Source organism: Nitratireductor pacificus pht-3B, assembly GCF_000300335.1.
GTDB lineage: Bacteria > Pseudomonadota > Alphaproteobacteria > Rhizobiales > Rhizobiaceae > Nitratireductor > Nitratireductor pacificus.
Window position 1 is genome coordinate 224,239 of record NZ_AMRM01000001.1, and the last position, 109,934, is coordinate 334,172.

Annotated in this window: 102 protein-coding genes, 1 tRNA gene and 2 pseudogenes (1 of these 105 running past the window's edge); 55 read left to right on the forward strand and 50 right to left on the reverse strand. The window is 65.0% G+C overall.

What is annotated here, in order from left to right; all coding sequences use genetic code 11:
• On the reverse strand, positions 1–664 hold the 5' portion of the coding sequence (locus NA2_RS01020; protein ID WP_008593188.1) for a pyridoxal phosphate-dependent aminotransferase. 512 nt of this gene lie to the left of the window's left edge; only the first 664 of its 1,176 coding nucleotides appear in the window; its start codon is at positions 662–664; its stop codon lies beyond the left edge, outside the window.
• A gap of 190 nt (positions 665–854) precedes the next feature.
• Between NA2_RS01020 and NA2_RS01025 the strand changes: the two genes are divergently transcribed.
• Together NA2_RS01025 and NA2_RS01030 are read left to right on the forward strand one after the other, a co-directional pair.
• Positions 855–1,562: a nitroreductase gene (locus NA2_RS01025; protein ID WP_040676406.1), complete on the forward strand. Its 708-nt coding sequence runs from the start codon at positions 855–857 to the stop codon at positions 1,560–1,562.
• A 152-nt stretch (positions 1,563–1,714) separates the two neighbouring features.
• On the forward strand, positions 1,715–2,248 hold the full coding sequence (locus tag NA2_RS01030; protein WP_008593193.1) for an EF-hand domain-containing protein: 534 nt from the start codon (positions 1,715–1,717) through the stop codon (positions 2,246–2,248).
• Between the two features lie 114 nt (positions 2,249–2,362).
• Here the strand turns inward: NA2_RS01030 and NA2_RS01035 are convergent, their stop codons facing one another.
• The 4 genes from NA2_RS01035 to NA2_RS01050 are packed head-to-tail and all read right to left on the reverse strand — an operon-like array spanning position 2,363 to position 7,484.
• Entirely contained in the window at positions 2,363–2,953 is a 591-nt protein-coding gene (locus NA2_RS01035; protein WP_008593194.1) for a sarcosine oxidase subunit gamma family protein, read from the reverse strand.
• Positions 2,946–5,939 (reverse strand): sarcosine oxidase subunit alpha family protein, encoded by a 2,994-nt coding sequence (locus NA2_RS01040; protein ID WP_008593197.1) that lies wholly within the window; start codon positions 5,937–5,939, stop codon positions 2,946–2,948. The genes NA2_RS01035 and NA2_RS01040 overlap by 8 nt, the downstream gene beginning before the upstream one ends.
• The gene (locus tag NA2_RS01045; RefSeq protein ID WP_008593198.1) at positions 5,936–6,214 is read right to left on the reverse strand and encodes a sarcosine oxidase subunit delta; all 279 of its coding nucleotides are present in this window, start codon (positions 6,212–6,214) and stop codon (positions 5,936–5,938) included. The genes NA2_RS01040 and NA2_RS01045 overlap by 4 nt, the downstream gene beginning before the upstream one ends.
• Before the next feature lie 10 nt (positions 6,215–6,224).
• Positions 6,225–7,484: a sarcosine oxidase subunit beta family protein gene (locus tag NA2_RS01050; protein ID WP_008593200.1), complete on the reverse strand. Its 1,260-nt coding sequence runs from the start codon at positions 7,482–7,484 to the stop codon at positions 6,225–6,227.
• 212 nt (positions 7,485–7,696) lie between these two features.
• Between NA2_RS01050 and NA2_RS01055 the strand changes: the two genes are divergently transcribed.
• From NA2_RS01055 to NA2_RS01085, 7 genes are all read left to right on the forward strand, one after another.
• Positions 7,697–10,162 carry a mechanosensitive ion channel domain-containing protein gene (locus NA2_RS01055; RefSeq protein WP_008593202.1) on the forward strand — a complete coding sequence of 822 codons (2,466 nt, stop codon included), beginning with the start codon at positions 7,697–7,699 and terminating at the stop codon, positions 10,160–10,162.
• A gap of 99 nt (positions 10,163–10,261) precedes the next feature.
• The gene (locus tag NA2_RS01060; protein WP_008593204.1) at positions 10,262–10,534 is read left to right on the forward strand and encodes a hypothetical protein; all 273 of its coding nucleotides are present in this window, start codon (positions 10,262–10,264) and stop codon (positions 10,532–10,534) included.
• A gap of 219 nt (positions 10,535–10,753) precedes the next feature.
• On the forward strand, positions 10,754–12,187 hold the full coding sequence (locus NA2_RS01065; protein ID WP_040676343.1) for a UbiA family prenyltransferase: 1,434 nt from the start codon (positions 10,754–10,756) through the stop codon (positions 12,185–12,187).
• 2 nt (positions 12,188–12,189) lie between these two features.
• A complete protein-coding gene (locus tag NA2_RS01070; RefSeq protein WP_008593207.1) occupies positions 12,190–13,539 on the forward strand; it encodes an FAD-binding oxidoreductase in 1,350 nt (449 codons plus the stop codon).
• Between the two features lie 111 nt (positions 13,540–13,650).
• Entirely contained in the window at positions 13,651–14,088 is a 438-nt protein-coding gene (locus NA2_RS01075; protein WP_040676408.1) for an EamA family transporter, read from the forward strand.
• Positions 14,085–15,092 (forward strand): NAD-dependent epimerase/dehydratase family protein, encoded by a 1,008-nt coding sequence (locus NA2_RS01080; protein ID WP_008593211.1) that lies wholly within the window; start codon positions 14,085–14,087, stop codon positions 15,090–15,092. Before NA2_RS01075 ends, NA2_RS01080 begins: the two co-directional genes overlap by 4 nt.
• A gap of 46 nt (positions 15,093–15,138) precedes the next feature.
• Positions 15,139–16,575 (forward strand): aspartate aminotransferase family protein, encoded by a 1,437-nt coding sequence (locus NA2_RS01085; RefSeq protein WP_244423568.1) that lies wholly within the window; start codon positions 15,139–15,141, stop codon positions 16,573–16,575.
• Between the two features lie 266 nt (positions 16,576–16,841).
• On the opposite strand, the gene NA2_RS01090 is transcribed toward NA2_RS01085, so the two are convergent.
• The gene (locus tag NA2_RS01090) at positions 16,842–18,569 is read right to left on the reverse strand and encodes a hypothetical protein (protein WP_051011489.1); all 1,728 of its coding nucleotides are present in this window, start codon (positions 18,567–18,569) and stop codon (positions 16,842–16,844) included.
• Between the two features lie 272 nt (positions 18,570–18,841).
• Between NA2_RS01090 and NA2_RS01095 the strand changes: the two genes are divergently transcribed.
• Together NA2_RS01095 and NA2_RS01100 are read left to right on the forward strand one after the other, a co-directional pair.
• Complete coding sequence (locus NA2_RS01095) at positions 18,842–21,361, forward strand: GcvT family protein (protein ID WP_008593216.1); 2,520 nt, start codon at positions 18,842–18,844, stop codon at positions 21,359–21,361.
• A gap of 156 nt (positions 21,362–21,517) precedes the next feature.
• Positions 21,518–22,306, forward strand: coding sequence for a DUF1194 domain-containing protein (locus tag NA2_RS01100; protein ID WP_008593217.1), 789 nt, complete (start codon positions 21,518–21,520; stop codon positions 22,304–22,306).
• 24 nt (positions 22,307–22,330) lie between these two features.
• On the opposite strand, the gene NA2_RS01105 is transcribed toward NA2_RS01100, so the two are convergent.
• The 4 genes from NA2_RS01105 to NA2_RS01115 form a co-directional block, all read right to left on the reverse strand.
• Complete coding sequence (locus tag NA2_RS01105) at positions 22,331–22,816, reverse strand: SRPBCC family protein (protein ID WP_008593219.1); 486 nt, start codon at positions 22,814–22,816, stop codon at positions 22,331–22,333.
• A gap of 110 nt (positions 22,817–22,926) precedes the next feature.
• A complete protein-coding gene (locus NA2_RS01110) occupies positions 22,927–23,925 on the reverse strand; it encodes a GlxA family transcriptional regulator (protein WP_008593221.1) in 999 nt (332 codons plus the stop codon).
• 198 nt (positions 23,926–24,123) lie between these two features.
• Positions 24,124–24,264 carry a hypothetical protein gene (locus NA2_RS22115; protein ID WP_008593223.1) on the reverse strand — a complete coding sequence of 47 codons (141 nt, stop codon included), beginning with the start codon at positions 24,262–24,264 and terminating at the stop codon, positions 24,124–24,126.
• Between the two features lie 413 nt (positions 24,265–24,677).
• Complete coding sequence (locus tag NA2_RS01115; protein WP_244423564.1) at positions 24,678–24,890, reverse strand: hypothetical protein; 213 nt, start codon at positions 24,888–24,890, stop codon at positions 24,678–24,680.
• Positions 24,891–24,991: 101 nt separating this feature from the next.
• On the opposite strand from NA2_RS01115, the gene NA2_RS01120 reads away from it, so the two are divergent.
• Both NA2_RS01120 and ligD read left to right on the forward strand, forming a co-directional pair.
• Complete coding sequence (locus NA2_RS01120) at positions 24,992–25,891, forward strand: LysR substrate-binding domain-containing protein (RefSeq protein WP_008593226.1); 900 nt, start codon at positions 24,992–24,994, stop codon at positions 25,889–25,891.
• Positions 25,892–25,929: 38 nt separating this feature from the next.
• Positions 25,930–26,838 (forward strand): non-homologous end-joining DNA ligase, encoded by a 909-nt coding sequence (ligD, locus tag NA2_RS01125; RefSeq protein WP_008593228.1) that lies wholly within the window; start codon positions 25,930–25,932, stop codon positions 26,836–26,838.
• Between the two features lie 55 nt (positions 26,839–26,893).
• Here ligD and NA2_RS01130 read toward each other — a convergent pair whose 3' ends face one another.
• From NA2_RS01130 to NA2_RS01165, 8 genes are all read right to left on the reverse strand, one after another.
• Positions 26,894–28,942, reverse strand: coding sequence for an ASKHA domain-containing protein (locus tag NA2_RS01130; protein ID WP_008593230.1), 2,049 nt, complete (start codon positions 28,940–28,942; stop codon positions 26,894–26,896).
• A 234-nt stretch (positions 28,943–29,176) separates the two neighbouring features.
• Positions 29,177–30,133, reverse strand: coding sequence for a methyltetrahydrofolate cobalamin methyltransferase (locus tag NA2_RS01135; protein ID WP_008593232.1), 957 nt, complete (start codon positions 30,131–30,133; stop codon positions 29,177–29,179).
• Between the two features lie 146 nt (positions 30,134–30,279).
• Entirely contained in the window at positions 30,280–31,383 is a 1,104-nt protein-coding gene (locus NA2_RS01140) for a methylenetetrahydrofolate reductase (RefSeq protein ID WP_008593234.1), read from the reverse strand.
• A complete protein-coding gene (locus tag NA2_RS01145) occupies positions 31,380–31,979 on the reverse strand; it encodes a methylenetetrahydrofolate reductase C-terminal domain-containing protein (protein WP_008593236.1) in 600 nt (199 codons plus the stop codon). Before NA2_RS01145 ends, NA2_RS01140 begins: the two co-directional genes overlap by 4 nt.
• Positions 31,966–32,268, reverse strand: a complete 303-nt coding sequence (locus NA2_RS01150; RefSeq protein WP_008593238.1) for a virulence factor — start codon at positions 32,266–32,268, stop codon at positions 31,966–31,968. Before NA2_RS01150 ends, NA2_RS01145 begins: the two co-directional genes overlap by 14 nt.
• Positions 32,269–32,392: 124 nt before the next feature.
• The gene (locus NA2_RS01155) at positions 32,393–33,079 is read right to left on the reverse strand and encodes an exopolysaccharide biosynthesis protein (protein ID WP_244423565.1); all 687 of its coding nucleotides are present in this window, start codon (positions 33,077–33,079) and stop codon (positions 32,393–32,395) included.
• 71 nt (positions 33,080–33,150) lie between these two features.
• Positions 33,151–33,807 carry a DUF4893 domain-containing protein gene (locus tag NA2_RS01160; protein WP_008593242.1) on the reverse strand — a complete coding sequence of 219 codons (657 nt, stop codon included), beginning with the start codon at positions 33,805–33,807 and terminating at the stop codon, positions 33,151–33,153.
• 67 nt (positions 33,808–33,874) lie between these two features.
• Entirely contained in the window at positions 33,875–34,525 is a 651-nt protein-coding gene (locus NA2_RS01165; protein ID WP_051011481.1) for a DUF1638 domain-containing protein, read from the reverse strand.
• Between the two features lie 18 nt (positions 34,526–34,543).
• On the opposite strand from NA2_RS01165, the gene NA2_RS01170 reads away from it, so the two are divergent.
• A complete protein-coding gene (locus NA2_RS01170; protein ID WP_008593245.1) occupies positions 34,544–34,702 on the forward strand; it encodes an entericidin domain-containing protein in 159 nt (52 codons plus the stop codon).
• A gap of 56 nt (positions 34,703–34,758) precedes the next feature.
• Here NA2_RS01170 and NA2_RS01175 read toward each other — a convergent pair whose 3' ends face one another.
• Positions 34,759–35,454 (reverse strand): corrinoid protein, encoded by a 696-nt coding sequence (locus NA2_RS01175; RefSeq protein ID WP_008593247.1) that lies wholly within the window; start codon positions 35,452–35,454, stop codon positions 34,759–34,761.
• Positions 35,455–35,769: 315 nt separating this feature from the next.
• On the opposite strand from NA2_RS01175, the gene NA2_RS01180 reads away from it, so the two are divergent.
• The 6 genes from NA2_RS01180 (at position 35,770) to NA2_RS01205 (ending at position 40,266) form a co-directional block, all read left to right on the forward strand.
• On the forward strand, positions 35,770–36,237 hold the full coding sequence (locus tag NA2_RS01180; protein WP_008593249.1) for a hypothetical protein: 468 nt from the start codon (positions 35,770–35,772) through the stop codon (positions 36,235–36,237).
• Positions 36,238–36,243: 6 nt separating this feature from the next.
• Positions 36,244–36,636 (forward strand): hypothetical protein, encoded by a 393-nt coding sequence (locus NA2_RS01185; protein WP_008593251.1) that lies wholly within the window; start codon positions 36,244–36,246, stop codon positions 36,634–36,636.
• Positions 36,637–36,656: 20 nt separating this feature from the next.
• Complete coding sequence (locus NA2_RS01190) at positions 36,657–37,079, forward strand: hypothetical protein (protein ID WP_008593253.1); 423 nt, start codon at positions 36,657–36,659, stop codon at positions 37,077–37,079.
• A gap of 188 nt (positions 37,080–37,267) precedes the next feature.
• A complete protein-coding gene (locus NA2_RS01195) occupies positions 37,268–37,741 on the forward strand; it encodes a hypothetical protein (RefSeq protein WP_157188092.1) in 474 nt (157 codons plus the stop codon).
• A gap of 362 nt (positions 37,742–38,103) precedes the next feature.
• Positions 38,104–38,571 carry a hypothetical protein gene (locus NA2_RS22245; RefSeq protein ID WP_008593257.1) on the forward strand — a complete coding sequence of 156 codons (468 nt, stop codon included), beginning with the start codon at positions 38,104–38,106 and terminating at the stop codon, positions 38,569–38,571.
• A 108-nt stretch (positions 38,572–38,679) separates the two neighbouring features.
• Complete coding sequence (locus NA2_RS01205; protein ID WP_008593260.1) at positions 38,680–40,266, forward strand: trimethylamine methyltransferase family protein; 1,587 nt, start codon at positions 38,680–38,682, stop codon at positions 40,264–40,266.
• A 45-nt stretch (positions 40,267–40,311) separates the two neighbouring features.
• On the opposite strand, the gene NA2_RS01210 is transcribed toward NA2_RS01205, so the two are convergent.
• Positions 40,312–40,773, reverse strand: coding sequence for a DUF411 domain-containing protein (locus tag NA2_RS01210; RefSeq protein WP_008593261.1), 462 nt, complete (start codon positions 40,771–40,773; stop codon positions 40,312–40,314).
• Positions 40,774–40,943: 170 nt separating this feature from the next.
• On the opposite strand from NA2_RS01210, the gene NA2_RS01215 reads away from it, so the two are divergent.
• Together NA2_RS01215 and NA2_RS01220 are read left to right on the forward strand one after the other, a co-directional pair.
• Positions 40,944–41,993, forward strand: coding sequence for an aldo/keto reductase (locus NA2_RS01215; protein WP_040676413.1), 1,050 nt, complete (start codon positions 40,944–40,946; stop codon positions 41,991–41,993).
• 118 nt (positions 41,994–42,111) lie between these two features.
• On the forward strand, positions 42,112–43,062 hold the full coding sequence (locus tag NA2_RS01220; protein WP_008593266.1) for an alpha/beta fold hydrolase: 951 nt from the start codon (positions 42,112–42,114) through the stop codon (positions 43,060–43,062).
• Between the two features lie 69 nt (positions 43,063–43,131).
• Here NA2_RS01220 and NA2_RS01225 read toward each other — a convergent pair whose 3' ends face one another.
• On the reverse strand, positions 43,132–43,863 hold the full coding sequence (locus NA2_RS01225; RefSeq protein ID WP_051011482.1) for a L,D-transpeptidase: 732 nt from the start codon (positions 43,861–43,863) through the stop codon (positions 43,132–43,134).
• Between the two features lie 348 nt (positions 43,864–44,211).
• Between NA2_RS01225 and NA2_RS01230 the strand changes: the two genes are divergently transcribed.
• From NA2_RS01230 to NA2_RS01240, 3 genes are all read left to right on the forward strand, one after another.
• Positions 44,212–44,676 carry an aminoacyl-tRNA deacylase gene (locus NA2_RS01230; RefSeq protein ID WP_008593270.1) on the forward strand — a complete coding sequence of 155 codons (465 nt, stop codon included), beginning with the start codon at positions 44,212–44,214 and terminating at the stop codon, positions 44,674–44,676.
• Between the two features lie 236 nt (positions 44,677–44,912).
• On the forward strand, positions 44,913–45,935 hold the full coding sequence (locus NA2_RS01235; protein ID WP_040676353.1) for a glycoside hydrolase family 25 protein: 1,023 nt from the start codon (positions 44,913–44,915) through the stop codon (positions 45,933–45,935).
• A 106-nt stretch (positions 45,936–46,041) separates the two neighbouring features.
• A complete protein-coding gene (locus NA2_RS01240; protein ID WP_008593275.1) occupies positions 46,042–47,091 on the forward strand; it encodes a dipeptidase in 1,050 nt (349 codons plus the stop codon).
• Between the two features lie 9 nt (positions 47,092–47,100).
• Here the strand turns inward: NA2_RS01240 and NA2_RS01245 are convergent, their stop codons facing one another.
• The 9 genes from NA2_RS01245 to NA2_RS01285 all read right to left on the reverse strand — a co-directional run bounded on the left by NA2_RS01245 (position 47,101) and on the right by NA2_RS01285 (position 57,502).
• Positions 47,101–47,349, reverse strand: coding sequence for a DUF2442 domain-containing protein (locus NA2_RS01245; protein WP_008593277.1), 249 nt, complete (start codon positions 47,347–47,349; stop codon positions 47,101–47,103).
• A complete protein-coding gene (locus tag NA2_RS01250) occupies positions 47,330–47,575 on the reverse strand; it encodes a DUF4160 domain-containing protein (protein WP_040676356.1) in 246 nt (81 codons plus the stop codon). The genes NA2_RS01245 and NA2_RS01250 overlap by 20 nt, the downstream gene beginning before the upstream one ends.
• A gap of 87 nt (positions 47,576–47,662) precedes the next feature.
• Positions 47,663–51,436, reverse strand: a complete 3,774-nt coding sequence (locus tag NA2_RS01255; RefSeq protein ID WP_008593281.1) for a vitamin B12-dependent ribonucleotide reductase — start codon at positions 51,434–51,436, stop codon at positions 47,663–47,665.
• Between the two features lie 647 nt (positions 51,437–52,083).
• Positions 52,084–53,619 carry an inorganic phosphate transporter gene (locus tag NA2_RS01260; RefSeq protein ID WP_008593284.1) on the reverse strand — a complete coding sequence of 512 codons (1,536 nt, stop codon included), beginning with the start codon at positions 53,617–53,619 and terminating at the stop codon, positions 52,084–52,086.
• 117 nt (positions 53,620–53,736) lie between these two features.
• Positions 53,737–54,210, reverse strand: coding sequence for an NUDIX hydrolase (locus tag NA2_RS01265; protein WP_008593286.1), 474 nt, complete (start codon positions 54,208–54,210; stop codon positions 53,737–53,739).
• A gap of 193 nt (positions 54,211–54,403) precedes the next feature.
• Complete coding sequence (gene bluB, locus NA2_RS01270; protein WP_008593288.1) at positions 54,404–55,147, reverse strand: 5,6-dimethylbenzimidazole synthase; 744 nt, start codon at positions 55,145–55,147, stop codon at positions 54,404–54,406.
• Positions 55,148–55,195: 48 nt separating this feature from the next.
• Positions 55,196–55,693 carry a xanthine phosphoribosyltransferase gene (gene gpt / locus NA2_RS01275; protein ID WP_008593289.1) on the reverse strand — a complete coding sequence of 166 codons (498 nt, stop codon included), beginning with the start codon at positions 55,691–55,693 and terminating at the stop codon, positions 55,196–55,198.
• A gap of 138 nt (positions 55,694–55,831) precedes the next feature.
• Complete coding sequence (locus NA2_RS01280) at positions 55,832–56,674, reverse strand: universal stress protein (protein ID WP_008593291.1); 843 nt, start codon at positions 56,672–56,674, stop codon at positions 55,832–55,834.
• A gap of 75 nt (positions 56,675–56,749) precedes the next feature.
• Positions 56,750–57,502, reverse strand: coding sequence for a competence/damage-inducible protein A (locus NA2_RS01285; protein ID WP_008593294.1), 753 nt, complete (start codon positions 57,500–57,502; stop codon positions 56,750–56,752).
• Between the two features lie 182 nt (positions 57,503–57,684).
• On the opposite strand from NA2_RS01285, the gene wrbA reads away from it, so the two are divergent.
• Positions 57,685–58,284 (forward strand): NAD(P)H:quinone oxidoreductase, encoded by a 600-nt coding sequence (wrbA, locus tag NA2_RS01290; protein ID WP_008593296.1) that lies wholly within the window; start codon positions 57,685–57,687, stop codon positions 58,282–58,284.
• Between the two features lie 142 nt (positions 58,285–58,426).
• Positions 58,427–58,512, forward strand: a tRNA-Leu gene (locus NA2_RS01295).
• A 35-nt stretch (positions 58,513–58,547) separates the two neighbouring features.
• Here the strand turns inward: NA2_RS01295 and recQ are convergent.
• Positions 58,548–60,362, reverse strand: a complete 1,815-nt coding sequence (recQ, locus tag NA2_RS01300; RefSeq protein WP_008593299.1) for a DNA helicase RecQ — start codon at positions 60,360–60,362, stop codon at positions 58,548–58,550.
• 104 nt (positions 60,363–60,466) lie between these two features.
• Positions 60,467–61,372 (reverse strand): LysR family transcriptional regulator, encoded by a 906-nt coding sequence (locus NA2_RS01305; protein WP_008593301.1) that lies wholly within the window; start codon positions 61,370–61,372, stop codon positions 60,467–60,469.
• Positions 61,373–61,494: 122 nt separating this feature from the next.
• Between NA2_RS01305 and NA2_RS01310 the strand changes: the two genes are divergently transcribed.
• Positions 61,495–62,430, forward strand: coding sequence for a DMT family transporter (locus NA2_RS01310; RefSeq protein WP_008593303.1), 936 nt, complete (start codon positions 61,495–61,497; stop codon positions 62,428–62,430).
• 137 nt (positions 62,431–62,567) lie between these two features.
• Positions 62,568–63,209: an NAD(P)-dependent oxidoreductase gene (locus tag NA2_RS01315; RefSeq protein WP_008593304.1), complete on the forward strand. Its 642-nt coding sequence runs from the start codon at positions 62,568–62,570 to the stop codon at positions 63,207–63,209.
• A 20-nt stretch (positions 63,210–63,229) separates the two neighbouring features.
• Here NA2_RS01315 and NA2_RS01320 read toward each other — a convergent pair whose 3' ends face one another.
• Entirely contained in the window at positions 63,230–63,970 is a 741-nt protein-coding gene (locus NA2_RS01320; RefSeq protein WP_008593306.1) for an SDR family NAD(P)-dependent oxidoreductase, read from the reverse strand.
• Between the two features lie 100 nt (positions 63,971–64,070).
• Between NA2_RS01320 and NA2_RS01325 the strand changes: the two genes are divergently transcribed.
• The gene (locus NA2_RS01325; protein ID WP_040676358.1) at positions 64,071–64,673 is read left to right on the forward strand and encodes a TetR/AcrR family transcriptional regulator; all 603 of its coding nucleotides are present in this window, start codon (positions 64,071–64,073) and stop codon (positions 64,671–64,673) included.
• Between the two features lie 323 nt (positions 64,674–64,996).
• Here NA2_RS01325 and NA2_RS01330 read toward each other — a convergent pair whose 3' ends face one another.
• The gene (locus NA2_RS01330) at positions 64,997–66,175 is read right to left on the reverse strand and encodes an alpha/beta hydrolase (protein ID WP_008593311.1); all 1,179 of its coding nucleotides are present in this window, start codon (positions 66,173–66,175) and stop codon (positions 64,997–64,999) included.
• Positions 66,176–66,260: 85 nt separating this feature from the next.
• A complete protein-coding gene (locus tag NA2_RS01335; RefSeq protein ID WP_008593313.1) occupies positions 66,261–67,718 on the reverse strand; it encodes a TrkH family potassium uptake protein in 1,458 nt (485 codons plus the stop codon).
• A 140-nt stretch (positions 67,719–67,858) separates the two neighbouring features.
• On the opposite strand from NA2_RS01335, the gene ilvA reads away from it, so the two are divergent.
• The 4 genes from ilvA to NA2_RS01355 all read left to right on the forward strand — a co-directional run bounded on the left by ilvA (position 67,859) and on the right by NA2_RS01355 (position 72,792).
• Positions 67,859–69,145, forward strand: coding sequence for a threonine ammonia-lyase IlvA (gene ilvA / locus NA2_RS01340; protein ID WP_040676359.1), 1,287 nt, complete (start codon positions 67,859–67,861; stop codon positions 69,143–69,145).
• 13 nt (positions 69,146–69,158) lie between these two features.
• Positions 69,159–69,695: a DUF1697 domain-containing protein gene (locus NA2_RS01345; protein WP_008593318.1), complete on the forward strand. Its 537-nt coding sequence runs from the start codon at positions 69,159–69,161 to the stop codon at positions 69,693–69,695.
• Between the two features lie 287 nt (positions 69,696–69,982).
• Positions 69,983–71,353, forward strand: a complete 1,371-nt coding sequence (locus NA2_RS01350; protein WP_008593320.1) for a DEAD/DEAH box helicase — start codon at positions 69,983–69,985, stop codon at positions 71,351–71,353.
• 233 nt (positions 71,354–71,586) lie between these two features.
• Positions 71,587–72,792, forward strand: coding sequence for an MFS transporter (locus NA2_RS01355; protein WP_008593322.1), 1,206 nt, complete (start codon positions 71,587–71,589; stop codon positions 72,790–72,792).
• A gap of 6 nt (positions 72,793–72,798) precedes the next feature.
• Here NA2_RS01355 and NA2_RS01360 read toward each other — a convergent pair whose 3' ends face one another.
• A complete protein-coding gene (locus NA2_RS01360) occupies positions 72,799–73,614 on the reverse strand; it encodes an SDR family NAD(P)-dependent oxidoreductase (protein ID WP_008593325.1) in 816 nt (271 codons plus the stop codon).
• Between the two features lie 254 nt (positions 73,615–73,868).
• Between NA2_RS01360 and NA2_RS01365 the strand changes: the two genes are divergently transcribed.
• The 5 genes from NA2_RS01365 (at position 73,869) to NA2_RS01385 (ending at position 77,868) form a co-directional block, all read left to right on the forward strand.
• Positions 73,869–74,903 (forward strand): cysteine synthase A, encoded by a 1,035-nt coding sequence (locus NA2_RS01365; RefSeq protein ID WP_008593327.1) that lies wholly within the window; start codon positions 73,869–73,871, stop codon positions 74,901–74,903.
• Positions 74,903–75,646 (forward strand): alanyl-tRNA editing protein, encoded by a 744-nt coding sequence (locus NA2_RS01370; protein WP_008593329.1) that lies wholly within the window; start codon positions 74,903–74,905, stop codon positions 75,644–75,646. The genes NA2_RS01365 and NA2_RS01370 overlap by 1 nt, the downstream gene beginning before the upstream one ends.
• A gap of 25 nt (positions 75,647–75,671) precedes the next feature.
• Complete coding sequence (gene sseA, locus NA2_RS01375) at positions 75,672–76,523, forward strand: 3-mercaptopyruvate sulfurtransferase (protein ID WP_008593330.1); 852 nt, start codon at positions 75,672–75,674, stop codon at positions 76,521–76,523.
• Between the two features lie 95 nt (positions 76,524–76,618).
• Entirely contained in the window at positions 76,619–77,176 is a 558-nt protein-coding gene (locus NA2_RS01380) for an OmpA family protein (protein ID WP_040676361.1), read from the forward strand.
• A gap of 218 nt (positions 77,177–77,394) precedes the next feature.
• The gene (locus NA2_RS01385) at positions 77,395–77,868 is read left to right on the forward strand and encodes a DUF1203 domain-containing protein (protein WP_008593334.1); all 474 of its coding nucleotides are present in this window, start codon (positions 77,395–77,397) and stop codon (positions 77,866–77,868) included.
• A gap of 44 nt (positions 77,869–77,912) precedes the next feature.
• On the opposite strand, the gene ald is transcribed toward NA2_RS01385, so the two are convergent.
• Entirely contained in the window at positions 77,913–79,028 is a 1,116-nt protein-coding gene (gene ald / locus NA2_RS01390; protein ID WP_008593336.1) for an alanine dehydrogenase, read from the reverse strand.
• Between the two features lie 155 nt (positions 79,029–79,183).
• On the opposite strand from ald, the gene NA2_RS01395 reads away from it, so the two are divergent.
• On the forward strand, positions 79,184–79,657 hold the full coding sequence (locus NA2_RS01395) for an Lrp/AsnC family transcriptional regulator (protein WP_008593338.1): 474 nt from the start codon (positions 79,184–79,186) through the stop codon (positions 79,655–79,657).
• A gap of 108 nt (positions 79,658–79,765) precedes the next feature.
• On the opposite strand, the gene NA2_RS01400 is transcribed toward NA2_RS01395, so the two are convergent.
• Complete coding sequence (locus tag NA2_RS01400; protein ID WP_008593340.1) at positions 79,766–80,425, reverse strand: 5-formyltetrahydrofolate cyclo-ligase; 660 nt, start codon at positions 80,423–80,425, stop codon at positions 79,766–79,768.
• 203 nt (positions 80,426–80,628) lie between these two features.
• Here NA2_RS01400 and NA2_RS01405 point away from each other — a divergent pair, with 203 nt between their 5' ends.
• On the forward strand, positions 80,629–82,605 hold the full coding sequence (locus NA2_RS01405; RefSeq protein WP_008593342.1) for a bifunctional 2',3'-cyclic-nucleotide 2'-phosphodiesterase/3'-nucleotidase: 1,977 nt from the start codon (positions 80,629–80,631) through the stop codon (positions 82,603–82,605).
• A gap of 170 nt (positions 82,606–82,775) precedes the next feature.
• Positions 82,776–83,108 (forward strand): Dabb family protein, encoded by a 333-nt coding sequence (locus NA2_RS01410; RefSeq protein ID WP_008593345.1) that lies wholly within the window; start codon positions 82,776–82,778, stop codon positions 83,106–83,108.
• A gap of 64 nt (positions 83,109–83,172) precedes the next feature.
• On the opposite strand, the gene NA2_RS01415 is transcribed toward NA2_RS01410, so the two are convergent.
• From NA2_RS01415 to NA2_RS21215, 3 genes are all read right to left on the reverse strand, one after another.
• Complete coding sequence (locus NA2_RS01415; protein ID WP_008593347.1) at positions 83,173–84,636, reverse strand: cryptochrome/photolyase family protein; 1,464 nt, start codon at positions 84,634–84,636, stop codon at positions 83,173–83,175.
• On the reverse strand, positions 84,626–84,832 hold the full coding sequence (locus tag NA2_RS01420; RefSeq protein WP_244423570.1) for a hypothetical protein: 207 nt from the start codon (positions 84,830–84,832) through the stop codon (positions 84,626–84,628). The genes NA2_RS01415 and NA2_RS01420 overlap by 11 nt, the downstream gene beginning before the upstream one ends.
• 221 nt (positions 84,833–85,053) lie before the next feature.
• On the reverse strand, positions 85,054–85,557 hold the full coding sequence (locus NA2_RS21215; protein WP_157188093.1) for a MarR family winged helix-turn-helix transcriptional regulator: 504 nt from the start codon (positions 85,555–85,557) through the stop codon (positions 85,054–85,056).
• Between the two features lie 625 nt (positions 85,558–86,182).
• On the opposite strand from NA2_RS21215, the gene NA2_RS01430 reads away from it, so the two are divergent.
• From NA2_RS01430 to NA2_RS01465, 8 genes are all read left to right on the forward strand, one after another.
• The gene (locus NA2_RS01430) at positions 86,183–87,313 is read left to right on the forward strand and encodes a type 2 periplasmic-binding domain-containing protein (RefSeq protein ID WP_008593354.1); all 1,131 of its coding nucleotides are present in this window, start codon (positions 86,183–86,185) and stop codon (positions 87,311–87,313) included.
• A 177-nt stretch (positions 87,314–87,490) separates the two neighbouring features.
• Positions 87,491–88,510, forward strand: coding sequence for a zinc-binding dehydrogenase (locus tag NA2_RS01435; protein ID WP_008593356.1), 1,020 nt, complete (start codon positions 87,491–87,493; stop codon positions 88,508–88,510).
• On the forward strand, positions 88,507–90,354 hold the full coding sequence (locus tag NA2_RS01440) for an AMP-binding protein (protein WP_008593358.1): 1,848 nt from the start codon (positions 88,507–88,509) through the stop codon (positions 90,352–90,354). The genes NA2_RS01435 and NA2_RS01440 overlap by 4 nt, the downstream gene beginning before the upstream one ends.
• Before the next feature lie 4 nt (positions 90,355–90,358).
• The gene (locus NA2_RS01445) at positions 90,359–91,207 is read left to right on the forward strand and encodes a VOC family protein (protein ID WP_008593360.1); all 849 of its coding nucleotides are present in this window, start codon (positions 90,359–90,361) and stop codon (positions 91,205–91,207) included.
• Between the two features lie 32 nt (positions 91,208–91,239).
• A complete protein-coding gene (locus NA2_RS01450; RefSeq protein WP_008593362.1) occupies positions 91,240–91,719 on the forward strand; it encodes a TRAP transporter small permease subunit in 480 nt (159 codons plus the stop codon).
• Entirely contained in the window at positions 91,716–93,017 is a 1,302-nt protein-coding gene (locus NA2_RS01455) for a TRAP transporter large permease (RefSeq protein ID WP_008593364.1), read from the forward strand. Before NA2_RS01450 ends, NA2_RS01455 begins: the two co-directional genes overlap by 4 nt.
• Positions 93,018–93,052: 35 nt before the next feature.
• The gene (locus tag NA2_RS01460; protein WP_157188094.1) at positions 93,053–93,484 is read left to right on the forward strand and encodes a PaaI family thioesterase; all 432 of its coding nucleotides are present in this window, start codon (positions 93,053–93,055) and stop codon (positions 93,482–93,484) included.
• A gap of 28 nt (positions 93,485–93,512) precedes the next feature.
• Entirely contained in the window at positions 93,513–94,352 is an 840-nt protein-coding gene (locus NA2_RS01465; RefSeq protein ID WP_008593369.1) for an alpha/beta fold hydrolase, read from the forward strand.
• Between the two features lie 68 nt (positions 94,353–94,420).
• On the opposite strand, the gene NA2_RS01470 is transcribed toward NA2_RS01465, so the two are convergent.
• From NA2_RS01470 to NA2_RS22375, 8 genes and pseudogenes are all read right to left on the reverse strand, one after another.
• Complete coding sequence (locus tag NA2_RS01470) at positions 94,421–94,987, reverse strand: maleylpyruvate isomerase N-terminal domain-containing protein (RefSeq protein WP_008593372.1); 567 nt, start codon at positions 94,985–94,987, stop codon at positions 94,421–94,423.
• Positions 94,984–96,090, reverse strand: coding sequence for a cupin domain-containing protein (locus NA2_RS01475; protein ID WP_008593374.1), 1,107 nt, complete (start codon positions 96,088–96,090; stop codon positions 94,984–94,986). Before NA2_RS01475 ends, NA2_RS01470 begins: the two co-directional genes overlap by 4 nt.
• A 19-nt stretch (positions 96,091–96,109) precedes the next feature.
• Complete coding sequence (gene maiA, locus NA2_RS01480; RefSeq protein WP_008593376.1) at positions 96,110–96,757, reverse strand: maleylacetoacetate isomerase; 648 nt, start codon at positions 96,755–96,757, stop codon at positions 96,110–96,112.
• Positions 96,754–97,449 carry a fumarylacetoacetate hydrolase family protein gene (locus NA2_RS01485; RefSeq protein ID WP_008593378.1) on the reverse strand — a complete coding sequence of 232 codons (696 nt, stop codon included), beginning with the start codon at positions 97,447–97,449 and terminating at the stop codon, positions 96,754–96,756. Before NA2_RS01485 ends, maiA begins: the two co-directional genes overlap by 4 nt.
• Positions 97,450–97,458: 9 nt before the next feature.
• Entirely contained in the window at positions 97,459–99,438 is a 1,980-nt protein-coding gene (locus tag NA2_RS01490) for a TRAP transporter permease (RefSeq protein ID WP_008593380.1), read from the reverse strand.
• A gap of 59 nt (positions 99,439–99,497) precedes the next feature.
• Positions 99,498–100,466, reverse strand: coding sequence for a TAXI family TRAP transporter solute-binding subunit (locus NA2_RS01495; RefSeq protein WP_008593382.1), 969 nt, complete (start codon positions 100,464–100,466; stop codon positions 99,498–99,500).
• A gap of 39 nt (positions 100,467–100,505) precedes the next feature.
• Complete coding sequence (locus NA2_RS22250; protein ID WP_244423571.1) at positions 100,506–102,149, reverse strand: benzoate-CoA ligase family protein; 1,644 nt, start codon at positions 102,147–102,149, stop codon at positions 100,506–100,508.
• Positions 102,150–102,296: 147 nt separating this feature from the next.
• A pseudogene (locus tag NA2_RS22375) lies at positions 102,297–103,349 on the reverse strand (FAD-dependent monooxygenase); the annotation flags it as partial.
• Here NA2_RS22375 and NA2_RS01505 point away from each other — a divergent pair.
• The 3 genes from NA2_RS01505 to NA2_RS01515 all read left to right on the forward strand — a co-directional run bounded on the left by NA2_RS01505 (position 103,338) and on the right by NA2_RS01515 (position 107,890).
• The gene (locus NA2_RS01505; protein WP_008593386.1) at positions 103,338–103,751 is read left to right on the forward strand and encodes an acyl-CoA thioesterase; all 414 of its coding nucleotides are present in this window, start codon (positions 103,338–103,340) and stop codon (positions 103,749–103,751) included. The pseudogene NA2_RS22375 and the gene NA2_RS01505 sit on opposite strands and share 12 nt — an antisense overlap.
• Positions 103,744–104,532, forward strand: a complete 789-nt coding sequence (locus NA2_RS01510) for an IclR family transcriptional regulator (protein ID WP_008593388.1) — start codon at positions 103,744–103,746, stop codon at positions 104,530–104,532. The genes NA2_RS01505 and NA2_RS01510 overlap by 8 nt, the downstream gene beginning before the upstream one ends.
• Before the next feature lie 499 nt (positions 104,533–105,031).
• Entirely contained in the window at positions 105,032–107,890 is a 2,859-nt protein-coding gene (locus tag NA2_RS01515) for an autotransporter family protein (protein WP_192814149.1), read from the forward strand.
• A 329-nt stretch (positions 107,891–108,219) separates the two neighbouring features.
• On the opposite strand, the gene NA2_RS21845 is transcribed toward NA2_RS01515, so the two are convergent.
• Entirely contained in the window at positions 108,220–108,447 is a 228-nt protein-coding gene (locus NA2_RS21845; protein WP_157188095.1) for a hypothetical protein, read from the reverse strand.
• Positions 108,448–108,536: 89 nt separating this feature from the next.
• Between NA2_RS21845 and NA2_RS01520 the strand changes: the two genes are divergently transcribed.
• Together NA2_RS01520 and NA2_RS22260 are read left to right on the forward strand one after the other, a co-directional pair.
• Positions 108,537–108,908, forward strand: a complete 372-nt coding sequence (locus tag NA2_RS01520; RefSeq protein ID WP_008593392.1) for a hypothetical protein — start codon at positions 108,537–108,539, stop codon at positions 108,906–108,908.
• Positions 108,909–109,252: 344 nt separating this feature from the next.
• A pseudogene (locus NA2_RS22260) lies at positions 109,253–109,523 on the forward strand (IS3 family transposase); the annotation flags it as partial.
• Between the last annotated feature and the right edge of the window lie 411 nt (positions 109,524–109,934).

The following is a 109,934-nucleotide window of genomic DNA, read 5'->3' on the forward strand; positions in this document are numbered from 1 at the left end:
CGCGGGGCGAAAGGTGTTCCTCGTCGGCGCGGATCGTCCAATAGACCTCGTCGGAAAGCAGCCAGAGATCGCGCTTGCGGCAGATGTCAGCGATCCGTTCCAGGGTTTCGCGCGAATAGATGGCGCCCGTCGGGTTGTTCGGCGAATTGATCAGGATGGCGCGGGTGTCTTCCTCCAGCGCGGCCTCGATCTCGTCGAGCTTCGGCTCGAAACTGTTCTCCGCATGGGTCTCGATCTCGGTGAAGCGGCCGCCGGCGGCGCGGACGGTGCCGGGATAGGTCGCGTAGTATGGGGAGACGATGACCGCATGCGCGCCCGGGTCGAGCACCGCCTGGCATGCCGCGTAGAGGGCGCCCTGGCCGCCGATGGTCGCCATGATCTCCTCCGGCGCCGTGGGGACGCCGGTGCAGTCCTCCGAGAGCCGGGCAAGGCCGGCGCGCAGGCGCGGCAGGCCCGGCAACTGGGTATAGTGATGATAGCCGCTGCGCACGGCTTCGACGCAGGCCTCGATCGTGCCTTCCGGCGTGTCGAAATCATGGTCGCCCACCGAAAGCATGATGACGTCCTCGCCCGCCTGCTTGCGCGTCAGCGCAGCGAAATGCACCTCCCAGCCATTCTTGCCGGACGGCACGATGCCGGAAATGCGGGCGGACGGTCTGGGCATGGAGTTCTCTCCGGCGGGTGGTTCGTGGGTCGGCGGGAGATTCTGCCGCGCCGGATCGGCTGGCCTTTTAGCAAATGGGCCGTTATGAGAACAGCGCGAACAACCGAGGCCTTTGGTCCTGGCGGCTTGCGGCATTGGTGCAGGGGCAGCAAATGCTGGCCGCGAAGGGCTTTGTCTAGAGGATGCCATGATGCTGGCCCCTGATAAGGAAAAGGGTTTAACGGCCCAGGAAGCAGTCGATCTTGCGCTGACGTCGCGCCGTTCCGTGCGCGCGTTCCTGCCAGAACCGGTCGACGAGCAGACTATCTGCGACATCCTGCGGGTCGCCGCGCGCGCACCGTCCGGCACGAACATGCAGCCCTGGAAGGTCTATGTGGTTTCGGGCGACCGGAAGGATGAGCTTTCGGCCGCCATCCTGTCTTCCGGCGTCAGGCCGGAGAAAATCGCCTGGGACGAGTACAAATATTATCCTGACCAGTTCTTCGAACCCTATCTGACGCGGCGGCGCGCGGTCGGTTTCGCGCTCTACGAGCTCTTGGGGATCGGTCGCCGCGAAGTGGAGCGGATGCGCGCCCAGCACGACCGCAACTTCACCTTCTTCGATGCTCCCGTCGGGCTGATTTTCACCATAGACCGCCGGCTGAACAAGGGGTCCTGGGTCGATCTCGGCATGTTCATCCAGTCGGTGATGGTGGCCGCGCGGGGGCGCGACCTGCACACCTGCCCGCAGGCTGCGTTCGCGCCCTATCACAAGCAGATCAGGCCGATCCTCAACATCCCGGACGAGGAAATCGTCGTGTGCGGCATGGCGCTCGGCCATGAGGACCCGTCCAGGCCGGAGAACCGGCTGCGCTCCGAGCGCGTGCCGCTGGACGAATTCGTTTCCTTCGTCCGCTGACGGTTCGCGGGGAAGGCGGGCGTCCAGGCGGTCCGATCGCCCCGAGCTTACGAATTTGTAATTTCCCGGCAAGATTGCCGTAATGTGAAATCATCCAGCCTCCACGTGTTCCCTGCCGCTGCTCCCAGGCGGCCCCCAACGTGGAGACCGACATGAAACGAACACTTCTCTTATCGGCCCTGGCCGCCAGCCTGGTTGCAGGCTCTGCGGCGGTCGCACAGGAGGCCCCCGCGAACGGCGCACCGCCGGCAGCGGCCGAAGGCGGGAAAAACGGCAAGATGATGCGCGGCATGGGCCGGCTCGACGCCGATGGCGACGGTTCGATCTCCTTCGAGGAGCTTTCCGGAGCCCGGCTCGAGCGGCTGAAGGGCGCCGATGCGGACGGTGACGGTACGCTTTCGGCTGTGGAGCTCCAGGACCACATCGCAAAGCGCGAGGCTGAACGCAAAGCCCGCCGCGCCGCGCGGATGCTCGACGTGGACGGTGACGGCACGGTGACGCTGGCCGAGATCGAGAACCAGCAGAAGAAGCGGTTTGCGCTGATGGACGCCAATGACGACGGCAAGCTCGACCAGCGCGAAATGCGCCGGGGCGCGCGCCAGATGGCGGGCGAGCACGGCGGCCGGCATGGCCGGCATGGCAAGATGCGCGATCACCGGGGTGGCCCCCGGGGCGACAGGAACTGAAACGCGCCGCTACCGCCCGAAACCGCGCCCGATACGGACGACGGTTAGGGCGGGTGTCCGGTCGGCCTCGTGTTTCGGCCGGCCGGCGATAGGCCCGGTGTCGCCGCGCCGGGCCTATTCGATTCTGTAACCGACGTCCTCCGCCGCGCGGCGCAGGACTGAGACGAAGGCGCGGGCGAAGGAGCGGAAGACGTATAATTCAAAGCGCTGGTCGCCTGTCCGCTGGATCTGTACGAAATAGTCGTGATGCGCGGTGGCGCGGCCTTCCGTCACCGGAAAGGCGGCGCTGCTGAAGTCGAGCGCGAAGAGCTTGGCCAGCACCCATTCGGCCCGCGCGCCCTCGACACGCAGCCGCGTCCGGCCGTGCGACAGGTCCGTAAGCGTGCCGGTTTCCTCGGGTACCGCTCCAATCAGCCGGTCCGCGAGGACTTCATTCCTGCCGCTGACCAGAAACCGGCCGGGGCCGATGTTGAAGGCCGCTGCTCCGGTTTCCTTGAATGCGCCGGCGCCTGCTCCCGCCTCCAGTGACAGTCCAACCACCTTGCCAACACGTGCCGCCAGCGCCCGCTCCCGGCCCGGCCAGGCGGTCGCCTCGACGATCGTCCCGCTCGGCGGCGCGGAGAGGGTGATGCCGATGCCATCGGCGAAGTCGCCGTAGGAGCCGGGTTTAAAATCCGCGCCCAGCGGCGTCGCGCGCTCAACCATGCATGCGCCTCCCATCCGGATCGAAGAAATGGTGGCTGACCAGTTCCACCGGGCCGAAGCGCTTGCGCAGCGGGTCGGAGACGAAGGCGCGCGTACCGTGCCGCGCCTTGCCACCCTTCACCAGCGCCAGGCCGATATACTTTGCGAGAGCCGGCGAGTAGCAGAAGGCCGTGATATGGCCGATGCTCTGGCCGAGATCGTCCAAACTGCCTCCTTCGACGATGTGCGCGCCGCCGCCGAGCGGCTGCCCGTCGAGCGAGATGACGCCCACGAGACGGATGCGGTTCCGGTCGATCAGGCCGGGGCGGTCCATCAGGCCGGAGCCGATGAACGGCTTCTTCTTCGACAGCATCCAGTCGAGATAGAGGTCGCGCGCCGTGGTGCGGCCGTCGATCTCGGCGCCCGTCACATGGCCCTTCTCGATGCGCAGCGTGCCGAGCGCCTCCATGCCGTAGGGCGTGATGCCGAACGGTTCGCCGGCGTCCATCAGGGCTTCCCAGATATGCAGCCCGTGGCCGGCGCCGCAATAGACTTCATAGGCCAGCTCCCCGGAGAAGGAGAGGCGGCAGATCATCACCGGCGCGCCTTCGACGGTGCCGCGGACGATGCCCATGAAAGGCAGCGCCTCGTTGTCGACCATGGTGCCGGCGACGCATTTCTCCAGCACCTTGCGCGCGTCCGGGCCGGCAATGGCCGCGCTGGCCCATTGATCGGTGACCGAGGTCAGATGCACCCGCAGGTCCGGCCAGACGACATCGAGGACGTATTCAAGATGCTGCATCACCGGGCCGGCATTGGCCGTGGTGGTGGTCATCAGGAAGTCGTTCTCGCCGAGACGCCATGTGGTGCCGTCGTCGAAGGCGATGCCGTCCTCGCGCAGCATCAGGCCGTAGCGCGCCCTGCCGACCGGGAGGGTGGAGAACATGTTGGTGTAGACCCGGTCGAGGAATTCGGCGGCGTCCGGTCCCTTGACGGCGATCTTGCCGAGCGTCGAGACATCGACGATCCCGACGGAGCGGCGCACGGCGCCGGCTTCGCGGATATAGGCCTGCTCGACCGTCTCGCCCGGCGCGCCGTAGATCATGGGCCGGTGCCACAGGCCGGCCTCCATCATGCGTGCACCGTGCTCCACATGCCAGTCGTGCATCGGCGTCAGCCGGTCGGGCTTCAGATCGCCATAGCGCTCGGCCGCCAGCGCGCCGATCGACACGGGTGCATAGGGGGGACGAAACCGCGTCGTGCCCGCCTCCGGGATCGAGATACCGCGCGCTTCTGCCATGATGGCGAGGCCCGGGACGTTCGAGGTCTTGCCCTGGTCGGTCGCCATGCCGAGCGTCGTGTAGCGCTTCAGATGCTCGACGCTGACGAAGCCCTCGCGATGCGCCAGACGCACATCGTCGGCGGTGACGTCATGCTGCAGGTCGACGAAGGCCTTGCCCTTGCCCCGGATCTCGAAGACGGGAGCCGGCGCGATGTCGATCGGTGGCGCACCTGTCTCCGGAAGTTTGGCGCGGGAGGGCTTCTTCCCGGAAGCCCAGAGACCGGCATCGCGGCCGGTTTCCAGCGCGCCTGCCGTGGTCATGTCTCCGAGAAAGCTACCCGCGCCGCGCCAGTGCTGGCCGGGAGCGGGGGGCAGGAAGGCCTGCATGGTCTCGTCCCACTCGGCCTTGGCGCCAGCCTGGCTCGCCAGGTGGATCACCGGCTGGAAGCCGCCGGAAACCGCAAGGCAATCGCATTCGACCGGGCGCGCATCGCCCGAAAGCGCGCCGGTCGCCGCATCGAAGGGCTGCACGACGATGCCCGTAACCTGCCTGCCGCCCCTGGTCTCGACGATGGCCTGACCGGTCAGCGGCACCACGCCGGCCTCGGCTGCAAGTGCTGCGGCGGCTTCGGAGATGGTTCGCCGGACATCGACGATCGCGGCCACATGGCCGCCGGCCCTCTTCAGGGCGCTGGCGGCCTGATAGGCGCTGTCGTTGTTGGTGAAGAAGACCGTGCGGTCGCCGCACAGGACGCCGAATTCGCCGGCATAACGGCGCACGGCGCCGGCCAGCATGACACCCGGCCGGTCGTTGCCCGGAAAGGCGATCGGACGTTCGAGCGCGCCGGTGGCAAGCACCACGGCACCGGCCCGGATCGTCCAGTGGCGATGGCGGGGGTGGCCCTTCGGCGTTTTCGGCAGGTGATCGCCGATGCGTTCCAGCGCAGCGAGGGTGTTGCCGTCGTAGTGGCCCCAGACCGTGGTGCGCGGCAGGATGCGGACATTGTCCAGAGCTGCGAGCTTCTCCGTCATCGTCCGCGCCCAGTCGGCGGCGGGCTTGCCGGCGATCGTTTCGCCGGACCACAGGGCGAAGCCACCCGTTTCCGGCTCCTGCTCGGCCAGGATCACGCGCTTGCCGGCCCTGGCCGCCGCTTCCGCCGCCATCAGGCCGGAGATGCCACCGCCGACCACCAGCACGTCGCAGAAGGCGTTCATGCGCTCGTAGCGGGAGGGGTCCGGCGCATGGTCCGCGCGCCCCAGGCCTGCGGCGCGGCGGATGAAGCGCTCGCAGAACATCCAGAACCGGGTGCTCCTGAGCGGGCCGACGGCCGGACCCATGAAGGTCTTGTAGTAGAAGCCGGCGCCGAGCATCCTGCCGCCGAGCCGGTTGACCGCGCCGAGATCGAAGGCGAGCGAGGGGAACCGGTTCTGGCTCTCGGCGCGCAGCCCGTCATAGATCTCGATGCGGGTGGCGGGAATGTTCGGCTCGCGCACATTGTCCCGCAGGATGGTCACCAGCGCGTTCGGCTCGTCGATGCCGGCGGTGAAGACGCCGCGCGGCCGGTGATACTTGAAGGAGCGGCCGACCAGCCGGACGCCATTGGCCAGAAGGGCCGAGGCCAGCGTGTCTCCCGCGTGCCCGGCATAGGCCTCGCCATCGAAGGTGAAGCGGATGGTGCGCAGGCGGTCGATGGACCCACCGGAGGCAGAGCGGCGCGGGCTCATGCGGTTTCTCCGCCGGCTCGCGACGGCCGGGCGAGGGCGGTGCTGTGGATCTCGTGGGTCAGCGTGTCGCGGACGACCAGCAAATGCGCCCTGCAGCCGCCGGCATGCTGCCAGAATTCACGGTGCGGCCCGGCCGGGTTCGGCCGCGCATAGACATAGTCGTGCCATGCCTGCGTGTCGGTCGAGGCGGGGTCCGGCCGCGTGCGGGTCGCATCGCCCTGATAGGAGAACTCGGCGAGGTCGCGCGGGCCGCAATGGGGGCAGGAGATCAGCATGGCGGCTCCCTCAGTGCAGCTTGGGCGTGGGGCCGTGCCCCGTTTCGTCGATGACCGCGCCGCGCTCGAAGCGCGACAGCGAATAGGGTGCGTTGATGGCGTGCGGTTCGTCCTTGGCGATGGTCCAGGCGAAGGCGTAGCCAGATGCCGGCGTCGCCTTGAAGCCGCCGTAGCACCAGCCGCAGTTCAGATACATGCCGGGAAGGGGACCCTTGGTGATGATCGGCGAGCCGTCCATCGACATGTCCATCACCCCGCCCCAGGAGCGCAGAAGCCTCAGCCGGGCGACGGAAGGGAACATGGCGCAGATCTCGCTCATCACGTCCTCGACCGTGGGCAGGTTTCCGCGTTGCGCATAGGAATTGTAGTAGTCGAGGCTGCCGCCGAAGACGAGGCCGCCCTTGTCCGACTGGGACATGTAGAGATGGCCGCCGCCGAAGGTCACGACGCAGTCGACGAATGGCTTAAGCGCTTCCGAAACGAAGGCCTGCAACACATGGCTTTCAATCGGAAATTTCTCGATGCCGGCGAGATTGAGCACGCGGCCGGTGCTGCCGGCGACCGCCACCCCGACCTTGCGGGCGCGGATGTCGCCGCGCGTCGTGCTGACGCCGGTGATGCGGTCGCCATCGCGCAGGAAGCCGGTCACCTCGCAGTTCTCGATGATGTCGACGCCGCGCCGGTCGGCGCCGCGCGCATAGCCCCAGGCGACAGCATCGTGCCGCGCCGTGCCGGCACGCTTCTGCAGGAGCCCGCCGACCACCGGAAACCGCGCCGAGGCGGAAAGGTCAAGGCCCGGCACCTTGCGGGCGATCTGCTCGCGCGTCAGCCAGTCGGCATCGCCGCCGCCATGGCGCATGGCATTGCCGCGGCGGATATAGGCGTCTGCCTGGCCGGGGCTGTGGGCGAGGTTGAGGACGCCGCGCTGCGAGAACATGACGTTGTAGTTCAGCTCGTGGGAGAGGTTCTCCCAGAGCTTTACCGAGAAATCGTAGAAGCGGATCGATTCCGGCAGCAGGTAGTTCGAGCGGACGATGGTGGTGTTGCGGCCGATATTGCCGGAGCCGAGCCAGCCTTTCTCGAGCACCGCGACATTGGTGATGCCGTGTTCGGCCGCGAGATAGTAGGCGGTCGCCAGCCCGTGTCCGCCGCCGCCGACGATGATCACGTCATAGGCGGGCCTTGGATCGGGCTTGCGCCAGGCGGGTTTCCAGTCACGGTTTCCCGTGAGGGCGTTCTTCAGGAGCGACAGAGCCGAATATTCCGCCATGTTCCGCCAATCTCGTTGCCTTATGGACGCATGAACCTATAGGACAGGCGGCGCGGCGGAGGCAAATAAAGCGCCGTGGCTTTGCACAAGTCCGACCTGCGAGCGGTGGAGACAGGCCGTTGGCGCTTGCTGCCCGCGCAGGGCTCGGGCAATGTCACCCGCATGATTCAACCCTTCGGACGGCACCCGGTTTCGTGGCACATCTGATAGCAATGCGCGCCCAGTTCCTTTCCTCGCGCTTCCGGTCCCGGCTCGCGCTCGCAGCCTTTCTGCTCGTTGCCTGGGCCGTCCCGGCGCTTGGCCAGGGAACGGAAAGCCTGCTGGACAGCCAGCGCAGGCAGATTGCCAATGTCGAGCGCATGGTCGATACGCTCGACAAGCAGGTCGACGACCAGTCCACCGACGATGCGAAGCTCGTGGAGGTCCGGGTCGAACTGGAGCGCCTTGCGCGGGCGATCTTCGACGCCAGCCTGGCGTTCCGTCCGCGCCTGTCGGAGATCAACACGCGGCTCGAACAGCTCGGGGCGGCGCGTGGTGAGGGCGAGCCGGCGGAACCCGACGAGGTGAGCCGCGAACGGACTCGCCTGCTGGACGAAAAGGCCAGTTTCAACGTGCTGATCGGCGAGGCGGAACGCCTCTCCGTCCGCATCAGCGGCGTGATCGACGAAATCGCCCAGCTGCGGCGCGACCTGTTCACCCGGACGCTGTCGCGCCGCTACGACATCTCGGCCGCGCTCAACACCAATGTCGCCGGCGAGTTTGCCGCGGAAATGACGCGGATCTACCGCGTGGTGTCCTCGTGGGTCAGCTTCACCGTGCAATACCGGCTGAAGCCGTTGCTCCTGGCGACGTTCCTGGCGCTCGTCGCCGCGCTCTGCCTGCTGGTCGGCGGCCGCCGCCTGTTCGGCGATTTCATGAAACCCGATCCGACACAGGAAGCGCCGACCTATCTCGGGCGCTTGTCCGTGGCGCTGTTCTCGACGCTCATACCGTCGGCGTCCTTCGCCATGCTGCTGGCTTCGGCCTATTACTTCCTGGACTATTTCAGGCTCCTGCGCACCGACATCGCACCGCTGCTTTTCGCCTTGTTTTCGGTCGTCGTGCTGGTCTTCTTCGTCTACCGGCTGGCCTACTCCATCCTGGCGCCGCGCATGGCGAACTGGCGCCTGCTGCCGGTCCATTCGCAGGCGGCGCGGCGGCTGGTGGCACTCGCCGGGCTGACGGCGGCCCTGACCGGCTTCGACTACTTCATGAACAGCGTCTACGAGCTGTTCGGCTCGCCCTTGTCGCTGACGGTGGCAACCAGCCTGCTGGGCACGATGGGCGTCGGCCTGCTGATCCTGCTGATCGGCAATGTGAAGCCGTTCAGCGACGAGGAAGGGCAGGCGAAGCCCTGGCCGACGAAGTTCCGCTATCTCCTGTTCGCCATCGGGTTCGCGATCATCGTCTCGGCGATTCTGGGCTATATCGGATTTGCGCGGTTCCTTTCGCAGCAGGTCGTCGTGACCGGCGCGATCCTCGCCACCATGTATATCGGCGTCCTGACGGCGGGCGCCGTCGCCAGCGAGGGGGCGTTCGCCAAGTCGTGGCTCGCCCGGCGCCTGGAGCGCTATTCGCCCTTCGACGAGACGACGCTCGACCAGCTCGGCCTGGTCACCGGCATGGTCATCAACGTCATGGTGGTGCTGATCGGCCTGCCGCTGATCCTGCTGCAATGGGGTTTCCGCTGGGCAGACCTGACGGCATGGGGATACCGCATCGCCGGGCAGATCCAGATCGGTTCCCTGTCCTTCTCGATCATCGGCATCCTGACCGGCATCCTGGTTTTCGTCCTCGGCTATTTCTTCACGCGCTGGTTCCAGGCCTGGCTCGACGGTTCCGTGATGTCGCGCAGCCGGATGGATTCGGGCGTGCGCAACTCGATCCGCACCGGCGTCGGCTATGTCGGGCTGGTGATCGCGGCGCTGATCGGCGTCTCCGCCGCCGGGATCAACCTGTCGAACCTGGCGCTGGTGGCCGGCGCCCTGTCCCTCGGCATCGGCTTCGGCCTGCAGAACATCGTCTCTAACTTCGTCTCGGGCCTGATCCTTCTGGCCGAGCGCCCGTTCAAGGCCGGGGACTGGATCGTCGCCGGCGGCGTCTCGGGCACGGTGCGCAAGATCTCCGTGCGGGCGACGGAGATCGAGACGTTCCAGCGGCAGACGGTGATCCTGCCCAACTCCGAACTGATCAACGCGGCGGTCGGCAACTGGACCCACAAGAACAAGCTCGGGCGGATGGAGCTGCCGGTCGGCGTCGCCTACGGTTCCGACGTGCGGCGGGTGCACCAGATCCTGATGGAGATCGCCACCGGACACCCTCTGGTCCTGAAGAACCCGGAACCCTTCGTGCTGTTCGCCGGCTTCGGTGAGTCCTCGCTCGATTTCGAGATAAGGGTCTACCTTTCCGACATCCTGACCCAGCTCAGCGTCCAGAACGACATCCGCTTCGCCATCGTCGATGCCTTCGCCGCCGAGGGGATCGAGATACCGTTTCCACAGCGGGATCTCCATGTGCGCACGGTGGTCAACCAGCCCGTTCAGGTTCCGCAGGAGGCTACCTCCTCGGAGAGCGAAGCCGCCGACGATCCGGCCGCCGCGACAAAGCGCAGGCGGCGGCGCAAGCTCGATCCGGAATAGTGTGAACCGGCCGTTCAGTTGCCGTTCACATTGAAATCTCTATAAGCTTGGTGGAAAAAGGAGCTTCGGCTCCGTTTGACAGGGGCGGTGGCGACACCGATGAAACCGATGAAGAACATTCTTACCACGGCTGCGGCCCTTCTGCTCTCGGGCGGTATGGCGATGGCGGCGAGCGCCGTCAACCGCGACAGCGAACCCCGGACCCTCGTGGTTACCGAGGGCGGCAGCCAGTCCGAGCTCGTCATCGGCTCCGGCGAGACCGTCGAGTTCTGCAGCACGGGCTGCTTCGTGACGATGCCGAACGGCGACCGTGAAGTGCTCACCGGATCGGAGACGATCGAGATTTCCGGCGGTCGCGGGCGCGTACAGTAAAGCCGGCACCCATCTGGGCTGCTTTCCACTCGAATGTTTGATCTTGAAGGCCGTGCAACCGCGCGGCCTTTTCTTTGCGTTGTTATGCAAACGTTAAGCTTGATCTGGGAATTCGTCTTTATATCCTGTTGCAGGACGTTTCAGTTCAGATTTCGGAAGCTCATTTCGCGTAGGCCGTTTCCCAATGCGGGTTTAAAGGCGGGTTTCAAGGGGGCTTTCATGGACGCGCGATCAGAACGCAATGCAGTGCCACTTGCCGTCGATCTCGACGGCACGCTGATTGCGACCGATCTTCTGTGGGAGAGCTTGTTCCTCCTGCTGCGTCGCAAGCCTTATTGCCTGTTTCTTCTGCCTTTCTGGCTGCTCGGCGGGAAGGCACGCCTGAAATGCGCCATCGCGGAGCGCGTGGAGCTCGATCCCGCGAGCCTGCCGTACCGGCAGGATCTCCTTGCGCGCCTTCGCGAGGACAAGGCGGATGGCCGGCACGTCGTGCTGGCGACCGCCGCGCCGAAGAAATTTGCCGAGGCGGTGGCGGCGCATCTGGGGGTGTTCGATTCCGTCATCTCGACGGAGCCGGGGCGCAACATGGCTTCGCATGTCAAGCGTGAGGCGCTGATCGCGGCATTCGGCGACGGCGGCTTCGACTATGCGGGCAACAGCCGGGCGGACGTGGCGGTGTTCGACGCGGCGCGCCAGGCGATCGTCGTTGCGCCGGACAGGGCTGCGGCGCGCTGGCATGAGGCGAATGGCGGCGAATTGTTCAGCGCCGAGAAGCCGACGCTGAAGACGCATTTCAAGATGCTGCGCGCGCATCAGTGGCTGAAGAACACGCTCATCTTCGTTCCGCTGATCCTCGATCACGACTATTTTGACCCCTACATGATGGGCCTCGGCCTGCTGGCGTTCATCGCGTTCAGCTTCTCCGCGTCGGCGATCTACATTCTCAACGATTTCTTCGACCTGGCGCTTGACCGCCGGCATCCGACGAAATCGAAGCGTCCCTTCGCCAGCGGCGTCCTGTCGATCCCCTTCGGCTTTGCCGCGATGATTGGCCTCCTGGCCGTGAGCGGCTTCGTCGCGACCTTCCTGCCGCCGCTCTTCGGCCTCGTCCTGTTCGGCTACCTGCTGGCCACGACCGCCTATTCGCTGTCGATCAAGCGCATGCTCCTGGTCGACGTGCTGACCCTTGCGGGGCTCTACACGATGCGCATCCTCGCCGGCAGCGCGGCGACGGGGATCGGCGTGTCCTTCTGGTTGCTCGCCTTCTCGGTGTTCTTCTTCCTGTCGCTGGCGCTGGTGAAGCGCTACGTGGAACTGCGCTCGACCGAGCTCCCGACAGGCGAGAGGATTGCCGGGCGCGGCTACAGGAGCGAAGACCAGGAGGTCATCGCCCAGGCCGGAATGGCATCGGCCTTCTCCGCGGCGATGGTTCTGGCGCTCTACATCCAGAGCAGCGCGGTGCGTGAACTCTACAGCCAGCCATGGCTGATCTGGCCGCTCTGCCCGATCGTGCTCTACATCACGATCCGCATCTGGGTTCTGGCGCGCCGCAACGAGATGCATGACGATCCGATCGTCTTCATCATCAGCGACTGGCGCAGCCAGCTCGTCGGCGGTTTCGGCGCGTTCCTGCTGTTCTATGCGGGGTTGTAGGAATGGGCGCCTATTCCGCATTCGGCCTCGTTCGCCGCAACAGGGCGCAGGTGATGCCGGCGGCTGACGCCATCGAGCGGCTGCGTTCGGGGGCCGGCCTGCAGGGTTCGGTCCTGCCCTACGGCAATGGCCGATCCTATGGCGACACCTGCCTCAACGACGCCGGCGCGCTGATCGACATGCGGCCGATGAAGCGCATCACCGCCTTCGATGCGGAGAAGGGGCTTCTGACGGCGGAGGCGGGGCTGATGCTCTGCGACGTGATCGCCCATGTGGCGCCGCATGGCTGGTTTCCGGCGGTGGTGCCGGGCACGCAGTTCGTGACGCTTGGCGGCGCCATCGCCAACGATGTGCACGGCAAGAACCATCATCGACGCGGCACGTTCGGGTGCCATCTCGCGGAGCTGACGCTGCTGCGCTCGGACGGGCGGACGCTTCGCTGCAGTCCCGACGAGAACGCTGACCTGTTTCGCGCGACGATCGGCGGCATGGGGCTGACCGGCCTGATCCTCACCGCGACGATCCGGCTGATGAAGGTCGACGCGGCGGATGTGGACGAGCGGGTGCTCGGCTTCCGGGGGCTCGACGCCTATTTCGACCTCGCCGAACAGGCGGATGCCGAAAACGAGTATGCCGTCGCCTGGATCGACCAGCTTGCCAGCGGCGAAAGGGCAGGGCGCGGTTTCCTCCTGACGGCAAACCACGCCGCGGAGGCCGTTCCCTTCAAGCCGGCCGCGCCGCGGCGTCTGTCCGTTCCTTTCCGTCCGCCGGTCAATCTCCTGAATCGCTGGTCGCTCGGCCTCTTCAACCGAATGTTCGCCTGGAGCAAGGCGCGGGCCGAGGGCGTGCGGCGTTCCGCGTACGAGAGCTATTTCTTTCCGCTCGACGCCGTGCGCCACTGGAACCGACTCTACGGTCCGCGCGGTCTCCTGCAGCATCAGAGCGTGGTGCCCTTCGAGGCCGCGCGCGAAGCCATTCCGGCGATGATGGCGGCTGCGCGCAAAGCGGGGCAGGCTTCGTTCCTGACCGTGCTGAAGCGGTTCGGCGACGTGCCGTCGCCCGGCCTGATGTCGTTCCCGCGGCCGGGCTATACGCTGACGCTCGATTTCTCCAACGCGGGTGCTGCAACGCATGCGCTGTTCGAGCGGCTCGACCGCATGACGGTCGATGCCGGCGGTGCGGTCAATCCCTACAAGGACGCGCGCATGGGCGCCGCCCTGTTCGACGCTTCCTTCGCGCGCTGGCGTGAAGTGGAGGCGCTGCGCGATCCGGCGTTCGTTTCGGACTTCTGGCGCCGAACGGCTCTGCAACTCGGCTCGAGCAGGCGGGAGGACCGGCATGCCGCCGAATAAGCGCATCAGGATCGTCGCGCAGCGAAGACTTCACGCGATGAGTGCAATTTTTCCATTCCGCTTCACGGTTTGTTTGCGTGAACGGGTTAAGACAGGCACGGGCGGGACATGATGAAATACATACCTTTCATACTCTTCACGGTGATGACGAACGCGGCGGCGCAGCTGATGCTGAAGCACGGCATGATGACGCTCGGGCCGCTGTCCTTCGTCGGCGTCAACCCGGTCCTGAAGATCCTCCAGATCGTCTTCAGCCCATGGATCTTCGCCGGTCTCAGCGTGTTCGTCATCTCCATGGCGTCGCATCTCTACGTGCTTTCGAAAGTCGACCTGTCCTTCGCCTATCCGTTTCTGAGCCTCGCCTATGTGGCGGTCGCGGTGTTCGCCTACTTCCTCTTCCACGAGGACCTGAACGCCTACCGCATCGGGGGGATCGCGCTGATCTGCGTCGGCACGGTGCTGATCGCCCAGAGCGGACGCGAGGCGCCTGAGGATCAGGCCGCACTTTCCAAAGACAAACACCAGTCCGAAAGGTCGATCATCCAATGAGACACGTAATTTTCGGTGGCGACGGCTTTGTCGGCCGGCATCTGGCGCCCAAGCTGATCGCTGACGGCGAAGAGGTCATCGTCGCCGACATCGTCAAGAGCGACCTGCAGCACTACCGCAAGGCGACCTTCGTTCACTGCGACGTGACCGATCCGGCAGCGATCCAGGCGCTCGGCGTCAAGGCTGACGACATGGTCTACAACCTGTCGGCCAAGATGCTGTCGCCGATCCAGGTGCGCGCCAAGCGGCACGACTTCTTCTACCCCGTGAACTATCACGGCACGGTCAACATCATCGAGGGGATGGACAAGGCGGGCGCTTCGAGGCTCGTCCACTTCACCACCGACATGATCTACGGCCACACCGTCACCTATCCGATGACGGAGGATCATCCAGTCTCGCCGCTCGGCGAATACGGCCAGTCGAAGCTCGACACGGAGGTGCTGGCCGCCGAATGGCGCAAGCGCGGCATGAACATCTCGCTGTTCCGCCCGCGGCTGATCATCGGGCCGGGACGCCTCGGCATTCTGGAAAAGCTCTTCAAGCTGGTGGACATGAACCTGCCGGTGCCGATGATCGGATCGGGCAGGAACCCTTACCAGTTCATCTCGGTGTTCGATTGTGCCGAGGCCGCGCGGCTCGCCTGGAAGGCCGGCGTGCCGAACGAGGCCTACAATCTCGGTTCGCTCAACCCGCCGCCGGTGCGCAAGCTGCTCGGCGATCTCGTCAGGCATGCCGGCTCGAAATCCTTCCTCATGCCGACGCCCGGCTGGGCGGTGAAGCGCACGCTCGACCTGCTCGACTGGATGAACATGCCGATCATGGATCCGGAACAGTATCTGATCGCCGACGAGATGTGCGTGCTCGACGTTTCGAAGGGCGAGCGCGATCTCGGCTGGGTGCCGCAATACAATGACGGCGACATGCTGATCGCCGCCTATGACGAATACCGCGCCAAGAAAGCCGGTCAGACCGTTGGCGCAAGCCAGGTTCCGGCCGAATAGGGAGGTCGACATGACCGTCGTGACGAAAACCGAGACGAAAGGGGCGATGCCCGTGATGGATGCACCGGAACTCTCGCCCAGGACCATCGTGAAGCCCGATCTTCTGTCGGTGGAGGATGCCAAAGGCCTGAGCGTCGAACGGATGACCGACCTGTTCAAGGCGCATCTGAACCCCGGTCAGCTTCACTTCATGAAGCTGCTCGGCTTCCACAAGGTGAAGATCGAAAGCGCCGAGGGGATGTACTACATCGACCAGAACGGCCGGAAGATCCTCGATTTCTTCGGCGGTTTCGGCTCTCTGGCCTTCGGACACAACCACCCGCGCATCCTCGAGGCGCGGCAGAAGTTCCAGAACGAGAAGCGCCACGAGATCGCCATCGCTTTCATGTCGCAGTATGCGACGGCGCTGGCGGCCAATCTTGCGGCCTGCTCGCCGGGCGACCTCGACATGGTGTTCCTCGGCTCCTCGGGTTCCGAGGCGATGGAATCGGCCGTCAAGCTCGCCGAGCGCGCCGCCGGTCCGAAGCGTCCCAAGGTCGTCTATGCGGAAAACTCCTTCCACGGCAAGACGAAGGGCGTGCTGACCATCACGGACGGCAATCTCTATCGCGCCGAGTTCCGCCTGACGGACAACACGGTGCGTGTGCCGTTCGGCGATATCGACGCCATCGAAACCGCCTTCCGCACCGACCCCGAGATCGGCGCCATCGTGCTGGAGACGGTGCAGGGCGGCGGCGGCATCAACGAGGCGCCGCGCGAATTCTGGCAGAAGCTGCGCCAGCTCTGCGACCAGTACGGTGTGATCTGGGTGGCCGACGAGGTGCAGTGCGGCTACGGGCGCACCGGCCGTTTCTATGCCTTCGAGCACTATGACGTGGTGCCGGACATCACGGCGCTTGCCAAGTCGCTGGGCGCCGGCAAGGCGGCCATCGCCGCCATGATCGCCAGGCGCGACATCTACATGAAGGCCTACGGCACGCCGAAGACGGCGATGATCCACGCCATGGCCACCTTCGGCGGCATCGGCGAGGCCTGCGCCACGGCGATCGAGGGCACCAACGTGCTTTACGACGAGGCGCTGATGGAGAACGCCGAAAGCACCGGTGCCTATCTCGTCGAGCGGCTCAACGCGCTGAAGGACAAGTATCCGCGCATCATCAAGGACATTCGCGGGCGCGGCTGCATGGTGGGCCTCGAGTTCCACGACTTCTCGCAGACGCTGCCGGCGGTCCTGCGGCCGGTCGTCGGCATGCTGGACGACAAGCTGAAGGGATCGCTTTCCGGCTTCGTCGGCGCGCTGCTCCTGCGCGATTACGACGTTCTGGTGGCCTTCACCGAGTACAACCGCAACGTCATCCGCCTCCTGCCGCCGCTCGTCATGCGACCCGAGCATGTGGACAAGCTGGTGGATTCGCTCGACGCCCTGCTCGGGCGCGGCGTCGTCGCCATCGTGAAGGATTTCGTCAAAAGCCAGGTGAAGTAGGAACCGGCATCTGACAAGATGAGTCCGGTTTGGCTTTCAAGAGCTTGAAAGATCTATGAAATAGCGCCTCTCGCGCGACAATTGGCCGGGCTTGTCCCGGCCTTCTTTTTTGCGGTGGCGCGCGCGCCTCATCCCCCTGCCGGGACCTTCTCCCCGCAGGCGGGGAGAAGGAGGCTTTCACCAGCGTTGCGGACGTCGTCCTTCTCCCCGTGACGGGGAGAAGGTGCCGGCAGGCGGATGAGGGGCGGGTGCCCGACGCTGAACCCCTATTCGATCCTGTCCGCCATGCGCGGGCTGAGATAGGCATCGAAGCAGTCGTTGAGGGCGATCTTCTGATGGTCCTGCATGGCGGGCGCGTAGAGCGCCAGGAGGTCGGCGTTCGCCGTCGTGAGCGGGCAGGTGGGGTGCAGGATGAGATCCGTCTCGCGCACCGCCTCCAGCGCCTCGGCATCGGGCGCGGGAACGGTGCGTGTCGGGTCGGCGCCGATGGAGACGTGTCGCGGCGCTTGCCGGTCCAGGAGCCAGGGGAACGGGTTCACGAAGTTGAGGTTCATGACCGTCTCGAAGGTCACGCCCTGTTCTTCTTCCAGGGCGCGGATCGCGCCGATGGCGTCGTCGATGGCCATCAGATGCGCGACCTGGAAGTCGAATTCCGAGTAGAAGACATAGGCGGGCAGTTCCTGGATGCGGATGAAGTCCGCATAGGTCTCGCGGTGTCTTGCGTAGAAGCTCAGCATCTTCTCGGCGCGGGCGAGGACTTCCGGACGCATGTTGAGGCGGCCGAGCGTCTTCAGGTTGTCGCCCGGCATCGAGACGTTCTTGAGCGCCCCGACATAGGTGCGTGCGGCCCGCTCGGCGGTGTTGACCAGGGGCGGCAGCGCCGCGGCGGCGGCAAGCGCGACGGCGGTGACGACAACGCCGCGTGGCGCGTCGCTCCGCCATAACCGCAGAAGGACGGGCAGGAGGACCGGCCAGATGAAGATGAGCGCCTGGCTGCCGGTGTTCTGGGTTTCGAAGAAGATGCCGGCTAGGAGCACGGCCACAATCCAGAACGCGTCATGGTCGAGGAAGCGGGCGACCGCCGCAAGACGCGGCGGGGTGCGCAGCGTGACAGCAAGCGCGGCGCGGTCCCGGTAGAGCGTGAACAGGGCGAGCAGCCCCGCCGGGACGACGATGCCGAATGTGTGCGAGGCCGCCTGGAGGAAGCGGGGCAGGAGGCTGCCCTCATTCATCAGGACAAGCGTCAGAATGTCGTCGAGATAGTTGAGCGTAATGCCGTTCCAGAGCTCGAGGGCGCCGAGAATGGCAAGGAAGATCAGCGCCGCGGCGATGGCGGTGCGCAGCCGGACACGGCCCGCCGCAAAAGCGAAGGCGCACAGAAGCCCGCCCGCGGCAAAGCCGGTGATCTTGGTCAGGAACAGCGCCGTCATGCCCGCCACGATGGAGACGAGGAGCAGGCGCTGGTCGCGCAGATAGACGAGCGCGACGATCAGCGCATAGAGAAGCTGGCAAACCTGCCGGTTGTAGACGGCAAAGCCGTCCGAACCCGGAAACGGATAGAACTCGCGCGTATTGAAGGGCAGGATGGCGAAGGCGAGGAAGGGCAGCAACAGTGCCAGCGCCGTGCCGCGGGATCTTCCATCCACCTGCCACAGCGCCAGCGCCATCAGCGGCGCTGTCACGGCGAACAGCGACCAATGGACGAGAAGCAGCGGCTGCGCGTTCGGAAAGAGTTTTAGGCCCCCGGCGAAAAGATAGTAGCCGAGCGGGCCGACGGGCGCGAAGAAATCGGTCGCCGGGACCTGGCCGGAGAGGAGTCGGTTGGCCGCGTCGAAATAGATGAACAGATCCCAATACATCGGGCCGATCGGCACGTTGATCGGCAGGAGAAGGATGGTCGCCATCGCAAGCGCCGCCAGGCACAGCAGCGCGAGCGGGCTCGTGAGACGCGCATGCCTCTTCGCCGCCGTAGGGTGTTCGACTGCCATTGCCATGTGGTCTCCGTGATGCATCGTTCCCGCGGTCAGGCTTGTTTCTAACGGAAAGCCGATCACAAGACGTTAACTCTCGGGCGCAATCGCACTCTGCACTCCGCACTCCGCACTCCGCAGGCCGTTCAGCCGTCCGGCGCCGCGATGGCGCTGGCCGCTTCCGCGATGTCGCATTCAGGCAACGGCCACGCGCCGCGCGCGGACTAGATTGCGTTGCAGGATCGGATCGAAGATGGCGCACCGATGCGCCGGGGTTTTGGAGGGAGGGTGCCGGCATGAAAACCAGGGCGCGCGCGGTGGTGATCGGCGGCGGTGTGGTCGGCGTCTCGACGCTCTACCACCTGGCGAAGAAGGGCTGGTCGGACGTGGTGCTCGTCGAGCGCAAGGAACTGACCTCCGGCTCCACCTGGCATGCGGCCGGGCTTCTGCCGTTGTTCAATATGAGCTACTCGGTCGGGCAGATCCACAAATACTCGGTAAAATTCTACCGCGAGCTTCAGGAGGAAACCGGCATGAATGTCGGTTTCACGCAATGCTCCAACATTCGTCTGGCGCGCACCAAGGATCGCTGGGACGAGTACATGTATTACGCAGGGATCGCCGAGACCATCGGCGTTCCGGTCAACATCCTGACGCCGGAAGAGGTCAGGGACATCTGGCCGCTTTGCGAGACGGACGGGCTTCTGGGAGCGATCCAGCACCCGGATGACGGCTATATCCAGCCGGCCGATCTCACCCAGGCGCTGGCCAAGGGCGCGCGCGACCTTGGCGCCACGATCTACCGCAACACGGCCGTGACGGCGATTGCGCAGGCCGTGGACGGAGGCTGGATCGTCACCACGGACAAGGGCGAGATCGCCTGCGAGCACGTTGTCTCCTGCACCGGCAATTTTGCACGGAGGACCGGCGCCATGGTCGGTCTCGACGTGCCGGTGATCCCGGTCGAGCATCAGTACATCGTCACCGAGCCGCATCCGGCCATCGTCGCGCGCAGGAAGGAAGGTCTGCCGGAGATGGGCGTGCTGCGCGAGAGCGATTCCTCCTGGTACATGCGCGAGGAGAATGGCGGGCTGCTGCTCGGCCCCTATGAGGTCGGTGCGCCGTGCTGCTATGTGGACGGACCCTCGGACGACAGCGAGTACGAGCTGTTCCAGGAGGATCTGGAGCGGCTTATGCCCTATGTGGAGACGGCCATCGCCCGCGTGCCGGCCTTCGGCGAGGTGGGCATCAAGAAGATCTACAACGGCGCCATCGCCTACACGCCGGACGGGTCGCCGATCATCGGGCCGGCGCCGGGGCTGAAGAATTTCTGGCTCAATGAAGGCCATTCCTTCGGCGTCACGGCGGCCGGCGGGGCCGGCTGGCAGCTCGCCGAATGGATCGTCGGGGGCGAACCCTCCATCGACATGATGGGTGTCGATCCGCGCCGCTTCGGCCCCTATGCGACCGAAGGCTATCTGCGCGAGAAGAACGAGGAAGCCTACGCCAACGTCTTCACCCCGCACTATCCCGATGAGGAACGCTCGGCGGCGCGTCCGCTGAAGACGACGCCCTGCTACGGGCGCATGGCGGCGCTCGGTGCGGTGTTCGGCTCGGTCTATGGGTGGGAGCGGCCGAACTGGTTCGCGCCGGAGGGCTATGCCGTGCCGGAAGGTGAACTCGGCGTCGGCGCGGACGTGCTTCTCGATCACAATCACGCGCCGGCGCTGCCCGACGGGCGGGTGGTGGAAAAATGGTCCTTCCGCCGCTCCAACTATTTCGAGCATGTCGGCCGCGAGGTGCGGAACGTGCACGAGAATGTCGGCCTGCTCGACATGTCGGCCTTCGCCAAGATGGAGGTCTCGGGCCCGGGCGCGCGGGCCTGGCTCGACGGCATCCTGGCGAACCGCATCCCGAAGAAGCAGGGCAGGGTGGCGCTCTGCCACCTGCTGACGAAGAATGGTGGCGTGCGCTCGGAATTCACTGTCTACGAGTGGAAGCCGGGGCGCTTCTATCTCGTGTCGGCGGGTGCCTATGAGGCGCACGACCACGACGTCCTGTTAAAACTCCTGCCGGCGGACGGCTCGGTGACGCTGCGGCCGATCACGCAGCAATACGGCGTTCTGGTGCTGGCGGGGCCGAAGAGCCGCGACGTGCTGCGCAAGGTCACCCGCACCAGCCTTTCCAATGCCGATTTCCCGTGGCTTTCGGGCAGGCCTGTTTCCATCGGCACGGCGAGCGCCCACGCGCTGCGCGTCAATTTCGTCGGCGAGCTGGGCTGGGAGCTGCATCACCCCATCGAGATGCAGAACGCGATCTTCGACGCGCTGATCGAGGCCGGCGCGGAATTCGGCATCAGGCCGTTCGGCATCCGCGCGATGACGGCGATGGCCATCGAGAAAAGCTACCGCCTGATCCCGCGCGAACTGTCGATCGAGTACACGGCCTGGGAAAGCGGTCTCGACCGCTTCGTCCATCCCGACAAGGGCGATTTCATCGGCCGCGAGGCGCTGTTGCGCCAGCGGGAGACCGGGCCGGGCTGGGCCTATGTGACGCTGGAGGTGCAGGGCGTGACCAACGCCGACGCGCGCGGCAGCGAGGCGATCCACAAGGACGGCGTGCTGGTGGGCCGAGCCACCCATGGCGGCTTCGGCTGGCGCACCGGCAAGAGCCTGGCGCTGGCCATGGTGCGGCCCGACCACGCGGAAATCGGTACCCAACTGACCATCAGGATCCTCGGAACGCCGCACGCGGCAAGGGTGATCGCCGAAAGCCCGTTCGATCCGGAAAACGCCGCGCTGCGCGCCGACGGGTGAGGCGCCGGGGGTTTTCCACCGGTCGCGCGAATGTGATCGCCCTCCGGCGGCGCCGGCGAGACAGTGTTTTGCCGGCAGCCGCCCGTGGGGTACACTTCGCGCATGTCCAGGTCCTTTGGAGGTCTGCGGTTCCTCGGACGCGGCGTACTGGTCGCGATGGGGGGACTTTGCGGCCTTCTGGCGCTCCCGCAGCCCCCCGCCCAGGCGCAGGAAGCCGTCGATGTGGAGCTGGTTCTGGCGGTCGATGTTTCGTTATCGATGTCGGCCGGTGAACTGGAGATCCAGCGCCGGGGCTATGCGGCGGCCCTCACGCACAAGGAGGTGATCGACGCCATCCTCGACGGCGCGCATGGCAAGATCGCCATCACCTATTTCGAATGGGCGGGCTCCCTTTCGCAGCATGTCATCGTGCCGTGGACGGTGATCGCCTCGGCGGAGGATGCGATGCTGGTGGCCGAACGTCTCTCCGCCCGGCCGCCGAACAGCGCGCGCCGCACCTCGATCTCCGGCGCCCTGCAGTTCGCCGGCGATCTGTTCGCCGAAAGCGGCTTTCGCGGCATGCGGCGGGTGGTCGACATTTCCGGTGACGGACCCAACAATCAGGGCGTGCCGGTGGTCGCCGCGCGCGACGCGCTGACCAGCGCCGGCATAACCGTCAACGGCCTTCCCCTGATGACCAATGGCGGTCTCACCTCGAGCTTCGACGTGGACGATCTGGACCGCTACTACCGCGAATGCGTGATCGGCGGGCCGGGAGCTTTCATGATCCCGGTCAACGACTGGACCCAGTTCCCCGAGGCGATCCGGCGCAAGCTTGTCCTGGAACTGGCCTGGAAAAGTGATGAAAGCCCACCGCTGCTCCTTGCTCAGGCGGAGGGCGGTTATGACTGCATGATCGGCGAGAAGATGTGGCGCGACCGCTCGTGGATGTGGACGGATCCGTGAGAGCCGCCGCGCGCTAGGTCAAACCTACAGTTTCGCGGCCACCGCCTCGAGCTGGTCGGCGCACTGACCCCAACCTTCGTGAAAGCCCATCTTTTCATGCGCTTCCAGGTCTTCCTTCGTCCAGTGCAGGGCCCGGGCGACATAGCGGGTCTTGCCGTCGCCGGCGTCCTCGAAGGTGATGATCCCGGTGAAGAAGGGCTTTTCGGAAGGCTGCCAGGCGCTGGTGAATGCGTCGGTGAAGACGATCTTCTCGTTCTCCACGACGTCCAGATAGACGCCCGCGTTCGGATATTCGTTGCCTTCAGGGTCCTTCATGACGATCAGGCTGCCGCCGCCAGGACGCACGTCGATCTCCGCCTTGCCGATCGTCCAGGGGGCCGGCACGAACCATTTCTTGAGAATCTCCGCATCGGTCCAGGCGCGGAAGACATTTTTGCGCGGCGCGTCGATGATGCGGCCAAGGACGAGTTCGCGGTCGGTGGCGGGCTTGATGTCGATGGGGGTTGCCATTGTCAGCTCTCCTTCTGTGGGTTGTGCATCTAGGACGCGACGGCCCGGGACGATCCGACAGGCGCGCCGAATTTTTCGGGAGAAGCCGTCCCGCGGCGGGCGGCAAGCGCTCAGGCGGCCAGAAGCTGCTTGCGGTCGGCGCGTTCCTGCTGGGGCGAGCGCGCATAGAGCTCGCGATAGCACTTCGAAAAATGCGAGGCCGAGACGAACCCGCAGGCGACCGCCACCTCGACCACGGGCATCGGCGACTGGATCAGCAGGTGACGTGCGCGGTCGAGGCGGATTTCAAGATAGTAGCGGGCCGGCGAACGTCCCATTTCCTGGCGGAACAGGCGTTCGATCTGACGGCGTGACAGGCCGACATTGTCGGCGATCTCGACGAGGGAGAGCGGTTCGGAAAGATTGGCTTCCATCAGTTCGATGATGGTCAGGACCTTGGAGTTCTGCACGCCCAGGCGCGCGCGCAGGGGCAGGCGCTGGCGGTCGGAAGGGCTGCGGATGCGGTCGGTCAATAACTGCTCGCAGACGCGATTGACCAGGGCCTCGTCAAAATCCTCGCCGATGAGCTTGAGCATCATGTCCATCGCCGCGGTGCCGCCGGCGCAGGTATAGATGTTGGCTTCCATCTCGAAGAGATCGGCGAAGACGTTGGCCCTGGGATATTTTTCCGCGAAGCCCGGCAGGTTCTCCCAATGGATCGCGCAGCGCTTGTCGGCCAGCAGTCCCGCTGCGGCGAGGATGTGCGCGGCGGTGCAGAGGCCGCCGATCGCCACGCCGCGATTATACTCCTCGCGCAGCCAGGCGAAGACAGACTTCTCGTCGTAGGTCTCGATGTTGAGGCCGCCGCAGACGATGACCATCGAGGGGCGTTCATGACTGCTCATCTTGCGCCGTTCTTCGGCGAGCGACCAGCCAACCGCCACCTGGACGCCGTTGGAGGCAGAGACCGGTAAGCCGTCGATACTCGCAAGCCGCCATTGATAGGCTTCGTAGCCGGCCATCCGGTTTGCCATGCGCAGGGGTTCGAGCGCGGCGGCGAAGGCCATCATGGTGAAGTCCGGAACGAGGAAGAAGACGATCGACCTCTTGTGGAGTATTCCGTCCGGCATCTCACACTCCCGAGCGTGACAGCGGCTTGTCTGCGCGAAGCCGTCATCGAAGCGTCATCAGGAACGCCCTTTCCTGTCAATGGGTTTGCAGGGGGCGGAGGGGGGTTCCGGCGGATTCGCCGCCAAATCATCCCCATCCGGCAGCCGCCGGCTACCCGACAGAGAGTGCGGCCTTCGAACCAGCCGGTGCGGGCTGATCTAGTTGATCAGGAAGCCGAGGCGGGCTGCGGTCAGAGCGCCGGTCTCGCCGGGCATGGTGCGGCCGAGCCGCTGGCGGGCGAAGACGGTGGTCGGGTTGCTCTGCCGGCTACGGCGCGTGAGGCGGATCAGAAACTTCATCTTGCGTCTCCATCGAAAGACTTCGGCTTTCACCGAGCGCCTTCACATGCGTGATGGAATGGGGTCGCTCGTTATTGCGGTGCACAATAGTCGGTGAAAGACCGTGCCGTGGCGGAAAATGCGAAGCGCGCGGCGGAAAATGCGACATCCGGGGTGCAGAAAACCCCCGAACCGGCTCCGGCGCTAGGTCCGGAGCCGCATTCTGCGCGGTGCCGCTCTATGGTTTCGAGGATCATGGCGCTAGCGTCGATCCTTGTCTGGGCCGACATCCCGCCGGGAAGGCGGGCGCCCGAACCTCGCATGATCCAGCATCGTGTCATACTCGACGAGGAACGCCTTGAACGCGCTCCAGGCTCTTGCTGCATACATTGTCCAGCCTCCTTCTGCCGGCCGCCGTGGATCGGTATAGCGGGTCATGAGCGGGCGATGCCCTGGTGATCGAAATCCTCGGACTGCATCATTCTGTACTGGTTCGGCCATCCGATATCCTTGCGGATTTCTGCCGGCAGGCTGCCGATGAGGCGTTCCGTGCGGTGCCGATTGAGCGTGTGCCGATAGCGGCGGAAATAGCGATTTATGCGGGTAAAGGCCGTCATTGCTCTTCTCCTTGCTGCTGCGTTGTTCATCGGTTTCGACTTGCGAGCTTGACTATGGCGCAATCGTCATGTTCAATCAAACGCAATAGAATGATCCTTTCATTCAATGATATTGAATCTAGGAGGCAATCTTGAACGCACCGCTCAACCACCCGGTCCCCCTGCTGGAACTGGACGTCTTACGCACCTTCGTGGCCATCGCCGAGACGGGCAGTTTCACGGCGGCCGCCAACGCAGTCTTCCGCACGCCTTCCGCCGTTTCCATGCAGATCAAGAAGCTGGAGGACCTGCTCGGGTGCTCTGTCTTCTCGCGCGATGCGCGTTCCGTGTCGCTGACGGCCGACGGCGAACTGCTGCTGAGCTATGCGCGCCGGTTGCTGGCGCTCAACCGCGAGGCGGTGTCGAAGTTCATCATGCCCGACATCAGCGGCATCGTGCGGCTGGGGTCGCCCGACGATTTCGGCGAGCGCGTCCTGCCGAGCGTGCTGAAGCGTTTCGCGCAGACACATCCTTCCATCGCGGTTGATGTGGTAATCGACCAGAGCGCCAATCTGCGCAAGCGGATGGCGAACCGGCAGCTCGACCTGACGCTTCTGACCTGCTCGGACGGCATCGTCGACGCCGGCGTCCAGGTGGTGTTCACCGAGCCGATCGTCTGGGCGGGCGCCCGGGGCGGCTGCGCGCATCTTCGCGAACCCCTGCCGGTTTCCCTGTGGGAGGAAGGATGCGCCTGGCGCGCGAGCGCGCTGGACGCCATGTCGCGGCATGGGCGCGAATACCGCATCGCCTATATGAGCGCGCACACCGCCGGCCAACGGGCGGCCATCCTGTCCGATCTCGCCATCGCGCCGCTGCCGAAATCCTTCCTGCGCGAGGATCTGGTGGAGCTGGGGCCGAAGGACGGACTTCCAAAGCTCGGGAACTATCACATCGGGATGGTCGTTACGCCCGACGCCTCCGCACCCGTGCGCGCCGCCGCCGAGCACATCCAGGCGGCTTTCGAGCTGTTCGGCGACACGGGACGCTTCTGAGCGCGGGCAGGCGGGTCAAGGACGCCGGAGGCCATGTCATGAGCGACGGGAAACGCATCGAGATCGGCGGCGTTTCGCTGTCGAGCCCTGACAAGCCCCTATTCGCCAGGCCCGCCGTCACCAAGGTCGATCTCGCCCGCCACTACGAACGGGTCGCGGTGCGGATGCTGCCGCAGGTGAAGAACCGGCTGGTCAGCCTCGTGCGCTGCCCGGACGGGCAGGAGAATCCGTGCTTCTTCCAGCGGCATGGCGGGAAGGGATTTCCCGACGCCATCGGCCGGATGGACATCACCGAGAAGGACGGCGGCAAGGACGAGTATCTGTACGTCAGCGATTTGTCCGCGGTGGTCGCGGCGGTGCAGATGAGCGCGCTCGAACTGCATATCTGGGGTTCGCGCACCGACCGGCTGGAGAACCCGGACCGGCTGGTGTTCGATCTCGATCCTGATGAAGAGCTGGGTTTCGCCAGCGTCAGGGATGCGGCGTTCGAGGTGCGCGACAGGTTGCGGGCGCTCGAGCTCGACACGGTGCCCCTGGTGACCGGCGGCAAGGGCATTCACGTCGTCGCTCCGCTGGAGCGGCGGGCGGACTGGGCCGTGGTGAAGGATTTTGCGCGCGCTTTCGCCGAGCGGCTGGCCGAAGACGCGCCGGAACGCTTCGTTGCCCAGGCCTCTAAGGCGAAACGCGAAGGGCGGGTTTTCATCGACTGGCTGCGCAACGAGCGATCGGCGACGGCGATCGCGCCCTATTCGACGCGCGCCAGGGATGGCGCTCCGGTGGCGACGCCGGTCTCCTGGGAGGAACTCTCCGGGCTGACGGCGGCGAACGGGTTCCATCTCGGTGACATGGCGGAGAGGCTCGCGGCGCCGGACCCGTGGGCGGACAGCGGCGGCTGGCGGCAGTCGATCACCAGGGCGATGCTGACCGCAGTCGGCGCCGATACCTGATGGTGTAATGGCGGGGAAGGGCGCTTGATCCGTGGTCTTGGCCCATCCGTGCCCTTCATCCCCGCCGCCGCGCGGCACGCTCCTCGCGTGAGCGGCGTCTCGGCCGACCGCCACCGTCGCCGTCATCGTCCAGCCCCTTGCGCGGTGGCAACTGTACCTGCGCGGCAAGCTTCGGGAACGGATCGATCTTGTTCGGCAGCGCCATGGCATGAACGAAATGCTCCTGGAACTTCGGCTCCAGCGCCGTCTCGATCTTCTCGATCCGCCGCACCGTCTCCTCGATCTCGCGGCGGAAGTTGCGGTTGAGCAGCGCCATGCGCGCGCCGGTGCCGGCGGCATTGCCGACGGCGGAGACGTTTTCCAGCTCGCAATCGGGGATCAGGCCGAGCACCATGGCGTATTGCGGGTCGATGAAGGAGCCGAAGGCGCCGGCGAAGCGGATCACGTCGACCGTCTCGACCTCCTGCTTCTCCATCAGGAGCCTGATGCCGGCATAGAGCGCCGCCTTGGCGAGCTGGATGGCGCGCACGTCGTTCTGCGTGATGGTCAGGCGGGGTTCGGCCTCGGACAGGACGTAGGAGAAGGTCCGGCCGTTGGCGACGATGCGGGGGCTTCTCGCCGCCAGCGCGCCGTCGATCACGCCGTCCTCGGAGATGATCCCGGTGAGATACATCTCGGCCACCACCTCGATGATGCCCGAACCGCAGACGCCGGTGACGCCTGTTTCGCCGACCGAGGCCGGGAAGCCCGGATCGTCGGACCACAAATCGGAGCCGATGACCCGGTAGCGCGGCTCCAGCGTCTGCCGGTCGATGCGCACGCGCTCGATGGCGCCGGGCGCGGCGCGCTGGCCGGAGGAGATTTCGGCGCCCTCGAAGGCCGGGCCGGTCGGCGACGAGGCGGCGACAACGCGCTCACGATTGCCCAGAACGATCTCGGCATTGGTGCCGACATCGACGATCAGCATCATCCGGTCCTGCCGGTGCGGGCCTTCGGAGAGGGTCACCGCGGCGGCGTCGGCGCCGACATGGCCGGCGATGCAGGGGAGCAGATAGGTGCGGGCGCCCGGATTGAGTTTGAGGCGCAGATCGTCGGCGTTCATCCGCACCGCGCCGGAAACGGCGAGCGCGAAAGGCGCGCCGCCGAGCTCCGTCGGATCGATGCCGAGGAACAAGTGGTGCATGATCGGGTTGGCGACGAACACGCTGTCGAGAATGTCGTCGCGCTCGATGCCGCCATTGTCGGCCACCTTCTGCACCAGCTTGGAAATTTCCTGACGCACGGCGCGTGTCATCGCCTCGCGCCCGTCCGGGTTCATCATGACATAGGAGACCCGGCTCATCAGATCTTCGCCGAAGCGGATCTGCGGGTTCGAGGCCCCGGCGGACGCCACGACGCGGCCCGACAGGAGCGAGACGAGATGCATGGCGATGGTGGTGGAGCCGATGTCGCAGGCGAGGCCATAGGCCTCGTTCTTCAAGCCGGGCCACAGCGCGATGAGGCGCGCCGCATCGTCGTCCTCGTCCTGGTGGACGGCGGCGGTGACGCTCCATCTGCCTTCGCGCAGGATCGGCTGCACCAGCGGCAGCAGATGCGCGTCGGCCTCGATGCGGCCAAAGCCCCAGTCCTTCCGCAATTGCTGCCTGAGGCGGTCAAGATCGCCGAGCGGCCTGTGCATGTCGGGTTCCTCGACCTCGACATAACAGAGGTGAACGGCGGGAAAGCGCTCGATGACGCGCGCATCGGCGTCCTTGCGGACGACCTGCGCGTTGATCACGGTGTCCTGCGGCACATCGACGACCAGGTCGCCCTCGACGGTCGCCGAGCAGGAGAGGCGGCGGCCGGCCGGCAGGTCGCGCTTCTCGGCGTAGCGCGCCTCTCTTGGCCCGACGGGCGAGATGCTCTCCTTCGACGACGAGATCTTGTGCTTTGCGAAATGGCCTTCCTGAACCTCGATCTGGCAGCGGCCGCAGGTGGCGCGCCCGCCGCAGACGCTCTCGACATAGACGCCGAGCTGACGCGCCGCGTCGAGCACGGTTGTTCCCTTCGGGAAGCGCCCGCGCTTGCCGGACGGCATGAAGAGGACGAGGTGGTCGGTGGTCATGGAACAGGCCTTTGGGCGCCGGCGCCTGGTAGACCCCCCTCTGGCCTGGCGGCCATCTCCCCCTCAAGGGGGGAGATCAGATTTCGCCAATGGTTTCGCGGGTCGCCGGCCTGTCGGAGAGAACGCGGCATCGAGGGCAGCCAATCTCCCCCCTTGAGGGGGAGATGGCCGCCCCGTTCGACATGCTCAGAAGGCCAGAGGGGGGTATGAGGTGCGCCGTACATCAAGATGCCGTCATCCCTGCGCGCGCCTTGCCTCGCGTCCGCCGCGCCGGCGGCCGCCGGCCGCCGCCGGAGCAGCGGCAACCGCGCCATCGGCGCCAGCCATCGCCGGCTTGTGGTCGCGGTAGGTCATGATCCAGGTCTGGCAGTTGGGGTCCGTGCCGTTGAGGACATTGGCGGCGCGCACGGCCTCCATCTCCTGCGGACGGCAGGGGTTCATGATGGCGCTGGTCATGCCGGCACCGATGACCATCGGAATGAAGCCGGCATTGATGCCGTGCCGGTGCGGGATGCCGAAGGAGATGTTGGACAGGCCGCAGGTGGTGTTGACCTTCAACTCGTCGCGCAGGCGGCGCAAGAGGGCGAAAACCTGCTTGCCGGCCGTGCCCATGGCGCCGATCGGCATGACCAGCGGGTCGACGACGATGTCGTGGGCGGGGATGCCGTAGTCGGCGGCGTGCCGGACGATCTTGCGGGCCACCTCGAAGCGCACGTCCGGGTCCTCGGAAATGCCGGTCTCGTCGTTGGAGATCGCCACCACCGGCACGTCATATTTCTTCACCAGCGGCAGGATGGCTTCCAGCTTCTCCTCCTCACCGGTGACGGAATTGATGAGCGGCCGGCCCTTGGCCACCTTCAGCGCCGCCTCGATGGCCGCCGAGACGGAGGAATCGATCGACAGCGGCACATCGACCAGATCCTGGACGATCTCCAGCGTCTGCACCAGAAGCGCGGGCTCGGTGGCATTGGGGTCCACGGCGGTCACGCCCGCATTGACGTCCAGCATGGTCGCGCCGGCCGCCACCTGTTCCAGCGCGTCCTTCTTCACCGTCTCGAAATTGCCCGCCTCCATTTCGGCAGCCAGCTTCTTGCGGCCGGTCGGGTTGATGCGCTCGCCGATGACGCAGAAGGGCTGATCGAAGCCGATCACGACTTCCTTGCTCGCCGAGGCGACGATGGTGCGGGTCATTCACTGTCCTCCAAAGGGTAAGAAGATGTCTTTACGGGGCCATCTGTCGTTTCTCGACTTGGGGTGCCGAAGAGAAGGGGATGAGCGAATAATGAATAGAGGAAAGTATTGATGATGCAGAATCTCCATGATGTCTCTCCTATTCGCTATTCGCTCACCACATCCTTCACCATATCGACCGGCGTCTCGCTCGCATTGTCGTGCAGGATGTGGTCGAGCCTTTCGGCGACCAGCGCGTCGTCCGCCCGCGGTTCGCGCCGCCAGGGCTTTCGCCCCTTGAGAACGCCCGATTCATGGACGATCTCCGCGACATACTCTTCCTGCCGGTAGGCCATCACATGGATGCCGGAAATGCCGTCGATCTCCTTCACCTCGTTGATGATGTCGATGCACAGACGCTTGCCTTCCTGCTTCTGGTTCCCGGCACCTTCGAGGCGCGCCACGACCGCGTCGGGAATATGGACGCCCGGCACGTTGGAGCGGATCCAGCGGGCCGTCCTGGCGGATGCAAGCGGTCCGACGCCGACGAGGACGAAGCATTTTTCCGTCAGCCCCAGATCGCGGACCCGCTTCATGTACTCCTCGAGCATCGGCACATCGTAGCAGTACTGGCTCTGCACGAACTGGGCGCCGGCGGCGATCTTCTTGGCGAGCCTGAGCGGGCGGAAATCAAAGGGCGGCGCGAAGGGATTGATGGCCGCGCCCAGAAAGACCGCCGGCGGGGTGGTGAGCGCGCGGCCCGAGAGAAACTTTTCCTCGTCGCGCATGGTGCGCACGGTTTCCAGAAGCGACATGCAGTCGAGGTCGAAGACGGGCTTCGCTCCCGGCTGATCGCCGGCCTGCACGCCGTCGCCGGTCAGGCACATGATGTTGGCGACGCCCATGGCGGCCGCGCCCAGCACGTCTCCCTGGATGGCGATGCGGTTGCGGTCGCGGCAGGCGATCTGCATGATCGTCGCGTAGCCCATGCGGGTCAGAAGGGCGCAGATGCCGAGCGACGACATGTGGCAGTTGGCGCCCGACGCATCGACGGCGTTGATGCCGTCCACCCAGCCGTCGAAGATCGCGGCGCGTTCGTAGACGTCCTGGGCGTTGGCGCTGTCGGGCGGGTTGAGCTCGGCGGTGACGGCGAACTCGCCGCGCCGCAGCACGCGCTCGAGCCTCCCGCGGGAGGAATGGCCGGGCAGCGGCTCCAACGGCAACTCGATGCCCGCCGGGTTCTCGTCGATCTGGGGCGGTCGCGTCGTCATGCGCCGCTTTCCGGCCTGTCGCCGCGCTCGCCGGCGGCAAGCGCTGTCACGCGCAGCCAGGCCGATGTCTCGCGCAGCGACTGGTCGACAGGCTTCTGCACGGCAAGGATTGCGTCGGTGGCGCGCATGGTCTGCGCGCCCTCCCATGCCTTGACCCAGACGCAGGGCATGTCCGGCTCCACCTCGCAATGCCCGTTGGCGCGCACGCCGCCGCAGGGGCCGTTGCGCAACTGCTTGGGACAGTTCATGGGGCAGGACATGCCGGTGGCGGAAAGAACGCACTGGCCGCACATGCGGCAATCGAACATCAGGCCCTTCACCTGCCGCTCGATGAATTTCACGGGCCGCTCGGCGCGGACATAGCCGATGGCGTTCCAGACGGGATGCAGCGCCAGAAAGAGATCGGCGAAGCGGGCATAGACCCATTCGAGGAAGCGCGCGTGACGCACGGACCACAGGCGCATCGTATAGCGCCGCTGGAGGCGTCGCTGCGGGGAGACGTCGGCCGGTTTGTAGGCGAGCTTGTCGCGCGCTCTCCGCACCAGTGTCGCCTGGGCCACCGTCCGTGTCGTCGTCTGCGCTTCATTCCCCGACATGCCCGCCTGCCTTGACGAGCGCCTTCAGGCGCTCCGGACCGAAATCGCTTTCGATGGCCCGCAGCGCCTTCTCCGCCTCCGCCTCCAGATCGTCGCCGACCTCGACCGGGTCGCCACGCCGCCACTCGGCCAGATAGGCATCGGTGTCGCGCGCGCCGACGCGCATGGCGCACATGTCGATCGCCTCGGTGAAGCGCAACGGCAATTCGCGCTTGGCGGCCTGACGCCCCTTCTTGACGATCACCTGAGCCGGGATATCCCGCCAGTAGACAACGATCAGATGGGCCATGAGCAGCTGTTCCTCCCGACCTTGAGGATTGCCGCATGCGCATCGGCCGCGCTTGCTGCGAGGCGACGCGCGCGCCTTCAAATGCGACGTGACGGGAGGTGCGATTTGCCGGGTCAGAGCCCGATCAGGCGACGACGAAGCCGGCAAGCACGCTTGCGGCGCCGACGACGGCGGCGATGACGAACAGCGAGAGCAGACCGCAGAAGACCCCGATGCCGAGAAGAACGCCGTCGCGCTCGGACAGGGCGAGGCCGATCAGGGCGCAGGAGAAGGCGGGGAACCAGTTGCCGAGCGGGATCGGCAGCGTCACGGCGATCGCCAGGATCAGGGCGACGATGCCGATGGCGCGATCGGCATGGTTGCGCGCGAAAGGCCAGTAGCGCGGCTTGATGAACTGTTCGATCCAGACCAGCCGCGGAATCAGCTTCGCGCTCATGTGGCGAAACTTGTCGGCGCCAATCGCCTTGCTGAGGACGAAGCGCGGCAGCCATACGGTGCGGTTCCCGAGCACCATCTGCAGGGCGATCAGGACGAGAGGCGGACCGAGCACGAGGGTGCTGCCGGGGGGGAAGGGCAGGAGATTCAGGCAGGAAAAGAAGACGAGAAGCGTCGCAAAGCTGCGGTCGCCGAGCGCCTGGCGGATCTCGCCGACCGTCACCTTGTCTGCAGCGTGGTTCGCAAGCTCCTGGAAAATGCGCGAAAGGCGGCGGGGCGGATGTTCCGCAGGCGCCGCGCTCGACACCGTATCCAACTCCGTACCCTCCGCTTCCATCGCGCAGCCCCACATGGATCGCCGAATCTCGTCCGGCACGAAGGGCAGTCTTCTCTTTCTGCGATTAAGCCTTCATGACAAAAGCTGCAAGATCGTGGTGCGGGCGTGCGCTAAGGTTTGCGCCGGAACTCCAGGATGTCGAGCTTCGATTCATGGATGGGCGCGGGAAACTCGATCCGCCAGCTTTGCTCTCCGTCGCGCAGGGCATAGCCGACCTGGTCGGTTTCGCGTCCGGCGCCGTAGGACGGCCTGGCGCCGCCTGCGACGAAGAAGGATCCGAGATAGATCTGGCGGTTGTCGCCATCGTTGAAGAACCTTCCGGCAGTGCGCTGCGAACCGCCGGTCTTCTCGAGGAACCAGCTGTACCCGTCGTCGGTGACGCGGCAATCGAACCAGTTATAGACCACGAGGGAGGCGAGACCGCCGACCTTTATGGTGCGGCATTGCCATTCGCCGGTCAGGTCAAGACCCTCGAAGGATTGGGGCGGGCGCGCGCCGATCTCGTCCAGCACCGCGAGATCGGCGGCGGCGCCCTTCGGACGGGCCTCGGCGACCGCCCGGTCGCGGATTGTCTCGAATGCATCGAGGCGTGCCGCATCGCGATAGGTGATGTCGCGCAGGACCGTGTCCTTCTCGAAGCCGGCGATCTCCATCTCCAGTTTCTGCTGGACGATGGAACCTGATGTGTCGCCGGTCTCTGCGAACGCCTGCGTCAGCGGGAGCGCCAGGAATGCGGCGGCGAGGGCGGTTGCTTGGATGCGGTGCATGGGATTCCTCGATTGGGAGGCAGATACAACACGGCGTTTGCAACCATTTCATGGCGGAAGCCGCAGCTTATGGCTTGCCGCGCGCCGCCTGATCCAGGGCCGTGGTCAGGTCACCATAGCCGGTTCGGCGCTTCTCGTAGGCCAGGCCAAGAAGCCGGGCGGCGCCTTCGGCGACGCTGTCGAGCGCGGGGTCGTCGGTCTGCGCCAGGTAGATCAGTTTCTCGTAGTTGCCGAAGAAGTCCTCGATCAGCTCGGGATGACGGTCGAGGCCCAGCGGTTTCAGGAAGAACGCGTCGAACTGGCGGCACAGGAAGTCCGTCATGTAGAACGACATCATATCGTCCTCCGCCGTCGCGGCGAAAGCGTCCAGCCCCTGGTAGAAGGCGAAGCAGTGGGGCCCGGCGATGCGTTCCACTCCGTGCTTTTCGCAGACCCCGTCGAGCAGGCCGCCCGTCCCGCAATCCGCGTAACCGACGAAGACGTGGCGATAGCCGTCGGCTCTGGCCTGCGTGATGGCCTTGTCCATTGCAGGGGCAATCCGGTCCGGATAATAATGATACTCGGCCGGCAGGCAGGTCAGTTCGATATGGTCGAAGCCAAGGCGGTCGCGCACGGCAAGCACCTCGCGGGCGATCATGCCGCAGGCGATGACCAGAACCTTTTGCGGCGCCGTGCGTTGTTGCACCGTAGCGTTCCGTTCCTTTTCGGGGCGGGCCATCTTCAAGGGAGACAGACCATGACACTATCCGTTCTTTCCCGCCTGGCCATCGTCGTCGCCATCGTGGGATTGTCCGCGGGCTGTGCCAACACGATCCGGGGCGTGGGGCAGGATACGGCCAACGCCGTCGATGCGACACAGGGCGCCGGTCGGAACATTTCCCGCGCGGCGCAATAAGCAGCACCGTCCCGGCGAGCGGTCAAACGCTCGCCAACCGGCTCAGGCGTCGGCATTCATCCGGCATTGACATTGTGCTTGCGCTTGACGAGTTCCTTGGCGGTTTCGACGGCAATGGCCGCGTCGCGGCAATAGGCGTCGGCTCCCACGGCCTTGCCGAATTCCTCGTTCAGCGGCGCACCGCCGACGAGAACGATGTAGTCGTCGCGAATGCCCTTTTCCTTCAGCGTGTCGATGACCACCTTCATGTAGGGCATGGTGGTGGTCAGAAGGGCCGACATGCCGATGATGTCAGGCTGGTGTTCCTCGATCGCTTCCAGGTATTTCTCGACGGCATTGTTGATGCCGAGGTCGATGACGTCGAAGCCCGCGCCCTCCATCATCATGCCGACCAGATTCTTGCCGATGTCGTGGATGTCGCCCTTGACCGTGCCGATCACCATCTTCCCCTGTTTCGGAGCGCCGGTCTCGGCCAACAGGGGGCGCAGGATGCCCATGCCGGCCTTCATCGCGTTGGCTGACAGGAGAACCTCGGGAACGAACAGGATGCCGTCGCGAAAATCCTCGCCGACGATCCGCATCCCCTCGACGAGCGCCTGCGTCAGGACGTCGTAGGGCACCCAGCCGCGTTCCAGAAGAATGTTCGTGCCTTCCTGGACTTCTTCCTTGAGGCCGTCATAGAGGTCGTCATGCATCTGCTGCACGAGTTCGTCGTCGGGGAGCTCGGATAGGATGATCTCGTCGTCTGACATTGCCTGGCTCCTGTCATTGCGCTGGCGCGATCGTTGGTCGGCTGGCGGAAGCACCCGGGTCAGTTAATCCGGCATTGTCTCGATCACCTAGCCGATTTGCGACGTCGGGCAATAAGAAAGCGACCGGAAACGATGTGCTCCGGAGACCGCGTTGCCTGCAGGGACATGTTTGAGCCAGAACCCCCGGCCATGCGCCGCAAGAGCCTCGAGTCGTGGCGAAGTTGAACTGTTTGGTTAACCGAATATTAAGGAAGCTCTCGTACGCTGCCTCTCGTATTGTGGGGGCTTGTCTGCTTACCGAAGAGGAGCAGAGCCATGCGTAGAGCCTCTTTTCTCTCCCTTATCCTCGCTGCCATCTCCACATCCGCCGGTGCGGTTGACGGGTCCGTCATTTTCAACGGGACGGTGCTGTCGACGTGCCTTATCACGATCGGCACGCCCGGCACGCTGGCGGCCAATGCCGGCTTCACCGCGCTGAGTTCCGACGAGGCGGGCGGCATCTCCGGTACCGCCACCATTCTGACCACGGGTCTGGGATACAACGTCTCGACAGCGGCGCCTTCGGCCTTCACCAGCGCTCCCGCCGGCGGGGATGATTCCGTCACCTTCGCATCGAGCTACAGCGCCAGCGGCGTCACCTCGCTGCTCGACGTGGTTGGAACCCTGACCTCGCCGCTCGGCCTCGGCCTCACCAACCTCAATGTCGATCTGACGGCAACGAAGTCCGCCGGCCACTTCCCTGCCGGCGTTTACTCCGCCGTGGTCACAGTGACCTGCGAATAGCCGCATATGCGCGTCGCAGCATCTCTTGCGGTGGCAATCCTCGCCACCGCAGTTTCCACGCAGGGCAAGGCCCAGTCGATGACACCCATGCGCGGCGAGATCACGAGCTTCGCCGAGTCCTTCGCTGTCCGCGTCCGCCCCTACAATCCGTACAACCACCGAATCCGCGTGGCTGTTCGGGTCTATGACGCGGATTTTCATCCGGTGGCCGCGCGGGTCGCGCCTGCCGAAATTCTCCTCGGCAGCGGCGCATCGAGGCCGGTTATCGTGGAGATCGACTTTGGCCCCAGGCGGGAGCGGCGTGTGCGCATCTGCGCCGAGAGCATTCCCTTCCCGAACCATCAGACGAAGATAAGGGCCCAGATATGTGGACGTTTCATCGCACGCCGCGGCATGTGAGTTTGCGGCTGATTGCAGGCATGCTTCCGCTTCTTACAGCGTCGGCGGTCCTTGCGCAGGAGAACCAATACATCATCAACCAGAACCAAACCGGTCTGACGCTGCCGGGCGTCGCGATGCCGAATGGCTTCGACGAGGTGCGGGCGGCCGACGGCACCACCTGCAGATCGTCTATGGCCGGTTCCGGCGCCTATCTGGATTCCGGGGTGATCGGAGGCGGTCTCAACGGCTCGTCCAACTCGGTGTCCGCCTATGGCCGGTTGGTGATGCCGCTCGGCGAGAAGCCGCCAAGGCTCAATTGCGACAGGCTCTACCAGCTCGAGTTGCGACGGCTGGAGCTGGAGGTGCGGTTGCTCCAGCAAGGTCTGGACCCGCGCGCCACGACCATCGGGGTTGACGCGCGTACAGCGAGCGAAGGCTGGACGAACGAAGGGCGGAAATGACAGCAATCATGAATGCCATTTCTCTTGTGCCTTAGTATTATTCATCGACAGAGAGTTCTGATTTTGAATTTTGATTCTATAAATATATAATTCAAGCATTGACAAAATATATCAATCTAAGATTGTTGACTGTTTGATCTTGCTCTCTTAGCATCGGATTGTTGTTGTTTTTTAATTGAGGTTTTGAAATGTTCAATTTATCGAAAGCTTCTTTCATTACAATCCCTGTTTCGCTTCTTTTTGTTCAGGGTGCGCATGCTGTTACCCAGGTCGTGCCGTTTCACAGTGCTGTTGAGCCGACCTGTGTGATAACGCTGGACTCGTCAGGTGTCATGGCGACAAACGGCCTGTTCAAGCTTGATTCTGCCGCGGCCGGCGGCGCGCCGGGTCGCGCAACCATCCTGACGACCGGCGACAGCTTCAACGTTACCGCTGTCGCGCCGTCGGCGTTTACCCAGTCGCCTGATGGCGTGGGCGCCACGACCTTCCTGGCCAATTACTCGGCCTCGGGTGTGACAGATGTGGCCAGTGCTCCCGGTGACACCGCTTCCCGTCTGGGAACCGGAACCACCGCTCTGACCGTCAACCTGTCCGCCGAAACGTCGGGCAATGCCTTTCCGGCCGGTCAGTATCAGGCGGACGTCACCGTCACCTGCGAATAGGGCATCGTCATGAGAATGCGTTTTCTCGTGGCATTGCCGGTCATCGCGGCCGTCGTGCCTGCGAATGCGCAGTCCATGACCCCGATGCGTGGCGAAGTCACAAGCTATTCGGATGAGTTCGCCATACGCGTCTTTCCGAGAAACCCGTACAACCGACGCATCAATGTGTCCGTGCGGGTTTACGATGCGGACTTCCGGCCCATCCCAGCCCGGATCACTCCCCCGACCGCCTCACTCGGCGGGGGAGCTTCCCGGAGTGTGCTGGTGGTCGTGGGTTTTGACGGGCTCAGTGAGCGCCGGGTGCGTATCTGTACGGAAAGCATTCCCTTTCCCGGTACGAAGATGAGTGTAAAGGCCCAAGTATGCGGAAGATTTATTGCCAGGCGGCGGTCCTGATCTCCACGCCAGCTCTGTTCTTGTTTTCCGGCAGTGCCTTGGCCACAAACAACTACATCATCAATCAGAACCAGACGGGAATTTCGCTACCGGGCGTTTCGGCGCCCGGTGGCTTTGACGAGGTCCGCGCCTCCGACGGCACGACCTGTCGCGCCGCGATGGGCGGCTCGGGCGCTTATGTGGATTCCGGCGTGATCGGCAGCGGCCTGAATAGCGGGTCGCAGTCGCTCTCCGCCTACGGGCGTCTCGTCGTTCCCCTGGGCACGAGGCCCACCAGGCTCGACTGCGATCGCCTGTACCAGCTCGAACTGAGGCGGCTGGAACTCGAGGTGAAGATGCTGGAAAGCGGCCTCGGCGCACCGTCCGCGGGACGGTCCACCGACAATCAGGAGTGGGCGCAGGGGGCGGGCTGGACGTCCGAAGGCCGCCAGTAGGGGCCGGGTTGCGACACGCCATGCCGCTCGCGGAACGGCCGGCCCCCTGCGATCCGCTAGGATTTGCCAACGTTCGAGGTTGACGAATCCAGCGAGAGAGCCTGTAACATGAGCATGAGTGCGACCGCGGATGACGACACGGGCAGCGAGGCGAGGCCGAGGCGCGCCGGCAGGGGCGAGCGCGGCGGCGCGGCGGCGCGCCGTGCGACCCGCAGCAGCGGCGGTCCGGGTGCGCAACTGACCTATATCCGACGGGCGATAAGACCTTACGAAGTGCTCGATGATGAGGGGCTGACCCTCATCGAGGCCAATGCCGACACCGTGCTCGAGGAGATCGGCATCGAGTTTCGCGACGACCCCGAGGCGCTGGCCCTCTGGAAGGAGGCCGGCGCCGACGTGCAGGGCGACCGCGTGCATTTTCCCAAGGGCCTGTGCCGCGCGTTGCTGAAGACCGCGCCTTCCATCTTCACCCAGCATGCGCGAAACCCGGCGCGGTCTGTCGAGATCGGCGGGGACGCAACGGTCTTCGCGCCGGTCTACGGGCCGCCTTTCGTGCGCGATCTGGAGGGCAATCGCCGCTACGCGACGATCGAGGATTTTCGCAACTTCGTGAAGCTCGCCTATATGGCGCCGTCGATCCACCATTCGGGCGGCACGGTGTGCGAGCCTGTCGACGTGCCGGTCAACAAGCGGCATCTGGACATGGTCTTCGCGCATATGCGCTATTCGGACAAGCCGTTCATGGGATCGGTGACGGCGCCGGAGCGTGCCGAGGACACCGTTGAGATGGCGAGGATCCTGTTCGGCGAGCAGTTCGTCGACAGCAACGCGGTCATCGTCAACCTGATCAACGCCAACTCGCCGATGGTGTTCGACGAGACGATGCTGGGCGCCGCCAAGGTCTATGCCCGCGCCAACCAGGCCTGCATCATCACGCCGTTCATCCTGGCGGGCGCGATGAGCCCGGTGACAGTCGCGGGCACGCTGACCCAGGTTCTCGCGGAGGTGCTTGCCGGTGCCGCCTTCACGCAGCTCGTGCGGCCGGGCGCGCCGGTGCTGTTCGGCACGTTCGCGTCGTCCATCTCGATGCAATCGGGCGCGCCGACCTTCGGCACGCCGGAACCGTCCCTGGTCTCCTATGGCGCCGGGCAGCTGGCGCGCCGCGCCGGACTGCCGTTCCGCACCGGCGGTTCGCTGACCGGAGCCAAGATCTCCGATGCGCAGGCGGCCTATGAAAGCGCCAACACGCTGAACGCGACTGTGCTGGCCGGGACCAATTTCGTCCTGCATGCGGCCGGCTGGCTGGAGGGTGGGCTGGTCTCCTCCTACGAGAAGTTCATGATGGACATCGACCAGCTCGGCATGCAGCAGCGGCTCTGCGAGCCGATCGACCTGTCCGAGAACGGGCAGGCGATGGACGCCATACGCGAGGTGGGGCCGGGCAGCCACTATCTGGGATGCGCCCATACCCAGGCGAACTTCCAGACGGCCTTCTATCGCTCCTCGATCGCCGACAACAATTCCTACGAGCAATGGGCCGCGGAGGGCGAGAAGACGGCGCATCAACGGGCCAACCAGCTGGCGCGCAGCTGGCTGGAGATGTATCAGGCGCCGGAGCTCGACCCTGGGATCGAGGAGGGGCTCATGGACTTCATCGCCAGGCGCAAGGAATCGATGCCGGACGCCTTCGCCTGAAGGAGCGGCCGGCGCCTGTTCCCGGGCGCCGGAGCATCGGTGGTCTCATTCCAGGCCCGCACGATAATAGACGGTGGGGGCCGTCCCGGCATCTCTCGACACGGCGAAGACGTCGTAGCGCGCCTTCGGATCGTCGCCCATGCCGAGCGAGCCCTGCGGCATGCCGGGTGTGGCGATGCCGGCGATGGCCGGCCGTTCCGCAAGCAATTTGTCGATTGCCTCGAGCGGTACATGGCCTTCGAGGAAATAGCCGTCGATGGCGGCCGTGTGGCAACCCTCCATCGCGGCCGGGACGCCCACCTGCCGCTTGATCGGCGTCAGGTCCTCCATGTCGTTCAGCGTGACCGTATAGCCAGCCTTCCGCATCGCCTCCGCCCACAGGTGGCAGCAGCCGCACCAAGGCGTCTTCCATATGGTCATGTTGCGGTGGTCGGCGGCGCTGGCGGCAACGCTCTGAAGGAGGGTAAGAGCCAGCAGCGTGGCCGGGAGTGCGCTTCTCGGTTTCATGGTCGTCTCCTGATCGATGCGGCACGCGGCCCGGGTCCTGTCTCGTAAGCCTTCCTCCCACTGGAAGGTCAAGGCCATCGAACATCCCGTGCGCTTGCCTGAGCCTCGTGGCGGCTTATGATGGGTTGGTGGTGCGTCCGCACCGCTTTCAGCATCCGGAGAATTCGATCATGGAAAAGCGCCGTCTTGGACGCAGCGAGCTGATGGTCTCGCAAATCTGTCTCGGAACGATGACGTTCGGCGAGCAGAACAGCGAGCAGGAAGCCCACGCGCAGATGGATCTCGCCGCCGAACGCGGTGTCAACTTCCTGGACATGGCGGAGCTTTATCCGATTCCGCCGAAGCCGGAGACGCAGGGCCGCACCGAACTGTATGTCGGCAGCTGGATCAAGGCGCGCGGAAACCGGGCGGACACGATCATCGCCTCCAAGGTGGTGGGCCGCACCGACAATGACTGGTTCCGCGGCGGTCGATCCTCCAGGCTGGTGCGCGCCGACATTGTCGACGCCATCGACAAGTCGCTCGCCCGGCTTCAGACCGACTATATCGACCTCTACCAGATCCACTGGCCCGACCGCGAAATTCCCTTCGGCTCGAACCCGATGCGCGTGACCGCCCTGTCCGAGCCGGTTGCGGACGAGACGCCGATCGCGGAGACGCTTGCGGTGTTCGCTGAACTGGTGAAGGCGGGGAAGATCCGCCATTTCGGCCTGTCGAACGAGAGTTCCTGGGGAACAATGCGCTATGTGCTGGAAGCGGAGAGGGGCGTCGGCCCGCGTCCCATCGCGCTGCAGAACAGCTACAGTCTCGTCAACCGGACCTATGAGGTGAACCTGGCGGAGACCTGTCAACGCGAAGGGATCGGGCTGCTTGCCTATTCGCCGCTCGCCCAGGGATATCTCTCCGGCAAGTACGACAATGGCGCCTTGCCCGAGGGATCGCGCAAGGCGCTGTTCGACCGCCTGCAACGCTACGAGAAGCCGGGGGCCGCAGAGGCCTTCGCGGCCTACAACGCCATGGCGCGGGAGTTCGGCCTGACGCCGGCCCGTTTCGCCCATGCCTTTGTCAATGCGCGGCCCTTCATTGCGGCCAACATCATCGGCGCCACGACGATGGCGCAGCTCGAGGAAGCGCTTTCGTCGATCGATGTCGGTTGGACCGCAGAGATGCAGGAAGCCGTCGACGGCCTGCACCAGCGGATTGGCAATCCCTGTTTCTGACGTTCTCCGGCTGATCGAGGATTTTTTTCGGCCCCTGTCGGATGCGGCAGGGGCGAGGCGTCCTTGGGGTATCTCAAACGCGGCGGCCTAAGCGTTCGCCCAGACCCGGGAGACCGAAATGTTGAAGAAACTGCTGATTGCCCTCTGTACCGCCGCCGCTCTGGTCGGCCCTGCCATCGGGCAGGCCGTGGGAGAAGAGAACGCGCCGAAGGTCGCTGCTGCGGCCGTGCCTGCCGCCACCAAGAACGGGCACGTCATGGCGAACGGCGTGAACTACTACTACGAGATCCGCGGCACGGGCGAGCCGCTGCTGCTGTTGCATGGCGGGCTTGGCCAGATCGAGATGTTCGGCCCGGTGCTCGGCATGCTCGCGGCCGAGCGCCAGGTGATCAGTGTCGACCTGCACGGCCATGGCCGCAGTTCCCTCGGGGACCGGCCGATCAGCCTCACCGACATGGGCGACGACATGGCCGTCATCCTGAAGGAACTCGGTTTCGAACAGGTGGACGCCATGGGCTATTCGATGGGCGGCGGCGTCGCGTTCCGGCTGGCGGTGCAGCATCCGGAGATGATCCGCCGGCTGGCCCTGGTTTCGGCGGGCTTCGCGCAGGACGGGTTCTTCCCGGAAATGCTGCCGATGCAGGCGCAGGTTAGCGCGGCGATGGCCGACATGATGAAGGGCACGCCGATGTACGAATCCTATGCGGCAGTTGCGCCGAATCCGGAGGATTTTCCGGAACTGCTCGACCGGATGGGCGAGATGATGCGCAAGCCCTACAATTTCGCCGATGACGTCAAGACGCTGAAGATGCCGGTGATGCTGGTCTATGGCGACAGCGACATGTACCGGCCCGAGCACATCATCGAGTTCTACAAGCTGCTCGGCGGCGGGCTGAAGGATGCGGGCTGGATGCGCGAGCACATGTCGCAGAACCGGCTGGCGATCCTGCCCAACCAGACGCACTACGACATCGGCGTCGCACCGCGACTGGCGGAGACCGTGCTGCCCTTCCTCAACAATGACGATCCGGTGAAGAGCTGGGCAAGCCATGTCGAGGGCGCCAAGTAAGGCAGCTGATCACGGAAGACGAACCCCGCTGCGGCTTGCCGCAGCGGGTTTTTCATGCGGCTGGCGCCGTCAGACGCTTGCCGGTTGCGACGGGTTTTCGCCGAGGACCACGACCCTCGATCCGGGCTGTACCCGCTGATAGAGGTCGATGATGTCGTGGTTGAACAGGCGGATGCAGCCCGAGGACACGGACTTGCCGATCGACCACGGCTCGGTTGTGCCGTGAATGCGGTAGAGCGTGTCCTTGCCGTTCTTGTAGAGATACAGCGCGCGCGCGCCGAGTGGATTGTCGATGCCGCCGAGCATGCCGGCGGCGAGCGGCCGGTAGCGCTCGGGTTCGCGCTCGATCATGGCGAGCGTCGGCGCCCAGTTCGGCCAGCGCGCCTTGCGTCCGATGACCCCGTCGCCCTCATATTCCAGACCCGCCTTGGCGACGCCGATGCCGTAGCGCATCGCCTGGCCGTTCTCCTGCACCAGATAGAGGAACCGCTGATAGGGATCGACGACGATGGTGCCGACGCGCTCATGCGTCGGATAGTCGACCAGCTGGCGCAGATAGCGCCGGTCGATCTTGCTCACATCGATGGCCGCGATGATCTCGTCGCCATCGTCGATCTCGCTGTACATCGCCGTGTAATGCGACAGGAGGGGCCAGGGCTGTTCGACGGCCGTCCTCCCGTCGAAGCGTGTCGATGTGCAGGCCGCGGTGATCATGGGCAGAAGACCGACCACCAGCAGGCGGCGCAACGGCACGGGGGTGTCGTCTGGCTTTTCGGGAAGGGAGGAAGGGGGCGTGGTCATTGTTCGGCAACCGGTCTCAAGAAAGGATTTTTGGGATTGGGGCGGCGCGCGCCCGGAGAGATCGAGCCATGCCACGCGCATCGACCGGAAATGTGGCGTGAAAAGCGACCGCGCGGTAATGTCGCGCCGCGGCTTTCCCGAAGGCTGCGGCGGGTGTATCCTTGGCTCTTGATGAGCAGCGGGCGGCTTGCCGAGCGGATGGCGCGGCGGCGGTCCTGCCAGGACGGCGCGAGACGCCGTCCATGTTCCTGATCCGATGTCCGCGCCGATCGTGCCGGCCGCCGAGGCGGAAACGGCGGTGCGCGCCCGTGAGAGGCGTGGCCGCCTTACGGCAGAAGGACGAGGATCATGGGCATCGCAATGACAATGCACGAATATCTCGAGAACAATCACGTCCCCTACGACACTGCGCGGCACGCTCGGACCGGCAACTCGACCATGACGGCTCGGGTGAGCCATGTGCCGGGCAACGCGCTGGCGAAGGGCGTGGTCCTGAAATGGGACGGCGGCTACATGCTGGCCGTGTTGCCCGCGTCGCGCCAGGTCGATCTCGCCAGGGTTGGCGAGATCATGGGCGAGACGGTGGAACTGGCGACGGAAGAGGAGACGGTGCGGCTCTTCCCCGATTGCTCGGAGGGCGCCGTTCCGATCTTCGGCGTTCCCTACCGGATCGCCTCGATGGTCGACGAGGCGCTCGAAACGGATCACGACGTCTATTTCGAGGGCGGCGACCACCGGACGCTGGTGCATGTCAGCGGTCAGGGCTTCGAGCGGCTGATGTACGGCATGCCGCGAGGAAGGATCAGCGCCTGACGGCGCGTCCCGTTCCTGACCAACGGCGCCGGCCAATCAATACCGGCCGCGGGCGGCTCGCGACCGGCGGCCTTTGTCCGCGCTGAATCAGGCCGGTTCGGAAGCGCCAATCCATTGCGGTTTGGTTAACGCGGTGATTCAAACTTTATTCGCCTCTTTGCGATAGTGGTTGGCATTCACCCGGAGGCGGGGCGCGCCGTGCCTGCATGTCGTCCGGGGCGTTCTGCCGGTGGGTCATGCGTTTTTCTTCCCTGTTCCTGGTGCTGCTGCTTTCCTTCGCCGCTTCCGCCTGCATGCGCGGCGGAAGCATCGAAACGGCGTTGCAGGTCGAGAGACCCTCGATGGAAACAACCGCCTCGGTTGTTCGGCCGAATGTCGGCATTCCCCAGTCGTCCGCACTGCAGGAGATGCGCGAGGAGAATGTCGCCGTGCCTGTCAGCGAGGCGGGGATGACGGCGATCGCCGAGCCGGACCGCGTGTCCACGCCGGCGCTCGAACAGGTGGCGCTGATCACGCCGCCCAAGCCGCAACTGCGCCCGGAGCCGGCCGCACCCGCTACGCGCGGGCGGGTCTATCGCAGCCGGTTCAGCGACGCCAAGCCGATCAATTTCGGCAAGGTGACGCCGCAGCATCATGCGGTCCATGGCGTCGACGTTTCGCGCTGGCAGGGCGACATCGACTGGCAGAAGCTGCGTGAGCGCGGTGCGAACTTCGCCTATATCAAGGCCACCGACGGCGTCGACCACATCGATCCGATGTTCAAGAAGAACTGGAACGCGGCGCATCTGGCCGGCATCCGGCGCGGCGCCTATCACTTCTTCTTCTGGTGCCGGACGGCGGCGGACCAGGCAGAGTGGTTCATCCGCAACGTGCCGAAGGTGAAGGGCGCGCTGCCGCCGGTGCTGGACGTGGAATGGAACCATCTCTCAAGCTGCAAATGGCGTCCCTCGCGCGCCGAGGTGCTGGAGAAGATGAAGGTCTTCATGGACCGGCTGGAGCGGCATTACGGCCAGCGCCCGATCATCTATACTGCGCCCGATTTCTACGCGGACAATCTGAAAGGCGCGTTCCCCAACCATCCCTTCTGGCTGCGCGCCGTGGCCCAGCATCCCTCGAAGGTCTATCCGGGACGCGACTGGGTGTTCTGGCAGTATTCCGGCTCAGGCCTGTCGCAGGGCGTCAACGGTAAGATCGATCTGAACGTTTTCCACGGCGACGAACGCGCCTGGTGGCGCTGGATCTCGAAGACGACGGGTTAGAAGCCGTAAATCAAGCCGCGCGGAACGGTTTGCCCTGAAGCGCATCCTTGCCTAAAACGGCTGGGTCGCGCTTCAGCGCTGCTCTCCCGCCACGTGAGTCCATTCCATGACAGATCTCATTCCGGTGTTCGACGGTCACAACGATGCGCTGCTGCGCCTCTATCAATCGAAGGACGCCGACCCGGTCGCCCGTTTCATCGACGGGCTGCCGGGCGGGCATATCGATCTGCCGCGTGCGCGAAAGGGCGGCCTTGCCGGCGGCATGTTCGCCATCTTTCCCCCGCCGCTGGAAACGCCTGGCACGCGGCGGGCCATGAACGTTGCCGACGAGGTGCCGCCGGAACTCGCGCGCGCCGACGCGCTTGCCCCGACGCTGGGCATGGCGTCGATCCTGATGCGGCTGGAACGGGCTTCGGATGGCGCCTTCACCGTCTGCCGCAGCGCGGGCGCCGTGTGCGCCGCGATGGAGAAGGGATCGCTCGCGGCGGTGTTCCACATCGAGGGAGTGGAGGCGGTCGACATGGATCTTGTTCTGCTCGACGTGCTTCATGCGGCGGGGCTGCGTTCGCTGGGTCCGGTCTGGAGCAGGCCCAATGCCTTTGCCCATGGCGTGCCCTTCCGCTTTCCGGCGACGCCGGAGATCGGCCCCGGCCTGACGGAGGCCGGCAAGGCGCTCGTGAAGGCCTGCAACCGGCTCAGAATTCTCGTCGACCTGTCGCATCTCAACGCCGAGGGTTTTCGCGACGTGGCGAAGATCAGCGACGCGCCGCTGGTGGCGACGCATTCCAACGTGCACGCGCTGTGCGGCCATTCGCGCAATCTGATGGACTGGCAGCTTGCCGCCATCCGCGACACGGGCGGGCTGGTCGGCCTCAACTTCGCCACCGGCTTCCTGCGCGAGGACGGGCGCATGGGCGCCGACACCGGCCTCGACGTGATGATCCGCCATCTGGATGCGCTGCTGGAGGCGCTGGGCGAGGGGGGCGTGGCGTTCGGTTCGGATTTCGACGGCGCCACCGTGCCCGCCGCCATCGGCGACGCAAGCGGCCTACCGAAACTCATCGAGGCAATGGAGAGCGCCGGCTACGGGCGCGAGCTTATAGAGAAGATCGCCTGGCGCAACTGGGTGGACGTGCTGGAGCGGACGATCGGGTGAGGGAGCCGGTCAGGCAACCTTCGAAGGTTTCTGGGTCTGGTCTCCGCGACCGACGAGCAGTCCGGCAATCGAGATATCCTCGTCAAGCGCTTCCCAATGGAGACCCATCGGGCTGATCTCGCATTGCGCGCGCTCTGCAGGCGTCGCGCGCAGCAGCCGGGGAAACCAGGCCAGCGGCACGCCGAGCGTGCGCCCGTCGGTGAGGCTGACCCACATGGTGTGATCGTCGAAGCGGACCTCAGTCGCCGAAATGCTCATTCCAAGCCTGCTCGATGCGCGCGCGATTGGTTTCGATGATGGAGAGTATAGCTCCGAGCTCCCGGGAATTGAAGCCGGAGCTTTCGGCGATCAAGATCGCCGGGGCAAGCCAGACCTTGGCTTCACGCTCGCCATGGCGGACGTGGACATGCATCGGCTCGCGCGGATTACCCTCGTTCGAGTAGAAGAAAACCCGGTAAGGACCTTCCCGGAAGATCAATGGCATGGCTGCAGCGCCTTAAGGAAAGGCCTCCCTAAGAGTCCGCTGACATCATAGGGAGGCCATAGCGCTGTCACGTCTCCGCGTGCCCGCTCAGCTGCACCCGCTCGTCGCGCCGCAGGTGTCGCACTTTTCGCAGGTGCCGTTGCGCACCATGGTGAAGTTCTGGCACTCCGAACACATGTTGCCCGTATAGCCCTGCATGATCGCCTGCTGGCGGCGGTGGCTTTCGACCTTCTTGGCCTCGGCCGCTTCCTCGGCCGCCGCATCGGTGAAGAGCGCGTCGGCGATCTCCTCCTGGGCGGCTTCCTCGGCCAGTTCCCTGGCCCGTTCCTCGTAGTCGCGGCGGAAGGCGGTGGCTTCCTCCTGGAGTTCGGAGACGGCTGGCTTCAGCGCGCGCACGGTGGCGCCCGACGAGATGGCGCGGACATTCGACCCGGCATGCGCCGTGGTGGCCGCGACCGTTTCGCCCTTCGGCTCGCCGCCGCCCTTGCCGGACACGACCTTGAGCGGCGCGCCGCGGGTCAGGCCCTTGGAGAAGGGGGTCGCCTTGCCCTCGGTGATGCCGCGGCCGAGCGCCGTGTTCGTGAAGTCGCTCGTGTCCACATGGGCGAGGTCGGAACGGCCGAGATAGGAGACGGCCAGCTCGCGGAACACATAGTCGAGGATCGACGTGGCGTTCTTGATGGCGTCGTTGCCCTGGACCATGCCGGCCGGCTCGAACTTGGTGAAGGTGAAGGCCTCCACATATTCCTCGAGCGGCACGCCATATTGCAGGCCGAGCGAGATGGCGATGGCGAAGTTGTTCATCATGGCGCGGAAGGCAGCACCTTCCTTGTGCATGTCGATGAAGATCTCGCCGATGCGCCCGTCGTCGAACTCGCCGGTGCGGAGATAGACCTTGTGCCCGCCGACCACGGCCTTCTGGGTGTAGCCCTTGCGGCGGTTCGGCAGCTTCTCGCGCTCGCGCACCACCTTCTCGACGATACGCTCGACGATCTTCTCGGTGACGATCGCGGCCTGGGCGGCGGTCGGCGCGGCGACCAGCTCCTCGACCAGGTCGTCGGCCTCCTCGTCATCGTCGGAGAGCAGCGCGGCGTTGAGCGGCTGGGAGAGCTTGGAGCCGTCGCGGTAGAGCGCGTTGGCCTTCAGCGCCAGCTTCCAGGACAGCATGTAGGCTTCCTTGCAGTCCTCAACCGTCGCGTCGTTGGGCATGTTGATGGTCTTGGAGATGGCGCCCGAGATGAAGGGCTGCGCCGCCGCCATCATGCGGATGTGGCTTTCCACCGACAGATAGCGCTTGCCGATCTTGCCGCAGGGATTGGCGCAGTCGAAGACGGCGAGATGCTCTTCCTTCAGATGGGGCGCACCCTCGAGCGTCATGGCGCCGCAGATGTGGATGTTGGCGGCCTCGATGTCCTTCTTCGAGAAGCCGAGGGCAGGGAGCATCTCGAAAGAGAAATCGTCGAGCTGCTCCTGCGTGAAGCCGAGCGCGACCTTGCAGAACTCCTCGCCGAGCGTCCACTTGTTGAAGGCGAACTTGATGTCGAAGGCGCTCTTCAGCGCGGTGTTCAGCGCCTCGATCTTCTCGTCGTCGAAACCCTTGGCCTTCAGCGTGGTCGGATTGATGGCAGGGGCCTGGTTCAGATTGCCGTGGCCGACCGCATAGGCCTCGATCTCGGCGATCTGGGCCTCGCCATAGCCGAGTGTGCGCAGCGCCTCCGGCACGGCGCGGTTGATGATCTTGAAGTAGCCGCCGCCGGCCAGCTTCTTGAACTTCACCAGCGCGAAGTCAGGCTCGATGCCGGTCGTGTCGCAGTCCATGACGAGGCCGATCGTGCCCGTCGGCGCGATGACGGTCGCCTGCGCATTGCGGTAGCCGTGCTTCTCGCCGAGCTCCAGGGCGCGGTCCCAGGCAAGCTTCGCATGCTCGATCAGCGCATCCTGCGGGCAATCCTCGGCCTTCAGCGGCACGGGATTGACTGACAGTCCCTCATAGCCCTCGGCCTCGCCATGGGCGGCGCGGCGGTGGTTGCGGATGACGCGCAGCATGTGCTCGGCATTGCGCTCATAGTCCGGGAAGGCGCCCAGCTCGCCGGCCATCTCGGCCGAGGTGGCGTAGGCGACGCCGGTCATGATGGCCGTCAGCGCGCCGCCGATGGCGCGGCCCTCGGGCGAATCGTAGGGGATGCCCGAGGTCATCAGCAGGCCGCCGATATTGGCGTAGCCGAGGCCCAGCGTGCGGTATTCATAGGAAAGGCGGGCAATCTCCTTGGACGGGAACTGCGCCATCATGACGGAGATTTCCAGTACCATGGTCCACAGCCGCACTGTGTGCTCGTAGGCCGCGATGTCGATGGAGCCGTCCTTGTTGCGGTACTGCAGCAGGTTCATCGAGGCGAGGTTGCAGGCCGTGTCGTCGAGGAACATGTATTCCGAGCACGGGTTCGAGGCGCGGATCGGACCCGCCGCCGGCGAGGTGTGCCAGTCGTTCATCGTGGTGTTGTAGTGCAGGCCCGGATCGGCGGACGCCCAGGCGGCGTAGCCGATCTTCTCCCACAGCTCGCGCGCCTTCAGCGTCTTGGCGACCTTGCCGTCGATGCGGCGGATCAGGTCCCAGTCGCCATCGGTCTCGACGGCGCGCAGGAAATCATCCTTCAGGGAGACGGAATTGTTGGAATTCTGGCCCGAAACGGTGAGATAGGCTTCCGAATCCCAGTCCGTGTCGTAGGTCTTGAACTCGATGTCGGTGTAGCCCTGCCGCGCGAACTGGATGACGCGCTTGATGTAGTTTTCCGGCACGGCGTTGCGCTTGGCGGCCCTGACCTCGCGCTTCAGCGCCGGGTTCTTGGCCGGGTCGAAGCAGTCGTCATTGGCGCCCTCGCAATTGACGCAGGCCTTCATGATCGCTTCGAGATGCTTCTTGACGATCTTCGAGCCGGTGACGAGGCTCGCCACCTTCTGCTCTTCCTTCACCTTCCAGTCGATATAGGCCTCGATGTCGGGATGGTCGGCGTCGACCACGACCATCTTGGCGGCGCGGCGCGTGGTGCCGCCTGACTTGATGGCGCCCGCCGCGCGGTCGCCGATCTTGAGGAAGGACATCAGGCCCGACGACTTGCCGCCGCCGGAGAGCTTTTCGCCTTCGCCGCGCAGATGCGAGAAATTGGAGCCGGTGCCGGAGCCGTATTTGAACAGGCGCGCCTCGCGGACCCACAGGTCCATGATGCCGCCTTCGTTGACCAGATCGTCGCCGACGGACTGGATGAAGCAGGCATGGGGCTGCGGATGCTCATAGGCCGATTTGGATTTCACCAGCTTGCCGGTGAAGGGATCGACATAATGATGGCCCTGGCCGGGGCCGTCGATGCCGTAGGCCCAATGCAGGCCGGTGTTGAACCATTGCGGCGAGTTGGGCGCGACGCGCTGGGTGGCGAGCATGTAGCACAGCTCGTCCATGAAGGCCTGCGCGTCGGCCTCGGAATCGAAATAGCCGCCCTTCCAGCCCCAGTAGGTCCAGGTGCCGGCAAGCCGGTTGAAGACCTGCGCCGCGCTGGTCTCGGAACCGTAGCGCTCGTTCTCGGGCAGGTCGGCGAGGGCCGCCTCGTCGGCCACCGAACGCCACAGGAAGGAGGGAACCGAGTTCTCCTCGACCTTCTTCAGGCGCGCCGGCACGCCGGCCTTGCGGAAATATTTCTGCGCCAGGATGTCGCTGGCGACCTGGCTGAACTGCGCCGGGACGTCGATGTTTTCCAGCCGGAAGACGATGGAGCCATCCGGGTTCTTGATCTCGCTGGTCGCCTTGCGGAACGGGATTTCCGCGTAAGGGCCACGACCTTCCTTGGTGAACCGACGTTCGATGCGCATTTTGTCCTCTTGCCCCTAATCCCAAATATAGTGTCCGCGACGGCAAACGCCTCATCACGATTTTGCCGCGCCGGACGGTTGTCCGCCGACTGCCGTTCGAACGACTGAACGGCTCTCCTGATACCGAAGGTTGGTGCTTTTCGCGGCGCTTTCGTCCGCTCGAAAAGTCATGATCCACGTTTCCGCAGAACCGCCCCCAACCTGACGCACACGCGACGATAACGTCACATAACTTTCACATTATCTGGTATGAATGATATCTGAATACACTAAATATAGTGTTAACAGCTTCTTTCCACCAGACCGGAAATCCACGCGTCATTCGCTTTCTTTTCGCGGCGCGAACAGGACCGCTCTGCCCGAAACAGGTTCGGGCAGCCCTTGGAAACTCAAAACAAATCCGGAAAATCGACCAATGCGACGCTTGGCCAATCGCGCCTTCAGACGCCGGCGCAAAATCCATAAAAAGCGACTCGCCGCCGCCCGTCAAGCTATCGTTCCTGGTTGATTTATGACCGCAAGATGTTGTGTGTGTGCGGTGTGAATAATGGGGATGGCTTCCGACCGGGCTTGCGTCTCACGGAACCCGCCAATCCTCCGCCTTTCGGCTGTGCGATGCTCCGCCGAGGATCCGGGGAGCGGGCGGGTCAGACCATCAGATCGAGCACGAGGTAGATGCCGGCCGACAGGAGTGCCGCGGCGGGAACAGTCGTCACCCAGGCGGCGACGATGGTGCGCACGTGGACGCGGCGCACCAGCTTGCGCCGGGCGATCTCCTCGCGGGAGGTGTTCTGCAGCTCCAGCTCTTCCTCGTCCTCGGGGGACACGCCGCCATTCTTCCTGAACTCGACACCCTTGCGCTCGAGGTAGGCGCGGCGGCGCTTGGAATGGGCCGTGTACCACTCGCGGAAGAAGCCGACGCCGAAGATCGCGCCGACGGCGGTGTGGGTCGAACTGATCGGCAGTCCCAGGGCGGAGGCGATGATGACCGTGATTGCGGCCGACAGGGCGACGCAGAAGGCGCGCATCGGGTTGAGCTTGGTGATCTGCTCGCCGACCATGCGGATCAGCTTGGGGCCGAACAGGACCAGGCCGAGCGAGATGCCGGCGGCACCGATCACCATTACCCAGAAGGGGATCACGACCGTCGCATTGACGGTGCTCTCATTGGCGGTGAAGACGATCGCGGCCAGCGGACCGACCGCATTCGCCACGTCGTTGGCGCCATGAGCGAAGGAGAGCAGGGCGGCGGAAATCACCAGCGGCAGCTTGAACAGGCGGCGCAGGGACTGGTTGCGGTTCTCGAGCCCTTCGGACTGGCGGCGCACCAGGATATGCGCGAAGACCCATGTGACCGCAAAGAAGGCGAGGCCGACAAGCGCCGTTCCGAGGCCGCTGATGGTGATGACCCGGCTGAGGCCCTTGGTCGTCAGATAGGTGGCGAAGGCGCCGGCCATGACGGCGATCAGCAGGGGCACCCAGCGGCGGGCGGCCGAGATCTTGTCGTCCTGATAGATGATGGCCGTCTTGATGAAGGCCAGGAACAGGGCGGCGACCACACCGCCGATGACCGGGGAGACGACCCAGCTCGCGGCGATCTGCATCATGGTCGGCCAGTCGACCGAGGCAAATCCGGCGGCGGCGATGCCGGCGCCGACCACGCCGCCGACCACGGAATGGGTGGTCGAGACGGGAGCGCCGATCCAGGTCGCCAGGTTGATCCACAGCGCCGAGGAGATGAGCGCCGCCATCATCGCCCGGATGAAGGCTTCCGGCGTTCCGACGGCCGCCGGATCGATGATGCCCTTGGAGATGGTTCCAACAACCTCGCCGCCGGCGATCAACGCGCCGGCGCTCTCGAAAACAGCGGCGATCAATAAAGCGCCGCCGAGGCTCATCGCCTTGGCGCCGACCGCGGGGCCGACATTGTTGGCGACGTCATTGGCGCCGATGTTGAGCGCCATGTAGGCGCCGATCGCGGCGGCGGCGATGATGATGATGGCGCCGGGCTCGCCGGCCACGTAGGTCGCGGCGAAGATCGCGGCCAGCGCCAGGAACAGAAGGCCGAGCCCCGGCGCAACGAGGCCGCGGGCAACAGTGCTCGTGGCTTCCTCCACATGGACGAGCTTGTCAAGGTCCTTGTCGAGCGTCTGCTTGCGCGGCGTCGCTGCTGTATCGGTCATGCCATATCCACTCTGCGACCGGCGCGGCACACCAACAGTCCGGCGCGGCGTCAACAATGATCACGGGTTAGGTAACAAAGGCGGCTACGGCAAGCACCGACCGGAAAAACAGAAGCCTTAGGCGGCGATTTCCCGTGGATTGTCGGCAAAACGAAGCAGCAGTTCCGCCAGATCAGGCTCGTCGACGAGCGCCGCCGCATCGCGCGCGGCAAACCACTGGCGGGTGCGGCGCTTGCGCTCCGGCCACTTCGCCAGTTCGCGGGTCACTTCCAGCGGCACGATGGCGACCTCGCAGCGCCATTCGACGCCCGAGCCGCGCAGCTTGCTGTAGTAGAAGCGGCCGATCTCCCTGGCATGGGCGCGGCCCTTGATGCCGGCTTCCTCGCGCGCCTCGCGCACCGCCGCCTCGGAGAGCGATTCCGCGCCCTCCGGCCAGCCTTTCGGAAGAACCCAGCGGCCCGTGTCACGGCTCGTGACCAGGAGAATCTCGATGCGCCCACCGGTTGCCGACCTGCGCCATGGCAGGGCCGCAGCCTGAACGCGGCGTGGATTGCCGCCGAACAGACGCCGGACCTTTTCGGTCAGCCGCATGCGTGTGCAGTGACTGATAATCGCACTTCTCCTTCGTTCCGGGTTCGCACCCGGAGTTTAGCTGCCGCCTCAACTTCCTGTTTTACGTTGTCTTACGCGGTCGGCGAGAGCAAAGGCCTCTGTCCGAGCGTAGGCCGCGACTCAAATTACCGCTCGGCCCGTGCGCACACAAATAGTCATTCCTGATGAAGAATCAACTGTTTGATGCAAGATTTGTGCGTTCGAGCGCCTGTGAAAGCGGATCGGCCGAGGCGCCCCAGGCCTCGTCGTGAACGAGCGCGGCGAGCGGGGTGCGCCTGCGCCAGCCGCGCTGCTCGAGCTCGGGGCGGTCAAAAAATCCGCTGACGCGCCCGACACACAGATATCCGACGAGACGGATGCGGTCTGGAATGCCGAGCGCCGCCTTGACGCGCGCCGGATCGAGAATGCTGACCCAGCCGATGCCGATGCCCTCGGCGCGCGCGGCAAGCCATAAGTTCTGGATGGCGCAGACCGTGCTGAAGAGGTCCGTGTCTCGCATATGGGTGGCACCAAGCACCACCGGTCCGCCACGTTCGGGATCGCTGGTGACGCAGATGTTGAGCGGGGCGGAGGTGATGCCCTCGAGCTTGAGCGCCCTGTATTGCGACCGCTTTTCCGCGGGAAACAGGGCTGCGGCCTCTTCGTTCGCTTCGCGGAAGATGTCGACGATGCGCCGGCGGGTTTCGAGGCTGCGCACGATGACGAAGTCCCACGGCTGGGACAGTCCGACCGACGGAGCGTGATGGGCGGCGGAAAGCAGACGGGCCAGCGTGGCGTCGTCGATCGGGTCCGGCAGGAATTCAGCGCGCACATCACGGCGTGTGGCAATGGCCCGATAGACCGCTCTCCGATCCGCTTCGGCGAAGGGATCGCCGGGTTGCAGGCCGTGGTCGGACGCCGCCGGCTGGTCCGTCATGCTGGTCTCTCCTGCGATGGGCCTGTGGCGCGATCCCCGGACGGCTGCTCAGCCGCGTTCCTTTTCGGAAATCGGCTTCTGGTAGGAAAAGCCCATGTCCCACGGGAAGTAGATCCAGGTGTCCTGGGAGACCTCCGTGACGAAGGTGTCGACCAGCGGGCGTCCCTTCGGCTTGGCATAGATGGTCGCGAAATGCGCCCTGGGCATCATGGCGCGGACGATGGCCGCCGTCTTGCCGGTATCCGTCAGATCGTCGACGATCAGGACGCCCTCGCCATCATTCTCCAGAAGTGCGGGATTGACCTCCTTCAGAACCCGGAGCTCACCCTGCTCGGAATAGTCGTGATAGGACGCCACGCAGACCGTCTCGATCAGGCGGATGCCGAGTTCGCGCGAGATCACGGCCGCCGGCACCAGTCCGCCGCGCGTGATGCAGACCATGGCTTTCCACTCGCCGTTGACGCCGGACAGGCGCCAGGCGAGCGCACGGGCATCACGGTGAAACTGGTCCCAGGAGACGGGGAAGGCTTTTTCGGGAAGGGACATCGGCAACGCACTCCGCAAATGGCGCCTCTGCGCCAGGGCTGGGGCGCCGCAGCGCCGAGACGGGAATGCGCGGTGAATTAGCCGGAAATGGATGCCGAGCGCAAGCCCGGCATCGGATGATCGGCGTGGAAGCCTGCGTCAATGCGCCATCAGGGTCGGCACGGTCATCGACTGCAGGATGGTGCGCGTCGCGCCGCCGAAGACGAATTCCCTGAGGCGGGAGCGGCCGAATGCGCCCATCACGAGAAGATCGGCGCCGGTGTCCGCGATGCGGTTGTCGATCGCCTCACCATGCGACACGCCGCCGGAACTTTCCACTTTCACCGTCACGTCGATGCCGTGGCGGGCAAGCGCGGCGGCAATCGCCGTTCCGGCCATCTCCGCGTCGCGTCGTGGCGTGTCGCGCGGATCGACGCACAGGACCTCGACGCTGTCGGCCTCCTTCATGAACGGCAGGGCGTCGAAGGCGGCGCGCGCCGCCTGGCGACTGCCGTTCCAGGCCAGCAGAACCTTCTTGAATTGGGCGGACCGGGCCTTGCGCACATAGGGCACGAGCAATACCGGCCGGCCTGTTTCGAACAGCAGGGCCTCGACATTCGCCGCCATGCTGGAGGTGGCGTCCGGATCGGTCTGCTGGGCGACGACCAGATCGGCGCTGCGGGCGCTTTCGATGCCGGAAATCGCGGAATCCCCGGACACGCTGTCGAAGCCGCGCCACTCGTTGGCGACGCCCTCTATGCGGGCCCGTTCACTGAATAGCTGGCGGATGACGGCATGCCGCCGGCCGGTTTCTTCCTGCATGTCGATGCTGAGATCGACGACCGGACCGCCCATCGGCGAGGCCATCACCATCGGCAACGCCTCGGCGTGCAGCCCGATCACATGGCTGTCGTGAAGGGCGGCCAGCGGCAGCGCCAGGTCGAGGACGCGCGATGCATCGGCCTCGCTCTGGAGAATGGCAAGGATCGTCTTGTAGCTCATATCTGCCTCCTTGAAGGACGAAAGCGGCAACCGGCGGCACTGTAATACGGCAGCTCCGGCGCGCTTTGCGCCAGATCAACGGGCGAGGGGTTGTTTGGGTTGCAGGGTCTCGAGCATTGATTCCACCGCGCCGGCCGCCGCCGCCAGTTTCTCGTGGGAACGCGAGCGGACCACGATCTCCGTCCAGAACGTGCCGTCCTGGTATTTTGGATAGGAGCCGATGATGGTTTCCGGATTGGACGCCTGGATATCGCCGAGCGGACCGCCGATGGCGCCTTCGGGAAGGGATGACGGTATGGTGCGGGAGATGAGTTTGGCGCCCGTTTCCAGCGTCGGCACGACCGTATCCAGCATGGCCTGGAAGATCGCCGGCACGCCGGCCATCACGTAGACGTTCCCGATGCGGAAGCCGGGCGCGACGGAGACCGGATTGTCGATGTGCTCGGCGCCCTCCGGCATGCGCGCCATGCGCTTCCTGGCATCGGAGAACGCGATGCCACGCGTGGCATAGTGCTGTTCCAGGAGCGTGTAGGCTTTCCGGTCGTATCCGCACGGCACGCCGAAGGCATGGGCGACGGAATCGGCGGTGATGTCGTCGTGCGTCGGGCCGATGCCGCCTGTCGTGAAGACATAGGTGTTGCGGAGCCGAAGCTGGTTGATCGCCTCGGCGATGGCGTCGCGGTCGTCCGAAACCACGCGAACCTCTTTCAGGTCGATGCCGACGGCCGTCAGAATGTCGGCCAGGTGACCGATATTGCGGTCCTTGGTGCGGCCGGAGAGGATTTCGTCGCCGATCACCACCATCGCAGCGGTCACAATCTTGCTCATCGCCCATCGGTCTCCTTTGAACGGTCGAGAGATAGACCCGTGCACCGGGCAGGGCAATGGGTCGAAAACAGTGAACAGTGTGTCGGCCCTGCGGCGGTTTCAGACGAGGGGATTCCCCACTAGCTATGTTTCGGCTGCCGCAAGGCGGTCTCGACAGAAGCAACTCGCACGGAGCAAAACCGATGAGCAAGATCCTGGTTCTTTACTATTCAAGCTGGGGCCATATGGAAGCGATGGCTCGGGCAGCGGCCGAAGGCGCGCGCGAAGCGGGCGCCGACGTGACGGTCAAGCGCGTGCCGGAACTCGTCCCCGACGAGGTCGCCCGCAAGGCCCATTACAAGCTCGACCAGGACGCCCCCGTGGCCGACCCGCTGGAACTGGCAGACTATGACGGCTTCATCTTCGGCGTATCGACGCGCTACGGCATGATGGCCGCCCAGATCAAGAATTTCCTCGACCAGACCGGCCCGCTCTGGGCCGAGGGCAAGCTGATCGACAAGCCGGCGACGGTGATGTCCTCGACGGCGACCCAGCACGGCGGCGCCGAGCTGGCACTGGCCACGACGCAGCTCGCCCTGCAACATCACGGAATGTTGATTGTGCCACTTTCCTACGCCTATCAGGACCAGATGGGCAACGACACGGTTCGCGGCGGCGCGCCTTACGGCATGACCACGACGACGAATGGCGACGGCTCGCGGATGCCCTCCGAACAGGAGCTGGAAGGCGCGAAATTCCAAGGCAAGCGGCTCGCGGAGATCACCGCCCGGCTCACCCGCTGACAGGCCGCCAGGCTTCCTCGGGCAGGATGCGGGCGGGCCACGGAGCACCCGCATCGCGCGCCCTCCTGTACATGCGTATTTTCTGACGAACATGCGTATCCCGCTTGATCGCGCGCGGTTCTGCGGCTAGTCGTTGCCCCGAGCGGACGTGGCGAAATTGGTAGACGCAAGGGACTTAAAATTCCTCGATCCTAGATCGTGCGGGTTCGATCCCCGCCGTCCGCACCAGCACAACACATAGTTGAAGATCCCCGGCGGTTCCTTCAGCCGGCGTCCGGCTGATGACCGGCGATGACCGCCAGGAAGGCCTCGCCGTAGCGGTCGAGCTTGGCTTCCCCTATGCCTGAAATGCCGGCCATATCGGCGCGGTTCGCGGGGCGAGTTCTGGCCATCTCGATCAGCGTCTTGTCGTGGAAGATCACATAGGGCGGCAGATTCTGTTCGCGCGCGATCTCGATGCGTTTATCGCGCAGCGCGTTGAACAGCGCGCTGTCGGTCTGGTCGAGGCTGACGGGCACGCCGCCGCGCGCCGCGCGGCCTTTCCGGCCCTTCGCAGCCGGCGGCGGCGTGCGCAGCATCAGCACGGGCTTTTCGCGCAGGAAGCGGCGGCCGGCTTCCGCGATCGACAGTCCACCATGGCCGGCGAGATCGACATGGATGAAACCGTGGGCGATGAGCTGGCGCAGGATCGAGCGCCAGGTGCGCTGATCGTGCTCCTTGCCGATCCCGAAGGTGGAAATCCGGTCATGGCCGAAGCGGGCGATGCGCTCGTCCTCATCGCCCAGAAGCACGGCAATGACATAGGCCTGTCCGAAGCGCTCTCCCGTGCGGTAGATGCAGGACAGGACCTTCTGCGCGGCGACGGTTCCATCGAAGCGTTCCGGCGGATTGGCGCAGGTGTCGCAGTTGCCGCAGGGGGAGCAGGCGTCGCCGAAATAGTTGAGCAGGACCTGACGCCGGCACTGCGCCGTTTCCGTGAGGCCGAGCAGGGCATCGAGCTTCTGCTGCTCCATGCGCTTGCGGGTGTCGGGCGCGTCCGATTCGTCGATGAAGCGACGGCGCAGCGCGATGTCGTCGGCGCCGTAGAGCATCAGGGCCTCGGAGGGCAGGCCGTCGCGGCCGGCGCGGCCGGTCTCCTGATAATAGGCCTCGATGCTGCCGGGCAGGTCGATATGGGCGACGAACCGCACATCCGGCTTGTCGATGCCCATGCCGAAGGCGATGGTCGCGACCATCACCACCGCTTCCTCGCGCTGGAAACGGGTCTGGTTGACCTCGCGGGCCGCCTTGTCCATGCCGCCATGATAGGCGAGCGCGTTGTACCCCTGATCCTGCAGCCAGGCGGCGGTTTCCTCCGTCTTGCGCTTGGACAGGCAGTAGACGATGCCGCTTTCGTTCTCATGGTTCTGGAGAAACCGCATCAGCTGGCGGCGCGGATTGTCCTTCTCCTCCACTGCGTAGCGGATGTTCGGCCGGTCGAAGCCGGCGATGAAGCTGTCATCGTTGCCGATCTGCAGATGCGCGACGATCTCGCCGCGCGTCGGCGCGTCGGCGGTGGCCGTCAGCGCCATTCGCGGCGTGTCCGGGAACAGGTCAACCAGGGCGTCGAGCTGGCGATAATGCGGGCGGAAATCGTGGCCCCACTGGGAAAGGCAGTGCGCCTCGTCGATGGCGATCAGCGAAAGGGGGATGTTGCGCAGGCGGTCGATGATGCCCGATCGCAGAAGCGTTTCGGGCGCGGCATAGAGAAGATCGAGCGTGCCTTCGCCGATCGCCCGCCAAAGATCGCGGCGCTCCTCGGGCGGCAGGTCGGAATTGAGCGCGGCGGCGCGCACGCCCGCCTGCCGCAGCGCCGCGACCTGGTCGGCCATCAGCGCGATCAGCGGTGAGACGACCAGACCCATGCCCGGCCGGCAGAGCGCCGGGATCTGATAGCACAGGGATTTTCCGCCGCCGGTGGGCATCAGCACGAAGGCGTTGTTGCCGGCGATGACGTGATCGACGATCTCCGCCTGGCGGCCACGAAATGCGTCGTAGCCATAGACGGTCTTGAGGATATGCAGAGGATCGGTGGTCACGGCACGCCTGTTGGGGAATCGGAACAGCGGTTCCTCATAACAGGTTTGCCGCCTGGGTGCAGGCGGGACAGGTTTGCTGCCCGGGTGCAGGCGGGCGGATCCCGTCAGGGATCGTGGCGCGCGGATGCACCGAGCGTCTCGACCAGGAAATCCAGAAAGGCGCGAACCTTCGCCTGAACGAGGCGGGCGGAGGGATAGATCGCGTAGAGCGTCGTTTCGACGGGGGTCCAATCCTCGAGCAGGGGAACGAGCCGACCGGCGGCGAGGTCTTCCTGGACATAGAGGCGGGGGGTGAGGCTGAGGCCGAAGCCGGCGCGCAGCGCATCACGGACGGCAAGGCTGGAGGTCACCTTGTAGCGCCCGTCGATCGCGATGCTGACGCTGCGGTCGGCCTTTGTGAAGGTCCATTCGTCGGCATGGCCCGAAAGCGTGAACTGGACGCAGTTGTGCCGTTTCAGTTCCTCCGGCGACGCCGGCGCGCCGGCGCGCGCGCGATAGGCCGGGGCGCAGCACAGGACGTGATCGAGCGTCAGAAGCCTGCGGGCGATGAGGCTGGAACTCTCCAGCCTGTCGCTGCCGCGGATGACGAGATCGAACCCATCCTCGACGATGTTGACCCGCCGGTCGTCGAGCCGCAGATCCAGCGCGATGTCCGGATAGCATTCCAGGAAGCGGGGTATCGCCTCGGTGAGCGCGACGAGGCTCGCCGACACCGGGGCGCTGACGCGCAACAGGCCGCGCGGCTGCTGCTGAAGAGGCGCCAGGGTCGCATCCGCCTCGTGAAGATCGTCGAGAATGCCACTGACCCGCTGATGATAGAGCGCGCCGGCCTCCGTCAGGCTCATCCGCCGGGTCGTGCGGTTCAGAAGGCGAACCGCGAGATGCGTTTCCAGCTCGCGTATGTTCTTGCTGACGGCCGCCGGAGACAGGCGGAGCTGGCGCGCGGCCTCGGCGAAACTGCCGAGATCGACCACGGTGCGAAAGACGTTGAGTGCGGTCAGTCGATCCATGATTCGCTACCTGTAGTGAATAGTCATTGATCAAACCTGCATATTATCAACTGATCGGCAAGGCTTTACCTATTGCGGACCGCCGATCGCGGGGAACAACCTCTTTTGAGACAGGTGCGCAAATGGCCGAGACCGAGAAGACCGCAACAGGTGCCCATGCGGGCATGTTTTTCTGGGCGCTGATCGTCGGCGCATCGTTTCCGGTGGTGGGGTTGCTGACCGAGGGCCTGCCGCCCCTGTTGCTGACGGCGCTGCGCTTCACCATCGCCGCGCTGGCCATGGTGCCGATGGTGCGGACCGCAGCAGCATGGCGGCCGGGCCTGGTGGCGCTCCTTCTCTATTCGGTGATGGGCCTCTGCCTCGCGGGCTTCTTCGGAATCATGTTCTGGGCCGCGCACCGGGTGACGGCGCTGTCCATGTCGGCCTTGTTCATCTTCATGCCGCTTCTGGCCTACGGACTTGGGCGGATGCTGCGGGTCGAGCCGCGCGCCGGCGGACTTCTCGCGATCCTGGGGCTGGGAGCGCTCGGCGCCCTGGCGCTGGCGCTGGCTCAATCGGGCGGCGATCTGGATGCCCTGCAGTTCGGCTGGAACGAGGTGCTGTTCTTCCTCGGCGTTGTCGCCTCGGCGCTTTATCCGGTGTTGTCCAAGTGGGGCCTGTCACGCGGGCTGCTGTCCGGCGACGCAGCGGCGCGGACCTTCTGGAGCCTTGCCGCAGGCGGTGTGCTGATCGCCGTCGCCGGCCTGCTCATGGAACCGGTGCGGGGTATGGCGCGGATGAGCCTGGGCGACTTCCTTCTGGTGGCCTATCTGGGCGTCTTTTCGAGCGGCGTGACCTTCTGGCTGATCCAGCGCGGCACCGGTGTGCTGACGCCCGGCGCGGTGACGGCTTACAGCTATCTGGTGCCTTTCGTGTCGATGGTGGTGCTGTTCGTCGGCCAACCGGAATTGATCGGCTGGCATTGGCTGCCGGGCAGCATGGCGGTGGTCGCCTCGATCGTCCTGCTCCTGCGACGCAGCAACCGGCAGGCGCGGATGGGTGCCCGCGAACCGGCCTGACTCTCGATACCCGCAGTTCGGGGACATCGATCCTCTGAAATCCGGCTTCGGCCTCAGCGCGAGGCCGGTGCGATGGACACCTTCGTGCCCATGCTTTCCCGCCAATCCCATCAGACCTCAGCAACTGGAGAAAACACATGCGTATTGCCGTATTCGGTGCAAACGGAAACACTGGAAGCCGCGTCATCGCGGAAGGGCTGTCCCGCGGTCACGAGATGACTGCCATCGTGCGTGACCTTGGGCGGACGTGGAACGTGCCGTCAGGCGCGACCCTGCTGGCAGGGGATGCGTCGAATGTCGAGGAGGTGGCGGTGCTGGCGAGGGGGCTGGATGCCGTCATCGCCGCGACGCGCCCGTCGCCGGGCAGGGAAGCGGATCATGCCGTCATGATGCGCGCCCTGCTTGCCGGAACCGTGCGCGCCGACGTGCGCCTTCTCGTCGTCGGCGGCGCGGCGAGCCTGACCGTTCCCGGGACGGAAGGTATCGCCGTCATCGACGATCCGCGGTTCGTACCACCGGAATACCGGGCCATTGCGCAGGCGTCGAACGAGCAGTTCGCGGCTTGCCTCGCGGACAGGCATGCCGACTGGACCTATCTCAGCCCGCCGGCGGTGCTGGAGCCGGGCGAGCGCACCGGCGTTTTCCGGCTGGGTGCCGATGAACTCCTGATCGACGAGGCGGGCCGCTCGGCGATCTCGATGGAGGATCTCGCGATCGCCCTCATCGACGAGGCCGAGCAGGCGCGGCATCGCCGCGCCCGCTTCACCGTTGGATACTGAGGGGGTTGCGCCGCTCGTCGTCAGGCGTTGTGTCCGCCGTCGACGGCGAGCGAGGCCCCGGTGATGAACCGGCTTTCGGGACTGGCCAGATGCGCGACCATGGAGGCGATGTCCTCGGGAGCGCCAAAATGGCCGACCGCCGTCAGGGCGCGCTGGCCATCGGCGCCCTCGGCATCGGCCGGGTTCATGTCCGTGTCGGTCGAACCAGGATCGACCACGTTGACCGTGATGCCGCGCGCGCCCACGTCATGGGCCAGCCCCTTGGTGAAGCCGATCAGCGCCGATTTGCTCATCGCGTAGAGCGTTACCCCGCCATGCGGCACGCGCTGCGCGAAGCAGGAGCCGATGGAGATGATCCGCCCGCCTTCGCCCATATGGCGCAACGCGGCTTGCGAGGCGACGAAGACCGCCTTGACATGGATGCCGATGGTGCGGTCGATCTCCTCCAGTGTCACGTCTTCCGGCGGGCCGTAGGGAAAGATGCCCGCATTGTTGACCAGGATGTCCATCCGCCCGAACGCCCGGGCGGTCTGGTTGACTGCGGCCGTGACGGCACGCGGGTCGGCGCTGTCGGCCTGCACGGCCAGGCCGCGTCTTCCCGCGGCCTCGATATCGGCCACGACGGCCGCCGCCTTCTCGCCGTTGTGGGCATAGGTGATCGCGACATCTGCGCCGCGCGCTGCGAGCCGACGCGCGATGGCCGCGCCGATTCCCCGGCTGCCTCCGGTCACCAGTGCTGCCTTGCCTTCCAGGTCCTGCATAAGGATCTCCATTTATATACCGATCGGTATGAAATGCGTAGACGGCTTGTGGAAACCGGTCAAGCGAATTACTTACGGAGTGGTACAGAAGGTGTGTGAAATGGCGGAACGCGGCAGACCCAGAGCCTTTGACAGGAGTGAAGCGCTGCATCGGGCGATGCGGGTCTTCTGGACCTGCGGCTACGAGGGCACCTCGGTCAGCGAACTGGCGCAGGCGATGGGCATCAACAAGCCCAGCCTCTATGCCGCGTTCGGCTGCAAGGAAGCGCTGTTTCGCGAGGCCATCGAACTCTACGAGCAGGAGGAGGGCGCTCCCGTCGGCGAGGCGCTTGATCAGGGACGGACGGCGCGCAGCGCCATCGAGACGGCGTTGCGGGTGAATGCCCGCAGTTTCACGAACCCCGACAATCCGCGCGGCTGCATGGTCGTCGTCTCGGCGCTGGCCGGCGCGCCGGAAAACAACCCCGTCTGCAGTTTCCTGGCCGACAATCGCCGCGAGAGCGAAGAGAATTTCCGTCGCCGCGTTCTGCGCGGCATTGAGGAGGGCGATGTTCCCCGAGGCGCCGATGCCGCGCGCGTCGCCGCGTTCTATGCCACCGTCATGAACGGGCTGGCGATCCAGGCGCGCGACGGCGCGACCATGGAGAGGCTCGAGCGCCTGATCGACAGCGCCATGGCTGCCTGGGAAGCGGTCGCCAGCTAGGGTCAGGACCTATTAATCTTGCTTGATTGGCGGATGATGGACACGGAAATGCAAGGAGAGATGCGCAGGACGGGCTTTATGCCCGTCCAAGCGGCTCGACGCGGCAGTTCGAAGTCCATCGTCCGTCCCTTAGGGATATGGCCAGTTTGCCCGGGGAGAGCGTTGCAAGCCTTTGAAAACCGGATGGTTTCCTGCAGGCTTGCGCCTCCTCCCCGGACAAACTGACTCATACCAATCAAGCAAGATTAATAGATCCTGACCCTAGATCACTTCGTACGCTCAGTCGAATGCGGGGCGCGCTCAGGCGTCATCCCGTTTTCCCGTCAGCGGCCCGGCTGCCCCGTCGCGAGCTCGATCACCTGCAGCGGCGTGGTGATGACGATGTCGGCGGCGGTTCCGACAGTCTGGCCGATGCCCCGCACCAGGCTCTCCATCCGGCCGATCATGAGGTCGGGGTCGCGCTCGTCGAGTTCGCCCTCGCTCGACAGGCGTTCGCCCAGAAGACGCACCAGGATCGGGTTTTCCGCGAACTTCGTGTGGTTGAGCCAGTCGCCCGACGAGACCTTGGTGACATCGATGACCGTGACGCCGAGCTCGGCCAGATCCGCCGCATCGCGGTAATCGCCAAGGCGGGGCTTGTTGCCCGCGATGAACCCGGAGAGGGTCAGGGCGCGGTCGTTCTGCGAGGTAAGCACTGCAAACGGCTTTTCGGGAACGCCGTAGCGGCGCATCTGCCCCTTGAACACGTCGATGTCGATGTCGGGGGAAGCCAGCACGACGTCAGCCAGCCTTCCGCCAAGATCGCGATCGCCGGTGATCGCCAGTTGCCGCAACGCCTCCATCGTGACCCAGCTGCCCATCGAATGAGCGACGACATCGATGCGCTTTGCGCCCGCCCGGACCAGCGTGCGCAGGGTCTCCTCGAGCGCGTCGCGCGCGGTGGTGGCGCTGTTGTTGTCGTAAACATAATCAATGGTGCGGCCCGCCGACGGCCAGGAAAACAGGATCGGCGTGCCGCTGTACTGGGCATCGTGAAAGATCTGCGCGGCGCGGTAGACCGCGGCGTCGAAGCCGGTGTTGTAGCCATGGATGAAGATGAGGGCCCGCCCGCCGCGCGCCGCAATGTCCTGTGAGAGAGCCGTTTCGAACTGCCCGCGCTCGGGATAGAGCATGGCCCGCCGCGCCGAGAAATAGCGGGCGGGGTCGGCGACTTCGGGATTGGGCGCGAGTTCCATCTTGCCGGTCTCGTGGACGGCGGGAATGCTGATCTCGACCCGCGCGAACGCGGTCTGCATGGCTCTGCCGCCATCGAAAAGCTGGCCTGGGGCTTCCGTCGCGGCGCGGTTGGTGGCGATGAAGATGCCATGGGTCGCGGCGATCTGCGATTCGCTTGCCGGTGCGATGGTGCGCGCCATGAGCCTGGCGGGACTCGGGTTCGCGCAGCCGGCGAGAAGCGCCAGAAGAAGCAGTGCGGCGGCGGCGTGGAGCGGGCGAAAGCGCATTGGGTAATGATCCTCTTCGCCCTGGTTGACTTCATGGGAGAGGCCGTATCGACCCGGTCCCATAGCGTGTGTAGCGCAGATGACGCTATCTCTCCCAGAAAACGGGCGTGAAAATGACAAGAACCGCCAGAATTTCAAGCCTTCCCATCAGCATGGCGAAGGCCATGATCCATTTGGCGATGTCGGGTAGGGGCGCGAACGTGCCGGCCGGGCCGACAATCGGGCCGAGACCGGGGCCGACATTGGTCAGGCCGGTCAGGGCGGCGGAGATGGCGGTCATGAAATCCAGTCCGGTAGCGGCCAGCAGCAGGATGATAAGCGCCCAGATGACGAGGAACGCCGACATGAACAGGACGACCGCGCGCTGCAGGTCGTCTTCCACCGGACGGTCGCCATAGCGGACGGTGACCACCGTGTTGGGATAGACGAACCGCCGCAGGCCGTTGGCCAGCAGCTTGAACAGGATCAGGAAGCGGTAGGCCTTGATGCCGCCGGTCGTCGAGCCGGAGCAGCCGCCGAGGAACATGGCGACGAAGGCGGCGGCGACGGCAAACGGGCCCCATTGCGAATAGTCGTCGCTGGCATAGCCGGCCGTGGTGATGATCGAGACGAAGTTGAACGCCGAATGGGTCAGGGCTTGCAGGAAGGGCGTGTCGTTGGCCAGCCGGAGATAGACAGCCACCGCCAGGACGAACACTACGACATAGCCGGCGAAAACCCGGATCTGCGGATCGCGCAGTGCATCGAGGCGGCCGCGCACGGCGAACAGGATCAGGATCGAGAAGGGCAGGGCGCTGACGAACATGAAGAGCGTGCCGACCCAAAGAACGGCGGGATTGTCGTTGTAGTATCCCATCGAGGCATCATGCGTGGAGAAGCCGGCGGTGGCGACGGTGGTCATCGCATGGTTGAGCGCATCGAACATGCGCATGCCGGCCGCCGCATAGGCGATGCCGCAGGCAAGCGTCAGAAGGGCGTAGATGCTGACCAGGCCGACGGCGAAGGTCGAGAAGCGGTCGAAGGGGCGGTCCTCGATGTCGGAGGATTCGATGCGGAAATAGGAGACGCCGCCGACATTCAGAAAGGGCAGGATGAACAGGCCGAGGGCGATCACGCCAAGACCGCCGATCCATTGCAGGATGGAGCGCCATAAGAGGAGGCCGGGCGGCATGCCGTCGAGGCCGACGATGATGGTGGCGCCGGTCGCCGTGACGCCCGAAACCGATTCGAAAACCGCATCCGCGAGGCTGAAATCGATGGAGGAGGCAATCATGGGCACCGCGCCGACGACGCAGGCCGTCAGCCACATCAGATTGACCACGAGGAAGCCGAAACGCGACGAGATGACCGGCGCGCGTCCCTGGGTGGCGAGCGACACGCCGGTGGCAAGGCCGCCGGTGAACAGGGCCGAAAAGGCGAAGACGCGCCAGTCGTCATTGCCGTAATAAAGATCGACGGCGGCGGGAACGAGCATGGCAGCCGACAGGTAGATCGCGAACACCGCCGCTATGTGAAGCGCGGCGCGGATGGCTAAGTACTGCAATAAGTGGGTCCCCGGGGTTGCTCTGCTGTGGCTCTACCGCTCAAGCTGCCTCATGACGCGGATTCCGGCGACAGTGGCGTCCCGCGCAGCGATATGCAATAGCCGGGTAGAGCACGGACAGAGCACGGGCAAGGGACAGGATGAACGCAGAAGGAAAAGCCGGGGGTTTTGCACCCGGCGTTGCCAAGGCCGAAGGAGCGTTGCGCGCGCTCTTTCCCGAAACGCCGCTGCAGGAGAACGACTATCTGTCGAAGAAGACGGGCGCCCGCGTTTTTCTGAAGCGCGAGGATCTGACGCCGGTGCGGTCCTACAAGCTGCGGGGCGCCTTCAACTTCTTCCGCAAGGCGATCGCCGGCGGCGCCACGGACGGAACCTTCGTCTGCGCCTCGGCGGGCAACCATGCGCAGGGCTTCGCCTATGTCTGCCGCCATTTCGGCCGGCGCGGCATCGTCTTCATGCCGGTCACGACGCCGCAGCAGAAGATCGACAAGACGCGCATCTTCGGCGGCGATTTCGTCGAGATCCGGCTGGTCGGCGACTTCTTCGACGATTGCTATCGCGCGGCGCATGTCTTCGCTGCCGAGAGCGGTGGCATGATGGTGCCGCCCTTCGATCATCCCGACATCATCGAGGGCCAGGCGACGGTCGCGCTCGAGATCGCCAGGCAGATGCATGGCGAGAGCGACGCGAGGATCGGTGACAGCCTGGTCATCCTGCCGGTGGGTGGCGGCGGCCTCGCTTCCGGCGTGACGTGCTATCTGCGCGAGAGCGGAGAGCCGACTGAGTTCGCCTTCGCCGAGCCGGCGGGTGCCGCCAGCCTGCAGCAGGCGCTGGTCGAGGATCGGCCGGTGCGGCTGGCGCAGGTGGACAATTTCGTCGATGGCGCCGCCGTGGCGGAGATCGGCGCCGAGCCGTTTTCCCATCTGCAGGATTTCGACGCGCGGGCGGTGCATCTGGTGCCCGAGAACAGGCTCTGCGCGACCATGATCGAGATGCTGAACATCGAGGGCGTGGTGCTGGAACCGGCGGGGGCGCTGGCGATTGACGCACTGAAGAATTATGCGCCCGAGACGCTGCGCGGCCGCACCGTGGTGGCCGTCGTGTCCGGCGGCAATTTCGACTTCGAGCGGCTGCCCGACGTCAAGGAGAGGGCGTTGCGCTTCGAGGGGCTGAAGAAGTACTTCATCTTCCGCTTTCCGCAGCGGCCCGGCGCGCTGCGCGATTTCCTCGACCTGCTGGGGCCGGAAGACGACATCACCCGCTTCGAGTATCTGAAGAAGTCGGCGCGCAATTTCGGCTCGGTCCTGATCGGGATCGAGACCCGCAACCGCGCCAATTTCGACGTCCTGACCCAGCGGTTCGACAAGGCCGGCTGGGCCTATCAGGACATCACCGAGAACGACACGATTGCAGGATTCATCATCTGAGGCGGAGGATGCCATGGACCCGACCCGTTACATCGTGCTGTTTCGTGGTGTCGGCGGCGCCACGCAACTCCCCGTGAAGCGGCTGAAGGCCGTGCTTGACGATGCCGGCTTCGAGGATGTGGCGACCTATATCAACAGCGGCAATGCCGTCCTGACCGCGTCGCTCGACGAGGCCGGCGTGGTCGAGGCGGTCGGTGAGGCCGTGCGCCGGGAGATGGGTTTCGACAAGGCGGTCATCGCGCGCGGCGCGGACGACTGGGACCTCATGATCGCCCGCAACCCGTTTGCGCAGGCCGCGGACGACCCAACCAGGGTTCATGTCTATGCGCTCGAGGCCGCGCCGCAGCCGGAGGACGTTGAAGCACTGGAAGCGAAGGCGGGCGGGACCGAGCGCTTCCACCTGAACGGTAGGACGCTCTATCTCCACACGCCGGACGGCATGGGAACCTCCCGCTTCGCGCCGAAGATCGAGCCGACGCTGAAGGTGGCGATGACGGCGCGCAACTGGCGCAGCATGCTGGCCCTGCAGGAGCTGGCGCGCGGCGGCTGATTTTGCGCTGCACCATTATTTGTTTGCACTTTGCCGGCCGATGGCCCATATGGCGCTGATAGACGCATGGGCCGGCACAGACCGGCTTTCTTCTCAGAGACTGGTTGCGTCTGAAGCTCCCGCCGTTGCGGCGGAGGCGAAGCCGGAAACGTTCCGGCACGACAGCGCAGCCGCAGGGGCAGAGGCCCCGGCGTCTTGTCGTTCACAGAAACCATTGCCCGACGGGTTGCGCCCCGCCACGGATATTTGCGGCGCGTCGATCGCAGCCGCTATGAAAGACGATAAAATTGACCAATGATAACAATGCGAAACAGACTGGTTTCGCGGAACTCGGCATTTCCGGCACCCTGTTGAAAGCCGCCAACGACGCTGGCTTCACCGTGCCCAAGCCGATCCAGGATCAGGCCATTCCGCCGATGCTCGAGGGCAGAGACGTGCTGGGCATCGCCCAGACCGGCTCCGGCAAGACGGCCGCCTTCACCATGCCGATCCTCTCGAAGATCATGGCGCTCGGAACCAAGCGGCTGCGCAAGACGGCGCGCGCACTGATTCTGTGCCCGACGCGGGAACTCGCCGTGCAGATCGACGAGGTGGTGCGCCAGCTCTCGCATCATGCGCATCTGTCCACGGCTCTGGTGCTGGGCGGCGTTTCGCGCGGCAGCCAGGTGCGCCGTCTGGCACAGGGCGTCGACGTGGTGATCGCGACACCCGGCCGCCTGACCGATCTCGTCCGCTCCGGCGAGCTGTCGCTTGCCGAGACGCGCTGGCTGGTGCTCGACGAGGCCGACCGCATGCTGGACATGGGCTTCATCAACGATGTGCGCCGCATCGCGCGCGCCACGCATGCCGACCGGCAGACCGCGCTGTTCTCGGCGACCATGCCCCGCGAGATCGAGCAGCTTGCCGCCAGCCTGCTGAAGGAGCCGGTGCGCGTCGAGGTCGCCAAGCAATCGACCACGGCCGTCGAGATCACCCAGCGCCTGGTGATGGCGCGCACCAAGCAGAAGCGCAAGGTCCTGTCCGACATGCTGGCCGACGAAACCATGCGTTCTGTGATCGTCTTCGCCCGCACCAAGCACGGCGCGGACCGCGTGACCCGCGATCTGGAGCGCGACGGATTCGAAGCCGCCGTCATTCACGGGAACAAGTCGCAGAATGCGCGGCAAAGGGCGCTGAACGGTTTTCGTGACGGTTCGGTGCGCATCCTGGTGGCCACCGACATCGCCGCGCGCGGCATCGATGTTCCGGGCATCAGCCACGTGGTGAACTTCGACCTGCCGGACCAGCCGGAAAGCTACGTTCACCGGATCGGCCGGACCGGCCGCAACGGCGCATCGGGCGAGGCGGTCACGTTGTGTGATCCGGCCGAGAGCGACAAGCTGCGCGCGGTCGAGAAGATCATCCGGATGCGCCTGCCGGTGGTGGCCGACCATACGGGAGAGCCGGACCCGGCTCGCAATCCCGCCGACGCCAGCGGCCGGGGCGGCCAGCGCCACGCGCAGCCGAAAGCCAGCAATGACGCGGCGCGCGGCCAGCAGAAGCGTTCGGGACAGAAGCCCAAGCAGGCCGGTTCGGGCGATGCCCACAAGGCGGGCGCCAAGCCGGGCCAGCGCAAGCGCAACAACCGCTACAGGAGGCAGGGCGCGCGCGCGGCCTGACCTTTCGAAAGGGCTGGGGCGGGCGGCGGGCTGACCCGAGGTTCGCCCCCGCTGGCCCAATTGTTCCTGATCCGGCAATGCGCTAATGCATGTCCCATTCAGATGGATTCATTTGAATGACAACGAACATGCATCATTTCAACGTGTTACAGCGTCCTTTGCGCGTCTCATGAGACACGCGGCGCTTTAGGCGCGATGATCGTGCCCAGCGGCTGGATCGGGAGGGCGATATCATGGCGGGACTTGTCGCCCTGGCGATCGGATACATCCTGTCGCAATTCTATCGCTCGTTCCTGGCTGTGCTGACGCCGGCCCTGACGGCGGAGCTGGGAATCTCCAAGGCCGAACTGTCGATGGCATCGGGCGCCTGGTTCATTAGCTTCGCGCTGATGCAGTTCGTGGTCGGCGTCGCGCTCGACCGCTACGGACCGCGGCGCACGGCCGCCTTCCTGCTGACGGTCTGCGGCGGCGGCGGAGCGGCGCTGTTTGCGGCCGCGCCCAATCCCATGACGGTCATCGTGGCGATGGCGCTGAACGGTGCAGGCTGTTCAGCCGTCCTGATGGCTGCCGTCTTCATCTTCGCAAAATCCTATGCGCCGGCGCGCATGGCGATCCTGATCTCCTGGCTGGTGGGCTTCGGCACGCTGGGCAATGTGATCGGCTCCGCGCCGATGGCGGCGGCCGCCGAAGCCTTCGGCTGGCGCGGCGTCATGGCGGGACTTTCGGTCTTCACGCTCATGACCGGTCTCGCCATCACCCTCCTGGTGCGCGATCCCGAGCCGGACCGGAGTGCTGCAACGGGCCGGCAGGGCTTTGGCGGCTATCTGGAGCTGATGCGCCTGCGCGTCCTGTGGCCGATCCTGCCGCTCACCGCCCTGAACTACGCGCCGGCGGCGGGCATCCGCGGATTGTGGGCCGGTCCCTATCTCGCCGACGTCTACGGTGCCGACGCCCTGCTGATCGGCCAGGTGACGCTGTTCATGGCGCTGGCGATGTCGCTCGGCAGTTTCGTCTACGGCCCTCTGGATACGGTCCTGCGGACGCGAAAATGGGTTGCCGTTGGCGGCAACGCCATCGGTGCCGCCGCGATAGCATGGCTGGCGATGTTTCCGGTCACCGGGGTTGCGGCCACCACGGTCGTTCTGGTGGTGATCGGCGTTTGCGGGGCGAGCTACGGCTTGCTGATGACGCATGGCGGCGCCTTCGTGCCGGCGCATCTGACGGGGCGCGGCGTGACGCTGCTCAATTTCTTCTCCGTCGGCGGCGCCGGTGTGATGCAGTTCGCGACGGGCGGGGTGGTGGCCGCCGCCACCGTGCCGGGCGATCCCGCGGCGGCATACCAGACGCTGTTCATGTTCTATGCGGTGCTGCTAGCAGCAACGGTGGCGATCTACATGTTCTGCCGCGACGCGCCGCCGGACGTGCGGCACGAGGGCTGACCGGCCTTACCGCGTCCTCCTGCGGGGGCCGACCGTGCGCTTGTCCCAGCCTGTCAGGCGGTAAAGAACGAAGAAGATCAGGGGCTTGGGAAACAGGCGCAGCAGCTTGAGCGGCCAGACCAGGCGGCGCGGGAAACTGATCTCGTAGCCGCCGCGTTGCAGGCCGGCCGCGATGCGCCGGGAAGCGTCGCCGACCGTCAGCAAGGCGGGCATGCGGAAGGTCGTCTTGTCGGTCAGCGGCGTGGCGACAAAGCCAGGATTGATGATCTGGACGCGGATATTCATCTTCTCCAGATCGAAGCGGAGTGCCTCGATCATGTTGTTCAATGCCGCCTTGGTGGAGCCGTAGGCGGCCGCCGAAGGCATTCCGAAGAAGGACGTGACGGATCCCATCACGGCGATCTGGCCGTATCCCCGGTCGCGCATGCGGTCGATCACCGGCACCAGGCCGTTCAGGGTGCCGAACACGTTGATCTGGTAGCTGCGTACGAAGTTGGTGGTTTCCAGGCGGTCGCCACGCACCGGCAGATAGGCGCCGGCGTTGAACACGGCGAGAGAGATGGGGCCAAGCTTCTTCTCGATGGCGATGACGGTGCGCTCCATGCCGGCCTCGTTCATCACGTCGCACGGGAAAGTGAAGATGCGGCCCTTCAGCGCGTTTTCCTCCTTCGCGATCGATCCGAGATTGTCCTCGGCACGCGCCGTGGCCGCCACGGTGAACCCCTGACGCGCCAGGTGCAGCGCGAGAGCGCGCCCGATCCCCGTGCTGGCTCCGGTGATCCAGACAACTCCATTCTCCGGCCTGGCCCTGTAGAGCCCCATGCGATCCCCGTGCAACTGTTGGTCGGAGGCAGACTTAGCTGCCGGTGCTGCGATTGAAAAGCAGCAAGGGAAGGTGGAGCCCCAGAAAACACTGGATGAGCTGAGAGGTGGCATCCGTTGCACCGAGGCCCGCGCGCGGCGCGAGCGGAGCGAAACGCGACGTCTTTGCGCGGTTTGGCTCCCGGGCGCAAAATCCCTCCTTGCAAGTGGCGGAATCGCTTTCTACCCTTCGCCGAAAATTCGCAGAGGTTCGTATGAAAAACTCGGTTGTCGATGCAATAGGAAACACACCGCTGATCCGCCTGAAGCGCGCTTCGGAGGAAACGGGTTGCGAGATCTACGGCAAGGCCGAGTTCATGAATCCGGGCCAGTCCGTGAAGGATCGTGCCGGGCTCTTCATCATCCGCGACGCCGAGAGGCGCGGCCTGCTCAGGCCGGGCGGCGTGATCGTCGAGGGGACGGCCGGCAATACGGGCATCGGCCTGACGGTGGTGGCCAAGGCGCTGGGCTATCGCACGGTCATCGTCATTCCCGACACGCAGAGCCAGGAAAAGAAGGACGCGCTGCGCGTTCTGGGCGCCGAACTCATCGAGGTGCCGGCGGTGCCCTACAAGAACCCCAACAATTACGTCAAGGTTTCGGGCAGGCTGGCCGAGCAGCTCGCCGCGAGCGAGCCGAACGGCGCGATCTGGGCCAACCAGTTCGACAATGTCGCCAACCGTGAAGGACATGTCCGCACCACCGCCGAGGAGATCTGGCACCAGACGGAGGGCAGGGTGGACGGTTTCGTGTCCGCCGTCGGTACGGGCGGTACGCTTGCCGGCGTGGGCGAGGGGCTGCGCGGCCGGAACCGCGACGTCAAGATCGCGCTGGCCGACCCGATGGGCGCCGCGCTCTACAGTTTCTATACCGAGGGTGTCCTGCAGTCGGAGGGCAGCTCGATCACCGAAGGGATCGGGCAGGGACGCATCACCGCCAATCTGGACGGGTTCGCGCCCGACTTCTCCTATCAGATCCCCGACGAGGAAGCCCTGCCGATCGTCTTCGACATGGTACAGAACGAGGGGCTGTGCCTGGGCGGTTCGACGGGCGTCAACATCGCGGGGGCGATCCGTCTCGCGCGCGAGCTGGGGCCGGGGCACCGCATCGTGACGATCCTGTGCGACTACGGCACACGCTATCAGTCGAAGCTGTTCAATCCGGCGTTCCTGCGCGAGAAGGGCCTGCCGGTTCCGGACTGGATGGAAGAGACGCCGCAGATCGACGTTCCGTTCGAGGCGGTGGCGTGATGGATCTGTCAACCGAGATCCTTTTTCGCGACGATGCCTATCTGCGCGACGGTGCGGCGCGGGTTCTTGCCATCAACGACCGCGGGGGAATCCTGCTCGACCGCACGGTCTTCTACGCGACCTCGGGTGGCCAGCCCGGCGATACGGGCCGGCTGACGCGCACGGACGGGACGGCGATCGAGATCGCCGCGACGGTGACCGGCGAGACCAAGGAACAGATCATCCACGTGCCCGCGGCGGGCCAGGCGCTGCCGGAACCGGGCGAGACGCTTCAGATGGCTATCGACTGGGAGCGGCGTTTCCGCCTGATGCGCATGCACACCGCCTGTCATCTCCTGAGCGTCGTCTGTCCCTATCCGATCACCGGGGCTTCGGTGAGCGAGGACGATTCACGGGTCGATTTCGATCTGCCCGACGCCGGTTTCACCAAGGAGGCCGTCACCGAAAAGCTGATGGAACTGGTGCAGGGCGACCATGCCGTCTTCAACCGCTGGATCACGGAGGAGGACCTGACCGCCAATCCGGGCCTGGTGAAGTCGAAGAACGTGCGCCCGCCGAAGGGGGCCGGGCGCGTCCGCCTGGTCTGCATCGGCGAGGATGCGGCGGTCGACAGCCAGCCCTGCGGCGGCACGCATGTGGCGCGCACCGGCGAGGTGGGCGAGATCCACATCGGCAAGATCGAGAAGAAGGGGCGGGAGAACCGCCGCTTCCGCATCCGCTTCGGCCCGATGCCGGCGGCGTGACCAGTAACGAGACAGGCGGGACGTGATGAGCGAGACGAGCAGGTTTACCGTTTCAGCGGATTGGCTGGAAGCGAAGCTGGGCATGCCCGGCCTTTCGATCGTCGATGCCTCCTGGTACCTGCCCGCGCAGGGCCGGGACGCGCGCGGCGAGTACGAGGCGGGACACATCCCCGGCGCCGTGTTCTTCGACCAGGATGTGGTGGTTGCACCCGGTTCCGATCTGCCGCACACGCTGCCGGACGCGCCGACCTTCGCCCGGCATGCTGGCGCGATGGGCATAGCGCGCGACGACACCATCGTCGTCCATGACGGACCGGGGCTGTTTTCCGCCCCCCGCGTCTGGTGGATGTTCCGCGTGATGGGCGCCCGCAACGTGCTTCTGCTGGAAGGCGGGCTGGATGGCTGGCGCGCCGAGGGACGCCCGTTGACCGCCGCTCCGACCAAGATCGCGCCCAACGTCTTCGAAGCGACGCTCGACGAGACGCGCGTGGCGACCTTCGAGGCGATGCGCAGCATCGTGGACGGGCGCGCTGCCCAGATCGCCGATGCGCGGCCGGCCGGCCGCTTCACGGGCGTCGAGCCGGAGCCGCGTCCCGGCATGCGCTCGGGCCACATGCCGGGCGCGCGCAGTGTCCCGGCGTCCGCGCTGGTGCGCGACGGCAGGCTGCTGCCCGCCGATGAATTGCGAAAACTGTTCGCCGATGCCGGGATCGACCTGGAGCGGCCGGTGGTGACGTCCTGCGGGTCCGGCGTCACGGCGGCGGTCATCACGCTGGCACTGGAGACGGTGGGACACACGGACAACCGCCTCTATGACGGGTCCTGGAGCCAGTGGGGCGGCCTGGCGGACACGCCGGTGGAAACGGGCGAACCATAAGCTGACAAACAGACAACGGGGCATTCATCGTCAATTCAGGAGTTGCGCTGAAATATGCGCCGGTCAATGACTGTTTCCCCCTGAAAGGACTTGAGATGCTGAATCGCCGTCAAATGCTCGGTGCCGCGATCGCGGCGTGCTTCGTGCCCGGTGCGGCCGCAGCGCAGTCGGCCATGCCTTCGGCCTCGCAGATCCAGCGCCGGCTGGAAGCCGCGCCGGCGCAGCGCGTGCGCCCGCAGGACCGGGTGACCGTGCGCGAGTTGAAGCGCCGCCCCGAACTGCGCCGCCGGGCACCTTCGATCGATATCCAGGCCATCAATTTCGCCTTCGACTCGGCCGAGATTCCGTACTCGCAGTACCGCAAGGTCGAGCAGATCGCCGATGCGCTGCATGCCCTGCGGCGGCGGCGGCCGGGCATGCTCGTCCTGCTCGAGGGCCATACTGACGCGGTCGGTTCGTTCGGCTACAATCAGCGCCTGTCCGAACAGCGCGCCGCATCGCTGAAGCGCGTTCTGGCCCGCGAGTTCGGCGTGCCGTCGCGGATGATGGAGACGGTGGGATACGGCGAGGAATATCTCCTCGTGCCGACGCCCAACGAGAACTGGCGCAACCGCCGCGTCACGCTGCGGCGCATCGACGATTTCATCCGCTAGACCTGTTCCTCTGCGCTTTTGCGGACGTCAGGCGATTCCATCTGACTGCAAAACGCGATGGACCCGGCCTTCGCTTCCGAAGCCCGCCCTCGTTCTGCATCAGGCCCGGCAACCCGTTGCGTTTGCCGGGCCTGCTTGTCTGCTGCACTCCGGAATCGGGTGGAATGCGGCGGTACGTGCAGCCATGCTTCTCCTGCAACCCTCACAGGAGAGCCGCTATGGGACTGATCAAATTCACCGCCATGCCGAGCGAGGAGGCGCGGGCCTTTCGCGCGGGCGCGAAAGACGCCTACGGCAATGCGCCGGAACGCCGGGTGTCCGACGGTGCCGGAATACCCTGTCGCCATTGCCTGCGCGGCGTGGAAGCGGGCCGTCCCTATCTCACGCTTGCCTATCGGCCGTTTCCCGAACCGCAGCCCTATGCCGAGACGGGGCCGATCTTTCTCTGTGCCGATGAATGCGCGCGCGCTCCCGACAGCGATGTCATGCCGGACCTCTTTCGCGCCCGGCCGGACTGGCTGCTGCGGGGCTATGGGCATGACGACCGCATCGTCTACGGGACGGGCGCGGTGACGCCGAAGAAGGATATCTGCACGCGGGCGCACGCACTTCTGCAGCGCGACGACATTGCCTATCTGCACCTGCGCTCGGCCCAGTACAATTGCTATCAGGTGCGCATCGAGCGGGCATGAAAAAACCCGCCGTTTCCGGCGGGTAGTTTGCTGGAGGAGACGTGTCAGGCGGCGAGCACCGCCTGCGGTTCGGCCATTTCGTAGCCGAGCGCTTCGGCCACGGCGCGATTGGTGATGCGGCCCTTGTGGACGTTCAGGCCGTTGCGCAGATTCGGATCGTCGACAAGCGCCTTCAGCCCCTTGTCGGCGAGCAGCAGGCCGTGATGCAGGGTCGCGTTGTTGAGCGCGTGGGCCGAGGTGACGGGAACGGCGCCCGGCATGTTGGCGACGCAGTAGTGAATGATCCCGTCGATCTCGTAGGTCGGGTCCGAATGGGTGGTGGCGTGGGAGGTCTCGAAGCAGCCGCCCTGGTCGATCGCCACATCGACCAGCACGGTTCCCTTCCGCATGCCCGACAGCATTTCGCGCGTCACGAGCTTTGGCGCGGCGGCGCCGGGAATGAGCACGGCGCCCACCACGATATCCGCGGAGAAGCACTCTTCCTCCAGCGCCTCGACGGTGGAATAGCGCGTGTGCGCGCGGCCATTGAAGATGTCGTCGAGTTCGCGCAGGCGCGGGATCGATCGGTCGAGGATGGTCACGTCGGCACCGAGGCCGACCGCCATCTTCGCGGCGTTGAGGCCGACCACGCCGCCGCCGATGATGGCGACTTTGCCCGGCAGCACGCCCGGCACCCCGCCGAGCAGTACGCCGCGCCCGCCATTGGCTTTCTGCTGGGCGGTGGCGCCGGCCTGAATCGCCAGGCGTCCGGCGACTTCCGACATCGGCGCGAGCAGGGGGAGGCCGCCGCGTGTGTCGGTGACGGTTTCATAGGCGATAGCCGTGACGCCGGATTCGACGAGGCCCCGGGTCTGTTCCGGGTCCGGAGCCAGGTGAAGATAGGTGTAGAGGATCTGGTTCTCGCGCAGTTGCGCCCATTCGACCGGCTGCGGTTCCTTGACCTTGACCACCATGTCGGAGCGGGCGAACACGTCGCCGGCGGTTCTGGCGATGGTCGCCCCGGCGGCGCGATAGGCATTGTCGTCGGCGCCGATCCCCGCGCCGGCGCCGGTTTCGACCAGGACTTCATGGCCGTGGGCGACATATTCGCGGACCGACCCCGGGGTCAGGCCGACGCGGTATTCGTGGTTCTTGATTTCCTTCGGGCAGCCGACGCGCATCCAGATCTCCTCCAAGAGCATGTTTGTGCATTGTTCTGGCTCTATCGATGAGACCACAAAACGGGCCGAACGTCTTTGCGAACATGTTTGCGGGCGCGGGGCAAATTCGATACTTTTTGCGTCATTGCCTATTTTCGGAGGAGGAAAGTCGGTCAATGGCCCTCGACAGGATTGATATCGCTATTCTGGACGCATTGCAGCTGGACGGGCGGATCTCCAATTCCGCCCTTGCCGAGAAAGTGAGCTTGTCCCAGTCGGCCTGTTCGCGCCGGCTCGACAATCTGGAGAAGAGCGGCGTCATCAAGGGATATCATGCCGAGCTTTCCAACGCTGCGCTCGGCCATGCGATGACGGTGATCGTGCATATCTCGCTGTCCGGCCAGTTCGAGCGGACCTTGAGCGAGTTCGAGGCGGCGGTGACGCGCTGTCCGAACGTGGTGTCGTGCCATCTCATGTCCGGCGAGTACGACTACATCCTGCGCATCGCCGCGCGCGACCTGCAGGATTATGAGCGCATCCACAAGGAATGGCTGACCGGCATGCCCCATGTGATCAAGATCAACTCTGCCTTCGCCCTGCGCGAGGTGATCGACCGCACGGCGATCGGCATGAAGCCGCAACTGGCGTGAGCGGGTTACGCTAGCCCGTCCAACGTTTCACGGAGCGCTGAACAGATCCATCTCCCTGTTTTTCCGCGTTTATGCGGGCGTCGGGTGATTCCACCTGACTGCAAAACGCTATAGCGGGCCTTCCTCAGTGACGATGCGGTCCATCGGGATGTCGTGGGGCTGGGGATGGATGGTGGCGAGCCGCGAGAACGCATAGCCGATGCCGATCACCAGCGGCCTTCTGGGCAGCGTCGCGAGCGTGCGGTCGTAGAAGCCGCCGCCATAGCCGAGCCGGTAGTTGCCGCCGTCGAAGCCGACCAGCGGCGAGATGACGATGTCGGGCAGCACCTCCGCGCCGGCGGCGGGGACGGGAATGTTCCAGACGCCGCGCTCCAGCGCATCGCCGGGGCGATAGGCGCGGAAGATCAGGGGCGCGTTCTTTTCCACGACGACGGGCAGGGCGGCGCCGGCGCCGCGATCGATCGTCGCGGCGAGCCAGGGCCGCAGGTCAGGCTCCCCGCGAAAGGGCCAGTAGAGGCCGATCGTGCGGCCGTGCGGATCGCCAATCACTGCGTCGAGGCCCGCGGCGATCCGGCCGGCCATGTCCGCTCGGGTTGCTGCGGGGATCGAGAGACGCTCGGCCAGGATGCGCTCGCGCTGCGCCTTGCGAAAGCGGCGCACCTCCGGCCAGTGGCTTTCGATGTTTGCCGCCCCGCCGTCGTCGCCCTCATGCATGAAACATGGCGGCGAGGCGTAGGGCGCCACGCGGTCCCGTGGGTCGCTGGTCATGCGCCTTCTCCTTCCCTTCCGATCCATCCCCAATGGAAAGAATACTGCATCCGGCCGCCGATGCGCGCTGTTCCCCATGCGACGTTTCGACCGGCATCGCGCCGTCATTCCAGCGTCATCAGATTTTGCTGGAACTCCGTCGACAACAGCGCGATCATCTTCGTTCGATCGCCTATCCAGCCTGGACCGAAGGAGACTCGACCATGAACCGGCAGCTTCAATCCATTTCGCGGCGTTCCTTTCTGGCGGGGTCGGCCGCAGCCGGCTCCCTTGTCCTGATGCATCCCTTCTCGGCGCGCGCCGCGGGCAACCAGGCGCATCTCAGGATCATGGAAACGACGGACCTGCATGTCCACGTGTTTCCCTATGACTACTACGCCGACAAGCCCAACGACACGATGGGACTGGCGCGCACCGCATCGATCATCGATGCCATCCGCGCCGAGGCGACGAATTCGATCCTCGTCGATAATGGGGACTTCCTGCAGGGCAACCCGATGGGCGACTACATTGCCTATGAGCGCGGCATGAAGGATGGCGACGTCCATCCGGTCATCAAGGGGATGAACACGCTGGGCTATGATTGCGCGACGCTCGGCAATCACGAGTTCAATTACGGCCTCGACTTCATGTTCAAGGTGCTGGACGGGGCGAACTTCCCCTTCGTCTGCGCCAATCTGACCAAGGGACAACTGGCCGCCAGCGGCCGCGACGACGCCCTGTTCCTCAAGCCCTATGTGGTTCTCGACCGCAAGGTGAAGGACGGCGACGGCAACGAGCATCCGATCCGCATCGGCCTCATCGGCTTCGTGCCGCCGCAGATCATGAACTGGGATGCCAAGCACCTGTCCGGCAAGGCGATGACGCGCGACATCGTCCGGGCGGCGGAGGCCTGGGTGCCGCAGATGAAGGAGGAGGGCGCGGAACTGATCGTCGCGCTGTCCCATTCGGGCATCGGTCCGGCACAGTACGAGGAGAACCTCGAGAACGCCTCGCTGCTGCTCGCCGGCGTCGACGGCATTGATGCGATCGTCACGGGCCACAGCCACCTGGATTTCCCCGGCGTCAAGTTCGACGGGATGGAAGGTGTCGACAACGCCGCCGGCACGATCGGCGGCAAGCCAGGCGTGATGGGCGGCTTCTGGGGCTCGCATCTGGGCCTGATCGACCTCCTGCTGGAGCGCGACGGCAATGCCTGGAAGATCGTCAGCTCTACCTCGGAGGCGCGACCGATCTTCAAGCGTGTCGAGCGGGCCACCGAACCGCTGGTCGAGAGCAAGGCCGAGGTCGAGGACGCTGTGCGCGCCGACCACGAAGCGACGCTGAAATATGTGCGCACGGCCGTCGGCAAGACGTCCGCGCCGCTCTATTCCTATTTCGCGCTGGTGGCCGACGATCCGTCCGTGCAGATCGTCAGCCAGGCGCAGACCTGGTACATCACCGAGATGCTGAAAGACGGCGCGTACAAGGACCTGCCGGTCCTTTCGGCGGCCGCCCCCTTCAAGGCCGGCGGGCGCGGTGGGCCGGACTACTATACCGACGTGCCGGCGGGCGATGTCGCCATCAAGAACGTCGCGGACCTCTATCTCTATCCCAACACGGTCCAGGCAGTTCTGGTGACGGGGGCGGACGTGAAGGAATGGCTGGAAATGTCGGCCGGCATCTTCAACCAGATCGAGCCGGGCAAGGCTGACCAGGTTCTGCTCGACCCGACCTTCCCGTCCTATAATTTCGACGTGATCGACGGCGTGACCTATGCGATCGACCTGTCGCAGCCGCCGAAATACACGTCCAAGGGCGAACCGCTGAACGCCGGGGCGAGCCGCATCACCGACCTTCAGTACAATGGCGCGCCCATCGATCCGGCCCAGAAATTTGTTGTCGCCACCAACAATTATCGTGGCGGCGGCGGGGGAAACTTCCCCGGCATCAGCGCCGACAAGGTGATCTTCGCCGCGCCCGACACGAACCGCGACGTCATCGTCCGCTACATCGTCGAGCAGGGAGCCATCAACCCCTCCGCCGATGCGAACTGGCGTTTCAAGCCGCTGGAGAACACCAGTGTGCTGTTCGAGACCGGACCGAAGGGCGCGGCCTTCGCAGGCGAGGTCAAGGGCGTCTCCATCGCTCCGGCGGGCGAGGGGAACGAGGGTTTTGCGCTGTACCGCATCACGCTCTGAAGCGATTTCCGCGCTGAGGGAAGAAGTCGGGCGCGATGCCCGGCTTTTTCTTGTGGAACAATGGCTTGCGCGGAAATCTGCATGATCCGATTCAGTGGATGCGACCCTGCGGCACATTGACAGCCGATGGCGCGGGGCGCGATCTGCATCGGTCAGTTTGGAGGCCCGCCATGATTCGTCACATCGTTTTCTTCAGCGCCAGGGACGAGGCCGATGTCGGGCGCATCGCCGACAAACTCGGCATGCTGGGCGACATTCCACATGCGGATTTCTTCGAGGTCGGGCTGAACCGCAAGGTGGACCAGCTCGGCAGCGAAGTGGACGTGGTGGTCTATGGCGAGTTCCGTGACGAGGAGGCGCTGGCGGCCTACAAGGCGCATCCGGTCTATGCGGAATGCATCAGGCAGGTGCGTCCGCTGCGCGAGATGCGCATCGCCGCCGATTTCGTGTCCTCGGTTTCTACAGCGCCGCGCGTCTTGTTGGACGCGCAAAGGACGCTGTAGCACTTTGAAATGATGCATGTTCGTCGTCTTTCAAATGAATTCATTTGAAAGCGACATGCATTAGCTAACCTTCCTCGCGTATCACGCGATAGCCATCGAGCGCGATCTGCCGCGCCGTCCCGTGGTCGACCATCGGGGCGGGATAGGTCTCGCCAAGCCGTATGCCCGCCTCGGACAGTGCTGCTGCGGTCGCGTTCCATGGCTTGTGGATGTAGCGCTTCGGCAGGTTGCGGAGCTCCGGCACGAAGCGATGCACATAGGCGCCATCGGGATCGAATTTCTCCCCCTGCAGGACCGGGTTGAAGATGCGGAAGAAGGGGGCCGCGTCGGCGCCGGAACCCGCCACCCACTGCCAGTTGGCAGGGTTGCTCGCGGGATCGGCATCGACAAGCGTGTCCCAGAACCATTCTTCTCCGGAACGCCAGTCGAGCCGCAGGTCCTTGACCAGGAAGGAGGCGACGATCATGCGCGCCCGGTTGTGCATCCAGCCGGTCTGCCAGAGCTGCCGCATGGCGGCGTCGACGACCGGATAGCCCGTCTGCCCGCGTTGCCAGGCACGGAGCGCCTTGTCGTCCCGTTGCCAGGGAAAGGCATCGAAATCCCGGTTGAAATTCCGCGTGGCAAGGTCGGGATTGTGGAACAGCAGATGCCAGCAGAATTCGCGCCATCCGAGCTCCTTGCGAAAGGTCTGCGCGTCGCCGGCTGGCAGTTCGTGGCCGGCTTCGAGCGCACTCCAGATCTGCCACGGGCTGATCTCCCCGTGGGCGAGATGCGGGGAGAGGCTCGACGTGCCGGCGTCGGCCAGGACGTCGCGGCGCCGGTCGTAGCCAGTGCCGCCGCCGGCGAGGAAAGCGTCGAGGCGCTCCCGGGCGCCGGCCTCGCCCGGCGTCCACTGCGCCGCCAGACCTCCCGACCAGTCGGGCTTTGAGGGCAGGAGCTCCCACTGGTCGAGCGGGTCGCTGGCCACGTCATGATCGGCCGCGTTCAGCCTGTGGGGGCGATCGGCCGGCGCGTGTGGTTCGATCGACTGCTGGAGCGCGCGCCAGAACGGGGTGAAGACGCGGTAGGGTCCGCCGGCGCCGGTCTTCAGGCGCCATGGCTCGTGCAGCAGGTGGCCTTCGAAGCTCTCCGCCTCGATGCCCGCATCCCTGAGCGATGCCTTCATCCGCGTGTCGGCGGCGATGCCGGGCGGATCGTAGCGGCGGTTCCAGTACACGGCTCCGGCGTTCAGCCGGGCGGCGAGGCGCATCGCCGTGTCGGCCATGGGACCGCGCTGGAGGATGAGGCGAATGCCGAGCCGGCCGAGGTCTTCGCCCAGCGCCTTCAGCGAATGGTGCAGCCACCAGCGCCGCGCGCCGCCCGGCGGGCGCGTCCCTTCGCTCGTCTCGTCGAGGATGAAGACCGCGGCAAGGGGACGTCCCGAGCGGGCTGCCGCGGCAAGCGCACGGTTGTCGGTCAGGCGCAAATCATGCCGAAACAGGATCAGAAGCGTGTCTTCCGCCCCGCTGGCGGCGCGCTCAGTCGTCATTGGTGGCATTCAGGTCTTCGGGGCGCTTGCCGCTCTGTCCGTCGTCTTCCGGGTGGAGATAGCCGTTCTCCAGCGCCCAGGCCCTGAACGCGCGCAGAAGCGCTTCCTCGCGCGGCAGGTTCGCTCCATCATGACGGGAGAAACGGTCGAGGGCGGCAGTCAGGTCGGCGGGGAGGGCCAAAGTCAAGCTGGTCACGGCTGTCGCCGCCGGTTTTACATCCTGCCTGGTCTTCATCAGTCGCCTGCCCCTGCTTAGTCCCTGTCAGACAACCGTCTGCCCGGGAATTGGTTCCGTGGGTTTCCCATCTTGTTCGACCGTCTCAGTCTTCATCGCCCGCTTGTCATCAACGTGCTGCGTTGGGAGCGCCCCAAAATGTGAGCAGGCTCGGCCTCGCGCGGATCGTAACGGGCGCGACCTCATTCGGCATGGCTTGCTTCGAGCTCGGCGCGCGCGAGATGGAGCGCCCGGCGCGAACTGCGGGATAGATCGTCCAGGCTTCTCGCAACGGTTTCGAAGGACGCATCGTCCATCGGCGCGAAGATGCTGTTGTTCAGTTCGCGCGCGATCTCGCCGGCGCGACGCGCATAGGCTTCGCCGGTCGGCGTCAGGCGGAGCAGTGTGCGGCGGCGGTCGTTCGGATCGCGGTCCCTGGTGATCAGTTCCCGGTCGTGCAGGGCGTTGCACTGCGCCGTGATGAAGGGGCTGGCGACCTGCAGATAATCGGCGACCGTCTGAACGGCGACGCCGAGCTCTCCCTGCTCGTTGGCGATCGTCATGATGACCATGTGCTGGGAGCGCGACAGGCCCAGATGGCGGGCCAACAGCTCGAACATGCTGGTCATGTTGCTGTCCAGCACCAGCAGATCGAACAGCATGCGCCTGAAACGGCGATAGTCCGCTTCGCTCTTGATGAATGGCAAGTTGCAGGTGCGAAGGGGTTTGAACCGGCGGGGGGCGGCATTGATGGAACGGCTCTTTTTCATGGTTCCGCTCAGCGAGGCGTTGCTGCGGTGAAGGGCTGGTGCGGGCCCGCCTGTGCGTAAAGTTCTGGGCAGGCAGTCCTCCCGGGATATTATATAATCCACTTATCTTTTCAGCCTAGCAGACGGTAGTTTGCCCGCAAGAGATATTTCCGCAATAAAAAATGTATTGCACAAAGCGGAAAACGTACCTAGGGTCACCCAACGATGTGGATGGCGCGGACTGCACCGGAGAGACGATCCCGGCGACAACGTCGCCGCCCGGGACAGTGCCGCAGGAGGAGGGTTGCGCATGCGCGATCCTAAGGGGAGGCGCCGGCTTTCATGTCTGTTCGGCGCGGCAGTGATGAACGGGCAGGCGCTGCCCGTCGGGGAGGACCCGCTTGGATGAAGCCTGGACGAGGTCAGGCATCGCGGCGGCTTGCGTCGTGATCGTTCGGCGCTGTGCGCGGGATGGGCAATTGGACGGGTGAAGCGGCTTCTTTGCGGGTCGTCACGAGCAGAGACGCCTCGCTACGGGGGGGCGCACCGGTGGAAAATCAAACCAACAAAATGGGGAACTGAAATGGCTTCTTGGAAAGGGTTCATATCCGTCGCGAACCGTGCAGCCCTCGCGGCATCGCTCGTTGCCGGGCTCGCCGTTCCTGCGGCGGCGCAAACGCTGACCTTCGGCTCCGGCGTGCCCGAGCGCTCTGCCGGCAACCAGAAGGGCATCTTCCCGCTGCTCGAGAAGATCACCGAGGCCACCGACAACCGCGTGTCGTTCACGAAGATCGTCGGCGGGCAACTCGTCTCCATGTCCAACACGTTGCAGGGCATTCGCGACGGTATCGTCGATACCGGCTATTTCATCTCGCAATTCTATTCGACGGAGCTTCCCTATTCGAGCCTGATGGGCGAGCTGACCGGCCTTGGAACCGATCCCTACGCGACCATGGGCGCGCTCAACGAAGCCTTCTTCGTCGCCTGCGAGCAGTGCCGTGACGAGTTCCGCGGCCTGGGGCTTGTTCCCGCGCTCATCCAGTCGGCGTCTCCGCTGACGATGCAGTGCACGCAACCGGTGGCGACGTCCGCCGATCTGAAAGGGCTGAAGATCAGCACGATCGGCTCGCCGGAGGCCCGCTGGGCGACCGTGCTCGGGATGACGCCGGTGCGCACCAATATCGTCGACATCCTTCCGGCGCTCCAGCTCGGCCAGAGCGACTGCACGCTGGTCGGCACCTCCTGGATCCGCAGCTACGGCCTCGAGGACACGGTGAAGGGGGTGATCGAGATGCCGCAGGGCGTGATCACCGGCGCCTTTCCCCTCGTGCTGAGCGACAAGGCCTGGAACGGCATCTCCGAAGAAGACCGCAAGGCGATCGTCGGCCTGATGCCCGACGGCCTGTGGGACTATGTCGAGGATGCCTATGTCGACGTGGACGCGGAAGTTCGCGCCGCCCTGGAAGGCAAGATCGGTTTCCAGCCGGGCGACCAGGCGATGAAGGATCTGTGGAGTACCTATCAGGAGGGCGAGATCGTCGCGCTCAAGGAACTGGCAAAGCAGCGCGGCGTCGAGGGAGCCGATGAACTCATCGACGAGATCGTCGAGATCTTCCGCGCTTGGCACGAAGACTATTTGCCAGAGTTTTCGGGAGACAGGGAGAAGTTCGCCGCACTGATGCGCGAGCGCGTCTTCTCGAAATACGACTTCTGAGCGACCCGCCGGCCATGACGCGATCCGGAACCTGAGAACGCTTCGCTGCGATCAGTCCGTCCGGTGCGAGCCAGACCCGGCCCGTGCCTGACGGCCGCTGCAAGGCCTTGCCCATATCAGGCTCCGGTCGCGGGCGCGCGCCGGCCGGGGCGCCATCCAACAGGGAGAGAATTCTAGATGAAAGCCGTTTACTTCGAGGAGCACGGTCCGATTGAGGTGCTGCGCTATGGCGACTTTCCCGATCCGGAGATCAAGCCGGGCTGGGTCAAGGTCGCTGTCCGCGCCTGCGGTCTGAACTATCTCGACGTGTTCTCCCGTCGGGGCATGCCGGGCATCAAGATCACGCTGCCCAGCATTTCGGGCGGCGACTGCGCCGGCGTGGTGGCCGAGCTGGGCGAGGGCGTGACAGGATGGAAGGTTGGCGACCGGGTGCTGGTCAACCCCGCCTTCCTAGACGATCGAAACGGCCATTTCGAAATGATGGGCGAAACGCGTCCGGGCGCCATGGCCGAGTACTGCACGTGCCGCGCCGAGCAGCTCATTCCCATTCCCGACCGGGTGAGCGACGACGATGCGGCGGCGCTTCCCGTCGCCTACGGCACGGCCTATCGCATGCTGTTCACGCGCGGCCGGCTCGCCGCGGGCGAGAAGATCCTGATCCTCGGCGCCAGCGGCGGCGTCGGCACGGCCTGCGTGCTGCTGGCCAAGAACCATGGCGCCCACGTGATCGCCGCCGCCGGTTCGGACGAGAAGTGCCGGCGCCTGGCGGAGCTTGGCGCGGACGAGACGGTCAATTACGCCGAAGAGGGCGTCGATGCCTATGCGCGGCGCACCACCGGTTCACTGTTTCGCGGTGGAGGCTTCGATGTGGTGGTCAACTTCACCGGCGGCGACACCTGGGTGCCGTCGCTGCGCGCCGTCCGCCGCGGCGGACGCCTTCTGACCTGCGGGGCCACGGCCGGCTACGATCCCAAGACCGATATCCGGTTCATCTTCATGGCCGAAATGGACATTCTCGGCTCGACCGGTTTCGACCGGGAAGACATCGTGGCCTGTCTCGATCTCGTGGGCCGGGGCAAGCTCTCGCCGGTGATCGACGAGGTCGTGCCGCTTTCCGGGAGCATCGATTCCATTCGCCGCATCGAGGAGCGGAGCATTCTCGGCAAGATCATCGTCAGGCCGGAGGGCGCGCGGTGAAACCGCTGCCGGGCTTCGCCGGGGCCGAAGACGTGCGCGCGGTCGAGGCCGCGCCGCTGGAGACGTGGCTGCGCGGCGAGACCATTCCCCAGGTCCTTGCCGCCTCCGCCGGCGATTTCACCGACGAGCCGGCCTATCGCTTCTATGCCGACGAGCGGCTGGAAACGGTGGCGGTCGAGGAGAGCTTCGCCTCTCTCCATGCCAAGGTCCGGGCCGCCGCCGCGCTCATGCGCTCCCTCGGCGTCGGCCGCACCGACGTCGTCGCCTATCTGCTTCCCGGATTGCCGCAGACCATCGAGATCTGCTGGGGCGCGGCGGAGGCGGGCATCGTGATGCCGATCAACCCGTTCCTGGAGCCGGCAACCATCGCAGCCATGTTGCAACGGGTCGGCGCCCGGGTGCTCTGCATAGAGGGACCGAGCGGCACCGAGGGAACGTTCGAGAAGCTGGATGCAATTGTCGCGCTGGCTCCCTGTATCCGGCATGTGCTGGTGGTCGGCGAAGCGGCGGCGTCGGGCAGGGCGATCCACTACGAGAGTGCGCGCGACGGCTTCGCCGGCGCCGTTCCGTCGGCCGCCGAGCTTCCCGGGCCGGGCGACATCGCCGCCTATTTCCACACGGGCGGCACCACGGGTGCGCCGAAGGTCGCCCCGCTGACCCATTTCAACCTCGCGGCGATGGCATTCCTGGCCTCCTACGGCGCCGGCATCCGGCGGGGTGATCGGATGCCCTGCGGCATGCCGCTGTTTCACGTCGGCGGGCTGGTGATGGGGTCGCTGGCGCCGTTTGCCAGCGGTGCCTGCGTGGTGCAGATGACGCGGCGCGGTTATCGCTCTCCGGGCCTGCTCGACTGGTTCTGGCCCTTTGTCGAGCGTGAGAAGGCGGCGATCCTGGTCGGTCCGCCTACCGTCGTCATCGGCGCCACGCAGGTGTTTCAGGATCATATGAACCTCGGCAGCGTGCGCAGCTGGGTCTCGTCGGCGGCTGCGCTGCCGGCAGAGACCCATCGCCGCTTCAGCGAGCGAACGGGCATCCCGGTCAAGGAGGCCTGGGGCCTCACCGAGGCCACCCTGGTGCTGACCTTCACGCCGCCCGACGGCGCGTCGAAGCCGGGAGCCGTCGGACTGCGGTTGCCCTACTGCGATCTCGCCATCGCGGCGATCGGCGCGGACGGGCGCCCGGAGTTCCTGCCGCAGGGGCAGGCCGGGGCGATCGTCGCGCGCTCGCCCTGCGTCTTTCCCGGCTATCTCGACGCCGAAGCCAATGGCGGCGTGCTGCTCGCGGACGGCTGGCTGAACACGGGCGATCTCGGTTGTTTCGACGAGGACGGCTATCTCGTCATTTCCGGACGCGCCAAGGACATGATCATCCGGGGCGGCCACAACATCGACCCCAAGGTCATCGAGGAAGCGTTGCTGGCGCATGGCGGCGTCGCCATGGCGGCCGCAGTCGGCCTTCCCGACCGGCGGGTCGGAGAGGTGCCGATCGCCTTCGTGGCGCCGCGTCCTGGCGCGCTGCTCGACCCTCCCGAGCTGCTGCGCTCCGTCGCCGCCGGCATCGAGGAGCGGGCCGCCGTTCCCAAGCAGATCGTCGTGCTGGAGGCCTTGCCGCTGACCAGTGTCGGCAAGGTGAACAAGCAGGCGCTGCGGCTCGAGGCGGGCCGCATGGCGGCGGCGGCGGCGCTCGGCCTCGAACCGGCGCAACTGCGCGTCGGCGACCGGCCTGGCGGCCGCGTGGCGGTCAGCGTGGCGCCGGGCGTCGCCTTGCCGCGATCATCCGAGGCACAGGCCCTGCTGAACGAGCTGGGGCTCGATTTCGAAGCAAGCATGAACGAAGAGGCGTGAGATCATGAGCGACACCGGAATCCTGGACATCGACCACCTGATGGTCAGCGTTGCCGATAGCCAGACCGCGGGCGAGCTGTTCGAGGCCATGGGCTTCACCGTCACGCCGCGCAGCATTCTTCCCGGATTGAGCAACCGGTTGATCTGCTTCGGCCAGCTTCATCCCGGGTCGTGCAATTTCATCGAGCTGATGGCGCTCGACGATGCCGACAAGGCGATCCCGATGATGCCGTCGATCCTGCTGCCACCCGGCCGTCCCGTCTCGATGGTGATGAACACCGCCGATGCCGAGAAAACCCATGCGGCATTGCAGGCAAGGGACTACAAGACCAGCGATCCCGTCCATCTCTCACGGGAATGGGTGCTGCCTTCGGGTGAGGTCCTGCGCCCGGCCTTCGTGGTCATCATACCGGGCCTCGGCCAGTCACCCTTCTACTGGAACCTGTGCCAGTACAAGACGATGCAACATTATCTGCGGCCCGAGTTCACCACCCATCCGAACGGTGCGGCGAACCTGACCGCCGTCATCGCGGTGGCGTCCGATCCCGAGCAGGTCGCCGCTCATTACGAGCCGCTTTGGGGCGCGCGCCGGACCGGCGCGGCGCCGGTCACCATCCGAGCCGGCTCGGTTGATCTGCGCATCTATTCGCCCGACGAACTCGCCGCCACCTTTCCCGGCGTTTCCCACGAGGGGGGCGACCGCCTGTTCGGCTTCGCCGTCTCCCATGCCGATCCAGAGGAGCTTGCCGCCGAATTGCGCCGGAACGGTTTCGATCCGCATCGGGCCGGCGGGGGCGCTTATCTGACACCGGACCAGGCCGGGGGCATCCTGATGGTCGTCGAACAGGTTTGAGCTCCGTTCCAGAAGGCAGGTCGCACCCACCCATGACGCGCATCGCCGCATTCTCCACCGCCCTGGGCGCAATGGCGCTCCTCATGATGACGCTGGTCGTCGTCCTCGACGTCGGTTCCCGCAACCTTCTGTCCACGCCGCTTACGGGAACCACCGAGATGGTGAGCCACTGGTTCATGGTGGCAATCCTGTTCCTCACGATCGGCAGCGCGCAGGCCGAGCGGCTGCACATCACGGTCGATCTGTTCGGCGGGGCGGGGCCGGTCGTGAATGCGCTGCTCGACCTCGCCGCGGCGCTGCTGATGGTCGCGGCCATGGCGGGACTTGCGTGGTTCACCGCTTCCGAGGCTCTGCACGCGACGGTCCGCGGCGAGCGCATCGAGTTCCCGGGTTTCGCGCTGCCGGTGTGGTCGCCGCGCTGGCTCGTTCCTGCGGGGCTTGTCCTGACCGGTCTTATCGCGGCCGCTCAGGGCCTCGATGCCGTTGCCCGCCTGAGGAGGCCGCGCCCATGAGTCCGGTCGAACAGGGCATCATCGCGCTGGCCACGGGCCTGATCCTGATCGGACTGAGGCTGCCGATCGGACTGGCGCTCGGGCTCGTATCGTTCTTTGGCGCACTGGCGATCCTGCCGTTCAAGGCGGTCGTCAGCCTGATGGGGCGCATCCCCTACGAATTCACGGCGAGCTGGGAGTTCTCGGCGGTGCCGCTGTTTCTGTTCATGGGCAACATCGCCTATCACTCCGGCATGACCAACGCCATCTTCCGGGTGGCCGAGCGCCTGCTGTACCGGGTGCCGGGCGGCCTGGCGGTGGCCACCAACTTTGCCGCAGCGGGTTTCGGCGCCGCCTGCGGCTCCAGCATCGCGACCACGGTGGCGATGGGCCGCGCGGCGATCCCGGAAATGCTGAAGAGCGGCTACAATCCCGGTCTCGCCACGGCGGTCTGTGCAACGTCCGGCACGCTGGCGGCGCTCATCCCGCCGTCCATCCCCCTCATCGTCTACGGCATCCTGGCCGAGCAGTCGGTCGCAAAGCTGTTCTTCGCCGGCGTGATGCCGGGCCTGCTGACAGCCGTCGTCGCCGCCGGGGTGATCATCATCCGGTGCAAGCTCAATCCGGAGCTGGCGCCGCCACGCGGGCGTCCCGCGACGAGCCTGCGCCGGAGCCTCCGGGAGGTCTGGCCGCTGCCGGTGCTGGCGCTGTGCGTGTTCGGCGGCATCTATGCCGGCATCTTCAGCCCGACCGAGGCGGGCGCGATGGGCGCTTTCCTGGCCGTGCTGTTCGCGTTTGCGACGGGAAACCTGAAGTGGGGAACGCTGTGGACGGCGCTGCAGGAGACGGTGCGCAGTACGACCGTGATCCTGTTCATCGCCATTGGCGCCTTCATGCTGACGCGCTACATGGCCCTGACCGGCCTGCCGGCGGCGATCGCCGACACGGTGAGCGCCATGCAGCTCTCGCCGATAGCGCTCATGGCGGCGATCTCGCTGGTGTTCATCCTGCTCGGCATGTTCCTCGACCCGTTCGGCGTCATGCTGATCGCGATATCGGTGCTGCTGCCGCTGTTCGAGCTGCAGGGCTTCGACCTCATCTGGGTCGGCATCATCATCGTCAAATATATCGAGTTGGGCCTGCTGACGCCGCCGGTCGGCCTGAACATATTCGCCGCCAAGTCCGTCGCGCCGCCGGAGATCACCCTGCCGGTCATCTTTCGCGGCGTCACGTGGTTCCTCGCCGGCGAGGCCGTCGTGATGGTGCTGCTGCTCGGCTTCCCGCAAATCACGCTCTGGCTGCCGTCGATCATGCTTTGAGGCGGCGCGGACAGTCTTCAACCGAAGGAATGAACATGGATTTCCAGCAACTCACCGAGCTCGTCGCCCAGGCCGAGTTCCACAAGTTTCTCAAGCTCGTCCCGGTCTCGAGCGACGAGGAAAGCGGCACGGTCGTTTTCGAGCTGCCCTATGACGATGCCTACTCGATCTTTCCGGCGGCGGGAAACTATCACGGCGGGGTCATCGCCTCGCTGGTCGACGTCGCCGGCGCGATGGCGTGTTCGCTCGTGAAGGGCCATCCGACGCCGACGGTCAATCTGCGCATCGACTTCATGCAGACGCCGCGCCGCACCGACCTGGTCGCCACGGGCAAGGTCTGCCGCATCGGGCGCAGCATCGGCGTCGCCGATGTCGAGATCGCCGGCAAGGACGGCACGACCTATGCGCTCGGCCGCGGCACGTTCAGCACGGTCTCGCCCGAGCCGAAGCTTTTCGAGAAAGCCTGACCCGACATTTTTAGAACAGGAGGGCGTCATGCCGTTTCTGCACGTTCCCGAAGCGACGATCTATTACGAGGTCCATGGAGAGGGTCCGCCGCTCGTCCTGGTTCCCGGCGGGCGGGGAACGGCCGAGGTCTTCCGGGCGCTGCTGCCGCATCTGACCGCCCGATACACCGTTGTGCTGATGGATCGACGCGGCTTCTTGCGAAGCAAGCTGCTCGGGCCGCAGGACGGCGACAAGCTCGCCAGCGACATCGACGATATTCACCGCCTCATCGAGGCGCTGGAGATCGGCCCCGCGACGGTCTTCGGCAGCAGCTCCGGCGCCGTCGTGACGCTGGGCCTTATGGCCGCCCATCCGGAATCGGTCCAGACGATGATCGCCCACGAGCCGGCGGCCGTCAGCCTGCTCCCCGACGACGGGCACTGGGTCGACTTCTTCGCCCGCATGTATGCCGTGTATCGGGAAAGCGGCATGCCGGCCGCCTATGAGCTGTTTCGCGAGCATGGCTTCGCCGAGGTCGACAAGCAGGCCATGAAGGCCTCCGTCAATCTCGATGACGAGGAAACCCGGGCCAACTCGACCCACTGGTTCGAGAACGAGCTCAGGCAGTACACGGCCGTCCAGCTCGACACCGCGGCGATCGCGGAGCATTCGCAGAAATTCGTCGCGGCAGGCGGAGAGGCCTCCGCCGGCTTCCCGACCTATGAGGTAGCAAGGCTTCTGGCCGATAAGACCGGCACTCCGGTGCTGCAGTTTCCCGGCGGGCATATCGGCTACGCCACGCACCCCGCCGAGTTTGCGCAGGTGCTCCTGCGGTTCCTTGACGGGCTGTCTTCCCGGGACAGCGACAAGAGCGCGCCCCGTTCATAGAAAGATGCCGGCTGATCACTGCCGGTTTCGCCGTTGCAAGTTGAAGGATGCTAACGTCCAGGACGGGTCTAAAGCCTGATCCCGTCCGGGAGGTTCGCGGTCGTCACCCCGACATCGAGGTCCATGACGATCTCCCGTAGCGTCCGCGCGCGGATCATCGGTGTTTCGCGGATCGAGAGGGCGACGCCGCCGGCATCCGTGACGGTCTGTTCCCATTGTCTGTCGCTCAGATCGCGCCATTCTACATCGAGATGCACGACCGCATGCCGCACCAGGTTCCGCAGGGCGTGCGAGGGCAGGGTCATGCCCCATGCGATCTCATCGGGTTCGACGTTCGCGCGGCGGGGAGGCGGTCCCGCTTGTCCTTCGCGCACCCAGGCGACCAGTTCGGCGAGCATGCGCGCCTGGTAGCCGGCAATCACGATCAGATGCCGGCGGGGCAGGCCGGGGCGGGAGGAGGGGAGATCGAGCGCGGCGTCGGTCAGTTCGTTGAGCTTGCGGGCGAAGAAGGCGGTCGCCCGCCGCGCCAGGAGCATGTCGCCGGCCGGCGCCGCGGGCGCGTCGTAGCGCGCGCCCATGCCCTGCCGCGCGCGCAGGGCGGCGCGGGCCTGGTCTTCCTGCGGCGTCGGGTTCACCGGCGCTGGCCCTCTACCTGCGTCCGCATGAAGTGGAGCCGCTCCATGATGGGCGCATCGGAGAAGCGGAACAGGTCGAACTTCGTCTCGGCCTGGAGCGACCATTCCACCCATGAAGGGATCACGAACATGTCGCCGATATCGAGCCTGTGCGTTTCACCGGCGATGACGACCGAACCCACGCCTTCGAAAACCTGGAAGACGGTGGAACCGACCTCGCGCCGCGCCGGCGTCTCGGCGCCGGCGCGTAGCCGGTGGAACTCGCAGCGTATGGTCGGCATGACGTCGCCGCCGGTCGTCGGGTTGACGTAGCGGATCGCGGCATGCCCCTGTTCGACCGTCGCAGGCTCGCCCTCGTCCTCGAGCAGCAACTGCTCGGTCAGGGCGCGGTCGGTGAATTCCCAGCGATAGGCGCCGATGGGCGAGGAAACGGTGTCCTGCAATCCGGACAGCGGCCGCAGGCCCGGGTGACACCAGAGCCGCTCGCCGCGGCTGAAATTCGGGGTTGCGTAGTCGGTCACCCGCTCGGAGCCGAACTCGAAGAAGCCGACATCGTTCTGCTGGCTGAAGGGGATGTCGAGACCGTCGATCCATGCCATGGGATGATCGGTGTCGTTGTGATGCCCATGGAAGTGCCAGCCGGGCGTCAGCAGAAGATCGCCACGGCTCATGCGCACCGGGTCGCCATTGACCACGGTCCAGACCCCTTCGCCCTCGACGACGAAGCGGAACGCGTTCTGCGCGTGCCGGTGCTCGGGCGCGGTCTCGCGCGGGCCGAGATACTGGATAGCGGCCCAGAGCGTCGGGCTGACATAGGCATTGCCGCCGAGACCCGGATTGGCGAGGCCGAGGGCGCGGCGTTCGCCGCCACGGCCGACCGGGACGAGCTCGCCCGACTTCTCGGCAAGCGGCAGGAGCCTGGACCATTTCCACACATGCGGGACCGCCTTCGGCCGAGGATGCACCGGCATGAGATCGCCGAGCTGGGTCCACAGCGGGATCAGGTTCTCGCGTTCGAACCCCGCGTAAAGCTCACGGAGTTCGGGCGTGTCCTCGGGCTGCATGGCGTTCTCGACGGGGGCGTCGGTCGTGTCGACGTTCATGACTTTCCTCCTTCTCGGATCAGGCGGCGTCGGGCTGGTTCGGCGGGGCCGCGTCGCGGAATGCCGGAAGCGCGTCGAGCGCCGCGAAGATGCGGGCGATGGTCGGCCATCTTTCCGTTTCGATATCGAAGCGCCTGTTGTTCCAGACCTGCGCGTAAAGGCAGATATCGGCGAGGCCCGGAGCGTCGCCATGGCAGTATCCGCCCGTTTCAGGGCTGCCGGACAGCGTCTTCTCGAGCGCGTCGAAGGTCTCGCAGACCCAATGGGTGAACCACGCCTTCGTGGCGGCCTCGTCTGCGCCGAAGGTTTCGCCGATATAGCCGAGAACGCGAAGATTGTTCAGCGGATGGATCTCGCACGCGATCATGTAGGCGAGACTGCGCACCCGCGCGCGCCCATCGGGGTCCGGCGGCAGGAGCGGCGGTTCGGGATGCCGCTCGTCGAGCCACTCGATGATGGCGAGCGACTGGGTGAGAACCGTGCCGTCCGCGCGCTCGAGCACCGGCACGAGGCCGGCGGGGTTCATCGCGAGATAGTCCGGGGTCCGCGTTTCGCCCTTGCGCAGCGCATACGGCACGTATTCATAGCCCAGGCCCTTCAGGTTTAACGCCGCGCGAAGCCGCGTCGAGGTCGAGGAGCGGAAGAAATTGTGGAGCCTCAGTGTCATTCGCGCGGTCCGATCCTGGTGCTGATCCGGCCCAGCCCCTCGATCTCGACGACGCAGACATCGCCGACGGCGAGAGCGCCCACACCGGCCGGCGTGCCGGTCATGATCAGATCGCCGGGCTTCAAGGTCATGGAACTCGAAAGGATCGAGATGATCTCCGGAACCGACCAGATCAGTTCGGCGAGGTCCGCATCCTGCTTCGTCTCGCCGTTCACCGTCAGGCGTATAGAGCCCTTCGCGGGATGGCCGACATCCTTTGCGGGATGAACCGGGCCGATCACCGCGGAACGGTCGAAGGACTTGCCCCAGTCCCAGGGGCGTCCCTTGTCGCGCGCGGCAAGCTGGAGGTCCCGGCGGGTCAGGTCGTTGCCGACCGCATAGCCCCAGACATGTTCCAGCGTCTTCTCCTCGGGAATGTCGCGCCCGCCGGTGCCGATGGCCACAACGAGTTCCGCCTCGTAGTGGAAGTTCTCCGTCTCCGGCGGGTAGGCGACGGTCTCTCCGTCGGCAACCACCGCATCGGCCGGTTTGGTGAAGAAGAACGGCGGCTCGCGATCGGGATCCCGGCCCATCTCGCGGGTATGGGCCGCATAGTTGCGCCCGACGCAGAAGATCCGCCGGACGGGAAAGCGCTTGTCGCTTCCCGATACCGCGACCGTCGGCTGTGCTGGAGGTGAAAAGACCAGGTCCATCAATCGTCCTCATACTCTCTTGGTTGATGCTTCGGGCCGTGCCGCATCGGGCTCGGCGATGGTGGCAGGGGAATGGGTGCTCTTCCCGAGGAACCGGAGCGAGAGCAGAGCGAGAAGGCCTGCCGCGTTCACCCACAGGGTCGCCTCGCCGCCAATCCCGGGAGGCAGAAGGAGCGCGACGCCGGCCGCTGCCGTCAGGATGCGCTGGATCATGCCGAGGGGGCAGTGCAGCCAGCCCACGAAGGCCGCCGAGATGGCGTAGACGCCGCCGATGGCGGTGGCGACGGCCAGTGCGACTTCCACCGGCTCGCCGATCAGCAGCAGCGCCGGCGAGAACACAAAGAGGAACGGCACGATATAGGCGGTCCAGCCGAGGCGCATGGATTCCCAAGCCGTGGCCATGGGCGACGCCTTGGCGATCGTCGCCGCGAAGAACGCGCCGATCCCGATGGGCGGCGTCACCATCGACATCATGCCCAGGTAGAAGATGAAGAAATGGGCGGCGATCGGATCTACGCCGGATTGCACCAGCGAAGGTGCGATTAGGACCGCAAGCAGCAGGTAGACGCCGACCGTGGGCATCCCCATGCCGAGAACCAGGCAGACCGCGGCGGAGATCAGCAGCAGCAGGAATAGGCTGCCCTTGCCGAGACCGACGAGGGCGAAGGTTACCGCGAAGCCGAGGCCGGTGACGTTGAGGACGCCGATGATGAAGCCGGCGGCGGCCGAGATCATGATGATGTCGGTTATCGAGCGGCCGGTCTCCACCGCGCCGTCCCACAGGTCGCGCAGCGACATGCGTGTCTTGCCGTAGCCAAGCGTCAGGCCGATCAGCAGCGCCGCGGCGCTGCCCCAGAGCGCGGCAGTCTCGGCACGCTGGTTGAACCAGAACAGGGCGATGACGACCGCGGCGAAGGGCAGGGCGAAAACCCAGCCGCGCGACATCACCCTGGAGGCCGACGGGATGTCCTCTCCCTCGATCTGTTTGATGCGCTGCTTCGCCGCCAGCAGGTCGACCTGGATGAACAGGGCGACGTAGTAGAGCAGGGCCGGCACGATGGCCGCGACCACGATTTCGGTGTAGGGCCGCTGAAGGATGTCCGCCATCAGGAAGGCGACGGCGCCCATCACCGGGGGCGCGATCTGCCCGCCCGTGGACGCGACCGCCTCCACCGCCGCTGCCGTCGTCCGACGGAAGCCGGACTGGATCATCAGGCGGATGGTGACGATTCCGGTCGCCACGATGTTCGAGACGACCACGCCCGAGATCGAGCCGAACAGTCCCGAGGCGACGATGGATATCTTCGCCGCGCCGCCGCGCCTGTGTCCCATGCTCGCCAGCGCGATGTCGTTGAAGAAATCCGCGCCCCCCGAACGCAGCAGCAGCTGGCCGAAGAAGACGAAGGCGACGACGACGGTCGCTGCGACGTTCAGCGTCAGGCCGAGAAGGCCGTTCGGATCGAATGCGAGATAGACCGCCATGCGCTGCGGCTGCACCTCGCGCGTCTGGAGCGCGCCCGGCACCAGATGGCCGAGCAGGCCATAGCCGGCGATCACCAGCACCACGACGACGAGCGTCCACCCCACGGCGCGCCGCAGGCCTTCAAGCACCAGCAGAAAGAGTGCCGTGCCGACGATGAGCGCGTCCCATGGCAGCATCATCGTGCGGCTGACGAGGCTGGGATAGGCGAGGGCAACATAGAAGGAGAGCGTCAGGCCGAGCGCGGAAAGCGCCCAGTCGACCGGCCCGGAGCGCACCGGTCCGCCCTCTTCGGCAGCCCTGCTTCCCCGGACGAGAAAGACCAGCGCGAGACTGAGCCCGAGCACGATCGCGAGAAACTGTTCTGTGTAATAGGAGTAGCCGAGCCGGGAAGGGAGGTCGGCCGCCTGGAGCACGGCGACGATTGTCAGCGCTCCGGCGAGGCCGCCGACGAGCCGTTTCTCCCAAGTTGCCGTAATGGCGGTCTGTGTATCCGTGTCCACGGTCATCCTCCCTTGAGGACGCGGGGAGTTCCGTGCCGCTCCCCGCGCTTACTGGAACCGGCCGATCACTCCGCCGGCGACTGGGCCACGCCGCGTTCCTTGAAGAACGCGACGGCGCCGGGGTGGTATTCGACGCCGGGATACTCCTTGAACGCCGTCTCGATATTGAGCGCGCCGAGGGGCGGGTAGGCCTTGGCGATGGCGTCCTTGTTGTCGAAGATGGCCGCCAGAAGCTGACCGACCTGCTCGTCGGAAACATGCGCTCCGGCGAGAAGCACATTGTCCCAGGTGACGAACATCATCGGTTCGGGCACGCCCACGCGGACCGGAGCGGGCGCCACTTCGGAGAAATAGAAGGCCGGGCGGACCTTCTGGATTGCGGCAAGCGTCTCGTCATTGGCATCGACGGTGAGGAAACGCACGCCCCCTACGGAGGCGTCGATCTCGGCGACCTTCGGTCCGCCGACGGCGAAGAAGGCGCTGTCGACGCGGCCGGAAGCCATGTCATCCGAACCGCGTATCAGTTCGGGAACGGGAACCTGTTTCACGTCGTCCCAGGTAAGACCGCCGGCGGCCAGGATCGCCGAGATGTGCGAGCGGGCGATCGGAAAGGCGTCCCAGCCCGAGGGAACGCTTTTGCCCGCCAGGGCGCTGACGGCGGTCATGCCGGAGCTTTCCTTGACGTAGAGGCCGATCGGGAACGGATTGATCCGCGCGATGACCCGCAGGTTCGGCAGAGCCGCGGCGTATTCTCCCGTTCCGCCGACGGCGGTTATGACGTCGTTCACGTCGTTCAGCGAATATTCCGCCAGGCCGTCGTTGACGGCCTGCATCATCTGCGCGTTGCCGCCATAGGGCTGCACCACCAGGCCCATGCCCGCGCTTTCGCGGGCCTGCCCGGCGATGACGGAGGCCATGGTGTTCCAGACCGATCCCTGCGGCGGCGTGGAGATGGACGATACCTGGGCCTGGGCCGCGGCTCCCGCCGCAAGCGTGAACAGCCCGGCCAACACTGCATTCCTGAAGACGTTCATTGGTTTCCTCCCTGTCGTCATTGTCAGAATGAGTTCTGTTCAGCTCGCCGCCGCTATCGATGCCGTGGCGAGCGCCTGCCGGTCGATCTTGCCGGTTCCGGTCTTCGGAAGGTCGGCGACGAACTCGAAGATGCGCGGCGACTTGTAGGGCGTCAGGCGGTCCTTGAGGTAATCCCTCAATGCCTGCGTCCGAGCCTCGCTCTCCTCGATCCCCTTGCTCAGGCGAACCACGGCGCGCAGGGCCATGCGCCTGTCTTCGAGCTGATGGGCCAGCACCGCGCATTCATGCACGTCCGGATGTTCGTTGAGGCAGCGTTCCACCTCCAGCGGCCACACCCATTGGCCCGAAACCTTGATCAGTTCGTCGGCGCGGCCCTGGAAGTAGTAGTAGCCGTCGCGCTCGATGAAGCGGTCGCCGGTGTAGAGCCAGTCGCCGCGCATCGTGTCGCCGGTCTTGTCCGGGCGTTTCCAGTAGCAGGGCGCGGAGGAGTGGCCGCGCACGAGCATCACCCCTTCCTCGCCGGTCGCCGCGGGCTTGCCGTCCGGCGTCTCGAGGCGCACCTCGTAGCCCGGCACCCGCGCGCCGGCGGCGCCAAGACGGTGATCCTCGAGCCTGTTGGACAGGTAGATGTGGAGCATTTCGGTGGAGCCCAACCCCTCCGTCGGGCCGTGTCCGGTCAGGTTCTTCCATGCGGAATAGACGTCCTCGGACAGGATCTCGGCGGCCGACATGGACTGTCGGATAGAGGAAAGATCGCGATCCCCGATCCCGTCGGTTCGCGCCAGCGCCGTGTAGAGGGTCGGCAGGCCGAACAGGACGGTGGGCCTGAACTGCTCGATGGTGTCGAGAACCGCTTCGGGCCGTGGCTGTCCCGGCATCAGAAGGGTCGTCGCGCCGACCGAGAAGGGGAAGGTGAAGGCATTGCCGAAGCCATAGGCGAAGTAGATCTTCGGAACGGAGAAGCAGATGTCGTCGGACGCAAGCTTCAGGACATGCCGGCCGAAGGATTCCTGGGTGTAGGCCATGTCGTGATGCAGGTGCACGATGCCCTTAGGCCGGCCGGTCGTGCCGGACGAATACATCCAGAAGGCCATGTCGTCGGGTCCGGTGTCGGCCGGCGCCAGCTCGGTCGGCTGGCGGTCCAGGAAACCGCCGGCCTCGACGAACCGGTCTCCCGGAGCGGGTCCGTTGACGACGATGGTCTTCTCGATCGCGGTTCCCGCCATCGCCGTCTGCGAGAAGCAGTCGGTCAGCGACGCCTCGCAGAGAGCGATCCTTGCGCCGGAATCCTTCAGGAAGAAGTTGAGCAGGTCCGGCCGGGTCTGAATGTTGAGCAGAACCGGCACGAAACCGGCGCGGACCGCGCCGAAGAAGGCGGCCGGATAGGCCGGCGTGTCGTCCAGGAAGAAGGCGATGCGCTCGCCCCGGGCGAGGCCGGCGCCGGCAAAGGCATTGCCCCAGCGCGCCGCTTCGGCGATCAGCGCCCGGTATGTCAGCTGCCCGGCCGGGCCGACCACAGCGGCCTTGTCCGGGTTCCGCTCGAGATTGCGCCACAGGATGTCGGAACAGTTGCGGTGCGCGCGCTTGTCGAAGCCGATCTCGGCGGTTCCCGGGGTTTCCGCCGCGACCGGATCGGCAACGGCTTCCACGGACGCGTTCTTCCCGGCCTCGTAGCGCGCCATGAATTCCGGCGCCGTCGCCCGCAGCCGGTCCATGTCGACGCGGCCTGAGCGCGTGATGTAGTTGAAGGCGAAATCCAGCGGCTCGAGCTTCATCTTCTCGCCAAAGGTCTCGTACCAGGTGGCCGAGGTGTTGGCCGCGTCGACGATCTTCCTGGCGATCGGCTGCCGCATTTCCTGATAGGCGGCCAGCGCATCGCCGACGTTGGCGTGCCGGGCGAGGGAGCGGACGAGCGCGATGGCGTCCTCCATCGCGAGCCGCGTGCCCGAACCGATCGAGAAATGCGCCGTATGGACCGCATCGCCGATCAACGCATAGCGCCCCGACACCCATCTCTCGCACCACAGGCGCGGGAACTGCCGCCACATGGACTTGTTGGTGACCAGAGGCGTGCCGCCGAGAACGTCGGAGAAGATTTCGGCGCATCGGCGCGCGCTCTCTTCCTCGCCGAGGCTGTCAAAACCATGCTCCCGGAAGGTCTGCGTGTCGCATTCGACGATGAACGTGCTGCGGCCGGGCGCATAGCGATAATGATGCGCGTTCAGCGGCCCCTTGTCGGTGTTCAGAAAGGTCTGCGTCAGCGTGTCGAACGGGATGTTGGCGCCGAACCAGGCGAAATGGTTGTCGAAATGGTCGATCCGGGGGGCGAAATCCGGCTCAAGCGCGTGCCGCACCAGCGAGTTCAACCCGTCCGCTCCGATGACGACGTCGGCGTCGAGCGTTTCGAGCGCCGTCACCTGGGTCGAGAAGCGCAGCTCGGCGCCGAGGTCCTCGGCGCGCTTGCGCAGGATCTCGATCAGCTCGAGACGGCCGATTGCCGAAAAGCCCACCCCGTCGATCGTCACCTGCCCGCGCGGGTGGTTGAGCGTCATGTTGCGCCACCGCTCCATGTGCGGCGTGACCAGATCGTGCGTTTCGGGATCGTCGGCATTCAGGAAGTCGAGCGCCTGGTCGGAGAAGACCACGCCGAAGCCGAAGGTCGCGCCTTTCGGGTTCTGCTCGGTGACCCGGACCCGCGCCTGCGGCAGCAGGCGGCGCAGCAGGATGGCCGTGTAAAGCCCCGCCGGCCCCCCGCCGAGGATCTCGATGCTGGATGGTTTCGCCATGTCTTCTCCCAACGTCTCTCGACACCCGCCAGTCAGTAGCGTAGATTTACGTATTGCGCAACGTGTTACGTGGAATGGAAAACAATGGATGTTCATATCTTTTCGCAGCCGGTCACTTTCGGGGACTGCGACCCGGCCGGCATCGTGTTCTATCCAAACGTTTTTCGATGGGTGGACGCGGCGTTCCACGACTGTCTCCGGCCTGCCGGCGGGCACGCGGCGATCTGCCGGCGCCTCGGTGCCGTCGGCCTCGGGTTGATCGATGTCAATGCGCGCTTCCGCAGTCCCATCCTTGATGGGGACCGCGTGGACCTGCGCCTGTCCATAGAGAGTTGGGGGCAGCGGTCCGTCAGTCTGGCGTATCGTGCCTGCGTGGGCGATAAACTCGTTTTCGAAGCGCGAGAGGTGCGCGCGCTCTTTATCAAGGGCGATGCGGGGATGACGGCCGGCGATCTGTCCCCGTTCCGCGAGATGATGGAAAGGCAGGGGCATGGCTGACGAAGGCGGTCAAACGAACGGCATCAAGTCTCTCGACGCCGCGCTGCGGGTTCTCGCATCCCTGAGCGGGCAGAACGGGCCGGTGCCGCTTTCCGATATCGCGCGTGCCTGCAAGATGCCGCCGAGCAAGGTGCATCGCTATCTCGCCTCGTTCCTTCGCGCCGGGCTGGTCAAGCAGGAGGGGCCTTCGGGCCGGTACGATCTCGGTCTCGAGGCGATGCAACTGGGTCTCGCCGCGATCGCCCGCCACGACTTCGTCAATCACACGGCCGACGGTCTCGCCGAACTCGCCGCCGAGACCGAGATGACCGTGCTGCTGTCTGTCTGGGGCAATGGAGGGGCGACGGTCGTGCGCTGGGAGCGCGGTATTTCTCCTACCGTCACCTCGATGGGGCTCGGAACGACGCTGCCGCTTCTCAACTCCGCAACGGGCCGGGCGTTCCTCGCCTGGGCGCCGCCGCCGCAGATCGCCAAGCTGCGCGATGCCGAACTGCGCCGCGCCGCGCGAAATCCCGATCTGCTCTACGACTTCAAGGCGACGACGGCGGGCATCGACGCGCTGATCGCTTCCATTCGGGCGCGCGGCTATGCCTCGGTTGACGGCAAGTTCATCCCCGGACTGGTCGCTGCCGCTGCGCCGATTCTCGACTGGCAGCAGGAGGCGCAGGCGGTCGTCACGCTGGTCGGTACCGATCCCCAGGAGATCACGCAGCGCACCAACTCCATCCAGCGGCTGCTGGCGTTCTGCGCCGAGCACTCCGTGATCAGAAAGTCCCCCTGAGAAGCTATGTGGCGCGGTTCACGCGCGGAGCGGCGGCCTGAGGACGCCTGGCTCGCGGGAGCGTCAAGCCTGGCAGAGCGCCGGAAGGACGGAAACCGCGTCCGGCACGGAGCTTGGCAAAGGCGAGAATGAAGCGAAAGTAATTGGCTCCTAGACCCGAAGCCAAACGGGATTAACAAGTTTAGATATGCCAGATGAGGCGCGTTTGTTGGGTCAAGGGCGTCGAGTAGTCAAAAGTTGATATAACATCATAAACAAGAATGTAAACAAGCGTATTTCTGAAAAATATCCATAGTTCTGTTCAAAATTTAGATTCAGTTAATCATTGAAAATACTCATTTTGATTTCAATCGGTGAGTGGTTGATAAGTCCAGTTTTCACGATAACAGTATGCCCAGGTTAGTGAGCCGGCTGACCAAATTGTGATTCTGAGCATTTTTATGGAGGGGCATCCATGCCGACGGTAGGCGCACGAGCCGATTCAAACGGGTGCAACAACATGCGCAAGCGTCGCCAGCTGCTATTGACCAGTGTGGCATTGATGGCTGCTGCAACAGCATCAAATGCTGCAACGTTTACTGTGTCCAGCGAGGCGGAGTTGGCAAACGCAATCTCCCTTGCCCAGGCGAGTGGTGACGCCACTTCGACCATTGCCCTAACCAGCAGCTTTTCGATCACCGGCCCGTTGCCGGCGGTCAATGAAAAGAACATCACAATCGAGACCGGGGCCAATTCCCTGTCATTCTTGCCTGCTACAGACCTGAATGTTGCTGCAGGTGCCTCACTGACCATTACGGGAAACATCACCGGCGCGGGAGACGCCCTCAACAAGGGAGGTGATGGGGCGCTTGTGATCTCGAGCACGGCTTCGGGTTTCGCTCGATTCCTGGTGAATGGGGGGAGCGCAGTCGTAAACAGCGGTGGAGATACCGAACTCTCCAACTACAACGGATTTACGTACGCGCAGCTGGATCTCTCTCGCTCTGATAACGCGGTTTCGAGCCTGACCGTGACCGGGGCTGGCACACGCCTGCTTGCTTCGGGGGCTGGCACCGTGGATATGAGCTACGGCAATGCCTCACAATCGACGTTGACGATTACTGACGGTGGTCAGTTCATCGCCGGAGGAGGCACTCGCATCCATTCATCCGGGTTTCGCAACGGGAAGGCCACGATCCATGTGAATGGTGCCGGTTCGCGGTATGAAACAACCGGAATGACAATGGCTAACGGCGAAACCTTTATTCGCGTTAGCGATGGGGGGTATGTCAAGGTCAATGGAAGCACGCACGTTGGCGGTGTCATTCGCGCATTCGATACCTCAAACGCAAAGATTGAAGTAACTGGCACGGGCTCCCGTTACGAAACAGATGCGATCACCGGCTACTATGGGGCAATCTCGGTACTGGATGGGGCAACCCTCACGGGAACTGTCGTGGATCTAGGCTATAAGCGCCTGGGTGCCACGGTTCCCATTTTCGATGTTCTTGTTTCGGGTAGCGGATCCTCGCTCAACGCAGATACGTTGCGTCTGGGGCAGAACGGTCAAGCTACTTTGACAATTTCGGATGGCTCGAAAGTAACAGTGGTAGCAGGGGCAACATCCCTTGTGCTGGGAAGTGCAGACCCAAACAGCGATGCAGCGCTGAACTTCGGCGGTGCGGCCGGGCAATCTCCGACTGAAGCAGGCACGCTTGAGGCATCGGAAATTCAACTAGCGACAAACAGTGAGATCAATTTCAATCATACCGAGGACGCGTATGGTTTCGACATTGCCATCAATGGGGATGGAGCCATCAACCACACGGGTCCCGGAAAAACGATCCTCACCGCGGATCAGCTCGGCTATAGCGGGCTTGCTACCATTCAGGCCGGCACACTTGAAGTGAATGGCGTTCTGGGGGGGACCACTGAGGTCCATGGCGGCATTCTGTCCGGCACCGGAACAGTCGGTGCAACCACAAACTATTCAGGTGGCGCGATCGCGCCGGGCAACTCCATTGGCACGCTGACCATCGACGGGGATTATACCAGTAACGGTGGCGCGCTAGAGATCGAATCCGTACTCGGGGATGATGCTTCTGATACGGACGTCCTCGTCATAGTCGGCAACTCAATCCTGGGTTCGGGGGCAACACAGGTGCGGGTCACCAACGTAGGTGGAGCTAGCGCCCCCACTGTCGAAGGCATTCGCATTGTTGATGTTGCAGGCGCATCAGACGCGGATTCGTTTGTCCTAAACGGCGACTACGTGTTTGAGGGTGATCAGGCGGTGGTCGGGGGCGCCTACGCCTACCGGCTCTATCAGAATGGAGTGAGCACACCTACGGACGGTGATTGGTATCTGCGATCATCACTCTTGCCTGTGGCCCCCAGTCCGACACCCAGCCCAACACCGCTCTATCAGCCGGGCGTTCCCATCTATGAAACCTACGCAAACGTCCTGGGCAGCTTCAGTTCACTTGAAACCCTACAGCAGAGGGTGGGCAACCGCATGTGGTCAGAAGCCCGTCCGGACAAATCCGGTGTGTGGGGCCGCGTCGCAGCCAGCCACAGCAAGATAGATCCCAAGGCCTCCACAAGCGGCGCGGAATACGATCTGGATCTGTGGAAAATGCAGGCGGGAGCAGACGGTCTGATCCATGAAAACGAGAATGGGCGCTTTATCGGTGGCGTCTCGGTTCACTACGGAACGGTCTCATCGGATGTCACGTCCCTGTTTGGCAATGGGTCGATTGACGCCACTGGCTACGGCTTAAGCGGCACACTGACCTGGTACGGCAACTCTGGTTTCTACGTGGATACTCAGGCGCAGGTTACATGGTTTGACAGTGATCTGGTTTCCAGCGCGGCAAATCGCAGCCTTGTCAGCGGAAACAACGGCTTCGGCTACGCAATGGGCATTGAAGTGGGAAAGCGGATTGCGCTCGACAAAATCTGGTCGGTTACACCGCAGGCGCAGCTTGTCTATTCCGATGTGAACTTTGACACGTTCACGGATGCTTTCGGAGCGATTGTTGGTCTGGAGAATGGCGATTCCCTGAGTTCGAGGCTCGGGATCAGCGTTGATCTGACTCAGGAGTGGAGTGACGCTGCAGGAAAGGCACGACGTAGCCATGTCTACGGTGTCGCCAATCTCTATTATGATTTCCTCGATGGCTCACGTTCGACGGTTTCAGGGGTCGAGTTTGTCAGTGACAAAGAGCCATTGTGGATCGGCGCCGGGATCGGTGGTTCCTACAACTGGAACAATGATCAGTACTCGCTATACGGCGAAGCATCTCTGAACAGCAGCGTGAGGCATTTCGGTGATAGCTACCGGGTGAATGCAAACGCCGGGTTCCGACTGCGCTGGTAAGGGTTGCGCATCGTGTCGGCGGACGCAATCGATCGCAGTGGAGGCTGCCAGCTATAAGAGCACAATCCGTTCCTGTGAAGGAGGGGTCAAGCCTCGCCCGTCTCCTCGTCTTCGGCCCTCTGGCAAAAACGTGCAACACGAGCGCGTGCCAAAAGGCCAAGAACTGCGCAGTTCTGGGATTTCGGTGGCGGAATAAATGGAAAGTGGCTCCCCGGGCCGGATTCGATATCAGGCCTTAATATCTTATTTTTCAACGCTTTAGCTAATCAGATGTTACACAATTTGTTGCGCAGTTTCCGGCGCGCAGTTCCCGGAGGCATCCCCGAAAGTCAACCCGGTAGGACTCCTAACCCAGCGGCATAATGTTTCTTGCAGGGAGCAAAGCACGGTGATGTGCCCACCCAGGCTGCCTCCGCAGTATCGTGTTTTTCGCCGCCGGCGATATCGCGCAGTGCGGCAACCGCCATCGCCTTGAGTGGACCGGTGTAGACGTCACCGATTTGCCTACCAAAATGCTTCGGCATCCGCGCCTTCACGGTGCTTACCAGTTCGTCCATCCAGATCTGCAGCGTTCGGGGGCGTTTGCATACTCTTCCATAGCATAGCTACGGAGCTCTTCGACGCCGAGCGTGCGCGGCATTTCACCATGGATACTCTCGGCGCGCGCTACGCGGTTGCCTGCGGCATCGAAGAACACCTTCGCTTTCCCACGCGCTTCCTCGGATTGAAAAAAGAGACAATCGAGCTGGAACATCCGGGGGGGGGGCAGTTCACCCGACCAAGCTGGGACTTTGCCGCGTGCAATACGGTCGGCGACAAGATGTATGCTGCCCTTGGGTTGTATGAACGCCTGCGCCGCCGGCGTTTTGCAGGCGACTGGGACGATGCGAAACGCGTCAGCGGTGATCAATTTCTCAACAACTGCTCCGAAGGCGCTGCTGGCGAGTTTTCAACGGATGTCGTTTATCCCGAGCAACGCGGCATGTCGATTGTCGCTAGCGGTGTCTTCCTTGATTGAGGATGGCCATTCGACTATATGGAGGTTTCCGAGGGAGCCTTCCATTGCCGATTTCCTCGACAGCTTTGCTGCTGGACCGCCAGACTTGAACCCTGGGCCCTCGGTCATAATGCAGATCGCAGGTCAGTTTTCGTGTATCGCACGAAAGACGGGAACAGCTAGGCTAAGGGTTTCTCCTGCGAGGTGGATCACAGCTTCCAGATGAATGCGTTCTGTTGCGTTGCGGCGATTGCCAGCCCCGATACGCTGTCCGGGTTCAGCGCCAACGAGAGATAATCGGCTCAACGGATAGAGGGAGACTTCTGGCTCATCGTAGCCCTTCGAGGAGCGAAGATGAGACGGAAATCCGGGACAAAGAAGTACCGGAGGAAAAGGTCATCAAGAACATCCGTGGCGCCACCCGGAATGGTATTTGTCGCAAGAGAAGATCGGTATCGTTCTGGAAGACCTGCGCGTGAGGATTCTGTTCCCACGTTGTATAGGCGTGAAGATATTGCCGAGAGCCTCTATTGTAACCGGTCGAACGAATTCTTCGAAGCCGGCAAGAAGCGGCTTGCCGGCGGCACCACGCGTTCAGCCACCACTGATGAAATCAAGCATCTGCGCCGCGAGGCCCCGGGCACCAGAAACTATCATTTGGCCGGTGCTGCCTCGTGGAGCGACACCACCATCTGCGCAGGCAATGGCCGCAAAGCCGATAATGCATCAAGACTGAAACCGGACCACCTCATAGGGGCAGGCCAGTGCCGGCGATTATGCACAATGGTGGCGAGTGGCATGGCTGGGCTATGGATGAAACGGGGGTGGCCATGAAACTAGCGCACGTCCCGTGATCGATGAATCGATTTTGATGTGACGACGGCGTTCGGGGATGATTCAACATCCACCTCGATGGAGGTGGATTATGGGAAGAGCACTGAGCGGGGATCTTCGGTCACGGGTCCTGAAGGCTTCGGACGAAGGCATTTCGGCGCGGCAAGCGGCGGCCCGGTTCGGGGTGGGTGTGTTTCGGCGTGGAATAAGGAC

What these genes read in the sequence shown, in the direction of transcription:
- NA2_RS01025 (WP_040676406.1), top strand. Translation starts at nt 855, where the DNA reads ATGCTGGCCCCTGATAAGGAAAAGGGTTTAACGGCCCAGGAAGCAGTC.
- NA2_RS01030 (WP_008593193.1), top strand. Translation starts at nt 1,715, where the DNA reads ATGAAACGAACACTTCTCTTATCGGCCCTGGCCGCCAGCCTGGTTGCA.
- NA2_RS01035 (WP_008593194.1), bottom strand. Translation starts at nt 2,953, where the DNA reads ATGGTTGAGCGCGCGACGCCGCTGGGCGCGGATTTTAAACCCGGCTCC.
- NA2_RS01040 (WP_008593197.1), bottom strand. Translation starts at nt 5,939, where the DNA reads ATGAGCCCGCGCCGCTCTGCCTCCGGTGGGTCCATCGACCGCCTGCGC.
- NA2_RS01045 (WP_008593198.1), bottom strand. Translation starts at nt 6,214, where the DNA reads ATGCTGATCTCCTGCCCCCATTGCGGCCCGCGCGACCTCGCCGAGTTC.
- NA2_RS01050 (WP_008593200.1), bottom strand. Translation starts at nt 7,484, where the DNA reads ATGGCGGAATATTCGGCTCTGTCGCTCCTGAAGAACGCCCTCACGGGA.
- NA2_RS01055 (WP_008593202.1), top strand. Translation starts at nt 7,697, where the DNA reads ATGCGCGCCCAGTTCCTTTCCTCGCGCTTCCGGTCCCGGCTCGCGCTC.
- NA2_RS01060 (WP_008593204.1), top strand. Translation starts at nt 10,262, where the DNA reads ATGAAACCGATGAAGAACATTCTTACCACGGCTGCGGCCCTTCTGCTC.
- NA2_RS01065 (WP_040676343.1), top strand. Translation starts at nt 10,754, where the DNA reads ATGGACGCGCGATCAGAACGCAATGCAGTGCCACTTGCCGTCGATCTC.
- NA2_RS01070 (WP_008593207.1), top strand. Translation starts at nt 12,190, where the DNA reads ATGGGCGCCTATTCCGCATTCGGCCTCGTTCGCCGCAACAGGGCGCAG.
- NA2_RS01075 (WP_040676408.1), top strand. Translation starts at nt 13,651, where the DNA reads ATGAAATACATACCTTTCATACTCTTCACGGTGATGACGAACGCGGCG.
- NA2_RS01080 (WP_008593211.1), top strand. Translation starts at nt 14,085, where the DNA reads ATGAGACACGTAATTTTCGGTGGCGACGGCTTTGTCGGCCGGCATCTG.
- NA2_RS01085 (WP_244423568.1), top strand. Translation starts at nt 15,139, where the DNA reads ATGCCCGTGATGGATGCACCGGAACTCTCGCCCAGGACCATCGTGAAG.
- NA2_RS01090 (WP_051011489.1), bottom strand. Translation starts at nt 18,569, where the DNA reads ATGGCAATGGCAGTCGAACACCCTACGGCGGCGAAGAGGCATGCGCGT.
- NA2_RS01095 (WP_008593216.1), top strand. Translation starts at nt 18,842, where the DNA reads ATGAAAACCAGGGCGCGCGCGGTGGTGATCGGCGGCGGTGTGGTCGGC.
- NA2_RS01100 (WP_008593217.1), top strand. Translation starts at nt 21,518, where the DNA reads ATGGGGGGACTTTGCGGCCTTCTGGCGCTCCCGCAGCCCCCCGCCCAG.
- NA2_RS01105 (WP_008593219.1), bottom strand. Translation starts at nt 22,816, where the DNA reads ATGGCAACCCCCATCGACATCAAGCCCGCCACCGACCGCGAACTCGTC.
- NA2_RS01110 (WP_008593221.1), bottom strand. Translation starts at nt 23,925, where the DNA reads ATGCCGGACGGAATACTCCACAAGAGGTCGATCGTCTTCTTCCTCGTT.
- NA2_RS22115 (WP_008593223.1), bottom strand. Translation starts at nt 24,264, where the DNA reads ATGAAGTTTCTGATCCGCCTCACGCGCCGTAGCCGGCAGAGCAACCCG.
- NA2_RS01115 (WP_244423564.1), bottom strand. Translation starts at nt 24,890, where the DNA reads ATGAACAACGCAGCAGCAAGGAGAAGAGCAATGACGGCCTTTACCCGC.
- ligD (WP_008593228.1), top strand. Translation starts at nt 25,930, where the DNA reads ATGAGCGACGGGAAACGCATCGAGATCGGCGGCGTTTCGCTGTCGAGC.
- NA2_RS01130 (WP_008593230.1), bottom strand. Translation starts at nt 28,942, where the DNA reads ATGACCACCGACCACCTCGTCCTCTTCATGCCGTCCGGCAAGCGCGGG.
- NA2_RS01135 (WP_008593232.1), bottom strand. Translation starts at nt 30,133, where the DNA reads ATGACCCGCACCATCGTCGCCTCGGCGAGCAAGGAAGTCGTGATCGGC.
- NA2_RS01140 (WP_008593234.1), bottom strand. Translation starts at nt 31,383, where the DNA reads ATGACGACGCGACCGCCCCAGATCGACGAGAACCCGGCGGGCATCGAG.
- NA2_RS01145 (WP_008593236.1), bottom strand. Translation starts at nt 31,979, where the DNA reads ATGTCGGGGAATGAAGCGCAGACGACGACACGGACGGTGGCCCAGGCG.
- NA2_RS01150 (WP_008593238.1), bottom strand. Translation starts at nt 32,268, where the DNA reads ATGGCCCATCTGATCGTTGTCTACTGGCGGGATATCCCGGCTCAGGTG.
- NA2_RS01160 (WP_008593242.1), bottom strand. Translation starts at nt 33,807, where the DNA reads ATGCACCGCATCCAAGCAACCGCCCTCGCCGCCGCATTCCTGGCGCTC.
- NA2_RS01165 (WP_051011481.1), bottom strand. Translation starts at nt 34,525, where the DNA reads ATGGCCCGCCCCGAAAAGGAACGGAACGCTACGGTGCAACAACGCACG.
- NA2_RS01170 (WP_008593245.1), top strand. Translation starts at nt 34,544, where the DNA reads ATGACACTATCCGTTCTTTCCCGCCTGGCCATCGTCGTCGCCATCGTG.
- NA2_RS01175 (WP_008593247.1), bottom strand. Translation starts at nt 35,454, where the DNA reads ATGTCAGACGACGAGATCATCCTATCCGAGCTCCCCGACGACGAACTC.
- NA2_RS01180 (WP_008593249.1), top strand. Translation starts at nt 35,770, where the DNA reads ATGCGTAGAGCCTCTTTTCTCTCCCTTATCCTCGCTGCCATCTCCACA.
- NA2_RS01185 (WP_008593251.1), top strand. Translation starts at nt 36,244, where the DNA reads ATGCGCGTCGCAGCATCTCTTGCGGTGGCAATCCTCGCCACCGCAGTT.
- NA2_RS01190 (WP_008593253.1), top strand. Translation starts at nt 36,657, where the DNA reads ATGCTTCCGCTTCTTACAGCGTCGGCGGTCCTTGCGCAGGAGAACCAA.
- NA2_RS01195 (WP_157188092.1), top strand. Translation starts at nt 37,268, where the DNA reads ATGTTCAATTTATCGAAAGCTTCTTTCATTACAATCCCTGTTTCGCTT.
- NA2_RS22245 (WP_008593257.1), top strand. Translation starts at nt 38,104, where the DNA reads ATGCGGAAGATTTATTGCCAGGCGGCGGTCCTGATCTCCACGCCAGCT.
- NA2_RS01205 (WP_008593260.1), top strand. Translation starts at nt 38,680, where the DNA reads ATGAGCATGAGTGCGACCGCGGATGACGACACGGGCAGCGAGGCGAGG.
- NA2_RS01210 (WP_008593261.1), bottom strand. Translation starts at nt 40,773, where the DNA reads ATGAAACCGAGAAGCGCACTCCCGGCCACGCTGCTGGCTCTTACCCTC.
- NA2_RS01215 (WP_040676413.1), top strand. Translation starts at nt 40,944, where the DNA reads ATGGAAAAGCGCCGTCTTGGACGCAGCGAGCTGATGGTCTCGCAAATC.
- NA2_RS01220 (WP_008593266.1), top strand. Translation starts at nt 42,112, where the DNA reads ATGTTGAAGAAACTGCTGATTGCCCTCTGTACCGCCGCCGCTCTGGTC.
- NA2_RS01225 (WP_051011482.1), bottom strand. Translation starts at nt 43,863, where the DNA reads ATGACCACGCCCCCTTCCTCCCTTCCCGAAAAGCCAGACGACACCCCC.
- NA2_RS01230 (WP_008593270.1), top strand. Translation starts at nt 44,212, where the DNA reads ATGGGCATCGCAATGACAATGCACGAATATCTCGAGAACAATCACGTC.
- NA2_RS01235 (WP_040676353.1), top strand. Translation starts at nt 44,913, where the DNA reads ATGCGTTTTTCTTCCCTGTTCCTGGTGCTGCTGCTTTCCTTCGCCGCT.
- NA2_RS01240 (WP_008593275.1), top strand. Translation starts at nt 46,042, where the DNA reads ATGACAGATCTCATTCCGGTGTTCGACGGTCACAACGATGCGCTGCTG.
- NA2_RS01245 (WP_008593277.1), bottom strand. Translation starts at nt 47,349, where the DNA reads ATGAGCATTTCGGCGACTGAGGTCCGCTTCGACGATCACACCATGTGG.
- NA2_RS01250 (WP_040676356.1), bottom strand. Translation starts at nt 47,575, where the DNA reads ATGCCATTGATCTTCCGGGAAGGTCCTTACCGGGTTTTCTTCTACTCG.
- NA2_RS01255 (WP_008593281.1), bottom strand. Translation starts at nt 51,436, where the DNA reads ATGCGCATCGAACGTCGGTTCACCAAGGAAGGTCGTGGCCCTTACGCG.
- NA2_RS01260 (WP_008593284.1), bottom strand. Translation starts at nt 53,619, where the DNA reads ATGACCGATACAGCAGCGACGCCGCGCAAGCAGACGCTCGACAAGGAC.
- NA2_RS01265 (WP_008593286.1), bottom strand. Translation starts at nt 54,210, where the DNA reads ATGCGGCTGACCGAAAAGGTCCGGCGTCTGTTCGGCGGCAATCCACGC.
- bluB (WP_008593288.1), bottom strand. Translation starts at nt 55,147, where the DNA reads ATGACGGACCAGCCGGCGGCGTCCGACCACGGCCTGCAACCCGGCGAT.
- gpt (WP_008593289.1), bottom strand. Translation starts at nt 55,693, where the DNA reads ATGTCCCTTCCCGAAAAAGCCTTCCCCGTCTCCTGGGACCAGTTTCAC.
- NA2_RS01280 (WP_008593291.1), bottom strand. Translation starts at nt 56,674, where the DNA reads ATGAGCTACAAGACGATCCTTGCCATTCTCCAGAGCGAGGCCGATGCA.
- NA2_RS01285 (WP_008593294.1), bottom strand. Translation starts at nt 57,502, where the DNA reads ATGAGCAAGATTGTGACCGCTGCGATGGTGGTGATCGGCGACGAAATC.
- wrbA (WP_008593296.1), top strand. Translation starts at nt 57,685, where the DNA reads ATGAGCAAGATCCTGGTTCTTTACTATTCAAGCTGGGGCCATATGGAA.
- NA2_RS01305 (WP_008593301.1), bottom strand. Translation starts at nt 61,372, where the DNA reads ATGGATCGACTGACCGCACTCAACGTCTTTCGCACCGTGGTCGATCTC.
- NA2_RS01310 (WP_008593303.1), top strand. Translation starts at nt 61,495, where the DNA reads ATGGCCGAGACCGAGAAGACCGCAACAGGTGCCCATGCGGGCATGTTT.
- NA2_RS01315 (WP_008593304.1), top strand. Translation starts at nt 62,568, where the DNA reads ATGCGTATTGCCGTATTCGGTGCAAACGGAAACACTGGAAGCCGCGTC.
- NA2_RS01320 (WP_008593306.1), bottom strand. Translation starts at nt 63,970, where the DNA reads ATGCAGGACCTGGAAGGCAAGGCAGCACTGGTGACCGGAGGCAGCCGG.
- NA2_RS01325 (WP_040676358.1), top strand. Translation starts at nt 64,071, where the DNA reads ATGGCGGAACGCGGCAGACCCAGAGCCTTTGACAGGAGTGAAGCGCTG.
- NA2_RS01330 (WP_008593311.1), bottom strand. Translation starts at nt 66,175, where the DNA reads ATGCGCTTTCGCCCGCTCCACGCCGCCGCCGCACTGCTTCTTCTGGCG.
- ilvA (WP_040676359.1), top strand. Translation starts at nt 67,859, where the DNA reads ATGAACGCAGAAGGAAAAGCCGGGGGTTTTGCACCCGGCGTTGCCAAG.
- NA2_RS01345 (WP_008593318.1), top strand. Translation starts at nt 69,159, where the DNA reads ATGGACCCGACCCGTTACATCGTGCTGTTTCGTGGTGTCGGCGGCGCC.
- NA2_RS01355 (WP_008593322.1), top strand. Translation starts at nt 71,587, where the DNA reads ATGGCGGGACTTGTCGCCCTGGCGATCGGATACATCCTGTCGCAATTC.
- NA2_RS01360 (WP_008593325.1), bottom strand. Translation starts at nt 73,614, where the DNA reads ATGGGGCTCTACAGGGCCAGGCCGGAGAATGGAGTTGTCTGGATCACC.
- NA2_RS01365 (WP_008593327.1), top strand. Translation starts at nt 73,869, where the DNA reads ATGAAAAACTCGGTTGTCGATGCAATAGGAAACACACCGCTGATCCGC.
- NA2_RS01370 (WP_008593329.1), top strand. Translation starts at nt 74,903, where the DNA reads ATGGATCTGTCAACCGAGATCCTTTTTCGCGACGATGCCTATCTGCGC.
- sseA (WP_008593330.1), top strand. Translation starts at nt 75,672, where the DNA reads ATGAGCGAGACGAGCAGGTTTACCGTTTCAGCGGATTGGCTGGAAGCG.
- NA2_RS01380 (WP_040676361.1), top strand. Translation starts at nt 76,619, where the DNA reads ATGCTGAATCGCCGTCAAATGCTCGGTGCCGCGATCGCGGCGTGCTTC.
- NA2_RS01385 (WP_008593334.1), top strand. Translation starts at nt 77,395, where the DNA reads ATGGGACTGATCAAATTCACCGCCATGCCGAGCGAGGAGGCGCGGGCC.
- ald (WP_008593336.1), bottom strand. Translation starts at nt 79,028, where the DNA reads ATGCGCGTCGGCTGCCCGAAGGAAATCAAGAACCACGAATACCGCGTC.
- NA2_RS01395 (WP_008593338.1), top strand. Translation starts at nt 79,184, where the DNA reads ATGGCCCTCGACAGGATTGATATCGCTATTCTGGACGCATTGCAGCTG.
- NA2_RS01400 (WP_008593340.1), bottom strand. Translation starts at nt 80,425, where the DNA reads ATGACCAGCGACCCACGGGACCGCGTGGCGCCCTACGCCTCGCCGCCA.
- NA2_RS01405 (WP_008593342.1), top strand. Translation starts at nt 80,629, where the DNA reads ATGAACCGGCAGCTTCAATCCATTTCGCGGCGTTCCTTTCTGGCGGGG.
- NA2_RS01410 (WP_008593345.1), top strand. Translation starts at nt 82,776, where the DNA reads ATGATTCGTCACATCGTTTTCTTCAGCGCCAGGGACGAGGCCGATGTC.
- NA2_RS01415 (WP_008593347.1), bottom strand. Translation starts at nt 84,636, where the DNA reads ATGACGACTGAGCGCGCCGCCAGCGGGGCGGAAGACACGCTTCTGATC.
- NA2_RS01430 (WP_008593354.1), top strand. Translation starts at nt 86,183, where the DNA reads ATGGCTTCTTGGAAAGGGTTCATATCCGTCGCGAACCGTGCAGCCCTC.
- NA2_RS01435 (WP_008593356.1), top strand. Translation starts at nt 87,491, where the DNA reads ATGAAAGCCGTTTACTTCGAGGAGCACGGTCCGATTGAGGTGCTGCGC.
- NA2_RS01445 (WP_008593360.1), top strand. Translation starts at nt 90,359, where the DNA reads ATGAGCGACACCGGAATCCTGGACATCGACCACCTGATGGTCAGCGTT.
- NA2_RS01450 (WP_008593362.1), top strand. Translation starts at nt 91,240, where the DNA reads ATGACGCGCATCGCCGCATTCTCCACCGCCCTGGGCGCAATGGCGCTC.
- NA2_RS01455 (WP_008593364.1), top strand. Translation starts at nt 91,716, where the DNA reads ATGAGTCCGGTCGAACAGGGCATCATCGCGCTGGCCACGGGCCTGATC.
- NA2_RS01460 (WP_157188094.1), top strand. Translation starts at nt 93,053, where the DNA reads ATGGATTTCCAGCAACTCACCGAGCTCGTCGCCCAGGCCGAGTTCCAC.
- NA2_RS01465 (WP_008593369.1), top strand. Translation starts at nt 93,513, where the DNA reads ATGCCGTTTCTGCACGTTCCCGAAGCGACGATCTATTACGAGGTCCAT.
- NA2_RS01475 (WP_008593374.1), bottom strand. Translation starts at nt 96,090, where the DNA reads ATGAACGTCGACACGACCGACGCCCCCGTCGAGAACGCCATGCAGCCC.
- maiA (WP_008593376.1), bottom strand. Translation starts at nt 96,757, where the DNA reads ATGACACTGAGGCTCCACAATTTCTTCCGCTCCTCGACCTCGACGCGG.
- NA2_RS01485 (WP_008593378.1), bottom strand. Translation starts at nt 97,449, where the DNA reads ATGGACCTGGTCTTTTCACCTCCAGCACAGCCGACGGTCGCGGTATCG.
- NA2_RS01490 (WP_008593380.1), bottom strand. Translation starts at nt 99,438, where the DNA reads ATGACCGTGGACACGGATACACAGACCGCCATTACGGCAACTTGGGAG.
- NA2_RS01495 (WP_008593382.1), bottom strand. Translation starts at nt 100,466, where the DNA reads ATGAACGTCTTCAGGAATGCAGTGTTGGCCGGGCTGTTCACGCTTGCG.
- NA2_RS22250 (WP_244423571.1), bottom strand. Translation starts at nt 102,149, where the DNA reads ATGGCGCGCTACGAGGCCGGGAAGAACGCGTCCGTGGAAGCCGTTGCC.
- NA2_RS01505 (WP_008593386.1), top strand. Translation starts at nt 103,338, where the DNA reads ATGGATGTTCATATCTTTTCGCAGCCGGTCACTTTCGGGGACTGCGAC.
- NA2_RS01510 (WP_008593388.1), top strand. Translation starts at nt 103,744, where the DNA reads ATGGCTGACGAAGGCGGTCAAACGAACGGCATCAAGTCTCTCGACGCC.
- NA2_RS01515 (WP_192814149.1), top strand. Translation starts at nt 105,032, where the DNA reads ATGCGCAAGCGTCGCCAGCTGCTATTGACCAGTGTGGCATTGATGGCT.
- NA2_RS21845 (WP_157188095.1), bottom strand. Translation starts at nt 108,447, where the DNA reads ATGGACGAACTGGTAAGCACCGTGAAGGCGCGGATGCCGAAGCATTTT.
- NA2_RS01520 (WP_008593392.1), top strand. Translation starts at nt 108,537, where the DNA reads ATGGATACTCTCGGCGCGCGCTACGCGGTTGCCTGCGGCATCGAAGAA.